This is a genomic window from Priestia sp. YIM B13486 (assembly GCF_042787865.1).
Classification (GTDB): domain Bacteria; phylum Bacillota; class Bacilli; order Bacillales; family Bacillaceae_H; genus Priestia; species Priestia megaterium.
On sequence record NZ_JBHZOZ010000001.1, the window covers coordinates 633,092 to 748,434 of the forward strand.

Annotated in this window: 113 protein-coding genes, 1 tRNA gene, 1 riboswitch and 5 other annotated features (2 of these 120 running past the window's edge); of the genes, 17 read left to right on the forward strand and 97 right to left on the reverse strand. The window is 38.5% G+C overall.

All coding sequences use genetic code 11. The features are described from left to right. The 12 genes from ilvB to ACFX4G_RS03270 all read right to left on the reverse strand — a co-directional run. Window positions 1-27: the beginning of an acetolactate synthase large subunit gene (ilvB, locus tag ACFX4G_RS03215; protein WP_155660677.1), read on the reverse strand. Its footprint begins 1,701 nt before the window's first position; only the first 27 of its 1,728 coding nucleotides appear in the window; its start codon is at window positions 25-27; its stop codon lies beyond the left edge, outside the window. 68 nt (window positions 28-95) lie between these two features. After that, window positions 96-349 (reverse strand) — a binding site (T-box leader). A gap of 324 nt (window positions 350-673) precedes the next feature. After that, window positions 674-747, reverse strand: a tRNA-Arg gene (locus ACFX4G_RS03220). A gap of 125 nt (window positions 748-872) precedes the next feature. Beyond that, window positions 873-1,385: a metallophosphoesterase gene (locus ACFX4G_RS03225; protein ID WP_013059377.1), complete on the reverse strand. Its 513-nt coding sequence runs from the start codon at window positions 1,383-1,385 to the stop codon at window positions 873-875. 15 nt (window positions 1,386-1,400) lie between these two features. Beyond that, window positions 1,401-1,994 (reverse strand): XTP/dITP diphosphatase, encoded by a 594-nt coding sequence (locus ACFX4G_RS03230; RefSeq protein WP_013085142.1) that lies wholly within the window; start codon window positions 1,992-1,994, stop codon window positions 1,401-1,403. Window positions 1,995-2,003: 9 nt separating this feature from the next. Beyond that, on the reverse strand, window positions 2,004-2,750 hold the full coding sequence (gene rph, locus ACFX4G_RS03235) for a ribonuclease PH (protein ID WP_043976065.1): 747 nt from the start codon (window positions 2,748-2,750) through the stop codon (window positions 2,004-2,006). A 134-nt stretch (window positions 2,751-2,884) separates the two neighbouring features. Beyond that, window positions 2,885-3,970 carry a GerMN domain-containing protein gene (locus ACFX4G_RS03240; protein WP_025601439.1) on the reverse strand — a complete coding sequence of 362 codons (1,086 nt, stop codon included), beginning with the start codon at window positions 3,968-3,970 and terminating at the stop codon, window positions 2,885-2,887. A 113-nt stretch (window positions 3,971-4,083) separates the two neighbouring features. Beyond that, entirely contained in the window at window positions 4,084-4,878 is a 795-nt protein-coding gene (racE, locus tag ACFX4G_RS03245) for a glutamate racemase (RefSeq protein ID WP_025601441.1), read from the reverse strand. A gap of 10 nt (window positions 4,879-4,888) precedes the next feature. Continuing rightward, entirely contained in the window at window positions 4,889-5,332 is a 444-nt protein-coding gene (locus tag ACFX4G_RS03250; protein ID WP_097824648.1) for a MarR family winged helix-turn-helix transcriptional regulator, read from the reverse strand. Between the two features lie 211 nt (window positions 5,333-5,543). Beyond that, a complete protein-coding gene (locus ACFX4G_RS03255) occupies window positions 5,544-6,158 on the reverse strand; it encodes a PH domain-containing protein (protein ID WP_097824649.1) in 615 nt (204 codons plus the stop codon). A gap of 113 nt (window positions 6,159-6,271) precedes the next feature. Beyond that, on the reverse strand, window positions 6,272-7,270 hold the full coding sequence (locus tag ACFX4G_RS03260) for an inorganic phosphate transporter (protein WP_025750624.1): 999 nt from the start codon (window positions 7,268-7,270) through the stop codon (window positions 6,272-6,274). Between the two features lie 15 nt (window positions 7,271-7,285). Next, window positions 7,286-7,918 (reverse strand): DUF47 domain-containing protein, encoded by a 633-nt coding sequence (locus ACFX4G_RS03265; protein WP_218039679.1) that lies wholly within the window; start codon window positions 7,916-7,918, stop codon window positions 7,286-7,288. 442 nt (window positions 7,919-8,360) lie between these two features. Continuing rightward, window positions 8,361-10,379 (reverse strand): penicillin-binding transpeptidase domain-containing protein, encoded by a 2,019-nt coding sequence (locus tag ACFX4G_RS03270; protein WP_097824650.1) that lies wholly within the window; start codon window positions 10,377-10,379, stop codon window positions 8,361-8,363. 241 nt (window positions 10,380-10,620) lie between these two features. Between ACFX4G_RS03270 and ACFX4G_RS03275 the strand changes: the two genes are divergently transcribed. Beyond that, window positions 10,621-10,827, forward strand: a complete 207-nt coding sequence (locus ACFX4G_RS03275) for a hypothetical protein (protein ID WP_013059387.1) — start codon at window positions 10,621-10,623, stop codon at window positions 10,825-10,827. 66 nt (window positions 10,828-10,893) lie between these two features. Here the strand turns inward: ACFX4G_RS03275 and ssuD are convergent, their stop codons facing one another. The 13 genes from ssuD to ACFX4G_RS03340 all read right to left on the reverse strand — a co-directional run bounded on the left by ssuD (window position 10,894) and on the right by ACFX4G_RS03340 (window position 21,963). Beyond that, window positions 10,894-12,018 (reverse strand): FMNH2-dependent alkanesulfonate monooxygenase, encoded by a 1,125-nt coding sequence (gene ssuD, locus ACFX4G_RS03280; protein WP_016765674.1) that lies wholly within the window; start codon window positions 12,016-12,018, stop codon window positions 10,894-10,896. Continuing rightward, complete coding sequence (gene ssuE / locus ACFX4G_RS03285; RefSeq protein ID WP_097824651.1) at window positions 12,015-12,569, reverse strand: NADPH-dependent FMN reductase; 555 nt, start codon at window positions 12,567-12,569, stop codon at window positions 12,015-12,017. The genes ssuD and ssuE overlap by 4 nt, the downstream gene beginning before the upstream one ends. 69 nt (window positions 12,570-12,638) lie before the next feature. Next, complete coding sequence (locus ACFX4G_RS03290) at window positions 12,639-13,493, reverse strand: ABC transporter permease (RefSeq protein ID WP_377572835.1); 855 nt, start codon at window positions 13,491-13,493, stop codon at window positions 12,639-12,641. A 10-nt stretch (window positions 13,494-13,503) separates the two neighbouring features. Next, window positions 13,504-14,490 (reverse strand): aliphatic sulfonate ABC transporter substrate-binding protein, encoded by a 987-nt coding sequence (locus tag ACFX4G_RS03295; protein WP_377572837.1) that lies wholly within the window; start codon window positions 14,488-14,490, stop codon window positions 13,504-13,506. Window positions 14,491-14,523: 33 nt separating this feature from the next. After that, on the reverse strand, window positions 14,524-15,267 hold the full coding sequence (locus ACFX4G_RS03300) for an ABC transporter ATP-binding protein (RefSeq protein WP_026106708.1): 744 nt from the start codon (window positions 15,265-15,267) through the stop codon (window positions 14,524-14,526). A 190-nt stretch (window positions 15,268-15,457) separates the two neighbouring features. After that, a complete protein-coding gene (locus ACFX4G_RS03305) occupies window positions 15,458-16,669 on the reverse strand; it encodes a cation:proton antiporter (protein WP_318330914.1) in 1,212 nt (403 codons plus the stop codon). Next, window positions 16,670-17,170, reverse strand: a complete 501-nt coding sequence (locus ACFX4G_RS03310; RefSeq protein WP_013085158.1) for a cation:proton antiporter regulatory subunit — start codon at window positions 17,168-17,170, stop codon at window positions 16,670-16,672. Between the two features lie 148 nt (window positions 17,171-17,318). Continuing rightward, window positions 17,319-17,645: a hypothetical protein gene (locus tag ACFX4G_RS03315; RefSeq protein WP_026106709.1), complete on the reverse strand. Its 327-nt coding sequence runs from the start codon at window positions 17,643-17,645 to the stop codon at window positions 17,319-17,321. Between the two features lie 203 nt (window positions 17,646-17,848). Next, window positions 17,849-18,073: a spore germination transcription factor GerE gene (gene gerE / locus ACFX4G_RS03320; RefSeq protein WP_013059396.1), complete on the reverse strand. Its 225-nt coding sequence runs from the start codon at window positions 18,071-18,073 to the stop codon at window positions 17,849-17,851. Between the two features lie 174 nt (window positions 18,074-18,247). Further along, window positions 18,248-18,697: an acyl-CoA thioesterase gene (locus tag ACFX4G_RS03325; protein ID WP_097824655.1), complete on the reverse strand. Its 450-nt coding sequence runs from the start codon at window positions 18,695-18,697 to the stop codon at window positions 18,248-18,250. A 63-nt stretch (window positions 18,698-18,760) separates the two neighbouring features. Further along, window positions 18,761-19,534, reverse strand: a complete 774-nt coding sequence (sdhB, locus tag ACFX4G_RS03330; protein WP_013059398.1) for a succinate dehydrogenase iron-sulfur subunit — start codon at window positions 19,532-19,534, stop codon at window positions 18,761-18,763. Window positions 19,535-19,537: 3 nt separating this feature from the next. Next, window positions 19,538-21,325 carry a succinate dehydrogenase flavoprotein subunit gene (gene sdhA, locus ACFX4G_RS03335; RefSeq protein WP_013059399.1) on the reverse strand — a complete coding sequence of 596 codons (1,788 nt, stop codon included), beginning with the start codon at window positions 21,323-21,325 and terminating at the stop codon, window positions 19,538-19,540. Between the two features lie 29 nt (window positions 21,326-21,354). Beyond that, the gene (locus tag ACFX4G_RS03340; protein WP_013059400.1) at window positions 21,355-21,963 is read right to left on the reverse strand and encodes a succinate dehydrogenase cytochrome b558 subunit; all 609 of its coding nucleotides are present in this window, start codon (window positions 21,961-21,963) and stop codon (window positions 21,355-21,357) included. 489 nt (window positions 21,964-22,452) lie between these two features. Between ACFX4G_RS03340 and ACFX4G_RS03345 the strand changes: the two genes are divergently transcribed. Continuing rightward, window positions 22,453-22,980: a YslB family protein gene (locus ACFX4G_RS03345; protein WP_377572840.1), complete on the forward strand. Its 528-nt coding sequence runs from the start codon at window positions 22,453-22,455 to the stop codon at window positions 22,978-22,980. Window positions 22,981-23,031: 51 nt separating this feature from the next. Here ACFX4G_RS03345 and ACFX4G_RS03350 read toward each other — a convergent pair whose 3' ends face one another. From ACFX4G_RS03350 to ACFX4G_RS03385, 8 genes are all read right to left on the reverse strand, one after another. Then, entirely contained in the window at window positions 23,032-24,264 is a 1,233-nt protein-coding gene (locus ACFX4G_RS03350; RefSeq protein ID WP_328258727.1) for an aspartate kinase, read from the reverse strand. Window positions 24,265-24,405: 141 nt separating this feature from the next. Then, a riboswitch (Lysine riboswitch) is annotated at window positions 24,406-24,583 on the reverse strand. 65 nt (window positions 24,584-24,648) lie between these two features. Then, window positions 24,649-26,415 carry an excinuclease ABC subunit UvrC gene (uvrC, locus tag ACFX4G_RS03355; protein WP_013085164.1) on the reverse strand — a complete coding sequence of 589 codons (1,767 nt, stop codon included), beginning with the start codon at window positions 26,413-26,415 and terminating at the stop codon, window positions 24,649-24,651. Between the two features lie 224 nt (window positions 26,416-26,639). Next, window positions 26,640-26,954, reverse strand: coding sequence for a thioredoxin (trxA, locus tag ACFX4G_RS03360; protein WP_013059404.1), 315 nt, complete (start codon window positions 26,952-26,954; stop codon window positions 26,640-26,642). Window positions 26,955-27,375: 421 nt separating this feature from the next. Next, entirely contained in the window at window positions 27,376-28,356 is a 981-nt protein-coding gene (locus tag ACFX4G_RS03365; protein ID WP_013085165.1) for an electron transfer flavoprotein subunit alpha/FixB family protein, read from the reverse strand. Window positions 28,357-28,389: 33 nt separating this feature from the next. Further along, window positions 28,390-29,163: an electron transfer flavoprotein subunit beta/FixA family protein gene (locus ACFX4G_RS03370; RefSeq protein WP_097824658.1), complete on the reverse strand. Its 774-nt coding sequence runs from the start codon at window positions 29,161-29,163 to the stop codon at window positions 28,390-28,392. Window positions 29,164-29,181: 18 nt separating this feature from the next. Next, window positions 29,182-29,955, reverse strand: a complete 774-nt coding sequence (locus ACFX4G_RS03375) for an enoyl-CoA hydratase (RefSeq protein ID WP_013059407.1) — start codon at window positions 29,953-29,955, stop codon at window positions 29,182-29,184. Window positions 29,956-30,034: 79 nt separating this feature from the next. Next, window positions 30,035-30,619, reverse strand: a complete 585-nt coding sequence (locus tag ACFX4G_RS03380; RefSeq protein ID WP_013059408.1) for a fatty acid metabolism transcriptional regulator FadR — start codon at window positions 30,617-30,619, stop codon at window positions 30,035-30,037. Between the two features lie 112 nt (window positions 30,620-30,731). Further along, entirely contained in the window at window positions 30,732-32,429 is a 1,698-nt protein-coding gene (locus ACFX4G_RS03385) for an AMP-binding protein (protein WP_176521316.1), read from the reverse strand. 213 nt (window positions 32,430-32,642) lie between these two features. Here ACFX4G_RS03385 and ACFX4G_RS03390 point away from each other — a divergent pair, with 213 nt between their 5' ends. After that, on the forward strand, window positions 32,643-33,749 hold the full coding sequence (locus ACFX4G_RS03390; protein WP_097824660.1) for a 5-methyltetrahydropteroyltriglutamate--homocysteine S-methyltransferase: 1,107 nt from the start codon (window positions 32,643-32,645) through the stop codon (window positions 33,747-33,749). A 151-nt stretch (window positions 33,750-33,900) separates the two neighbouring features. On the opposite strand, the gene ACFX4G_RS03395 is transcribed toward ACFX4G_RS03390, so the two are convergent. From ACFX4G_RS03395 to zapA, 5 genes are all read right to left on the reverse strand, one after another. Beyond that, window positions 33,901-34,308: a DUF350 domain-containing protein gene (locus ACFX4G_RS03395; protein WP_013059411.1), complete on the reverse strand. Its 408-nt coding sequence runs from the start codon at window positions 34,306-34,308 to the stop codon at window positions 33,901-33,903. Window positions 34,309-34,489: 181 nt separating this feature from the next. Further along, a complete protein-coding gene (locus ACFX4G_RS03400; RefSeq protein ID WP_013085170.1) occupies window positions 34,490-36,853 on the reverse strand; it encodes an endonuclease MutS2 in 2,364 nt (787 codons plus the stop codon). A gap of 19 nt (window positions 36,854-36,872) precedes the next feature. Then, window positions 36,873-38,585 (reverse strand): DNA polymerase/3'-5' exonuclease PolX, encoded by a 1,713-nt coding sequence (polX, locus tag ACFX4G_RS03405; RefSeq protein WP_377572844.1) that lies wholly within the window; start codon window positions 38,583-38,585, stop codon window positions 36,873-36,875. A 198-nt stretch (window positions 38,586-38,783) separates the two neighbouring features. Continuing rightward, window positions 38,784-39,341: a CvpA family protein gene (locus tag ACFX4G_RS03410; RefSeq protein ID WP_014458067.1), complete on the reverse strand. Its 558-nt coding sequence runs from the start codon at window positions 39,339-39,341 to the stop codon at window positions 38,784-38,786. Next, complete coding sequence (gene zapA / locus ACFX4G_RS03415; RefSeq protein ID WP_013059415.1) at window positions 39,338-39,598, reverse strand: cell division protein ZapA; 261 nt, start codon at window positions 39,596-39,598, stop codon at window positions 39,338-39,340. Before zapA ends, ACFX4G_RS03410 begins: the two co-directional genes overlap by 4 nt. 143 nt (window positions 39,599-39,741) lie before the next feature. On the opposite strand from zapA, the gene rnhC reads away from it, so the two are divergent. Next, window positions 39,742-40,656 (forward strand): ribonuclease HIII, encoded by a 915-nt coding sequence (gene rnhC, locus ACFX4G_RS03420; protein ID WP_318330912.1) that lies wholly within the window; start codon window positions 39,742-39,744, stop codon window positions 40,654-40,656. A 33-nt stretch (window positions 40,657-40,689) separates the two neighbouring features. On the opposite strand, the gene pheT is transcribed toward rnhC, so the two are convergent. The 3 genes from pheT to ACFX4G_RS03435 form a co-directional block, all read right to left on the reverse strand. Continuing rightward, window positions 40,690-43,104 (reverse strand): phenylalanine--tRNA ligase subunit beta, encoded by a 2,415-nt coding sequence (pheT, locus tag ACFX4G_RS03425; RefSeq protein ID WP_377572846.1) that lies wholly within the window; start codon window positions 43,102-43,104, stop codon window positions 40,690-40,692. A 13-nt stretch (window positions 43,105-43,117) separates the two neighbouring features. Then, window positions 43,118-44,152, reverse strand: a complete 1,035-nt coding sequence (gene pheS / locus ACFX4G_RS03430; protein WP_377572848.1) for a phenylalanine--tRNA ligase subunit alpha — start codon at window positions 44,150-44,152, stop codon at window positions 43,118-43,120. A 54-nt stretch (window positions 44,153-44,206) separates the two neighbouring features. After that, window positions 44,207-44,442, reverse strand: a binding site (T-box leader). Between the two features lie 48 nt (window positions 44,443-44,490). Further along, a complete protein-coding gene (locus tag ACFX4G_RS03435; protein WP_198530619.1) occupies window positions 44,491-45,255 on the reverse strand; it encodes a TrmH family RNA methyltransferase in 765 nt (254 codons plus the stop codon). A 140-nt stretch (window positions 45,256-45,395) separates the two neighbouring features. On the opposite strand from ACFX4G_RS03435, the gene sspI reads away from it, so the two are divergent. Next, window positions 45,396-45,602, forward strand: coding sequence for a small acid-soluble spore protein SspI (gene sspI / locus ACFX4G_RS03440; RefSeq protein ID WP_013059420.1), 207 nt, complete (start codon window positions 45,396-45,398; stop codon window positions 45,600-45,602). Between the two features lie 56 nt (window positions 45,603-45,658). Here sspI and ACFX4G_RS03445 read toward each other — a convergent pair whose 3' ends face one another. Both ACFX4G_RS03445 and ACFX4G_RS03450 read right to left on the reverse strand, forming a co-directional pair. Next, window positions 45,659-46,744 (reverse strand): M42 family metallopeptidase, encoded by a 1,086-nt coding sequence (locus tag ACFX4G_RS03445; RefSeq protein WP_377572850.1) that lies wholly within the window; start codon window positions 46,742-46,744, stop codon window positions 45,659-45,661. A 77-nt stretch (window positions 46,745-46,821) separates the two neighbouring features. Continuing rightward, entirely contained in the window at window positions 46,822-47,310 is a 489-nt protein-coding gene (locus ACFX4G_RS03450) for a dUTP diphosphatase (protein ID WP_016765695.1), read from the reverse strand. A gap of 132 nt (window positions 47,311-47,442) precedes the next feature. Between ACFX4G_RS03450 and ACFX4G_RS03455 the strand changes: the two genes are divergently transcribed. Beyond that, window positions 47,443-47,820 carry a hypothetical protein gene (locus tag ACFX4G_RS03455; protein WP_016765696.1) on the forward strand — a complete coding sequence of 126 codons (378 nt, stop codon included), beginning with the start codon at window positions 47,443-47,445 and terminating at the stop codon, window positions 47,818-47,820. Window positions 47,821-47,838: 18 nt separating this feature from the next. Here ACFX4G_RS03455 and ACFX4G_RS03460 read toward each other — a convergent pair whose 3' ends face one another. The 23 genes from ACFX4G_RS03460 to ACFX4G_RS03570 form a co-directional block, all read right to left on the reverse strand. Beyond that, a complete protein-coding gene (locus tag ACFX4G_RS03460) occupies window positions 47,839-48,099 on the reverse strand; it encodes a DUF1294 domain-containing protein (RefSeq protein WP_013059424.1) in 261 nt (86 codons plus the stop codon). Window positions 48,100-48,159: 60 nt separating this feature from the next. Continuing rightward, entirely contained in the window at window positions 48,160-48,519 is a 360-nt protein-coding gene (gene rplT / locus ACFX4G_RS03465) for a 50S ribosomal protein L20 (protein ID WP_013059425.1), read from the reverse strand. 39 nt (window positions 48,520-48,558) lie between these two features. After that, window positions 48,559-48,759 carry a 50S ribosomal protein L35 gene (gene rpmI, locus ACFX4G_RS03470; protein ID WP_013059426.1) on the reverse strand — a complete coding sequence of 67 codons (201 nt, stop codon included), beginning with the start codon at window positions 48,757-48,759 and terminating at the stop codon, window positions 48,559-48,561. Between the two features lie 21 nt (window positions 48,760-48,780). After that, window positions 48,781-49,284 (reverse strand): translation initiation factor IF-3, encoded by a 504-nt coding sequence (infC, locus tag ACFX4G_RS03475; protein WP_013059427.1) that lies wholly within the window; start codon window positions 49,282-49,284, stop codon window positions 48,781-48,783. Between the two features lie 69 nt (window positions 49,285-49,353). After that, window positions 49,354-49,476: a sequence feature (ribosomal protein L20 leader region), on the reverse strand. Window positions 49,477-49,647: 171 nt separating this feature from the next. After that, entirely contained in the window at window positions 49,648-51,606 is a 1,959-nt protein-coding gene (thrS, locus tag ACFX4G_RS03480) for a threonine--tRNA ligase (protein WP_211186090.1), read from the reverse strand. 44 nt (window positions 51,607-51,650) lie between these two features. Continuing rightward, window positions 51,651-51,899 (reverse strand) — a binding site (T-box leader). 60 nt (window positions 51,900-51,959) lie between these two features. After that, a complete protein-coding gene (gene ytxC / locus ACFX4G_RS03485) occupies window positions 51,960-52,820 on the reverse strand; it encodes a sporulation protein YtxC (RefSeq protein WP_016765699.1) in 861 nt (286 codons plus the stop codon). A 96-nt stretch (window positions 52,821-52,916) separates the two neighbouring features. Further along, window positions 52,917-53,849, reverse strand: a complete 933-nt coding sequence (gene dnaI, locus ACFX4G_RS03490; protein WP_013059430.1) for a primosomal protein DnaI — start codon at window positions 53,847-53,849, stop codon at window positions 52,917-52,919. A gap of 32 nt (window positions 53,850-53,881) precedes the next feature. Beyond that, on the reverse strand, window positions 53,882-55,309 hold the full coding sequence (locus ACFX4G_RS03495; protein WP_097824666.1) for a replication initiation and membrane attachment family protein: 1,428 nt from the start codon (window positions 55,307-55,309) through the stop codon (window positions 53,882-53,884). A gap of 71 nt (window positions 55,310-55,380) precedes the next feature. Further along, on the reverse strand, window positions 55,381-55,842 hold the full coding sequence (gene nrdR, locus ACFX4G_RS03500; protein WP_013059432.1) for a transcriptional regulator NrdR: 462 nt from the start codon (window positions 55,840-55,842) through the stop codon (window positions 55,381-55,383). 243 nt (window positions 55,843-56,085) lie between these two features. Next, window positions 56,086-56,472 carry a cytosolic protein gene (locus tag ACFX4G_RS03505; RefSeq protein WP_078082192.1) on the reverse strand — a complete coding sequence of 129 codons (387 nt, stop codon included), beginning with the start codon at window positions 56,470-56,472 and terminating at the stop codon, window positions 56,086-56,088. A 93-nt stretch (window positions 56,473-56,565) separates the two neighbouring features. After that, window positions 56,566-56,946, reverse strand: a complete 381-nt coding sequence (gene speD, locus ACFX4G_RS03510; RefSeq protein ID WP_013059434.1) for an adenosylmethionine decarboxylase — start codon at window positions 56,944-56,946, stop codon at window positions 56,566-56,568. Between the two features lie 421 nt (window positions 56,947-57,367). Further along, a complete protein-coding gene (locus tag ACFX4G_RS03515; RefSeq protein WP_016765702.1) occupies window positions 57,368-58,399 on the reverse strand; it encodes a glyceraldehyde-3-phosphate dehydrogenase in 1,032 nt (343 codons plus the stop codon). A 218-nt stretch (window positions 58,400-58,617) separates the two neighbouring features. Then, on the reverse strand, window positions 58,618-59,214 hold the full coding sequence (coaE, locus tag ACFX4G_RS03520) for a dephospho-CoA kinase (protein WP_016765703.1): 597 nt from the start codon (window positions 59,212-59,214) through the stop codon (window positions 58,618-58,620). Between the two features lie 23 nt (window positions 59,215-59,237). Then, window positions 59,238-59,867, reverse strand: coding sequence for a sporulation membrane protein YtaF (ytaF, locus tag ACFX4G_RS03525; RefSeq protein ID WP_016765704.1), 630 nt, complete (start codon window positions 59,865-59,867; stop codon window positions 59,238-59,240). A 60-nt stretch (window positions 59,868-59,927) separates the two neighbouring features. Next, window positions 59,928-60,761, reverse strand: coding sequence for a DNA-formamidopyrimidine glycosylase (mutM, locus tag ACFX4G_RS03530; protein ID WP_013059438.1), 834 nt, complete (start codon window positions 60,759-60,761; stop codon window positions 59,928-59,930). A 21-nt stretch (window positions 60,762-60,782) separates the two neighbouring features. Next, complete coding sequence (gene polA, locus ACFX4G_RS03535) at window positions 60,783-63,410, reverse strand: DNA polymerase I (RefSeq protein WP_097824667.1); 2,628 nt, start codon at window positions 63,408-63,410, stop codon at window positions 60,783-60,785. Window positions 63,411-63,738: 328 nt separating this feature from the next. Further along, on the reverse strand, window positions 63,739-65,511 hold the full coding sequence (gene pnpS, locus ACFX4G_RS03540) for a two-component system histidine kinase PnpS (protein ID WP_097824668.1): 1,773 nt from the start codon (window positions 65,509-65,511) through the stop codon (window positions 63,739-63,741). Beyond that, window positions 65,504-66,220, reverse strand: a complete 717-nt coding sequence (locus ACFX4G_RS03545; RefSeq protein WP_013085192.1) for a response regulator transcription factor — start codon at window positions 66,218-66,220, stop codon at window positions 65,504-65,506. The genes pnpS and ACFX4G_RS03545 overlap by 8 nt, the downstream gene beginning before the upstream one ends. A 178-nt stretch (window positions 66,221-66,398) precedes the next feature. Further along, window positions 66,399-66,875: a MaoC family dehydratase gene (locus ACFX4G_RS03550; RefSeq protein ID WP_016765707.1), complete on the reverse strand. Its 477-nt coding sequence runs from the start codon at window positions 66,873-66,875 to the stop codon at window positions 66,399-66,401. A 133-nt stretch (window positions 66,876-67,008) separates the two neighbouring features. Further along, window positions 67,009-67,947, reverse strand: coding sequence for a malate dehydrogenase (gene mdh / locus ACFX4G_RS03555; protein WP_377572854.1), 939 nt, complete (start codon window positions 67,945-67,947; stop codon window positions 67,009-67,011). Window positions 67,948-67,975: 28 nt separating this feature from the next. Beyond that, window positions 67,976-69,268 carry an NADP-dependent isocitrate dehydrogenase gene (icd, locus tag ACFX4G_RS03560; protein ID WP_255255780.1) on the reverse strand — a complete coding sequence of 431 codons (1,293 nt, stop codon included), beginning with the start codon at window positions 69,266-69,268 and terminating at the stop codon, window positions 67,976-67,978. Window positions 69,269-69,343: 75 nt separating this feature from the next. After that, entirely contained in the window at window positions 69,344-70,462 is a 1,119-nt protein-coding gene (citZ, locus tag ACFX4G_RS03565; RefSeq protein ID WP_013059445.1) for a citrate synthase, read from the reverse strand. 360 nt (window positions 70,463-70,822) lie between these two features. Beyond that, window positions 70,823-71,284 (reverse strand): DUF441 domain-containing protein, encoded by a 462-nt coding sequence (locus ACFX4G_RS03570; RefSeq protein ID WP_013059446.1) that lies wholly within the window; start codon window positions 71,282-71,284, stop codon window positions 70,823-70,825. A gap of 113 nt (window positions 71,285-71,397) precedes the next feature. Between ACFX4G_RS03570 and ytvI the strand changes: the two genes are divergently transcribed. Beyond that, the gene (gene ytvI / locus ACFX4G_RS03575) at window positions 71,398-72,507 is read left to right on the forward strand and encodes a sporulation integral membrane protein YtvI (protein ID WP_097824669.1); all 1,110 of its coding nucleotides are present in this window, start codon (window positions 71,398-71,400) and stop codon (window positions 72,505-72,507) included. A 39-nt stretch (window positions 72,508-72,546) separates the two neighbouring features. Here the strand turns inward: ytvI and ACFX4G_RS03580 are convergent, their stop codons facing one another. The 7 genes from ACFX4G_RS03580 to dnaE form a co-directional block, all read right to left on the reverse strand. Continuing rightward, a complete protein-coding gene (locus ACFX4G_RS03580; protein ID WP_025750656.1) occupies window positions 72,547-72,939 on the reverse strand; it encodes an FxsA family protein in 393 nt (130 codons plus the stop codon). A gap of 79 nt (window positions 72,940-73,018) precedes the next feature. Further along, window positions 73,019-74,779 (reverse strand): pyruvate kinase, encoded by a 1,761-nt coding sequence (gene pyk / locus ACFX4G_RS03585; protein WP_013059449.1) that lies wholly within the window; start codon window positions 74,777-74,779, stop codon window positions 73,019-73,021. A gap of 485 nt (window positions 74,780-75,264) precedes the next feature. Then, the gene (accA, locus tag ACFX4G_RS03590; protein ID WP_013059450.1) at window positions 75,265-76,242 is read right to left on the reverse strand and encodes an acetyl-CoA carboxylase carboxyl transferase subunit alpha; all 978 of its coding nucleotides are present in this window, start codon (window positions 76,240-76,242) and stop codon (window positions 75,265-75,267) included. Beyond that, window positions 76,236-77,117 carry an acetyl-CoA carboxylase, carboxyltransferase subunit beta gene (gene accD, locus ACFX4G_RS03595; protein WP_043976000.1) on the reverse strand — a complete coding sequence of 294 codons (882 nt, stop codon included), beginning with the start codon at window positions 77,115-77,117 and terminating at the stop codon, window positions 76,236-76,238. Before accD ends, accA begins: the two co-directional genes overlap by 7 nt. A 226-nt stretch (window positions 77,118-77,343) precedes the next feature. After that, the gene (locus ACFX4G_RS03600) at window positions 77,344-77,946 is read right to left on the reverse strand and encodes a FadR/GntR family transcriptional regulator (protein ID WP_377572857.1); all 603 of its coding nucleotides are present in this window, start codon (window positions 77,944-77,946) and stop codon (window positions 77,344-77,346) included. A gap of 79 nt (window positions 77,947-78,025) precedes the next feature. Then, the gene (gene ystJ / locus ACFX4G_RS03605; RefSeq protein WP_013059453.1) at window positions 78,026-79,255 is read right to left on the reverse strand and encodes an NADP-dependent malic enzyme; all 1,230 of its coding nucleotides are present in this window, start codon (window positions 79,253-79,255) and stop codon (window positions 78,026-78,028) included. Window positions 79,256-79,455: 200 nt separating this feature from the next. Beyond that, a complete protein-coding gene (gene dnaE / locus ACFX4G_RS03610) occupies window positions 79,456-82,806 on the reverse strand; it encodes a DNA polymerase III subunit alpha (protein WP_377572859.1) in 3,351 nt (1,116 codons plus the stop codon). A gap of 141 nt (window positions 82,807-82,947) precedes the next feature. Between dnaE and ytrH the strand changes: the two genes are divergently transcribed. After that, window positions 82,948-83,283, forward strand: a complete 336-nt coding sequence (gene ytrH, locus ACFX4G_RS03615) for a sporulation membrane protein YtrH (protein WP_013059455.1) — start codon at window positions 82,948-82,950, stop codon at window positions 83,281-83,283. Further along, entirely contained in the window at window positions 83,280-83,798 is a 519-nt protein-coding gene (ytrI, locus tag ACFX4G_RS03620) for a sporulation membrane protein YtrI (RefSeq protein ID WP_016765717.1), read from the forward strand. Before ytrH ends, ytrI begins: the two co-directional genes overlap by 4 nt. A 38-nt stretch (window positions 83,799-83,836) precedes the next feature. On the opposite strand, the gene ACFX4G_RS03625 is transcribed toward ytrI, so the two are convergent. Next, window positions 83,837-84,775: a DHH family phosphoesterase gene (locus ACFX4G_RS03625; protein ID WP_097824671.1), complete on the reverse strand. Its 939-nt coding sequence runs from the start codon at window positions 84,773-84,775 to the stop codon at window positions 83,837-83,839. A gap of 251 nt (window positions 84,776-85,026) precedes the next feature. Between ACFX4G_RS03625 and ACFX4G_RS03630 the strand changes: the two genes are divergently transcribed. After that, entirely contained in the window at window positions 85,027-85,323 is a 297-nt protein-coding gene (locus ACFX4G_RS03630; RefSeq protein ID WP_013085203.1) for a YtpI family protein, read from the forward strand. A 26-nt stretch (window positions 85,324-85,349) separates the two neighbouring features. Here the strand turns inward: ACFX4G_RS03630 and ACFX4G_RS03635 are convergent, their stop codons facing one another. From ACFX4G_RS03635 to ACFX4G_RS03665, 7 genes are all read right to left on the reverse strand, one after another. After that, complete coding sequence (locus ACFX4G_RS03635) at window positions 85,350-86,666, reverse strand: DRTGG domain-containing protein (RefSeq protein WP_377572861.1); 1,317 nt, start codon at window positions 86,664-86,666, stop codon at window positions 85,350-85,352. An 81-nt stretch (window positions 86,667-86,747) separates the two neighbouring features. Beyond that, window positions 86,748-86,984: a hypothetical protein gene (locus tag ACFX4G_RS03640; RefSeq protein ID WP_013085204.1), complete on the reverse strand. Its 237-nt coding sequence runs from the start codon at window positions 86,982-86,984 to the stop codon at window positions 86,748-86,750. Between the two features lie 232 nt (window positions 86,985-87,216). Further along, the gene (locus ACFX4G_RS03645) at window positions 87,217-87,894 is read right to left on the reverse strand and encodes a metal-dependent hydrolase (protein ID WP_043976679.1); all 678 of its coding nucleotides are present in this window, start codon (window positions 87,892-87,894) and stop codon (window positions 87,217-87,219) included. A gap of 113 nt (window positions 87,895-88,007) precedes the next feature. Further along, window positions 88,008-89,129 carry an alanine dehydrogenase gene (gene ald / locus ACFX4G_RS03650; protein ID WP_014458028.1) on the reverse strand — a complete coding sequence of 374 codons (1,122 nt, stop codon included), beginning with the start codon at window positions 89,127-89,129 and terminating at the stop codon, window positions 88,008-88,010. A gap of 150 nt (window positions 89,130-89,279) precedes the next feature. Beyond that, window positions 89,280-89,447 (reverse strand): hypothetical protein, encoded by a 168-nt coding sequence (locus tag ACFX4G_RS03655; protein ID WP_013059463.1) that lies wholly within the window; start codon window positions 89,445-89,447, stop codon window positions 89,280-89,282. A 164-nt stretch (window positions 89,448-89,611) separates the two neighbouring features. Continuing rightward, window positions 89,612-91,000 (reverse strand): argininosuccinate lyase, encoded by a 1,389-nt coding sequence (gene argH / locus ACFX4G_RS03660; protein WP_013059464.1) that lies wholly within the window; start codon window positions 90,998-91,000, stop codon window positions 89,612-89,614. Beyond that, window positions 90,997-92,205: an argininosuccinate synthase gene (locus tag ACFX4G_RS03665; RefSeq protein WP_013059465.1), complete on the reverse strand. Its 1,209-nt coding sequence runs from the start codon at window positions 92,203-92,205 to the stop codon at window positions 90,997-90,999. The genes argH and ACFX4G_RS03665 overlap by 4 nt, the downstream gene beginning before the upstream one ends. Before the next feature lie 314 nt (window positions 92,206-92,519). Between ACFX4G_RS03665 and ACFX4G_RS03670 the strand changes: the two genes are divergently transcribed. After that, entirely contained in the window at window positions 92,520-92,834 is a 315-nt protein-coding gene (locus ACFX4G_RS03670; RefSeq protein ID WP_029319996.1) for a hypothetical protein, read from the forward strand. A gap of 25 nt (window positions 92,835-92,859) precedes the next feature. Here the strand turns inward: ACFX4G_RS03670 and ACFX4G_RS03675 are convergent, their stop codons facing one another. From ACFX4G_RS03675 to sppA, 8 genes are all read right to left on the reverse strand, one after another. Further along, window positions 92,860-93,702: an EcsC family protein gene (locus tag ACFX4G_RS03675; protein WP_013085209.1), complete on the reverse strand. Its 843-nt coding sequence runs from the start codon at window positions 93,700-93,702 to the stop codon at window positions 92,860-92,862. Window positions 93,703-93,933: 231 nt separating this feature from the next. Continuing rightward, window positions 93,934-95,124 carry an acetate kinase gene (locus ACFX4G_RS03680; RefSeq protein ID WP_013059468.1) on the reverse strand — a complete coding sequence of 397 codons (1,191 nt, stop codon included), beginning with the start codon at window positions 95,122-95,124 and terminating at the stop codon, window positions 93,934-93,936. A 196-nt stretch (window positions 95,125-95,320) separates the two neighbouring features. Further along, on the reverse strand, window positions 95,321-96,313 hold the full coding sequence (locus tag ACFX4G_RS03685) for a class I SAM-dependent methyltransferase (RefSeq protein WP_043975986.1): 993 nt from the start codon (window positions 96,311-96,313) through the stop codon (window positions 95,321-95,323). Between the two features lie 147 nt (window positions 96,314-96,460). Further along, a complete protein-coding gene (gene tpx / locus ACFX4G_RS03690) occupies window positions 96,461-96,955 on the reverse strand; it encodes a thiol peroxidase (protein ID WP_013059470.1) in 495 nt (164 codons plus the stop codon). 176 nt (window positions 96,956-97,131) lie between these two features. Next, window positions 97,132-97,599: a GerW family sporulation protein gene (gene ytfJ / locus ACFX4G_RS03695; RefSeq protein WP_162215025.1), complete on the reverse strand. Its 468-nt coding sequence runs from the start codon at window positions 97,597-97,599 to the stop codon at window positions 97,132-97,134. Window positions 97,600-97,612: 13 nt separating this feature from the next. Continuing rightward, window positions 97,613-98,311: a DUF2953 domain-containing protein gene (locus ACFX4G_RS03700; protein WP_377572863.1), complete on the reverse strand. Its 699-nt coding sequence runs from the start codon at window positions 98,309-98,311 to the stop codon at window positions 97,613-97,615. A 341-nt stretch (window positions 98,312-98,652) separates the two neighbouring features. Further along, on the reverse strand, window positions 98,653-99,156 hold the full coding sequence (locus ACFX4G_RS03705; protein WP_097824677.1) for an RDD family protein: 504 nt from the start codon (window positions 99,154-99,156) through the stop codon (window positions 98,653-98,655). A 10-nt stretch (window positions 99,157-99,166) separates the two neighbouring features. Beyond that, the gene (gene sppA / locus ACFX4G_RS03710) at window positions 99,167-100,177 is read right to left on the reverse strand and encodes a signal peptide peptidase SppA (RefSeq protein WP_043975976.1); all 1,011 of its coding nucleotides are present in this window, start codon (window positions 100,175-100,177) and stop codon (window positions 99,167-99,169) included. 149 nt (window positions 100,178-100,326) lie between these two features. Between sppA and ACFX4G_RS03715 the strand changes: the two genes are divergently transcribed. Further along, complete coding sequence (locus tag ACFX4G_RS03715; RefSeq protein WP_013059475.1) at window positions 100,327-101,127, forward strand: NAD kinase; 801 nt, start codon at window positions 100,327-100,329, stop codon at window positions 101,125-101,127. Window positions 101,128-101,149: 22 nt separating this feature from the next. On the opposite strand, the gene ACFX4G_RS03720 is transcribed toward ACFX4G_RS03715, so the two are convergent. From ACFX4G_RS03720 to ezrA, 5 genes are all read right to left on the reverse strand, one after another. Then, complete coding sequence (locus ACFX4G_RS03720) at window positions 101,150-102,742, reverse strand: amidohydrolase (RefSeq protein ID WP_377572866.1); 1,593 nt, start codon at window positions 102,740-102,742, stop codon at window positions 101,150-101,152. A 123-nt stretch (window positions 102,743-102,865) separates the two neighbouring features. Then, the gene (locus ACFX4G_RS03725) at window positions 102,866-103,054 is read right to left on the reverse strand and encodes an alpha/beta-type small acid-soluble spore protein (RefSeq protein ID WP_013059477.1); all 189 of its coding nucleotides are present in this window, start codon (window positions 103,052-103,054) and stop codon (window positions 102,866-102,868) included. An 88-nt stretch (window positions 103,055-103,142) separates the two neighbouring features. Beyond that, the gene (gene thiI, locus ACFX4G_RS03730) at window positions 103,143-104,354 is read right to left on the reverse strand and encodes a tRNA uracil 4-sulfurtransferase ThiI (protein ID WP_097824729.1); all 1,212 of its coding nucleotides are present in this window, start codon (window positions 104,352-104,354) and stop codon (window positions 103,143-103,145) included. A gap of 6 nt (window positions 104,355-104,360) precedes the next feature. Then, on the reverse strand, window positions 104,361-105,503 hold the full coding sequence (locus ACFX4G_RS03735) for a cysteine desulfurase family protein (RefSeq protein ID WP_377572869.1): 1,143 nt from the start codon (window positions 105,501-105,503) through the stop codon (window positions 104,361-104,363). Between the two features lie 271 nt (window positions 105,504-105,774). Then, window positions 105,775-107,466, reverse strand: coding sequence for a septation ring formation regulator EzrA (ezrA, locus tag ACFX4G_RS03740; RefSeq protein WP_013059480.1), 1,692 nt, complete (start codon window positions 107,464-107,466; stop codon window positions 105,775-105,777). 213 nt (window positions 107,467-107,679) lie between these two features. Here ezrA and hisJ point away from each other — a divergent pair, with 213 nt between their 5' ends. Further along, complete coding sequence (gene hisJ / locus ACFX4G_RS03745) at window positions 107,680-108,474, forward strand: histidinol-phosphatase HisJ (protein WP_230183030.1); 795 nt, start codon at window positions 107,680-107,682, stop codon at window positions 108,472-108,474. Here hisJ and refZ read toward each other — a convergent pair. Then, the gene (gene refZ, locus ACFX4G_RS03750) at window positions 108,466-109,113 is read right to left on the reverse strand and encodes a forespore capture DNA-binding protein RefZ (protein ID WP_377572872.1); all 648 of its coding nucleotides are present in this window, start codon (window positions 109,111-109,113) and stop codon (window positions 108,466-108,468) included. The genes hisJ and refZ overlap by 9 nt on opposite strands. Window positions 109,114-109,330: 217 nt before the next feature. Here refZ and ACFX4G_RS03755 point away from each other — a divergent pair, with 217 nt between their 5' ends. Both ACFX4G_RS03755 and rpsD read left to right on the forward strand, forming a co-directional pair. Further along, on the forward strand, window positions 109,331-109,810 hold the full coding sequence (locus ACFX4G_RS03755) for a GAF domain-containing protein (protein WP_043975966.1): 480 nt from the start codon (window positions 109,331-109,333) through the stop codon (window positions 109,808-109,810). Window positions 109,811-110,226: 416 nt separating this feature from the next. Next, window positions 110,227-110,829, forward strand: coding sequence for a 30S ribosomal protein S4 (rpsD, locus tag ACFX4G_RS03760; protein ID WP_013059485.1), 603 nt, complete (start codon window positions 110,227-110,229; stop codon window positions 110,827-110,829). A 72-nt stretch (window positions 110,830-110,901) separates the two neighbouring features. Here rpsD and tyrS read toward each other — a convergent pair whose 3' ends face one another. Both tyrS and acsA read right to left on the reverse strand, forming a co-directional pair. Then, the gene (gene tyrS, locus ACFX4G_RS03765) at window positions 110,902-112,161 is read right to left on the reverse strand and encodes a tyrosine--tRNA ligase (protein WP_013085222.1); all 1,260 of its coding nucleotides are present in this window, start codon (window positions 112,159-112,161) and stop codon (window positions 110,902-110,904) included. Window positions 112,162-112,236: 75 nt separating this feature from the next. Next, window positions 112,237-112,447: a binding site (T-box leader), on the reverse strand. A 139-nt stretch (window positions 112,448-112,586) separates the two neighbouring features. Continuing rightward, a complete protein-coding gene (acsA, locus tag ACFX4G_RS03770; protein WP_043975961.1) occupies window positions 112,587-114,302 on the reverse strand; it encodes an acetate--CoA ligase in 1,716 nt (571 codons plus the stop codon). Between the two features lie 284 nt (window positions 114,303-114,586). On the opposite strand from acsA, the gene ACFX4G_RS03775 reads away from it, so the two are divergent. Together ACFX4G_RS03775 and ACFX4G_RS03780 are read left to right on the forward strand one after the other, a co-directional pair. Further along, a complete protein-coding gene (locus ACFX4G_RS03775) occupies window positions 114,587-115,219 on the forward strand; it encodes an N-acetyltransferase (protein ID WP_377572874.1) in 633 nt (210 codons plus the stop codon). A 30-nt stretch (window positions 115,220-115,249) separates the two neighbouring features. Beyond that, window positions 115,250-115,343, forward strand: the 5' end (the start) of a protein-coding gene (locus ACFX4G_RS03780) for an acetoin utilization AcuB family protein (RefSeq protein ID WP_043975958.1). 548 nt of this gene lie beyond the right edge of the window; the window shows 94 of its 642 coding nt (coding positions 1-94); the start codon lies at window positions 115,250-115,252; its stop codon lies beyond the right edge, outside the window.

A 115,343-nucleotide genomic window follows, 5' to 3' on the forward strand; every position in this document is an offset into this window, starting at 1 on the left:
TTGCATATTGGCTCCCACTTTTCTCATCCTTTCGTTTTCTAGATAAAAGAAAAAAGACTTCTCACCCCTAAATAGACCCTATCAAATGATATAGGTCAAGGGGCGAAAAGTCTTTTGTACTTTACGCGGTACCACCCTCGTTTGTAATCGTAATGATTACCTTATGAATGTATACTGTACATTCTTTTTGATAACGAGTGCTTTGGAAGTACACTCGGTCGCCCTTACTAAATTTCAGGGTGACACTCTGAGGTGAGTTCATTTTGAGTTGGTAACATCGGCTTCCAGCAACCCGACTCTCTGTTGATACCTAAACATCAAAACTACTTATCCTCTTCAACGTTTTAAAACGCTATATGTTTTTTGAACAATGCTTTACACATCATATTTTAAATTAATTACAATTAATTAAAATTTTTAGAAAACTTATATTTGAGGACTATCTTACGCCCATTTCTATGCATAGTCAACCACTTTTCAAGATTTTTTTAGACAATTTAGACTAAACAGAATATTTGAATGCGTTTTCATTATTGATGCAATAAGGGTTTACAGCAGTTCAAAAAGTTTTTCTGAAACGCTCATTTGTACACACTGAATGAACAAACATTCATTTTTAGGATAAATAAAAAACCTGGCTTTTACTTTTTAGTAAAAGCCAGGTTTTTCTGGACGTCCCAGGAGAGATTCGAACTCCCGACCGACGGCTTAGAAGGCCGTTGCTCTATCCTGCTGAGCTACTGGGACATAATGTTAAAGTGTATCAAAGACAATACTTATTATATTCAAATATAATTTAAAAGTCAACGTTTTTTTGAAATTTTATGAGAAGAGAGGTAAAAAACCTTCTCTTCTCCCTATATTTGGCTATATTATGCTGAAAGTGTACAGGTTAACTGCATGCTAGGAATATGTTTACCGCTTATATCGTAAAACTGCACGGTAGCTTCTGTACCATCCATTACTAGTATAGCATACGTACGTTCTTTTCTCATACGAGGAAGTAACATACTTCCTGGATTGATAAATAAAACTCCGTCCATGAGCTCAGCTCCTGCTATGTGAGAATGCCCAAAACAAACAACGTTTGCCCCGACTTCTCTCGCTTTGTAATGCAGATTCATCATAGACATTTTAACATTATATAAGTGACCGTGTGTAACCAGACACGTAGCTTCTCCAAGCGACTCTACTCGATCATTAACGTAAGATGCATCGTAGTCACAATTTCCTCGAACGCCTAAAAATGCAGACATTTCTTTGCTGTCTTGCGGCAACTCAGAGTCCCCACAATGGATCATCTTATCTACATCAGCATGTCTCTCTCTGATAGTGAGCAGCTCTTCTTGTAACCCGTGGCTATCGCTTACAATTAATAGTTTCACACGTCATCACTCCTTCTAAAATTGCGCATCAATTAGCGGTGCTAGTCTTTTTAACGCATTTGCTCGGTGACTAATCTGATTTTTTTGCTCTTTGGTCAATTCTGCCATGGAGCATCTCCATTTTTCTACAAAGAAAATGGGATCGTACCCAAAACCGTTTTCCCCTCTTTTTTCCTCCAAGATGTGCCCTTCACACGTGCCTTCTACAATTTCGGTTCTCTTTCCGGGCACTGCAATAGCAAGAGCGCAATGAAAGCGTGCGGTGCGCTTTTCAAACGGCACGTCATTTAATTTTTGAAGTACCTTCTCTATATTAGCATTATCATCTTTATTTTCACCAGCATAACGCGCGGAATAAACGCCTGGCTCCCCGTTTAAGGCATCAATAGCAAGCCCCGAATCATCGGCAATGACTGGCTTATTTAATGCGGATGAAATGGCCTCTGCTTTTAGCGTGGCATTCTCTGCAAATGTAACGCCCGTTTCTTCCACGTCTTCAATCTCAGGAAAATCAAGAAGCGATTTTACTTTAAATCCCTTCGGTGAGAAAAGTGTTTCAAAATCTTTTACTTTGCCTGCGTTTTTAGTTGCAATAATGATTTCACGCACGTTAATCCCTTACCTTTCTTTAACCGGAATGTAGGCAGCCAGGTGATCAAGAACTCCCTTTTGCTGTTCAATCAATTGATAAACACCCTTTTCCCCTAAATCTAGAAGATGGTTTAACTGTTCTCTCGAAAACGTCGATTCCTCTCCCGTTCCCTGTAATTCTACAAACTGTCCGCTTCCTGTCATCACAATATTCATGTCAACTTCCGCTGTCGAATCTTCTTCATAATTTAAATCTAAAATCGAATTTTCTCCATGAATACCTACTGAAGTCGCAGCTAAGTAGTCACGAATAGGAATTTCTGTGAGCTTGTTCTCTTCAACCAGCTTTCCAAACGCTAAAACCATAGCCACAAAAGCACCTGTAATCGATGCTGTTCTTGTGCCGCCATCTGCTTGAATAACATCACAATCAATCCAAATTGTCTTTTCTCCGACCTTTTCCAGATCGACTACAGAACGAAGAGCTCGTCCGATTAGACGCTGAATTTCCATTGTTCGTCCTGTGACTTTACCTTTTGATGATTCACGTATATTTCTTTGTGCCGTAGCTCGAGGCAGCATAGAATATTCGGCTGTAATCCATCCTTTTCCTTGCCCACGCATAAAAGGAGGCACTCTGTCGTCTATGCTTGCGGTACAAATAACCTTTGTGTCTCCCACCGAGATTAATACAGATCCTTCTGGATGCTTTAAGTATGAAGTATGAAGAGATACAGATCTCAATTCATTAAATTCCCTACCGTCCAAACGCATTAAGCATGTCCTCCTATTCATTCATTTATATGTAATAGTCTCTTCCATTTTAACTATAAAACAGCGGAAAGAGGTCGCTATTTCAGCAGACCTCTTTCTACTTAGTCCTTTACTAGTATAACAAAAATTTGTTTTTAAAAACTACCTGTGTTCACATTTTTCGGTCTTGAAACTGGTTCCGTTAATTTTTTCCCTTTTTCATCTTTTAGCGTTTTTTTGCCATTCACTTTAATGGCAACGCTGTCTACGGCTTTTTGTTCCGTCAGAGATAACACTAAGGAGTCGAGAACATGCTGAGAAATTTCCGTTCCTTTCAAATTCCCAAAGATGTTTTTATTAAAGTTCAGCGTTAACTCACCGTCCGCATACTTTGGAGCTGCTACGAGCTTTGCATCGGGATTAAAGTCTGTCACTAAACCTGATGCAGGCGCAGGTCCTTCTACAAGCTCGTTCACAATTGCAGTGTACATATCTTTGTCATCAGAAGCAATTCGTTTTGTGACAGGAACATAGTAAGTTTGTTTGCCCTCTTGAGCTAAGTAATAAATCGTAACTGGCTTCGTTTGAGTTACGTCAACTACTCCAGTATTATCAAAGTTAATGCCATCTGCTCTGCTCAACCCTTTACTGATTGGCGTATGATTTACAGGCATCTCATCTTTATCATAGCCGTTAATGCGAATTTTAACTTTATTTACGCCTTCAAACTGCGTCAGCGTCCAAGTGACGGCCTGCAGAATACGGAGTTCATCTTCTTTTTTATACTCAGCAAATTCAGGTGAAAAATCTGCTACCATCGTGCCGTCACTTTCCAGCTTTGTCCCTAAAACTCTTGTATCAGCAGGAAGAACCGCTCGGAAATTATTTGGCAATAAGTTTGTGACCGGTCCACCCTCTACTAAATATTCAAGAGACTGTTTAGCGACACCTTTTGATTTAGGAATTTCAAGCGTCTGGGGAACAACGTACCCGTTTTTATCAATTAAGTAGAGTTCTCTTTTGGTAGGCGCAGATGTTTCTGCGGCTTTACTTTGTTTTTTATTAGCTTCCGTTACTTTCGCTTCAGTCGCTAATGATTTTTCATCTTTCACATAGGTGACATCCTTTGGCGGATCAATTTCCTTTGCTGCGTTATCCCCTCCGAAAAGTCCACAGCCGGATAACAATACAGATGTGGTCACCACGGCGGATATGAGAACAAGTTGGGTCTTTTTGGACATTCCTTTCCCTCCTCAGACTGTTTGTACTACTATGTATACGAGCTTTTTTGCATTTTAGACCAGCTCAAAAAAGTTTTTGTCCACAAAAAAAACCGAGCATGATATGCACGGTTTTAAAGCTTGATATGTTCAACATTATATACAGGGTGCTCAAACCATTTAGATGCAATAGATTGAAACAGTTCTGTTGATCCTGTTGTAAAGAAGTAGTGTTCAGGCTCCATGTTTCTAGGAGCTAGTAAATTGCTATAAGAAAGAATGGCACTTACCTCTATTGCCGTTTCTTCGCCAGAACTGATTAACTGAACTCTAGGCCCAATTGCTTCTTGAATAACTGGCTTTAATAACGGATAATGCGTACATCCTAAAATAAGGGTATCCATATCTGTATGATAAAAAGGTTTTAATGTTTCTTTTACAATTCGCTGTGCTTCCGGTCCTTCATAATTACCGCTCTCTACAAGAGGTACAAACAAAGGGCATGCTAAATTTTCCACTTCCACTCTCGTATGAAGAGCGCGGAGTGCATGTGTATAGGCTTGACTTTTCACGGTTCCGTTTGTGCCGATTACGCCTATTTTATGATTTTTAGTTACTTTAAGCGCAGCGCGTGATCCTGGTTCAATGACGCCTATAACCGGAATATCGAGCTGTTCTTGAATTTCATCCAGCACAACTGCCGTAGCCGTATTACACGCAATAACAAGCATTTTAATATCTTTATCTACTAAATAATTAGTCATCTCCCACGTGAAAGCTCGTACTTCTTCACTAGGGCGAGGACCGTATGGGCAGCGGGCTGTATCTCCAATGTACATAATTTGTTCTTTCGGAAGCTGTCTCATAATTTCCTTTGCTACCGTTAATCCGCCCACACCTGAATCTATAACACCAATTGGTCTACTCAAAACAATCGCCTCATTTTTCTTTCATTTCATCATGCAATTTTCGTAACGTTACTCGTAAAACTTCCGTTTCACTCGGAGAGAAGTTTGCCAGTACGCCATTTAAATACGTTTGTCGCTTTTTAATTACTTCTTCGATAACACGTGCTCCTTCAGGAAGCAAATGAATACGCACTACGCGGCGGTCTTTTGGATCTTTCACCCGAACCACCAACTTATTTTTTTCCATACGATCTACTAAATCTGTCGTTGTACTACAAGCAAGAAAAATACGATTTGATAAATCACCAATCGTCATATCTCCACGTTCAAACAGCCACTGCAAAGCAATAAACTGAGGTGGCGTAATCGTATAGTCTTCTAAAATTTCTCTTCCTTTTTGTTTCACAATCGCTGCAATATGTCGAAGTGACTTCTCTAATTCTGCCACTGTATCCTCATTATTTTTTGCTGTCATACCGTAATCCTTTCCACCTATAAGTCTTATTTTCTATTATTTCTTTCAGTTAAACCCGTCTCTATTGTTTCTCTTTTCTATTTTATATTGTGCTCTTTTTTCAGTGATTTTTCAAGGTTAACATGAGGATTCTACAACGTTCATCATAAGTCTACATACTCTCATTCAGCATTAAAAAACAGCTGCTCCATAAAAGGAGCAGCTGTTTCTATTAATTATTGATATACAGCTCGAAAACTGAGCTGAAATCTTTTGTTGTGTAGGCTGTTTTTTTATCTAATAACCAAGAAAACGCAGCTTCGTTAATTTCTTTAAATTCACCAGCAACACTTCCACTTGTATTTCTTGTACTGCTTAGCGTAGAAGAAGCTAGCTGAATGCTTTGTTTAGCAAAATCGAGCGCAATTTCATTTTCACGCGTTATTTCAGATATTTTAAACAGCGCTTTATATAAATCTTTTACCTCTTCTATATGCTTTTTGTGTACATCGATAGAAAACGTCTCCGAGCCAATTTTAAATTTAATTTCCACATCTAAATCGACAGTTCCAGCCGTTTCTAGCATCACGTTTGAAATGTGATTTATGCTGTAGTTATAGCGGCGAAGCATTCGCTTTTTGCTTGTAGCACTTGTTCCATCAAGATGAATGAGCGCTTTATTGGTAAAGCAATATTCATCTGACTTTGATTTGATTAGAAAATAAATTTTTTCTTGTTCTTCATGCATAACGTAATCGTCTGCATCTACCTTGTCATAATCAACTGGCTTAATAACAGAACCAATATCACTGAGCCCTAATACATCAGCAGCCACTTTTCCAAACATTTCCCCATCTCCCTTTTAAAAACAATTGTGTTATTTTCATGTTTTAAGTGTACTGTGCAAATGAGGGGATGTAAATAAAAAAAGGAGCTTCTTAAAAAGAAGCTCCACATTTATTAAAATAACAAATTTAAAATCATATAGATAAGTGCAGCTAATGAAGCTGAAATTGGCAATGTGATAACCCATGTAATCACCATGCGCTGTGCAGTTCCCCATTTTACACCTTTCACTCGGTGAGCAGAACCTACACCTAAGATAGAAGATGAAATAACATGAGTAGTACTGACAGGTAGATGAACAAACGTTGCTCCAAAGATAATGGCAGCACCTGTTAAGTCCGCAGCTACTCCATTAACAGGACGAATTTTCATAATTTTACCGCCAACGGTTTTAATGATTTTCCATCCACCAATTGACGTTCCAAGTCCCATTGCCACCGCACAAGCCAGCTGTACCCACCACTGAATCTCAGTACCGCTTTGCATATTGTTAGCAATAAGCGCTAGCGTAATGATACCCATTGCTTTTTGCGCATCATTCGTACCGTGTGTGTAAGATTGTAGGGCTGCAGTCAGGATTTGAACGCGTCGAAAACGCTTATTCGTTTTCGTCAAGTTATGGTTTTTAAACGTTAGTTTGATAATCGTATAGACGATATAACCTACTACAAAGGCTAGAACTGGTGAAATTAGAAGGGCTTCAATGATTTTGATGAAACCTTTGTAATTTAAAGCACCAAATCCAGCAGCTGCAATAGCTGCTCCTGCAATCGATCCAATAATTGCATGAGAAGAACTACTCGGGATACCGAAATACCATGTGATTAGGTTCCACGCGATAGCAGAAATTAATGCTGCTAAAATAACGACAGAACCATTTTGAAGCGTATAAGGATCAACGATATCCTTTGTAATCGTTTTGGCTACGCCCGTAAACGTCATAGCACCGACAAAGTTCATGGTTGCGGCTAAAAGAATTGCATGTCGCGGTTTTAAAGCTTTGGTTGAAACAGAAGTCGCAATGGCATTAGCTGTATCGTGAAATCCGTTGATAAAGTCAAAACCAAGTGCACCAACTACAATTAGAATGGTTAATATTAGCATCGAATCCATTATAATATAGCCCCGTTACGCATTCTTCATAATAACTGATTCTAAGTTGTTCGCAACCGTTTGACAATAATCCGCGATTTCTTCTAGCGTTTCATAAATTTCTTTATATTGAATAACTTTAATTGGATCTTTACATGTTGCAAATAATTGTTTTAGTGCACGACGATATAATGTATCACAATGTGACTCATACTCTTTAATTTTAATTGCATGTTCACTAATTTGAAGAAGCTTTTTCTCAGACAACAAATTAATAGTAATTAAAATCTCTTCAGCACAGCCTTGAATATTTTTAACAAATTCAGCTACATATTCATCAAATGTCGTAATTGAATGAATTTCCATTAAAGCAGCAAAGCTATCGATGCCATCAAGTACATCATCCATGCTCATTGCTAGCTGTAAAATATCTTCACGCTCAATTGGAGTAATAAATGCTTTGTTCAACTCAGTAATCACTGTATGCACGTATTTATCACCTTTTGATTCATACGCTTTTAAAACATTGGCAAATTCCTTTAGGTCAGATACATTTTGAAGTTCAAAGCTGCCTAAAAAATCTGCTGAGTCCTTAATATTTTGGGCAATGTCCATTAACATTTCAGAAAACTTGTCTTTTTTTCTTTTGATCACGTTGCAATCCTCCATCCAATTTATCGAAACTTTACCACTCGTTTTTTCTCTCTATCTTTTTATATGTGTTCTAGTTTCTTTTTTCATTTAAAGTAATGGATAAAACTTAGCTGTTCATTACTATAACGAGAGAAACCACCTCTCTTGTGTATCAAAAAATTCTAAAAAAACAAACGTTTACCAGAGCAAAAGTCCCAAAAGGTGGTTCTTTTACTTATAGGTTATGCGATTCATTTTTTTACGCCAAGTCAAAAATTACTCCTATTATTGTTAATTGTCAATAACTTTTCAAACACATTTTTTTAGGTCTCTTTACAATACATTAACAATAATACGTTCATTCCTTTTAAAATAAGGGTTTTCAGAGTTTGTATAAAACTGGGATTTACAAAAACTTAACATTACTCCCCTTGTGTAAATAATAAAAGCCAGCTCCTTTAGAACTGGCTTTTATTATTTACTTATTATATTGCTGAAATACATTTTTTACTTTCGGCACGACGTAATGACTTCCGCCTTTATCTTCTACTCCTTCAACCATCATTGAAACGAGTAGGTTTTTCTGTTTTGTATCCACAGCTACAAACCAGCCGTTTTCCTGCCCTTTTTCACCTTGAGTTTTCTTTAATTCTGCCGTTCCAGTTTTTCCAGCTAGGGTTAACCCATCTATCTTTGCAGCATGACCCGTACCGTTTTTATCTTCAATGACATCAACTAAATCATTTTGAATTAATTGCGCCGTTTCTTTAGATATTACTTGTTTTTTCCATATTCCACTCTCATTACCGTTCATAAGAATAGGCTTTACTATGTTTCCATCGTTTACAATCGATGTATACATCAATGCCAAGTGGAGAGGATTCACTTGCAGTTTCCCCTGGCCATAGCCAGAGTTTGCTAATACTCCCTCATCTTTAATATCTTGATCACCTGCAATTTTAGACGTTTCAAAAGGATAATTAACAGGCATTTTTTGATTGAACCCAAACTGTTTTAAACCACTGTTAAATTTGTCTAAACCTAGCTTCAAAGCAGTCTGCGCAAAATAAATATTATCAGATGTAACATAAGCATCACGTAAATTAACATTCGGCTTGCTTCCCACTCGTGTTACGTAGAAATTCCCCCAGCTTTTATCTTTTTGCCATTTCTTCCCGCTGATTGATATACTTTCGTTTGGATTTACCGCACCTTCATCAACCGCTAAAGCTCCCGTGACTAATTTAAATGTAGATCCCGGGGAATACGTTTTGGTAAAGCGATTCATTAACGGCTTATCGGGATTCGTTGAAAGGGATTGGTACGTATTAGCATCGATTCCAAAAGAAAAAGAATTCGGATCAAAAGCCGGCGTGCTTACAAGACCTAATATTTCTCCCGTTTTAGGTTGAAGAGCAGTAGCTACTCCTTTTTCAGCTTTTAACTGTTCATAAAGGGATTTTTGAACATTCGTGTCTACCGTAACTTGAATGCTTTCCCCGTCTTTTGGATTCATTTTTGCAATTTCATTCTTTTTATTACCATCTTTATCTACAGTATAAATTGTGACGCCGTCTCGAGCACGAAGCTTATCTTCATATAAAGACTCTAAGCCAATCATTCCAGTTTTAGACTGAGCATTATAGCCTTCATCTTTATGCTCTTTTAAATATTCCGCTGTGACAGGCGCAACGTATCCAACTAAATGGGCACACGCTTCTTCACAAGGATATACGCGCGCATTTACCTTTTTTTGTTGAATGCCTTCTACTTTTTTCAAAGAATTCTCTAAATTAGAGGCGTCTTTTTGACTAACTGTTTTAATAGGAACAAATTGATTCTCTTTCACCCAAGAAGCACTCAGTGCTTGATTAATACTTTTTTCTGAAAGAGCAAGAGTCTTGCTTAATTGTTGTATCGCTTGCTCGCCGCCTTTAGAAAACTGCTGGGGAACAACTCCAACTTGAATCGCTTCTCCGTTTTGAGCTAAATATTTCCCTGAACGATCCATAATTTCTCCACGCACAGCTGACTGAGTAGCTACTCTTACTTGCTCTCCTTGCTTAAGTCCTTTAAAAATCATATTAGGCTTCCAATTAATATACCAATTCTCTGTATCCCCTTGTTTTTCTTGAACCACAGCAGCATTTTCTTTAAATGAGATTTCACCGGCTACAGAGTTCATGTTTACTTCAAAAGGTAAAACAGCTTTATGGTCTTTTATTTCTAAGTCTTCTATTTTACTTGCCTTCACTTTAAGCTTGTCCGCTTCAATTGCATCATAGATATTTTTATATCGATTTACAAAATCTTTTTCTGAAATCGTCTTTTTAGCATCTTTAGACAAGTATCCATACATGCCTTTAAAATCTTCTTTATTCCACATAGCTACATATTTATCAAATCGATCCTGTGCTTTCTGTTGATCATTTGAGCAACCGGCAGTTATTAATAAGAGAATTGCCATAGTAAAAAATAGCCACCCAATTCGTCTCATGATGATTTTCCCCCTTTTTTCAATACCATTTCTCTATCATATAAAATTTTACATAAACTTTCCATCGGAAAGTTAAGATCAGGAATTAATTGGTATTACAACCCACTAAATTTACATATCGACAAAAAAAATCAATAGGTAAATAAGAAAAAAATTGAACATTTTGTGAATATTTTGTGTCTTTTTTGGAAAGTATTTGATATAATAATTGTAAGAAGAAAAAGAATAGGAGGCGACTAAAATGAGAAGATTCTTACAGTTTTACTTTATGTTTAGTTCTCTGTTCTGTTTTGGAAGCGTTTTCGTCCTACTTATGTCTCAAGAATATTATTTTGCACCGTTATTCCTCACACTGGGCTGTTTAAATATTTTTCTCTTTAAAGTATATATTCAAGAAAGTCGAAAAGATAAACAAGCTGCACCTGAAAAACCTAAACCAACAATTTAACGAACTCGTCTCTCGGCTGAGATGAATGTAAAAGAAGAACCGGTGAATTTTTCACCGGTTCTTCTTTTACGACGTTGAAGCTTTTGGAAACCTATCGTTTGCAATAATCTCACCGATGCTTTCACTCTTTCCTTCACCGTCATCAATATTTAAAAGCGGGAACAATAACTCTCCTACGTGATAAGCCTCTTCTAAATGCGGATAGCCTGATAAAATAAAAGATTCAATTCCTAAAGCTTCATATTCTTTTATTCGTTTCGCTACATTTTCAGCACTGCCTACTAGTGCAGTTCCTGCACCTCCCCGGACGAGCCCTACACCTGCCCATAAGTTAGGGCTAATCGTAAGTTCCTCTCGGGTTCCTCTGTGAAGGCTCGCCATTCGCTGCTGCCCGACTGAGTCATACCTAGCAAAAGTACGCTGTGCAGCTTGAATCGTGTCATCGTCCAAATGCTGAATTAATCGATCGGCTGCTTGCCAAGCTTCTTCTTCCGTTTCGCGTACAATAATATGCAAACGAATCCCAAACTTAACGGTTCTGCCTTCTGCTTCTGCCTGCTTTCTCACAGCCGTTATTTTTTCTCTTACTTGTTCAGGAGGTTCGCCCCACGTTAAATACACGTCAGAATGTTTTGCTGCAACTTTTTGTCCTGCGGGTGAAGATCCGCCAAAATAAATAGGTGGAGAAGGTTTTTGAACAGGTGGATACAACAGCTCGCTGTTCTCTACATGAATATGTTTTCCTTCATAATTGACCGTATCTCCAGCCAATAACCCTTTCCACACATCTAAAAATTCATCCGCAGCTTCATAACGTTCATCATGTGATAAGAAAAGGCCGTCTCCGGCTAATTCTGCTGGATCTCCTCCTGCTACTACGTTAACTAGTAAACGACCGTTTGAAATTCGATCAAGAGTCGAGGTCATGCGTGCTGCCACAGAAGGAGCCATAATGCCGGGACGTACCGCTACTAAAAATTTCAAACGCTCTGTTTCAGGTATAAGTGAAGCAGCCAATAGCCACGGGTCTTCGCATGATTTCCCCGTTGGAATCAAAACTCCTTCAAACCCTAACCGGTCAGCTGCTTGAGCAACTTGCCGAAAATATGAATAGTCTGCTGAACGCCCTCCTCGATTTGTCCCTAAATATCTTCCATCTCCATGGGAAGGAATAAACCATAACATTTTCATGATTCAACACTCCTTTTCGTTTGTTCTAGACGATATCCCAGCTCTTTTAATGAACGTTTAATTCTCACTTCTGCTTCTTCCGCAATAAACTCAATTTCATTTTCTTTCGTATAGGCCACTTCAGAATCAACAATATAAACTCCATGAATAAGAGCAGTAGCTCCTAAAACGGATAAAGTCGGCTTAAATACATAATCAAGAGCCAGTAGGTGAGCAATGGTTCCACCTGTGGCTATCGGCAGTACGGTTTTGTTGTGTAAACCTTTTTCAGGTATTAAATCTAAAAATGTTTTTAAAATCCCTGTGTAGCTAGCTTTATAAATTGGGCTGACAATAATAACGGCATCAGCATCTGCCACTTTCTTTTGAGCTTCTTGAATCGCAGGGCTAGAAAAGTTAGCATATACTAAGTCTTCAGCGGGCAAGTCACGAACATGCACGGTTTTCACTTCATATTTTTCATCTTGTAGATATGCTGCAATATACTTGCTTAAAGCAGCTGACCTTGATTGCTTTGAAGGGCTTCCTGTAATAATTGTAACCTGGCTCATTATCATCTCTCCTTTTAACTTATAAAACTGATAGATTTACAAGGATTAATACGTATATAAATCCTTCTTTTATTTTTCACCTGCGTAGCTGTCTCTCCATTTAAGAAGACGCTTTTCTAATACTCGGACAAATGAATCGGTTAATTTGCCTACAACAGCAAAAATAATAATTCCGACAAAAACTACGTCCGTTTGAGAAAACTGTCTAGCATCCATAATCATGTATCCTACACCTTCACTTGCTCCCATTAATTCAGCAACTACCAGTCCGAGCCATGCAATACCTAAAGACAAACGGACACCAAGTAAAATATTAGGAAGAGCAGCTGGTAAAATGAGTTTTGTGATTTGTTTCCATTTACTAAATTGAAGAACACGAGCAACATCAAATAATTTCGAATCAACGCCGCGAATGCCTAGATACGTATTAACATAGATTGGGAAAAATGCACCGTTTGCAATTAGCAATATCTTTGAAATTTCACCAAAGCCAAACCATAAGATAAATAAAGGCGCCAACGCAAGGTGAGGAACAGTTCTAAGCATTTGAATAGATGGATCCATATAGTGCTCCGTTTTCTTTGAGAAACCGACAATTACACCAAATAGTAACCCTAGTCCAGCTCCAACGGCAAAACCTATGGCAGCACGCAAAATACTGATTTGAAGGTTAGCTCCGAGTTCTCCAGATACGATGAGCTGTTTGAAAGAAAGTATGATATCAACAGGTGTAGGAAGAACAGTTTTGGATACATAGCCCGCAGAACCAATGATTTGCCACACGACAATAAGCAGAAGTGGCACGACAAGAGAACGAAGAAAAATCCCCTGCTTATTTTTCCCTTCTTCCTTTCTTTTTTTCATTTTTTGCAAGTGAGCTGCTGAAGACTGGACGTGTCCTGAAACCACAGATGTTTTACTCATTTTCATCACCTCATTTTTCTTTTAATGCTTTTTCAATAAATGAATTATCAACGACATCTCCAGTATCAATTTTCTTTTTAATAACGCCTAAAGATTGTTGAAAATCAGCTGTCCGCTGTTGTTCTGCAATAATTTCTTTAGAGGTTGGGCGATTATAGGCAGGATTATTTTTTAACACTTGTCTTACTACGTCTTTATCTAGATTTTTTTGTTTTGCTAAAATATCCACAGATTCTTCAAAATGTTCGTTTTGCCATTCAAGCGCTTTTTGATAAACTTGTAAAAACTTAACGACTAACTCTGGCTGAGCTTTTGCAAAGCCTTCTCTTACAATAGTAAAACCTGGTGAAGCAACCTTTAATGAATCGCCGTCTGCTAAAATGCGAGCTTCATTTTTTAAGTTTTGCAGTGAAATAAACGGTTCCCAGATTGACCATGCATCCACTGATCCATTTTCAAATGCTGGCTGAGCTTCGTCTGGCTGAAGCTGAATAATCTTTACATCACTTGGCTTCAACCCATTTTGGTCAAGAGCTCTGTACAATAAATTAAAACCGCTGCTTCCTTTCGCAACCGCGATTTTTTTACCTTTTAAATCTTTTACGCTTTTAATCTTGCTGTTTTTCCCTACTAAAATGGCATTTCCTTTCAACCCGTCGCTGGAATTAGCAATTTCTAAAAACGGAATGTCTGCGCCTTGACCAGAAATAACCGGTGAATTTCCAACTTGGCCGAAATCCAAATGTCCAGATGCTAAACCTTCAAATTGCGGAGGTCCGCTTTGAAACTCTGTCCATTTAACATTTACACCTATTTTTTTAAATTCTTTTTCAAACCATTTTTGGTTTTGTGCCAGCATTAAAGGACCTAAGCTTTGTTGGATACCAATATTAATCGTAACGTTTTTTGAATCTTCTCCGCTCGCTTTTTCTTTCGTCCCGCACCCAGCCAATGCGAGAACAAGTACAATAGCTGCAGTTAAAAGTAGCTTTTTCATCTGTTCTGTCCCCTTCTCTGTCTTATTGAATCTTTAATGTTCTCCTGCTTCTTCAAATTCTTTCAGTACTTGCTGCCTTAGCTGCTGAAACGGTAACTCTGTCTTTTTTCGCGGATGACTAATTTCTACTGGAACGACCCGGCTAATTTCTCCTGGTCTGGCACTCATAATCACAATTTTAGTCCCCAAGTAAATGGATTCATCTAAATCATGGGTAACAAAAATCATGGTTGTTTTTTCTTTTTTCCATATGTCTAGCAGCACATCTTGCAAATGAGTGCGCGTAAAAGCATCTAACGCACCAAACGGTTCATCTAACAATAAAACCTCTGGATTTCTTAAAAGAGCACGCGCAATAGCAACTCGTTGAGACATCCCCCCAGATAGTTCTCGAGGATAAGCTTTTTCAAATCCTTTCAGCCTGACAATATCAATTAACTCATCTACGCGGCGCCGAACGTTCGAATCTTTCAGCGATAAGTCAGCCGCTATATTTTGCTCTACATTAAGCCAAGGGAACAAGCGGTGTTCTTGAAAGATCATTCCTTGTTTAATGCTAGGTCCGGCTATGTACTTCCCGTTGATTTCAATACGTCCTTCATAATCCATATCAAGTCCTGCAATCATTTTAAGCAGTGTACTTTTTCCGCACCCGCTCGGACCAATAACGGTGATAAATTCACCTTTATTAATCGTAAGATTTACATTTCGCAATGCTTGAGTTACTTGTTCTCCTTTTTGAAATGAGCGGTTAACAGATTGAATGACAACACTCACAGCAGTTCCTCCTCCTTGAATTTTTAAATTAAAAGCTCGTTCATCTAAAAACACAAAAGCTCCTACCTGAAAAAGGTAGGAGCTTTCGGTTGACCGATCAGCCCGTTGCTATATTTAACTGATTTGTTATTGGATTATTTTGAATTTTATCATATTAATCCGATTTGTCAACTGTGTTTTATATATTTTATCACTTTGATTCTTGAGGATTTGGCTTTTTCCATTTAAATACTGAGTTTAAAAATCCGTATATATGCTTAGACTCCTTCGTTAACACAGGGCCAATAATAGCTAAGATCAATACATAAAGCGCGGCGAATGGCTGAAGAATTGCGGATAATCCTCCTTCAATTCCAATGTTAGCCATAATGATCGAAAACTCGCCTCGTGACATAATCGTTAACCCAATGTTGGTAGAGGCCTTGTGTGACAGCCCGCTTTTTCTTCCTGAAATCATACCGGCTGTAAAGTTACCAATGATCGTAAGCGCAACTGCGCCAAGCGCAAGCCATCCTGCATCCCACAGCGTAAGAGGATCAATACTTAACCCGAAGCTGAAGAAAAAGATAGCTCCAAAGAAATCACGAAACGGTACGACAAGATGTTCAATCCGATCGCGATGTTCCGTTTCAGAAAATACAAGTCCAAGCAATAACGCACCAATTGCTTCTGCCACGTGAATTGTTTCTGAGAAGCCTGCCACAAAAAACAATACCGCAAAAACGACGATTATAAAGATTTCGTTTGATGAAATATTTAAAAGTTTATTTAGCAGCGGCGTGGCTTTTCGAGCAATGATAAAGAACAGCATCATATAGCCAAACGCAATTAAAATAGATGTTAAAGATCCAGCAAGCGATCCGTGGTCTCCAAGCACCAACCCTGAAACGACAGAAAGATAAACGGCTAAGAAAATATCTTCAAACATGATGATCCCTAATATCAGTTCCGTTTCTGGATTCGCTGTTCGTTTTAAATCAACCAATACTTTTGCGACAATTGCGCTGGACGAAATCGTAATAATTCCAGCGATAATCAGCACTTCAAGAAGAGGATTTCCTGTCAGGTATCCATACAATAATCCTAAAGTGAAGTTAATTAAAATATAAATAGATCCTCCCACCGCGATGGACCTGCCTGATTTAATTAGCTTTCCAACTGAAAATTCTAATCCTAAATAAAAGAGTAAAAAGAGAACTCCAATTCTCCCCATGAATTCAATAATCTCTTGGCTTTCAATAAACTTTAAACTGAATGAGCCAAACTCAGGAGCATGGGGACCGACCGCCATGCCCAGCAGAATGAGGAATGGAATAATCGTAAATTTAAATTTATGTGCTAGTATAGCCGCTAAAGCTACTAGTAACAAAGCTGTCCCAACTTCAAATACTAAATGATCCAATTATGAACTACCTCCTTGTGAAAGCAATTCTTTAATGAGCGTTTTTAAATTTCCTCGTTCTCCAGAGATAACAAGCGTATCTCCTTCTTCAATTAACGTATCTGGTCCTGGAGTTGATAATTTTTTTTGCGTGTTTTTAATGACGGCGATGATAGTGACATCATAATTGCTGCGAACGTCAATTTCACCAATTGTTTTACTGTGAGCTTTCGCTTGTTTTTCAACTTTGTACCATTCAATAACTAAGTCATTGAATGCCACTTCAATGGTTTCCATTGCTTTTGGCTTGTAAATCATGCCGCCTAAAATTGCAGCTAGCTGTCTTGATTCCGTATCTGTTAACGTAATGTCAAAAATGCTTTCTTCTAAATCTTTTTGATCGAAGTGATAGATTTCACGTCTTCCATCATCATGAATGATAACGACTACGCGGTTTCCTCCGCTTGTCTCAATTTCAAATTTACGGCCGATTCCTGGTAACTCCGTTTCTTTAATCATCATTGAATGATCACTCCTATAAAGTTTTTAAAAAGAATTTTTTAATTTTGCCGCGTTATTTGCCTAGAAAATCCGCATAGCAAATAAGCCTAAGAATAGTTGGTAATTTTAGGTTTGAAGAAAAGGCTGTTGAAATTTCAACCTTTTTTATTTAATTGAGGTAACTTGATTGAAAGATTTTTGGATAAAAAAGTGTTTTCTTGAGGATAAAATACGCAATTTGATGCGTCGGAATGATGAGTTTGGCACTCACCCATACTAAAGCAAAAGTTACTATCACACTTTGTATGAGAGATCCTATTTGTTTAACGCTGTGCTTAGCTCCTGGAGACATGTGCACGATATCCGTGTAATGCTGAACCGAACTTTTTGTGACCTTCACTTTTTCAAAGTCGTTATCAATAAATTTATCTGGCAAACTCGCAAAAGGCAAACAGAATATCATGCATAACAATAAGCTCATCCATATATTTTTCATCATCTCACCTCTCTTTCTTCTGAACTAGTATCTCCTTACTTAAAAGTATACGTACTCTGAAATTCAATTTCAAGCAATAAGTTTTTTTTATAAAGATTTGCCTTTTTTATAATTTTTTCTTAACGTTATTCTTTTTAGATATGTATGCGACACTGAAAAAAATATACAAAAAGCTGGCTTTCTAAGAAGAAAGCCAGCTCATGTTATAATTCAAGTTCTCCCATTCGAAGGAGTTCTACGACTGCTTGAGAACGCCCCTTGACTCCAAGCTTTTGCATCGCATTAGAAATATGATTTCGAACTGTTTTTTCGCTAATGAATAGTTCACTCGCGATTTCTTTTGTTGTTTTGTCCTGTACTAAAAGCTCGAATACTTCTCGTTCACGCTTTGTAAGTAGCGGTTTAGGTTGAAACTCTTTTTCTTTCAATGTAACCCTCCTTGCCTGATCCTGAGTTGAACTATCGGATGGGTGTAAATTTAGTCAACATATCTTATGTGCGGTATGCCTACGCGGTTACTAGTTTTAGAAAAAATATGCAAAAAACTCTTTTTCACCTTTAAAAAAGAAAAAAAGCCTGAAGAAAGAGCCTTCAAGCCATTTTCATATATTTGATAAACACGTTTTCATCTCTTCATTCCAAGGGACGCTTTTTCCTGTTTCTTTAGAAATTTGCACCATTGTTCCTCTCCCGGTGAGTACAACCTCTTTTTGCTCATTTTGAATCATATAGTGTAAATCAACCGACGAACGTCCAATTCTATGAGCTTTTACAAAAACAGATAGCATGTTGCCAAAATACACTTGTTTGACATAATCGCACTGCAAATCAGCCACCACCGGTATCGTTCCCTCATGCTCACTCGTCCACTTTTGCATAAAGCCAATATGGTGAAAGAATTCCGTACGTATTTGTTCGAAATAAACAAAAGGAACCGTATTATTTAAATGCCCAAACATATCTGTTTCCGAAAATCTTACCTTGATCTCCTGCTTAAACGAAAATGACTCTTTCCAATGATCCATGTCTTCAATATACGAAATATTATTCATCTGTATTTCCTCCGTTCGTCATAGACAAAATAAAACCTCTCCGCGTGGAGAGGTTTTGAGTGATTATACTTGATCGCTACCAAAGAAACTTCTGAATGCTTGAATTGTTGTATCGCGGTTCAAAGCTGCGATTGAAGTAGTCAATGGAATTCCTTTTGGACATGATTGAACGCAGTTTTGAGAATTCCCGCAGTTCGCTAGTCCTCCATCACCCATAATCGTCTCTAAACGTTCTCCTTTATTTAACGCACCGGTTGGATGGGCATTAAACAGGCGAACTTGAGAAAGCGGTGCTGGACCGATGAAGTTTGACTTGTCGTTTACATTTGGACAAGCTTCTAAGCAAACTCCACATGTCATACATTTAGATAACTCATACGCCCACTGACGTTTCTTTTCAGGCATACGCGGTCCTGGACCTAAATCGTATGTGCCATCGATTGGAACCCATGCTTTTACTTTTTTTAGTGAATCAAACATACGGCTGCGGTCTACTTGCAAATCACGAACCACAGGAAATGTTTTCATTGGCTGTAAGCGAATTGGTTGTTCTAGTTTATCAACAAGAGCTGTACATGACTGACGAGGTTTACCGTTGATGACCATTGAACAGGCTCCGCATACTTCCTCTAAACAGTTCATTTCCCAGTTTATCGGAGCAACCTCTTTACCTGAAGCATCAACAGGGTTACGTCTGATTTCCATCAGTGCTGAAATAACGTTCATATTCGGACGATACGGAATTTCAAACTCCTGATTGTAAGGAGCAGATTCAGCTGAATCTTGACGTGTAATAATGAAGCGCACTGTCTTTTGGACTGTTTGTTGTTCACTCATTGATTAACGAACCCCCTCTTGTTGTTTTTTTGGTTTTTCATCTTTTTTCTTTGTGTAGTCGCGTTTACGCGGTTTAATTAACGATACGTCTACCTCTTCATAATGGAAAGAAGGAGCCGTTTTCTTATCCACAAAAGATGCCATTGTTGTTTTTAAGAATTCTTCATCGTTACGATCTGGGAAATCTGGCTTATAATGAGCACCGCGACTTTCGTTACGGTTGTAAGCTCCTAGCGTTACAACACGTGAAAGCTGAAGCATGTTTTGCAACTGACGAGTAAATGTTGCCGCTTGATTACTCCATTTAGCTGTATCATTAATGTTAATACGATCATAGCGTTCAATTAATTCTTGAATCTTTTCATCTGTTTTTAACAGTTTGTCATTGTATCGTACGACTGTCACGTTGTCAGTCATCCATTCCCCTAGCTCTTTATGAAGAACGTATGCATTTTCTGTACCTTGAAGATTCATGATATTGTTCCATTTCTCTTCTTCTTCTTTCACATGACGATCATATACGCTTGAAGAAATAGCATCTGCGCTCTTTTCTAAACCATTGATGTATTCAACCGCTTTAGGACCGGCAACCATACCACCATAAATAGCTGATAATAATGAGTTTGCTCCTAAACGGTTCGCTCCGTGCTGTGAATAATCACACTCACCAGCTGCGAATAAGCCAGGAATATTTGTCATTTGATCGTAATCCACCCATAAACCGCCCATTGAATAGTGTACGGCTGGGAAAATTTTCATTGGTACCTTGCGCGGATCATCGCCCATGAATTTTTCATAGATTTCGATGATACCTCCAAGTTTAATGTCTAGCTCTTTTGGATCTTTATGTGAAAGGTCCAGATAAACCATGTTCTCTCCGTTGATTCCTAACTTCTGCGCTACGCAGACGTCAAAAATTTCACGAGTTGCAATATCACGAGGTACTAAGTTACCGTATGCAGGATATTTTTCCTCTAAGAAATACCAAGGTTTACCGTCTTTATATGTCCAAACGCGTCCGCCTTCTCCACGAGCAGATTCACTCATAAGACGAAGCTTATCATCTCCTGGGATAGCAGTTGGATGAATTTGAATAAACTCTCCGTTTGAATAGTATGCACCTTGCTGATACACGATAGATGCCGCTGAACCTGTATTAATAACTGAGTTCGTCGATTTTCCAAAAACAATTCCAGGTCCACCTGTAGCCATAATAACCGCGTCAGCTGGGAACGTTTTAATTTCCATTGATTTTAAATTCTGTGCAGAAATTCCGCGACAGCTGCGCTCATCGTCAAGAACAGCACCTAAGAATTCCCATCCTTCGTACTTTGTCACAAGTCCGGCAACTTCATAACGACGAACCTGCTCATCTAATGCGTACAATAATTGTTGACCCGTTGTTGCTCCAGCAAAAGCCGTACGGTGATGCTGCGTCCCGCCAAATCGTCTGAAGTCTAACAAACCCTCAGGAGTACGGTTAAACATAACACCCATGCGGTCAAGTAAGTGAATAATACCAGGAGCTGCTTCACACATTGCTTTTACAGGTGGCTGGTTGGCTAAAAAGTCTCCGCCGTACACTGTGTCATCAAAGTGTTCCCATGGTGAATCTCCTTCACCTTTCGTGTTTACGGCTCCGTTGATTCCACCTTGCGCGCAAACTGAGTGAGATCTTTTTACCGGAACTAGTGAAAATAAATCTACTTGCTTGCCAGACTCAGCAATTTTTATTGTTGCCATCAAGCCAGCTAAACCGCCACCGACTACGATGATTTTTCCGTTACTCATCGGAACCCCACTCCTTCAAAACCTTAATTTTATGCAAATGCGAATAATGTACGAACACCTACAAATGTAAGTGCTAAGAAGATTGCTAATGTCACATAAGTTGAAATTCTTTGAGAACGTGGTGTTACAGTTAACCCCCAGCTAACTCCAAATGACCATAGACCGTTTGCAAAGTGGAAGATCGTAGATACAACACCAACTATGTAGAATGCAAGCATTGCCGGGTTGCTTAAAATTCGTTCCATCATTTGAAAATCTACTTCTTTTCCAAGCGCAGCTTGTATTCTGGTTTCCCATACGTGCCATGTGATGAAGATAAGTGTGATTACACCTGAAACACGCTGAAGGATAAACATCCAGTTACGGAAAAAACCGTAGTTGTTAACGTTTGTTTTAGCAGTGAATGCGATGTAAAGACCGTATATTGCGTGAAAAACGATTGGTAAGAAAATAATGAAAATTTCTAGAGCATAGCGGAAAGGTAAGCTCTCCATGAAGTGAGCTGCTTGATTAAATGATTCTTCTCCCTTTGTCGCGAAATGATTCACAACTAAATGCTGTGTTAAGAAAATCCCGATTGGTATTACCCCAAGTAATGAATGGATTCTCCGATATTGAAACTCTCTGTTTGCCGCCATCTGCGTAGACCCCCCTTAGTTAAATGAACATAGTTTGTGAAGAACTTTCTTACTCCCACTAGACAAATAGATTAATCGTGAATACAGGAAATGAAAACCTTTGCATTTCCTAATAAAGTATGTGACAGGTTAATTTTACTCCCATCGATTAAGAGCGTCAAGGCAAGATGTTTAAATCTTCTATAAAATATAAATTTATAAAATTTTATATTTGTTAACGCTTACTGTATTGATGTTACAGATTTTTTCTTTCTATTATAATATTGCTTGCCACAAATAAGTAAGCGTTTACTTTATGCTTTTATTGTAAACAAGTTCACAAAACATTTACACAGGTAAAAGTACCCTTTTAAAAGGTATATTATGGATTTTCCATCTTTGCATCTAACTCTTTTTACCATAATAAAGATCCTCTTACATTTTATTAAAAAAATGCGTGAGAGGTTTTTTAGATTTGTATATAATAGTAGTAAAGAAAGAGGGGAAAGCATGAGCAATTTACAAACAGAATCACAGCAAGAACTTGAAGAGACGATGGAAACATCAGAACCTAATGTCACAGCTGAAACAGAGAGAACTCTTGATCACGTTTCATATTTCGGATACAGCCTTTTGCGTGACGTGTTAATTCCAGAGCTTCTTGGAGACGAAACGAATACCATTTCATACTGGGCAGGAAAACACCTTGCGCGGAAATACCCATTAAATACAATGGATGAAATCATCGCTTTTTTTAAAGCAGCTTCCTGGGGCACACTGACGCTTGCAAAAAAAGATAAATATTCACTCGAGCTTGAGTTATCAGGTGATGTGGTCAGCAAAAGATTTCAGCAGGAAACTTGTTCGTTTCATCTTGAGTCAGGATTTGTGGCTGAACAGATTCAGCGTCAAAACAACTGCCTAACAGAAGCCTACTTAACACATAAAGAAAAGAACGGAAAAGTGCTGATTTCCGTGCAGTGGGACCGAAAAGATATCTTACCTACCGAAACACGCGCGGAGCGTTATAAAAAGTAGGAAATACGTATATATAAAAGACGTGGAGATACCACGTCTTTTTTCTCTTCTTTATACTTGCACTGCTTGCTGCTCTTCTAATTCAAATGCTACGTGAAGCGTCTCAACAGCTTTTACCATATCAGCATGCGGTACAACTGTAGATACTTTAATTTCAGACGTGCTGACCATCTTCACTTCAATTTTCTCTCCTGCCAGCACTTCAAACATTTCGGCTGCAACGCCTGGATTAGAAATCATGCCAGAGCCGACAATTGATACTTTAGCCAAACCGCTTTCATGTTCAATACGCGTATATCCCAAAGTAGATTTATACTCTTTTAAGACGGCAAGAGCGGCGTCTACGTCTACGGTTTTAATAGAAAATGAGATAGAGAGACGATTATTAGCCGTTACGTTTTGAATAATAATGTCCACATTTAACTGTTCTTTTGCTAATGCTGTAAAAATAGTAGAAAGAGTTTGCAACTCGTTGTTTAACCCTTCAATTGTCACTCGTGAAATATTATCTTCAAACGCAATTCCTCTTACGACTAAGTTTTGTTCCATTGAAACTTCCTCCTCAACAATCGTTCCATTCTCGTTTTCTAAGCTTGAACGCACTTCTAGCGGTACCTGATAATTTTTTGCAAACTCAACAGCGCGCGGATGCAGCACCCCTGCTCCCAAATTAGCTAATTCTAACATTTCGTCATATGAAATAGAGTGAAGCTTACGAGCATCTTCTACATAGCGCGGATCTGTCGTAAACACTCCTGTTACATCTGTATAAATATCACATTTTGCAGCTTTTAATGCTGCGGCAAGAGCTACTGCCGTCGTGTCAGAGCCGCCTCGACCTAATGTTGTAATGCTACCATCTTCTGAACAGCCTTGGAATCCAGCTACTACTACGATTCGGCCTCTATCTAATTGGCTTTGAATACGAGTCGTGTCAATGTGCTGGATTCGTGCATTGCTGTGAACTGCTTCCGTCTGGATACCAGCTTGCCAACCTGTTAGCGAAGTTGCTTCATACCCTTTATATTGAAGGGCCATTGTTAACAGGGAAATCGTTACTTGTTCTCCAGTTGTAAGAAGCATATCCATTTCGCGTTTGCTTGGACTGTCCGTAATATCACTTGCTAATTTCACCAGTGCATCTGTAGTTTTGCCCATTGCCGATACAACAACAACTACTTGGTTACCGCGCTCTGCTTCTTGAATAACACGGTTTGCTACATGTTGGATACGTTCAACAGAACCAACAGATGTTCCACCAAATTTTTGAACGATTAATGCCATAATTTTGTTCATTCCTTTTCAATAAATTTGCATATGCAGGATGATGAGAAGCTAAATTTTTTTACTCAGACAATAAAAAAAGCAATGAGATGAGCTCTCATTGCTTAACGAACGAAAATTATAAAACATAACCGTCCACTGCCGTGAGATAGCTCTCCAAGAATCTACATCTTGACAATCCTACGTTTATTCAACGCAGAACCAGCAATCATTACTATGAGGTAATGTTCACTTCGGCAAATTTCCCTTTCCACATCATTCATAAGAGCTCATACCCTTCCTGATACGTACTGATTAAATTTGCACCTCTATCTTCACTTCATTTGATGAAGTGTCGTATGAAATTAGTTAATAGCTTATCAAATATGTTCTATTATTTCAAGACTATTTTTGCAATGTTTCATAAATTTTTTCAGCGATGTTTTGAGGAACACCTGAATTTCGAATATCATCAACCGTTGCTTCTTTCAATTTTTTCACCGAACCAAAATACTTTAACAAAGCTTTTTTACGCTTTTCGCCCACTCCCGGAATATCGTCCAGAACAGACTGAAAAGCGGACTTAGAGCGCACTTGACGGTGGAAGGTAATCGCAAAGCGGTGAACTTCATCTTGAATTCGCTGAAGCAAATAAAATTCTTGACTATTGCGTTCAAGCGGTATGATTTGAGGAGGCTCACCAATCATCAGGTTGGAGGTTCTGTGCTTATCATCTTTGACAAGACCTGCTGTAGGCACTAAAAGTCCCAATTCATTTTCGAGAACGTCCTGTACTGCAGCTAAATGCCCTTTGCCTCCATCTACAACAATTAAATCTGGAAGCGGAAGACCCTCTTTTAACGCTCTGGAATACCGTCTGCGAACGACTTCTCTCATGGAACTGTAATCATCTGGTCCCTTTACGGTCTTAATTTTATATTTGCGATATTCTTTCTTTTCCGGTTTCCCATCAACAAAAACAATCATCGCAGAAACGGGATCTGTCCCTTGAATATTTGAATTATCAAATGCTTCAATCCGATAAGGAGCGGCAATTCCAAGCTCTTCTCCTAACCGTTCAACTGCGCCAACCGTGCGCTCTTCATCTCGTTCAATTAAATAGAATTTTTCACCGAGCGCAATTTTTGCATTTTTACACGCAAGTTCTACTAACTCTTTCTTTTTGCCTCGCTTTGGATGCTGAACCTCTACTTCTACTAATTTCTCAGCCAACTCTGCATCAATCGTTGCTGGAACCATTACTTCTTTTGGCTTAATATTTTTGGCATAAAACTGACCGATAAAAGTTAAGAAATCTTCTTCTGGCTCTTTATAAAAAGGAAACATAGAAACTTCTCGCTCAATTAATTTCCCTTGGCGAATAAAGAAAACTTGAACACACATCCAGCCTTTATCATAAGAATAGCCAAACACATCTCGATTAACAAAATCATTAAACGTTACTTTTTGCTTTTCCATTGTCGCTTCGATATGAGCAATTTGATCTCGATATTCTTTAGCCCGTTCAAAGTCAAGTTCTTCTGAAGCTTTTAACATTTTTTCAGTTAATTCTGTTTTGACATGCTCATATCCACCATTTAAAAACCGCGTGATATTTTCAATAATTTGTTTGTTTTGCTCTTCTTTTACTTCTTTTACGCAAGGAGCTAGGCATTGCCCGATATGGTAATACAAACAAGGTCTGTCTGGCATGGTAGAGCACTTTCTTAATGGATAAATGCGATCAAGAAGCCGCTTTGTTTCATTTGCAGCTTGAACGTTAGGATAAGGCCCGAAGTATTTCCCTTTATCTTTTTTTATTTTTCTTGTAATAACAAGTCGGGGCTGCTTTTCAGCTGTAATCTTAATAAAGGGATAACCCTTATCATCTTTAAGCATGATATTGTATTTTGGATCATGCTTTTTAATTAAATTCATTTCTAAAATAAGTGCTTCTAAATTAGAAGATGTGACGATATATTCAAAATCGACAATGTCGTTTACAAGTCGAAGCGTCTTTCCGTCATGAGATCCGGTAAAGTAGGAGCGCACTCGATTTTTTAATACTTTTGCTTTTCCTACGTAAATGACCGTTCCATATTTATCTTTCATCAAGTAACAGCCGGGCTGATCCGGTAAAATAGCCAGCTTTTCTTTTAAATAATCGTTCATATTTTTCTCCTTCCTCTTCTCTTACTCTGTCCATCTATACATTCGCTTATGAAGCGTAACCTACATTCTTTCCTGCCCTACAATACATGCACATAAGCCGGATTTATGGCGGTGTTCCTTACATCTAGTATAAAACAAACGAACGCATATTCGCTAAATAAAAGTATTCCCAAAAGAGAAAAAGTGGAGAAAAAGAAAAAACCTAGCCTGAGCTAGGTTTTGACTTACGCGTGTTTATTAATTAATTCTGTTAATGCTTCTTTTGGTTGGAAACCAACTACTTGATCAACTTTCTCTCCATCTTTAAATAATACTAAAGTTGGGATACTCATAACACCAAATTTTCCAGCCGTTTCTTGGTTTTCATCAACGTCTACTTTCACGATTTTAACTTTATCGTTAAGTTCGCCATCGATTTCTTCAAGAACTGGAGCAATCATTTTACAAGGGCCACACCATGGTGCCCAAAAGTCAACAAGCACTAGGCCTGATTTAATTTCATCTGTAAAGTTTTTATCTGTAGCATGTGCAATAGCCATTTTAATTCCTCCTAAATATATGCAATATCCAAATTCTACTCACAGTATATCACCTTCAAATAAGGTTTGCTAACTTTTTGCTTACATTTATACTGTTTATTCTCCGCTCTAGTTTGTACAATTCACATAAAAACATACGTAGAAAATTTCGTTTTCCATGAGGCTGAGACATAACGAAATGAATCCTATCTAAAGACGAACGAATAGTATACAAGGGCTGAACCGCTTGCGACACCGCAGATGATTTCTGTGTAAGACTTCGCTTTCTGCAGGAGTCTTCGCCTTGCCCTCCAATCAACTGCTAGAAAGACCCACACACATGAAACCTGCGTTTACCCTAACAAAAAAACGAACCACTAATCAAACATCTTGATCAATGGTTCATTTTTCACTTCGTCTAAAATCCTTTTGTCTCAGCCTCTTACGCAGACTGTACTTTCAGCTTTTTGAATTCTTCCGTTAGCAGAGGCACCACTTCAAATAAATCTCCAACGATTCCGTAATCAGCTACTTTAAAAATATTCGCCTCAGGATCTTTGTTAATGGCAACAATAATTTTTGAATTTGACATGCCGGCCAAATGCTGAATGGCTCCCGAGATTCCGCAGGCAATGTATAAATCTGGTGTGACTACTTTGCCCGTCTGACCGATCTGAAGAGAATAGTCGCAGTAATCTGCATCGCACGCTCCCCGAGACGCCCCAACAGCTCCATTTAACACGTCCGCTAGTTCTTGGAGAGGTCCAAAACCTTCCGTGCTTTTTACACCTCGACCACCTGCAATCACGACTTTTGCTTCGGATAAATCAACCCCTTGCGTTGCTTTCCGTACAACTTCTTTTACAACTGTACGCAGGTTTTTGATTTCAACATTTAAATCCTCTACATCGCCTGTACGTCCCTCATCTTTTGCAAGCGGTGAAATATTATTTGGACGAATCGTGACAAACGTAAAAGCATCGGTCATGATTTTCTTTTCAAATGCTTTACCAGAATAAATTGGGCGGGTGAAGACTACTTGATCCCCTCCAACTTCTACATCCGTCACATCTGAGATAAGTCCTTTGTCTAAGCGAGCTGCCAGTTTTGGCGCTAGGTCTTTGCCAAGAGCCGTATGGCCAAATACGATAGCTTCAGGTTGTTCACTTTCAATGATGGCTAATAACGCCTGAGCATAACCATCCGATGTGTAAGCAGCTAAATCTTCATGCTCCGTCACAACAACTTTATTCGCTCCGTATGCAATAAGCTCTTCACTTAAAGCTTTTACGTCCTTTCCTACTAACGCTGCAACAATTTCCCCACCGTCAGCTACAGTAGACGCTGCGGAAATCGCTTCAAACGATACGTTTCGTAATCCCCCATCACGTGCTTCTCCTAGAACTAACACTTTGCGTCCCATTGCAATACCCCCATTGTTTTAACTTTTGACTTATTAAATGACTTTTGCTTCTTTATGCAGTAAATTGACCAGTTCTATCACTTGATCTTTTATATCTCCTTGTAGTACGCGTCCTGCGTCTTTTTTCGGAGGCAAATAAATTTCAATTGTCTTTGTTTTTGCTTCTACATCATCTTCATCTAAATCTAAATCATCCAATTCCACTTCAACCAACGGTTTCTTCTTCGCTTTCATAATCCCTGGAAGAGATGGATAGCGAGGTTCGTTAAGTCCCTGCTGAGCTGTTACTAAAAGAGGAAGCGACGTTTCGATAACCTCGGAATCACCTTCCACATCGCGTACAACAGTCACTTTTTCACCTTCGATATCCAATTTTGTAATCGTCGTAATATAAGGGATTTCTAACTGTTCTGCTACGCGCGGTCCCACTTGGCCCGAACCTCCGTCAATCGCTACGTTTCCTGCCAAAATTAAGTCAGGAGATTGTTCTTTTAAGTACTGTGCCAGCAGCCTAGAAGTCGTGTACTGATCGCCATCTTCTATGTCATCTTCCGTATTGATTAAAACCGCTTTATCTGCTCCCATAGCCAAAGCTGTTCGGAGTTCTTTTTCTGATTCTTCCCCTCCTACACTCACGACCGTAATCTCCCCGCCATGCTTTTCCTTTAGCTGAATAGCTTCTTCAACTGCATACTCATCGTAAGGATTAATAATAAATTCAGCCCCATCTTCAACAATTTGACCATTTTTTAATGAAAGTTTCTCCTCTGTATCGAATGTTCTTTTTACTAACACGTAAATATTCATTCAATTCCCCTCCTAAGCTTATTTTCCTAAAAATTTAGGCTGGCGCTTTTCAATAAAAGCGGCTACGCCTTCTTGAGCATCCCTGCTTTTGAATACGCTTCCAAAAAACTGCGCTTCTTTTTTGATGCCGCTGTAATAAGCATCTGTTTTTACATGCTGAAGCAGCTGCAAGGTGGCTTTAACAGAGATTGGGCTTTTTTTGGCAATTTTTCTAGCAAGTAAAAATGTTTCATTGATAAGCTGACTTTCTTCAAAAGCTGCATTTGCCAATCCTAACTCCACTGCCTCGCTTCCGGATATTGGATCACTTGTCAGCATCATCTCACAAGCCTTATGAACTCCTACATAACGAGGTAATCGCTGAGTTCCTCCAAATCCTGGTATAATCCCTAACTGGAGCTCAGGCAAGCCCAGCTTAGCATTTTCTGTTACCAAACGGATATGGCAGCTCATAGCAAGCTCCAACCCTCCGCCTAAAGCAGCTCCATGAATAGCTGCAATCACTGGTTTTGGGTAATTTTCAATATACTCAAAGAGCTCTTGACCGTTAACAGCAAGCTTCTCGTATTCTTTTTCCTGCTGAAGTGATGTGAATTCTTTTATATCAGCCCCGGCACAAAAGAATTTCCCTTCACCTTTAATGACGATAACCCTTGTCTCTTTACTATCTTCTAAATGTTTTAAAACACTTGAAAGATCTTTTAATAAGTCTTGAGACAAAGCGTTAGCAGGTTGTCTATTCAACGTAATGAAGCTTATTGCATCAACAGTTTCAACCTGGATAATCTCCATTTGTTTACGCCACCCTTTCTTTCTATTTTCATTACCTTGCGCTTTTCCCCTCGCAGGGGAGCAGCAGGCTCACTTACGATTATGAGCCGCTGCAGCCGTTTAACAGCAGGGAATGGACTTTATCTACCGATTCTATTAGACCATATCGATGATCGTTCATTACCCATGTTGTGACAGTTTCATCAATCGTTCCAAAAATCATCTGTCGCGCAAGACGAATATCTATATTTTCAGAAAACTCACCCGTTTCGATTCCTGTCTGCAAAATAGAATCAATGAGAGTCAGATAATCTTTTAATACATCGTTAATTTTCAATCTTAAATCTTTGTTCGATTGACGCAGTTCGAGCTGGGTCACTGTAGCTAAATGATGATCCTCCGCTAGAAACGAAAAATGTTTGTCAATTAACACATGAAGTTTTTCTGCCGCGGTTTCAATTCCCGCCAGTTCTTCATAAATTTTTTCTACAAATTGTCCCATCTTCTCTTGAAACAAGGAAATCAAGACATCTTCTTTGTTTTTAAAATATAAATATATCGTACCGTCTGCAACTCCAGCCTGCTTAGCAATTTTAGAAACCTGAGCATTGTGGTATCCGTTTTCTGCTATTACTACTACAGCTGCATCGATAATCTGTTTATACTTTGGCTTATTTCTTCTCAATCTTATACGCTCCTTTAAAATATGAATGATTATTCATTCATATCTTTATAATAAAGAAACCGCAAGTATCTGTCAATTATGTTTCAGTAAAAAAATCAAAGGCGACGATCGATTACGTCGCCTTTTTATGCTTTTCATTTTCTTCATCAATCAGCGCTCGTCGCAGAATCTTACCGACCGCTGTTTTGGGAAGCTCATTTCGAAATTCATAAAGGCGCGGAACTTTATAAGCAGCTAAATACTTTCTAGAAAACTCATTTAACTCTTCTTCAGTACATCTTACACCATTTTTTAATACAATGTAAGCCTTCACCGTTTCTCCTCTATATGGGTCAGGAACACCCACCACTACAGCTTCTTGAATTTTTTCATGCTCATATAATACTTCTTCAACTTCTCGAGGATAGATATTATATCCCCCGGCAATAATAATATCTTTCTTCCGATCTACTACATAAAAATAACCTTTATCATCCATATAGCCAACATCACCTGTTAGCAACCATCCGTCTCGCATAACAGCCTCCGTTTCTTCAGGCTGCTTCCAATATCCTTTCATTACCTGAGGACCTTTAACCGCAATTTCTCCTACTTCGCTTACAGCAGCTTCTTTACCTGTTTCAAACGAGAGAATTTTGGCATCTGTGTCTGGCCAAGGCACTCCAATGCTTCCTGGTATTCTCTCTTTCCAAAGAAAATTAGCATGAGTAACAGGAGAGGTTTCCGTTAATCCATATCCTTCCACTAATTTACCTCCGGTGAGCTTTTCAAACTGCTCCTGCACTTCCACAGGAAGTGGAGCCGAACCGCTCATACATGAATCAATAGAAGATAAGTTGTATTTTGCTAAATCAGGATGGTTTAATAATGCAATGTAAATCGTCGGCGCACCTGGAAATAAAGTAGGCTGCTGCTTATGAATGGTTTTGAGCGTCGTTTTTGCATCAAATTTAGGCAGAAGAACCATCTCATAGTTTTGCAAAACCGATAAAACAAGAACCGTTGTTAAACCATAAACATGAAAAAATGGGATAATTCCAAGCACTTTTTCTTCTCCATGCCTGCAGCGGTATAACCAATGTGAACACATCGTTGCATTGGCTACCAAGTTTTTATGAGTAAGCATGACTCCTTTTGGAAAACCTGTTGTTCCCCCGGTGTATTGTAAAATCGCGATATCTTCGTCTGAAATTCCCTCAGCGTTACATACTGCGGGAGAGGATTCATCTATAATACGTTTAAATAAATGAGTAGTCTCCGTATGACTCACATCCACGCTTATCTTCTGCTGTTTGCGCTGAATAAATGGATACATTATGTTTTTGGGAAATGGGAGATAATCTTGAATAGAGGTGATGACTACGTGCTTTATTTTTGTTAACGCTTTCATTTTTACTACACGCGGATATAGCAAATCGAGTGCAATAATCATGGTCGCTTCTGAATCATTAAGCTGATACTCTAACTCTCTTTCCGTATACAAAGGGTTTGTTTGAACGACTACTCCTCCGGCAAGCAGAACCGCATAGAAGGAAATGACAGCTTGAGGGCAATTTGGAAGCATAATGGCTACTCTATCCCCTCTTTTTAATCCCAGTTCAATAAGGTAAGATGACAGCTTCAGAGAATCTTGATGCAGCTGGGAAAACGTCATTTTTTTCCCTAGAAAATAGATTGCGCTTTTTTTAGGATCCTTTTGAACTGCTTCTTCAAAAAGCTGTGCTAAATTTTTTTGTTCATAATGAAGCCTAGCAGGTATTTCATCCGGATATTGAGAAAGCCATATCTTTTCGGTGGATTCCACACGCATCCTCTCCCTCAAAAAAAAATAAAAAATTAGAATTTTCTAATTAAAATTATAGTTCATTCTTTTTTTAGATGCAATCGTTATTGAATGTTCTCTTTCCTACCTAATCACTCTTTCATCCTGCAGCGTAATAAATAAAAATTGGATTTACCCCTGTACATTATCCGAATTTTTTGTATATAATAAAAATTAGATTTTTTTAAGGAGCTGTATGAATTGACAACAACATTGACTAAAGGACCGTTCAAAGCAGATCACGTTGGAAGCTTTTTGCGTCCCGAGCGTATCAAACAAGCACGATTACAAGTGGAAAACGGGGAAATGACAAAGAAACAGCTTCGAGCAATTGAAGATGAAGAAATTCGTAAACTCGTAGAAAAGCAAAAAGAAATTGGATTAAAAGCCGTCACAGACGGTGAGTTTCGCCGCGCGTGGTGGCACTTTGATTTTCTGTCAGAGCTTGTTGGCGTAGAACTTTACGAAGCAGAGTCGGGAATTCAGTTTCACGGAGTCCAAACAAAAGCTCACGGTATAAAAGTGACTGGAAAACTAGATTTTAATCACCACCCTATGATTGAAGATTATAAATTTCTTCATCAAGCTGCTGGAAAAGAACACGTAGCTAAGTTCACCATTCCAAGTCCTAATATGCTATTTTTCAGAGGTCATATTGAAGAGTCTTCTTACTCGGATACGGATGTATTTTTTGCTGATTTAGTTAAAACATATCAAAAAGCCATTCAAGCATTTTATGATGCCGGATGCCGCTATTTACAGTTAGATGATACTGCGTGGGCAGTCTTTTTCTCAGAAAAAGGACAAGAACAAATCGCGTCAAAAGGTTTTACGCCCCAAGAATTACTGAAACGTTTTACAGATGCGATCAATGAATCCATTGTGCATAAGCCAGATGATATGGTCATTACAATGCATATTTGCAGAGGGAATTTCCAGTCCACTTATACAGCAAGCGGCGGATATGAAAATGCGTCCAAAGCTATTTTCAGTCAGTTAAACGTAGATGGACTATTTTTAGAATTTGATGATGAACGCTCAGGAGGATTCGAACCTCTTCGACATGTAAAGCGAGATGATCTTCAGATTGTCCTTGGTCTTATCACATCAAAATTTGGAGATTTAGAAGATCCTGAAGCAGTGAAAAAACGAATTGCTGAAGCGGCAGAATTTGTTTCTCTTGATCAAATTTGTTTAAGTCCCCAGTGCGGATTTGCTTCTACAGAAGAAGGAAATTTACTAACTGAAGAACAGCAGTGGGATAAAGTAAAGCACGTGATTTCAATTGCTGAAGACGTATGGAAGTAGTCATTAAAAAAGCTGACCTGCTTTAAGGTCAGCTTTTTTGGTGTCATCATGATGTTAGGAAAAGCTATATAGATAAATAGATAAGACCAATAAGCATAAACACTCCGCATAAAACGAGTAAAATTTTCGCTAACTTCTCCATGACTCTCTCCTATCCTATCCCTGCTCCTATTACATAGGACATACCGATTGAAATAACAAGTGAAATAAATCCAACGGCTCTGTTATCTTGTTCAATTTCGTCATCGATTCGAAATTTTGGCGTCAAAAATTCGAAAATAAAATAGCTGACTAGTAAAAGAACGAATCCATATATTCCCCACCCTAGCATTCTTAACAAGTTGTCGTTATGCTCAATCGAATAGCGAAAAATATTAGCTAATCCAAATATTTTTCCACCTGTTGCCATCGCAACAGCCATATTTCCTTTTTGAATCTCTTCCCAATTCTTATACTTAGTAACGAGCTCAAACACAACAAGAAAGACGACAATGCTCAAGACAACCACGCTGTAATAAGCGGCGGATTCAATATACGGGTCTTTCCAAAAATCCCTCATTTTTGCATCACTCCTAATTTATATTACGCTCCACGTAATGAACTGACAGGTCTCTTTCCTTTACTTGTATCGTTCTTAAAAGAGATAGAAAACCCAGCATAGTCCATGAGCCATGTCGGATTTTCTATCTTCATATATGCTTGTTCAGCGCATCGACTGACACCTTTATTTCAGCACTCTTTTATTTAAATTCCACAACCGTAACGCCAGAACCTCCTTCAGAAGCTTCTCCGAAACGAATATTTTTGACAGAACGATGATTTTTCAAATATTCCTGTACACCTTTACGAAGAGCTCCAGTTCCTTTACCGTGGATAATCGAAACGCGCGGATAGTTGGCTAATAAAGCATCATCAATATATTTTTCAACTCGAATCAGCGCATTTTCATAGCGCTCTCCTCTTAAATCCAGTTCTAGATTTACATGATAATCTTTTCCTTTTACCGTAGCAAGCGGCTTCGTTTCTACAGGTTTTGGAGAACTGATATATTCGAGGTCTTTTTCTTTCACCTTCATTTTCATAATTCCCATTTGTACTTGCCATTCATTATTGCTTACTCGTTCCACAAGCGTTCCTTTTTGTCCCCAGCTTAAGACTTTCACTTCATCTCCAGCTTGAAGAGTGCGCTCTTGTTTTTTCGGCACAGCCGGTTTCTTTTTACTTTTTTCAAGAGTTGGAACTGCATCTTCTAGACGCTTACGCGCCTCAATCAATTCATGCTCTTTTACAAGCGCATGATTTTTTTGACTCATTTTACGCAAATCGCTAATGATTTTCTCTGCTTCTTCAGATGCTGCTTTAACTGTGGCTTGAGCTTTTTCTTCAGCTTTTTCGTACAGCTTATCTCGTTTTTCATTAAACTCAATAATCTGACTCTGTAATTCTTTATGAAGCTTCTGAGCCTCTTTTCTTAGCTCTTCAGCTTCTTCTAGCTCGTGTTCAGATTGACGACGGCTATCTTCAAGAGAGGCAATCATATTTTCTACTTTATTTGTTTCTGAGCCAATATAGCCTTTGGCACGTTCAATTACTTCAGCACTTAAACCTAAACGTTTTGAAATCTCAAAAGCATTGCTTCGGCCCGGTACACCAATCAGCAGCTTGTAAGTAGGGCTCAATGTTTCAATATCGAACTCTACGCTAGCATTGACCACTCCTTCACGGTTATAGCCGTACGCTTTTAATTCAGGATAGTGAGTAGTCGCAACTACGCGAGCGCCTCTTTCATATACTTGATCTAAAATGGAAATCGCAAGCGCTGCACCTTCTTGAGGATCCGTTCCTGCTCCCAATTCATCGAACAAGACCAGACTTTCGTGATCTACTTTTTGTAAAATATCTACAATGTTGACCATATGAGATGAAAAGGTACTCAAACTTTGTTCAATCGACTGCTCATCTCCAATATCAGCAAATACGTGTTTAAACACAGCCATTTCCGATCCATCCAGCGCAGGAATCTGCAAACCTGCTTGAGCCATTAACGTAAATAATCCAAGTGTTTTTAACGTTACGGTTTTACCGCCGGTATTTGGCCCTGTAATAACGATAGACGTATATTGATCACCTAGCTCAATATCATTGGCAACGACATCTTCCTGTGCAATAAGAGGATGTTTTGCCTTCACTAACTTAATATAGCCTCGATCGTTCATTTTAGGTTTTGAAGCTTTTAGCTCATGGCTATAGCGCCCTTTAGCAAACATGAAGTCCAGCTCACCTAACAGATAAACGTTTTGACGGAGTTCATTTGCCACTTCCGCTACCTGAACGGTTAAAGCAATGAGAATACGCTCAATTTCTTGTTTTTCTTTTACTTTTGCTTCTTGAAGCTCATTGTTTAACGTCACAATCGCCTGAGGCTCAATAAATAAAGTTGCTCCGGATGAAGACTGATCGTGCACAATGCCTCCATACGCACTGCGATATTCTTGCTTAACAGGAATAACAAAACGTTCGTTTCGAATGGTAACAATTGCATCTGACAACATTTTTTGAGCAGACGAGGAGCGAATAAGGCTCTCTAGCTTTTCTCGAATACGAGACTCCGTTGAGCGAAGTTTTTGACGAATGCCTCTTAGCTGGTCGCTTGCACCGTCTAGCACTGTACCATTCTCATCAATACTCATTTTAATTGTTTGTTCTACCTCAGGAAGAGGCATTAGTTTTTCGATATGTTCAGTTATAATTGGAAGCTGTAAATCTTCGTCTTCCACTACTTGCTCGATAAATTGCTTGACTTGTCTTGCAGCATAAATAGTGCTTGCTACATCAAGAAGTTCATTAGAGCTTAGCGTTCCCCCAATTTCAGCGCGCTTCACGCTAGGTCGAACGTCAAAAATGCCCCCTAGCGGTACGTTGCCACGCAATCGCAGCACAGTTGTAGCTTCATCTGTTGCTTCCTGCCATTTGACTACTTCTTCATACTGAGTCGAGGGAATCAAATTCGCTACTTTTTCTCGGCCTAAAGAAGAAGCTACTTTTTTCTGAAGCTGTTCCTTAACTTTATTAAACTCTAGTACATGAAAAATACGTGATTGCAAAACTGATTCCTCCTGTTGCTTATTTATGTCGATTTAAAAAGGCGGTTAATTCTTTGAGACTATACGTATTTAATACCGTTTCTGGTTTAAGCCAGCCTTTAATTCCAGTAGATATTCCAATTTCCATATGCTCTAGCATGTCTAGATTGTGAGCATCTGTATTAATAGCAATTTTAACTCCTGCCTCTTGGGCCTTTTTTATGTGTTCAGCGGCTAAATCTAAACGGTTTGGATTCGCGTTTAGTTCAAGAGCCGTTTTTGTTTCTTTAGCTAATTCAATCAACATATCAATATCTACATCATATCCGTTGCGGCGACCAATCAAACGACCGGTCGGATGAGCGATTAAATCTACATGAACATTGTTTAACGCTTGCTTTAAGCGATTCATAATTTCTTCGCGTGATTGCGAAAAACTAGAGTGAATGGACGCAATAACAAAATCTAGCTCAGCTAGCAGTTCATCATCATAATCAAGTGTTGTATCAGGCAAAATATCCATTTCAATTCCTGCTAGTATTGTAAAATCATCGAACTGTGCGTTTAAACGATTAATTTCTTCACGCTGTTTACGAATGCGTTCAGGCGTTAGACCGTTAGCTACTTTTAAATACTGAGAATGGTCTGTAATCGCCATGTACTCATAGCCTCGTGCGCGACATGCTTCCGCCATTTCTTCAATCGAATACGCCCCGTCGCTCCACGTGGAGTGCATATGCAAATCACCTTTTACGGCACCGTAGGTCACAAGGGTTTGAGGCTTTACAAATGCATCTACTTCCGTTCCATCTTCACGAAGTTCCGGCGGAATAAAAGACAGCCCAAAATGTTCATAGAATGCTTGTTCAGACTCAAAAGTCATCACTTCGCCTGTCTCCGCATTTTCAACGCCATACTCGCTAATTTTTTCACCGCGTTCTTTTGCTAATTGACGCATACGCACATTATGATCTTTTGATCCTGTAAAATGGTGAAGCGTTGTGGCAAACGCTTTATCTTCTACAAGACGAAAATCCACAGACACATCGCACTCATAGGCTAACGTTACCGATACTTTTGTATCTCCATTTGCAATGATATCCTTCACATTTGGCAGCGATACTAGCTGTTCACGGACAGCATGAGGCTCAGCTGTTGAAATAATAAAATCAAGATCTTTTACGGTTTCCCTCATGCGGCGAATGCTCCCTGCTTGAGAAAAACGCTCAATGCTATGCATCTGTTTAAGGGCTTCTAAAATTTCTTCCGCTATTGGAAGCATAAAAGCAAGAGGCAAACGATCAGGACGCTTCCCAAACTCTTCAATGGCAGCGATAATTTTTTCTTCTGTCTTTTTACCAAAACCGCTTAGTCCCTGCACTCGATTTTCCATACAGGCCTGATGCAGTGATTCCATATCTCGAATATCTAGCTCTTTATATAATTTAGCGATTTTTTTACCTCCAAGCCCCGGCAGCTTAAGCAAAGGAATAAGTCCTTCAGGAACTTCTTGCTTTAGTTCTTCTAATACGCTTGACTCATTTGTTTCCATATACTCTGTAATGACTGCAGCCGTTCCTTTTCCAATCCCTTGGAGCTTGGTAAAATCCTCAATCTCTGTCAGCGTTCTTTCGTCCGTTTCTAGCGCTGCAGCTGCTTTTCGAAAAGCGGAAATTTTAAAAGGGTTATCTCCCTTTAATTCCATATATGTAGCAATTGTTTCTAACAATTTAATAATATCCTTTTTATTCATCTCTTTTCACCAGCCTATTATCATAATAACGAAACTTTCAAAAACATGATGAGTGACATATTTACTCTCTCAAGTTTTCATCTAGACATACTTTTATCCTCATGAAAACCGCAGATCAGACTGCGATAAAAAAAGAGGGTATCTCAAAAGTATTATGACACTTTCGACACACCCTCTCAACAAGCTATTGTAATTTCATTACATTACACCATACTGAGTCCACAAATCTTGAATCGCAGACGATAAGTATGGAGTATTTTGTACGATATTGATTGCAATTGAAGACTGTTGAATTGGCGTTTGAATTTCACTTACAGGAATCACGGCTCCAATGTATAACAAAATAAAAACGATGATATACACTTCAACGAATCCAAGTGCACCTCCGCCCCATTTATTTAACTGGCGCAGAATTGGCAATTCGGTTAAAGCCGTTAAAACAGAGCCTGCAAGGCGAAGTACAATGTGAGTAGCAAAAAATAAAATCGCAAATGCAATCATTCGATAAAAAGCGTCTTCTATCGTTCCAGAATCAAATACAAACGATGCGACACTTTGCTGCTGAATATTGTCCGGAAACGGAATCAGCAAGCGAAGTCGGCTTGCCAAATCTCCACTAAACATATAAGCGACGATAAACGAAACCGCAAAACTGACAATATGAATGAGCTGCAAAATAAATCCTCTTTTAAGACCTGTTACAAAGCCTAGAAGAAGCAATATAATTAAAATGATATTAAGCATTGACTCAGTCATTCCTCTTTTCCATAAAGTTTTTGTTCAAGTCTCTCATAGTCTTCTTTCAGTTTTATATATTCGTGTACAGCATTCACAGCTGTTAATACTGCTAATTTATTGATATCTAAAGAAGGGTTTTTAGTACTGATTTCACGCATTTTTTCATCCACTATAGAGGCGACAAGTCGAATATGGCTTGTACTTTCGCTACCGACGATGCTGTACTGCTGACCAAAGATGTCAACTGTCGCACGTGTTTTATCTTGTCTTGACACGAGAAAATCCTCCGTTCCACGAAAAATCCTAATCCCTATCATACCACGAAGAAGACTTCAATGGAAACATATCTATATTTAAGCTATCATAAGGGATAGTGCTTATAAAGTAAACTAAAATACCCCGAAAGGAGTGAAGCATTATGTCACATGCTGTTATTAAGGTATCAGCTGATAGAATAGCTAAAATGAAGCTTCATTACACATCCTATCTGCAGCCCAAACTGCCGCAGGGAAGTATTTTTTCGGCTAAAACTCCCGGCTGTTCTATCACTGCGTACCGCTCTGGAAAAGTACTTTTTCAAGGAAAAGAAGCTGAAACAGAAGCGGCTAAGTGGGGAGGCTCTTTAGATGCTGCGAAAAAGGCTCCTGTCTCACACCTCCCATCAAACTTCAGCTCACTATCAGTCATCGGTTCTGACGAAGTAGGGACAGGAGATTATTTTGGTCCTATGACCGTAGTTGCTGCCTATGTTCAAAAAGAGCAGCTTCCTTTGTTAAAAGAATTAGGAGTACGAGATTCAAAAGAGTTAACAGATGCTAAAATTATTGAAATTGCCAAGCAGCTTGTTTCTTTTATTCCCTATAGTTTGCTTGTTTTACATAACGAAAAGTATAATGCATTTCAAGAAAAAGGCATGTCACAAGGTAAAATGAAAGCTCTGTTGCACAACAAAGCTTTATCCAACGTGTTAAAAAAATTGGATCCTGAAAAACCCGATGCCATTTTAATTGACCAGTTTGTCGAAAAAAACACCTATTATAAACACCTGGTAAAGGAAAAAGAAATTATCAAAGAAAATGTCTTTTTCAGCACAAAAGGAGAAAGCGTTCATTTATCTGTAGCTGCTGCTTCCATTATTGCCAGATACGCATTTTTAAAACAAATGGATTTGCTGACGGAAAAGACCGGGATGGTTATTCCTCGTGGAGCTGGCGCACAAGTTGATATTGCCGCTGCTAAAATCATTAAGAAACATGGCGTGAATGCGCTGAACTCTTTAGCTAAAATTCATTTTGCTAATACGGAAAAAGCTTTAAAATTAGCTAAAAAATAAGAGATGTGGAAATCCACATCTCTTTTCTTATTCTTATGAACGAAGCGTTGCACCAAATTCTTTTTCTACAGCCTCTAACACTGCACCATGTGCTTTTGCTACTTCTTCGTCAGTTAATGTACGTTCAGGATCTAAGTATCGTAAAGAGAAAGCTACAGATTTCTTGCCTTCTTCCATACGCTCGCCTTCATATAGATCAAATACCGTCACGTCTTTTAAAAGTTCTCCGCCCGTCGTATAGATGACGCGCTGAACTTCTCCTGCAAGAACGTTTTTATCTACCACAAGTGCAATATCACGTGTAATAGATGGGAATCTTGGAATAGCTGAATAACGAACTTCTTCGACATCTGCAGCTAATAGCTCTTGAAGGTGTAATTCAAATACGTATGTTTCACGAAGACCATACTGTTTCTGAGCAACAGGATGAACTTGACCTACGTATCCAATTTCTTTTTCATCTAACCATACAGCCGCTGTACGTCCAGGGTGCATACCGTCTTTTTTAACAGGAGCATATGAGATTCGTTTCTCCAAACCAAGCTGTGCAAATAACCCTTCTAGTACACCTTTAATCACATAGAAATCAACGACTTTCTTTTCACCTTGCCAGCCGTGAGCATGCCATAGACCCGTGATTGCACCTGCTACGCGCTCCTGCTCATCCGGTAATTCTCCTTCACCTTTAGATAAGAACACTGAGCCTGTTTCGTATAGCGCAATAGAATCCGACTGGCGAGCATTATTATGCTTCACTGCTTCTAGCAAATGAGGCACTAAGCTTTGACGAAGGATACTGCGATCTTCACTCATCGGCATTGCTAGACCAATCGTACTTGTTGCATTTAGTGCAAACTGAGTAGCTTTTTCAGCGCTCGTTAGCGAATATGTTGTTGCTTGTGCTAGTCCCGCACCTTCTAAGAAACGGCGAACTTTACGGCGTCCAAGCTGATACTCTGTTAGTTTTCCTGGAGTTGCCACTGTTACAGGAAGCGTTGTAGGAAGGTTGTCATAGCCATACATACGTGCTACTTCCTCGACGATATCTTCTTCAATTGTAATATCGCCTCTACGAGTTGGCACTGTTACAACAATGGTTTCGTCTTCCACTTTGTTTTCAAATTGAAGACGGTTCATAATGTCTTGTACTTCTTCCATTGATAACTCTGTACCAAGCACATCGTTAATACGGCCAAGTGACACAGCTACAACAGCAGGTTCCACAGTTAGTGTATCTACTTCTACAGTACCGCTTACCACTTCACCTGAAGCGTATTCAGCCATTAATTCTGCTGCGCGGTCAGCAGCTACACGCGTACGGTTAGGATCAATTCCTTTTTCAAAACGAGCGCTTGCCTCACTGCGAAGACCGTGGTCTTTTGAAGCTTGGCGAACCGTTAAGCCTTTGAAGTAAGCTGATTCAATGAGAACATTTACCGTATCGTCTTTTACTTCGGAGTTCGCTCCGCCCATTACACCTGCAAGAGCTACCGGCTCACTGCCGTTTGTAATGACAAGCTGATTGCCTTTTAATACGCGCTCTTGATCATCAAGTGTTACAAACTTTTCGCCTTTTGACGCGTGACGTACAACAATTTCTTTTGAACCAAGACGATCATAGTCAAAAGCATGCAGCGGCTGGCCGTATTCAAGCAAAATATAGTTGGTAATATCAACAACGTTGTTATGAGGTCGAATACCAGCTGCCATTAAACGCGTTTGCATCCATAATGGTGACGGAGCAATTTTTACGTTTTTCACAACGCGCGCTACGTAAAGCGGATTGTCTTCTTTTGCCTCTACTTTAACGGAAATATAATCAGCTGCTTGCTCATCAGACGTTTGCACGTTTACTGACGGATACTTCACTTCACGACGTAAAATAGCAGCCACTTCATGTGCTACGCCTAACATACTTAAGCAGTCTGAACGGTTTGGTGTTAGCCCTAGTTCTAATACTTCATCGTTTAAGTTTAATGCATCTAGTGCATCCGCTCCTACTTCAGCATCGCTTGGGAACACGAAGATGCCTTCTTGATAATCTTTTGCCACAAGCTTGCTTTCAATGCCAAGCTCTTGAAGAGAACAAATCATACCGTTCGATTCTTCACCGCGAAGCTTAGCACGCTTGATTTTAAAGTTACCTGGAAGTACAGCTCCCACTTTTGCAACCGCTACTTTTTGACCTTGTGCCACGTTTGGTGCTCCGCACACGATTTGAACGATTTCTCCTCCGCCAAGATCTACTTGACAGCGGCTTAATTTATCAGCATTCGGATGCTGTTCACGTTCTACAACGTGACCAATTACCACTCCGCTGATGCCTTTATTTAAGTTTTCTACACCTTCAACTTCAATTCCACTTTTTGTGATTTTATCTGCTAACTCTTCTGCCGTTACGCCTGATAAGTCAACATACTCTTGTAACCAACGATAAGATACAAACATCGTAGCCCCTCCTTTATACTTGTTTAAATTGATCTAAGAAACGAACATCATTTGTATAGAAATGACGAATATCATCCACGCCGTGTTTTAACATAGCAATACGCTCTACACCGATTCCAAAAGCAAAACCACGATATTTAGTTGAATCGTATCCAGCCATTTCAAGGACATTTGGATGAACCATGCCAGCTCCTAAAATTTCAATCCAGCCTGTTTGTTTACATACATTACAGCCTTTACCTCCACATTTTGCACACGATACGTCTACTTCTACAGACGGCTCAGTGAACGGGAAGAAACTTGGACGAAGACGAATTTCACGGTCTGCACCGAACATCTTTTTCACAAATACTTCAAGCGTGCCTTTTAAATCGCTCATACGAATGTTTTCGTCTACTACAAGACCTTCAATTTGCATGAATTGATGAGAATGCGTAGCATCATCGTCATCGCGGCGGTACACTTTACCCGGGCAAATAATTTTAACAGGTCCTTTGCCTTCATTCTTGTTCATAACACGAGCTTGAACAGTTGATGTATGCGTGCGAAGAAGCGTTTCTTCCGTAATATAAAACGTATCTTGCATATCACGTGCTGGGTGACCTTTTGGCAAGTTCAGCGCTTCGAAATTATAGTAGTCCTGCTCTACTTCCGGTCCTTCTGCTACTTCATAGCCCATTCCTAAGAATAAATCTTCTACTTCTTCAACCACGCTTGTTAGCGGGTGATGCGTACCTGCTTTAACAGGGCGTCCTGGCAGCGTTACGTCGATTGTTTCTGAAGCAAGTTTACGCTCTACCTCAGCTGCTTCTAACGCCGTTTGTTTTTCTTCAATTTTAGATGCAATAGCTTCACGCACTTCATTTGCAAGTGCTCCCATTGCAGGACGCTCTTCAGCTGAAAGTTTTCCCATACCGCGAAGCACTTCTGTGATAGGGCCTTTCTTTCCTAAATAAGCTACGCGTACGTCGTTTAATTCTTTTAAAGCACTTGCTGCTTCGACTTTTGCAATTGCTTCTTGTTGAAGTTCTTGTAAACGTTCTTTCATCACTTATTCCTCCTTTTAACGTAAAAAATGACAAATAAAAAAACCTCCTCCCAAAAAAGGGACGAGGATTAGTCGCGTTACCACCCTTGTTAACTATATACACAGACGTATACAGTTCACTTCATTCAAGTTAACGGAATCTCCGGAACACCTTTACATCTATGTAAGATGGTCTAAGTGTCAACTCAAGAGGTGAATTCACTTATTACATTTATAAAAATGCTTTCAGTCGCGGCATTTTCTCCCTGCATAAACGGACATAAGCTACTGCTCTCTTTCATCGTTTTTTACATATGTAACTATTGTATTATTATAGTGAAAACACGTTCTCGATGCAACTACATTCCGCGTAAATAATAAAGTAAGATTCCAGAAGCGATGGCAACATTTAGCGACTCGCTCTTTCCATAGATGGGAAGGTACAGATTCTGATCCGTTTGTTCCAGCACTTTCTCGCTTACGCCGTTTCCTTCATTTCCCACAATCAGCGCAAATTCGTTTGAAGGTTTTACGCATGAGTAGACCTTTCCATTTTGTAGGGACGTGCCGTAAACTGCTATTCCTCTTTCTTTTAACAGTGAAATCATTTCGAGTAAATCGCTTTTTACAATTGGAAGATGAAAAATAGCTCCTTGCGTTGAACGAACGACTTTGGGGTTGTACACATCCACGCTGCCCTCTCCAACGATAATAGCGTCCACTCCGGCAGCATCAGCGGTTCGAATAATCGTACCTAGGTTACCTGGATCTTGCACCGCATCTAAAAGCAATACTTTCTGTGCTGTATGAATGATTTCTGCATGCTTCGTTTGAAAACACACAGCGATAATTCCTTGAGGTGTTTCGGTGTCAGATAATAATTTGATTATTGCTTCGTTGACAACGGTTATTTCAATACCGTCTATGTTCCACTGTGCTGGCACTTCGATTGATTCGCGTATAATTAGTTCCTTTACGCAATCCTTATTTTTGATAGCTTCTTCGACTAAATGAAAGCCTTCTACCATAAAAAGGCCCTGCTTATCACGGTCTTTTTTATTATGCAGCTTTTTCCACGCTTTTACCTGCGGATTTTTAACTGAATCAATTTGTTTCACAAACATAACTCCTTTATCTATATAAAAATAAATAGTTCGATTACATTTTGCTCAATAATCATTAGATAAGTTTCACTTTATTGTACATAGAAATCGCAAAGAAAACAAAAACTATTGGTAACTTTACGATAGCTGAGGTGAAAATGATGGATCTTAATTTACGAAATGCTGTTATTGCAAACGTTTCAGGAAACTCAAAAGAAGAGCTTGAAGCTACAATTTCTGACGCTATTCAAAGCGGCGAGGAAAAAATGCTCCCTGGACTTGGTGTTTTATTTGAGGTGCTTTGGGAAAAGTCTCCAGAATCAGAAAAAGAAGAAATTCTGACAACGCTTGAAAACGGTTTAAAATAAATAGCCTTGTCCTATGTACAGCAAAAAGCTCATTCTCCTAGGAGAATGAGCTTTTTTTAATTATACGTAATTGCGTTTACCGTATTTCGGTCTAAGCGTTTAATTACTTCCGCAATTAATTTAACTGCATTTTCATAATCCTCACGATGAAGCATTGCTGCATGAGAATGGATATAACGAGTTGCGATCGTAATTGAAAGTGCTGGCACCCCGTTAGCTGAAATATGGATAGAACCTGAGTCCGTACCGCCTCCAGCGATTGCATCAAATTGATATGGAATATTTAATTCATCTGCCACATCTACCACTGTATCTCGAAGTCCTTTATGAGAAACCATGGAAGCATCATATAAAATGATTTGCGGACCCTCTCCCATTTTAGAAGATGCTTCTTTATCAGAAACACCAGGTGTATCTCCAGCGATGCCGACATCAACAGCAAATGCAATATCCGGTTCAATAAAGTTAGCGGATGTTTTTGCACCTCGAAGTCCAACTTCTTCTTGCACCGTTCCTACACCATACACAACATTTTCATGTGTTTCATTTTTTAAAGCTTTTAATACATCGATAGCGATTGCACAGCCGATACGGTTATCCCAGGCTTTCGCTAGCAGCATCTTTTCGTTGTTCATAACCGTAAATTCGAAATAAGGCACAACCTGATCACCAGGTTTCACTCCCCACTCCGCTACTTCTTCTCTGCTAGAGGCACCAATATCGATGAACATATCTTTAATGTCAACTGGCTTTTTACGAACTTCTGGAGGCAGGATATGAGGAGGCTTTGAGCCAATAATCCCCGTTACCTCTCCTTTAGATGTAACGATGGTTACGCGTTGAGCAAGCATCACTTGAGACCACCATCCGCCTACCGTTTGAAAACGAATAAAGCCGCGTTCATCAATTTGAGTCACCATGAAGCCTACTTCATCTAAGTGACCGGCTACCATAATTTTAGGCCCTTGTTCGTTGCCCACTTTTTTTGCAATCAAACTGCCTAGCCCATCCGTCGTTACTTCATCTGCATAAGGTGCAATATATTTCTTCATAACCTCACGCGGTTCACGCTCATTGCCAGGAATTCCTTTTGCATCTGTTAGTGCTTTAAGCATCGTCAATGTTTCATCTAACTTTGTCATATGGATTACCCCTTTCATATGTATACCTCTATTATAGCTAAAAAGAGGTTGAAGTAAAATTTCCCATCCCTTTATTTCTAGTATCCTTGTTCTTGGCGTTTAAAATTCACTTCATTTTTTGAGATGTACGCCTTTTCAATATGTTCAGCGGAAAAACCAAACATATCGCCAAGCGTCATGTAAGATACAAACATGTCCACATAGTTTTCTTTCGACTGATCCTGCTCGAAAGCAGCAACTTGTGCAAATACCTGTAAAAATTGTGCTGTTTTTGAATCACTTGCTTTTGCATCTGGTAACTCAGTTAAATCATCGTATCCTTTTTCAATCCCTAAAGAAAGGATAAAATGTACACCGTCCACAAATTCTTCTAAAATAACAGCGTCTTCAGCCGGAGGTTTGACGCTCCAAAATTTGAAGCAGCGCGTTTCGTTTGCCAGCTCTCCCATTTCGACAAGCAGTGCTAAAAGCTTTCTCGGAATCAAATCTTCCTTATGAAGCTCATGCTTATCCTCTATATGCTGATCCAGCTGGCGCTGCATGGTAAATAGCTGTTGTAAATTCAATGTAATCACTCCTGTAATTATGTATATCTTCTTCTTTTTAAACCAATAAAGAAATTATATCAAAAATCATGAAACTTTTTAGAAACTCGAACGTAAAGTAAGAAAACTGTGCCTTGTAAAGGAGGGAGCGTTATGTTTGTTATTGTTATCGTTCGCGTGTTCATTTTCGCGCTTGTTGCTTACACACTATTAAAGCTGGTTCAGCATTTTCGCAGTCCAAAGCGGAAGCTTGTAGCAGCTCAGGAACATCAGCAATTTTTTGTCGTTGACGAAAAAACGAATATCCGCAAAAATTTTCTACTAACGTATAAAGGTATTTTATTTGAAGGAGAAAAATACAGCAATCCCAATGAACCAGAATCTTTGTCAATTACAATGGTGTTAACAGATCCATCTCGATTACATGAACTGCAAAAGCAAGATTTCAAGCTGCTGGAAAGCCACGTACACGACATGTATCCAAATGCTCCTATTCGCTGGAAAAGCCCCGTTCGAGAATTTTTACACTGAGCACAACATCATTTGTGCTCAGCTGATAACAAAAAAGAAAAGTAAATCAAGAGCAGCAAGAATAGGAAAACCTACTGTAAACGATGTGTGCTTCGTTTTATGACGATAGCAATACATACCAATTAGTCCTCCAAGAGCTCCTCCGATAGCAGCTACCGTCCACAGTGTGCTTTCGGCAATTCTCCACTCATGTCTTTTCGCTTTTTGTTTATCTCTATACATCATTCCTACCCCTACTATATTAATAACAATAAAATAGGTAAGCAGCAGTTCATTCATGATATGTCCTCCGATAGCAAAAAAGCCTCATCATCTAAAGATGACGAGACTTTATATTCATTACTTATCTAAGCCTTTTTTAGCAGCAGTTGCTAATTCAGCAAATGCTTTTTCATCAGCTACAGCTAAGTCAGCAAGCATTTTGCGGTTAACTTCAATACCTGCTAATTTTAAACCGTGCATTAAACGGCTGTAAGAAAGACCGTTCATACGAGCAGCTGCATTAATACGTGTGATCCATAATTTACGGAAGTCACGTTTTTTCTGACGACGGTCACGATAAGCATACATGTGAGATTTCATAACTTGCTGATTAGCAACTTTATATAATCTATGCTTCGAACCGAAGAAACCTTTAGCTAATTTTAAAACTTTTTTACGACGTTTGCGTGTTACTGTACCGCCTTTTACGCGTGGCATAATTGTTTACCTCCTGTATTGTTTCTATCTCAACCCAAATTACTTAATGTTATCTAATAAGTGACGGATACGTTTGAAGTCACCTTTGCTTACTAAAGAACCTTTACGTAATTTACGCTTTTGTTTTGTAGATTTGTTAGCGAATAAATGGCTTGTGTAAGCACGAGCACGTTTTAATTTACCGCTTCCAGTCTTTTTGAAACGCTTTGCAGCGCCACGATGTGTTTTCATTTTTGGCATGGGGTGTTCCTCCTCGTTCTATTACTTTTCGTTTTTAGGTGCCAAGACTAAGAACATGCTGCGGCCTTCCATTTTAGGAGCCGATTCAACTGAACTTACATCTTCGCAAGCTTGTGAAAAACGTTCAAGTACTTTTTGGCCAATCCCTTTATGAGTAATGGCACGACCTTTAAAGCGAATAGACGCTTTCACTTTGTCACCTTTTTCAAGGAACTTGCGTGCGTTACGAAGTTTAGTGTTAAAATCATGTTCATCAATTGTTGGACTTAAACGAACTTCTTTTAAGTTTACAACTTTTTGGTTTTTACGAGCTTCTCTTTCTTTACGTTGTTGCTCATAGCGGAATTTACCGTAGTCCATAATACGACATACCGGCGGTTTCGCATTTGCAGCAACCATTACTAAGTCAAGATTTACTCGTGAAGCAATTTCTAATGCTTCATTTTTTGATTTAATTCCTAATTGTTCACCATTTTGATCAATTAGACGAACTTCGCGAGCTCGAATGCCCTCGTTTACCATCATGTCCTTGCTAATAAGTAGCCACCTCCAAGGTTTAATGAGCGAATACGCTTGCTTAGACCGATTATTAACTCACACAAAAAAGTGTGAGTACATACTGCACCCACACTTCTATCGTTTTAATTAAGATACGATGTACCTGCTAACTGCTCTATGCGTCACTCAGGTGAGAAGCGGGTGCTTCTTCTTCTGTATAAACAAGTATTCAATTACTTAAGCTATTATAGTATCAACAAAGACAAAAGTCAATGATTTCGTTCTTTTTTCACAACAAAAATTATTGTATCAAAGGAAAAACATTTATGCAACAGTTTTTTATAAATGTTAGATAAAAAAGCAGAGAATTTCAATTCTCTGCTTTTTTCATTAGCGAGATGCTTCTGCTTTTACATTTTGTAAAAAGGCTTGGAAGTCCACTGTTTCTGAATTCTGCTCACCGTATTTACGTACGTTTACTGCTTTATCTTCTACTTCTTTATCCCCTACAACAAGCATATAAGGAATTTTTTGCATTTGAGCCTCACGGATTTTATAGCCGATTTTCTCATCGCGAGAATCAAGTTCCACACGAATACCCGCCAGCTGAAGCTGTTCTTGCACTTCTTTTGCATACTCAAGGTGAACGGTAGGTGATACCGGAATCACTTGAACTTGTACAGGTGCTAACCACGTTGGGAAAGCTCCTTTGTATTCTTCGATTAAGAAAGCTACAAAACGTTCCATTGTTGACACCACGCCGCGGTGAATAACAACCGGTCGATGTTGTTTTCCGTCTTCTCCTACATACGTTAAATCAAATCGTTCAGGAAGTAAGAAATCCAATTGAACCGTAGATAGCGTCTCTTCTTTCCCAAGGGCTGTTTTAACTTGAACGTCTAGTTTTGGACCGTAGAATGCCGCTTCGCCTTCAGCTTCATAATAATCAAGGTCAAGTTCATCCATTGCGTCTTTTAACATGCTTTGTGCTTTTTCCCACATTGCATCATCATCAAAGTATTTTTCTGTATCTGCAGGGTCACGGTAAGATAGACGGAATGAATAATTTTCAAATCCAAAATCTTTATAAACCGCTTCAACTAAGCGAACTACACGAATAAATTCTTCTTTGATTTGGTCGGGACGTACAAAGATATGCGCATCATTTAGCGTCATGCCTCGAACACGCTGAAGTCCTGATAATGCTCCTGACATTTCGTAGCGGTGCATCGTTCCAAGCTCAGCAATACGGATTGGAAGCTCACGATAGCTGTGAATACCTTGTTTGTAAACCATCATGTGATGAGGACAGTTCATCGGACGAAGAACCAGGTCTTCGTTATCCATTTCCATTGCAGGGAACATGTCATCTTGGTAGTGCTCCCAGTGACCAGACGTTTTGTAAAGTTCTACACTTCCGAGCACTGGAGTGTAAACGTGCTGATAACCAAGGCTTACTTCTTTATCTACGATATAACGCTCGATAATACGGCGGATCGTCGCACCTTTTGGAAGCCATAAAGGCAGACCTTGTCCTACTTTTTGAGAATTTGTAAATAAGTTTAGCTCTTTACCAAGTTTACGGTGATCACGTTCTTTTGCTTCTTCAAGAAGACGAAGATGCTCGTCTAAATCTGCTTTTGTAAAGAATGCTGTACCGTAAATACGCTGCAGCATTTGATTATCGCTGTCTCCGCGCCAATAAGCACCCGCCACGCTTAATAGTTTAAATTCTTTAATTTTGCCTGTTGACGGCACGTGCACGCCTCGGCAAAGGTCAAAGAATTCGCCTTGTTGGTAAATCGTAACCTTTTCACCTGCTGGAATCGCATCGATCAATTCAAGCTTCAGTTCATCGCCAACTTCTTTAAAAAGTTGAATGGCTTCTTCACGAGAAACTTCTTTTCGTTCAATTTCAATATTTGAATTAACGATTTTTTTCATTTCTTTTTCAATTTTACCTAAATCTTCAGGAGTAATTGATTCTTCCATATCGATGTCATAGTAAAAACCGTTTTCGATAACCGGCCCTACACCTAGCTGTACTTTTGTATCTTTGTATAAACGTTTGATTGCTTGAGCCATTAAATGCGCTGTACTGTGACGCATAATTTCAAGCGCTTCAGGAGCATCTTGTGTAATGATTTCAAGACTGCCATCTTCTTCGATTGGCGTACGTAAATCCAGCAGCTCGCCGTTTACTTTGCCTGCTAATGCTTTTTTCTTTAATCCCGGGCTAATAGAAGCCGCAATATCTTCTGTTGATGATCCTTTTGGATACTCTTTAACAGCTCCATCAGGGAATGTCATTTTGATTACTTCTGACACAACTTTCCACTCCTTTAACATAACTGAATAAACTTTTTGTAAAAACAAAAAACTCGTCCCTTATCAAAAGGGACGAGTTGTGTATACACGCGGTACCACCCTTGTTTCCTCTTCGTATTCTGGATAACCCAAAGAACCCGAAGCGGCTCGAGGTTTTATAACGGAAATTCCGTCAGTAATTACTAGAGGCTCTGCTCGTTTACTACTGAAGTTTAGAGGTGGTAAGAATATATTCCGTGTTAGGAGATTTTCAGCCTGGATCTCCCTCTCTACAAACCGTAAATATACACTCATGTCCTCATCATAACTTGTAACATATAGCTGTTTTTCAATATGCATTTATTATATTCATTTTCAAAATAGAAATCAACCTTTCACGTTATATTTTGCTTTTGATCAAACGGAAATTCATTTTTTTCGTATAACATAACTTTTTCTTGGAAGATATTTTGAATGGTATAAACAAAATCATGATCATGCTGGTCGCTATACAGATGAATAGCAGCTGGAGATAAACTTAGCAAAGGCGCGATAATAGTTGAGTCTATGTATAATGATTCTTGTTCAGATAAAAAGGCCTCTGCTAGAGCTGCACATTCACGTTCAGGAACATATCTACTGTTGTGGTCGTACAGTACAAACTTGTTTTTGTTCAAGTGCATTACATACACGTTACCTGTAGATGACTGTCTTTCATTAGCTGCTTGACGCAGCTGATGAATAAGAATTTGATAGTCTTGTTCAAGCTTATATTCATCAATCGCCAGCTCGGCATAATAGCGCAGCCGCTCTTGATATTCTTTTAAACGGAATTGGAGAAAAGACTCAAAGGTGAATGTTACATTATGAATGAAGAAGTCTTGAAGAGCCTGGCGGATAAGTAATTCTCTTGGAAGAGAAAATGTTTTTTGCGGAATTTCGCCTCTCTCTCCTTCCATAATCCCCCCCATAATTTGAAGCAGCAAATCTTGCTCTTCCTCTTCTGAATAGAAAAATTGTTCTTTTAATATGTTTACCATCATCTTTTTTTCTTTCTTTTTTAAAATTACGTGGGTTAATACCGGTATCACCATGTCTTGTAAAATGGCCTCTCTATTGTATGTCTCATCAATGACTAAAAGCTGATTATTCACCAGCTTCAAGCACTGTGAACCATATGATAAAGCGCTTCGCTTCGCGCATAAAGACTCATATACAACGACTGCGTCTTCTACATATTTAAAGAATATTTTCATTCCTCATAGCCCCCCTTTGGACACGCTTTATTAATGTATATGGGGCAACATGCAAAAAAATGAGCAAGTCGTTACAAGAAATGTAAAACGACCTGCTCATCTATTTCGTTTATTCTCTCCATTCATTTCAACAGGAATGGCTAGAGACTTAATTCGTTCCATGACACGAGCGGCTTTGAGCTCTTCCTGCTCGCCTCTTTGGGTATAAGTCAAATGATGTTGTAGCTCTTTAAAATTTAAATTCGAGCTGAAAAATGTCGGCAAATTTTCGAGCATACGGAATTGTAAAATGGTTCCGAGCACATCGTCTCGCATCCAGCTCGTTACGGATTCTGCTCCGAGATCATCAAGCATAAGAACCGGTACTTTTTTGACATACTCTATTTTCTCATTGAAACTTTGATCTTGAAACGAACCTTTTAACTCACGCAAAAACTCAGGGACATACAGAATGGTAGATTTCACTTTCTTTTCGGCTAACGCATTGGCAATTGCTCCAAGAAAATACGTTTTCCCCACACCAAACGAACCATGTAAATATAAAGCTTTCATTTTCTTATTCGGCTCATATTCTCGCACAAAATCTCTTACTAGTTTAATGGCTTCAAATCTTCCCTGCTCAATTTCAATATCAGACATTGTTGCCTGTAAAATTTCTTTAGGCACGTACATACACTGAATAAAAGATTCTTGTTCTTTTCGCTCATCTTCTTGTACTTTTCTAGGACAGCGTTCATACTGTAAATCAATATTACGGCCTTTTACAACCAGCTGAGGGTGGTATCCTTTCACCATGTTGACACAGCTTTGCAGAGAAGGACACTTGTCACAGCATTTGCTTTGATCGATAAATTCATGCATCTTCATCAGACCTCGGTCAACCATTTGCTCATCTAACTCATGGCGATGCTCTTGCAAAAATGTTTTAACTTCGGGATTAGACAGGATACTGTTTCTTAATGCTTCTAAGCGTGCTTTAAAATCCTTTTTGTTCACTAACTGATTTAGTGAATCATTGATAGGCTTCATCTTTTTCACCTCATCTCTATCATACCTGCTTTTTATTCTTTATGCTTTTGTTTTAGCTCTTGATCTAACTGCTTGAGCTCTTCTTGTAGCTTTCGTTTTTCTTCTTCAAATCCGTCCACTTCTTTTGAAGGCTGCTTTTTCTCTTCTTTTTCTTCATCGCTCAGCCACTCTGGCACCATTTCTTTACGCACAATTTTTCGTCCAGCTGTTTTTTTATTTTGCTTTGCTTCGGTCCAATTCTGATATTCTTTCTGTTCATTTTTAGCTAAATTCATGGCATCTTGAACAGTTTGTACCTTTTTGCGCGCCCAGTGTCCAGCAATTTTCTCTACATAGCTCTTAGATAATTTCATATCGGATCTTAGCATCACGTAGTAAATTAGAACATTTACTACCCCTGGTGAAAGCTTTTGGTTAAACATCACTTCTTCGATCATTTGCAAGTCTGCTTTTGAAGGCTCTGCTCCCCCGGAAAACTCGATCAAAAGCTGTCGAGGAGAAGTCACTTCAAGCTGTTGAATGAGCTGCTCTTCCTTTGTCTGCGGCTGCTTTTCCTGCATGGTACGAAGCATAGGCGGCTGAATTTGTTCGCTTAGATTTGGAAGTGCTTCTCCATTTTCAAATTGGTAAAAGGACTGTGCTGCTTTTCTAAGCAATTCAATATCAACTTGATCGTTCTCATTTAGCGAATCGAGCACCACATTTTTCATTTGAAGAGGATCGATACCGTATAAAAAGGCTAGCTTTTCAATCGCTTGTTTTACTTTAGATGTAATAGACCTTTTCGAAATCATTGAATCTGTTAGACCTGCTAAAAATAAATCAAAATCAAAGGAATCCGGGCTCATCTCAATAGAAGCGCGTTTGGAGGAATCCACAAAGTCCGTTTGAGCATCAGGAGAAAATACATCCTTGCTTTCAGACTGAAAACTTGGAGCCAGCTCTGTTGCTTTAACTGATTTAAATACATCGTTAAATGAATGCGTCACATCTTTGAACGATTGCTCATCGACGAGTGAATCAGAAAAATAATTTTTTACTTTTTGAAAGATAGATTTTCCGAGTCGGTTATATAAATATACATTTAACACGCCATCGTTAAAAAACTGATGGGGCGTCAGAGGAGGAATGAGCTCATAAATGAACACACGAACATCATCTTCTTCCTTAATATATGTTTTTAACAAACCAATGCCTTCTAATTTTAACCGCTCATGGTAAATAGCTTTCAAATTAATTTGCATCATTGACATTAGATGATGATGCGTAGACTCTTTCCCCCATAAACGATCTTGTTCCAGCTCGCTCCATAACGTCATATACAGACCAAAGCACGTTGTACCCACCAACGGCTGATAGAGCATGGTTAAAATCTTTCGGTCGTATTCCTGCAGTATGCCGTTCGAACGAACAACATAACGATCGACCGGTATCATTTCTTTCCAATGTTGTTCTTTCATGTCGTTCCCTACCTACTTTTAAAGTAATAGAAATGACAAAAAAGAGCCTAAAGAATACTTCAATAGCTCTTTTACAGTCGTTCCTTCTTAATTAAATCTTTTAATTCATCAATAAATACATTGATGTCTTTAAATTGTCGGTATACAGAAGCAAATCGAACATAAGAGACTTCATCGATAGCAGCTAATCGCTCCATCACCATTTCTCCTACAACATCTGACTGCACCTCTGATGTACCCTGACTGCGCAGCTCTGTTTCAATATCGTGTACCGTATCTTCTAATTGTTTTAAGCTTACTTGGCGTTTTTCACACGCCTTAATTAACCCTCGAAGGATTTTGTCTTTGCTGAACTCTTCTCTCGCTCCATCTTTTTTTACAACAATTAACGGAAGTTCTTCTACTTTCTCAAAAGTTGTAAAACGATAGTGACACTCTTCGCATTCACGTCTTCTACGAATAGAGCGGCCTTCTTCTACAGGGCGCGAGTCCAGCACTCTCGTTCCATTGTAATGACAGGATGGGCACTTCATATTCTCAGCTCCAATAATAAACCTTGTTTTTCTTTTTATTTTCTCTTATATAAGTTAATTTCCATCTATGTTAGCCGGCTATTCGCCATTTATTATGATTTTTATCATCATTTCCTTTAACAAACACGATGCTGTATTAAAGGATTTGCTTTATTCCATCTTATAGAAAACAAGGCTTGAATACAAGTAAAGGAAAAGGAATTTCCCCATTTTATTTCCTGAAATTCAAAAATGATAAGGAACTTACGAAGAAAGAGGAATGAGTTTTTGATCAAAGCTCTTATAAAGCGTACGTACAAGTTCTTTACTAAAACCAAAATCAACCGGCACCACTTTTGATTCTGTTGTAGCAGAAAAATCGATAGCGGTTTCAAGAGGACGTACGTTAATAATGGTAATCACAACAAAAGCTTTTCTTCCTTTTACAACGTTTAAGCTAATCTCTCCTCGCTCTTCATATGCAGCAAGTATCTCTATCCCTTGCATGTGCTTCAACATTTCATGAACTTGCTTAAATGCATTCCCGGCTGTTGTTTTGTAATAATGCGTTTTTAGAGTTGGATCTGAATGGTGATCGTTTGTTTCTACATGATTAGAAAATAAAGATTTAACTGCTTGTACTACCCCCATGTTGTTATCCCCTTTGTTTTTGCGTATTAAAAATTTATATACTAAAAAGAGGTGTGTAATACACCTCTTAACTTACGTAATCAATCGACACTATTAAAGTGCATTCGCTTTAGTTTGTTTTACCTGAACAGGACCCATTCCACGTGGTAATTCAATTGTTTCACGTGTCTGTGCACTTAGAGCATCTGCAATATAATCTGCTGCGATTGTAGGATCTAAATGACCACAAGTATAAACATCGATACTTGCATAACCATGCTCTGGGAAGCTGTGAATCGTTAAATGTGATTCTGAAATAATAACAACGCCACTTACACCTTGAGGTGCAAATTTATGGAACGCTACTTCGCGAACTTCCGCACCAGATTTTAAAGCTGCATCAACAAACGTTTTTTCAATATAATCAATATCATTTAACTTATCGAAATCGCATCCCCATAATTCTGAGATGACATGACGACCCATTGTTTCCATAATGATATTTCCCCCTTTAACAATTTTTAATCGTTAAACATGAAGTTCTTTCGCCATATAGCATGTTAACTACCACGGGGGAAAGTTAGTCCAAAGAGGTCCTAACCCTTTAAGTAGCCACATCACCGAAAGGTACACAAGAAGTTCACGAAACATAGTATACTTTGTTTACATTTATTTTGCAATACGTGTTTTGATTTTATTAAAGATTGTTCTTGCAGATAGACCTATACAAATTACCCCTGTATTCTCGTGAGACAGTGTGTAAAAGCTGCTAAACGATTATTAATTTTTTATTAAAATTGAGGAAAATAAACACCCCTTTGCATGCTTATCTTATTGCTTTTCCCTATTCTTTTGGATAAAAACAAAAAAACAGGGCGACAGCTCCCTGTTTTTTTAAAAGCAATCAATAGCTTTCTTAGCTTACTCTTATTTTTGATCCATTACGCATTTCTGCAGCAATATATCTTACCAAATCGACTACGCGCTGAGAGTAGCCCCACTCGTTATCGTACCAAGCTAACACTTTAATTTTATGATCTTCCATTACGATTGTGGATAGTCCATCTACAATAGCTGAATGAGGATTTGTATTAAAGTCAATTGATACGAGTGGTTCCATTGTTAAATTTAAAATATTCTTTAATGGTCCTTCAGCAGCTTTAATAAACGCTAAATTAACATCTTCCATCGTCACAGGTTTCCTTACATCCACAACTAAATCGACAAGCGATACGTTCGGCGTTGGCACACGAAGCGCCATCCCATGAAGTTTTCCTTTTAAATGAGGAAGAACTAATGAAAGTGCCTTGGCTGCTCCAGTGGTTGTAGGAATAATTGATTGAGCACACGCACGGGCTCTTCGCAAATCTTTATGCGGATTATCGATATTCTTTTGATCATTTGTATATGCATGAACGGTCGTCATTAAACCGTTTTCAATTGTGAACGCTTCGTCTAGTACCTTGACAACTGGAGCTAGACAATTTGTCGTACAAGAGGCATTGGAAATAATGTTATGCTGATTCACATCAAACTCTCGTTCGTTTACGCCCATCACAATGGTGATATCTTCTTGTTTACCCGGTGCCGTTAAGACAACTTTTTTCGCACCTGCTTCAATATGTAACTGCGCTTTTTCTCTTGAATTAAATTTTCCCGTTGCTTCAACAACTAGATCAATCCCAAGCTCTTTCCAAGGCAAATTCAGCGGATCACGTGAATTTAATAGCTGAATTCTTTTACCGTTAACAATTAGCGCATCATCATCACATTTGACATCTCCATTAAATGCTCCGTGTATAGAGTCATATTTGATTAAATGTGCTAACGTTTCTGCTGGATAAGATGCATTTATTGCAATAATATCCAAATTTTCCTCTATAATCGCTGTGCGAAACACCATTCTTCCTATTCTCCCAAAACCATTAATGGCAATACGTGCTTTCATGGCTATACCCCTCTCTATATGTGTTATACTATTTAACTTTTTATATTTAATAGTATAACATAAATATTTAAAAAGTGAATAATATTAATTTTTTTTAATAAATTATTTTAATTAAGTTTTACTATATGTATATAGCAAGAACAGATATTTAACACATTCTTTTTTAGAAGCCCTTAAATATTCCCAATAAAAAAAGAGTGAATGCAATCATTCACTCTTTAATCTAGCCATAGGGCTAATATACTTAAAAGCTGTTGTTTTGTTTCTTCCACAGGACCGTTGTTATTGATCACCGCATCGGCTAAGGCTACTTTTTGAATTAAAGGCAGCTGTGCATGGATACGCGCATAGGCATCCTCCGCCGAGAGGTTATTACGCGACTTTAACCTTTCTAGCTGCACAGACTCATCGACATATACAACTACTACTTTATCGACTAAATGTGTCAAATCGCTTTCAAACAGCAGCGGAATATCTAATACAACGGCTTCGTAACCTTCCTCTATATAGCTTTCCTTTTGAGAAAGCATTTCTTTTCTTACGGCAGGATGTACAATTGCATTCAACTTTTTACGTTCTTCCTCTTGATAAAACACAATTTCCCCTAAAGCCGCTCGATTGATCTCCGCGTTCTCGTGAAGAATAGAACGGCCGAACGTCTCGACAATTTGTTTGTATGCTTCTTTTCCTGGTTCTACGACTTCTTTTGCAATGTGATCAGCGTCGATTACTGGAATATTGATATCTCGTAGCATTCCGGTTACCGTGCTTTTCCCGCTTGCAATTCCGCCTGTTAATCCAATTACAATTGACATTGGCCTCTCCTTTATCTCTTTATTTAAAATCTAAAAATACCTAAAATAATGAGCAGAACTCCTGGTACAAATGAGAACATTTTCATCCATGATAAACGTGAAAAAACCTTGCCAAATTGTATGCCCGCACTTAAAAAAAGAGAACTCATAAGAGCTACAGCAATTGCTAGAGCATACGGCGAATAACCTAATAAAGCCGCTCCAAACCCCGCTCCAAATGCATCAAGAGATAATGCAATTCCAAGTATAAATGCTTCAATACCATTGATGGAACCTGAATTATCTAAATCTGCTGCAATTGGCTTTTTTAATACGTTAATGACTAGGCCAATTGACTTAATTTCAATTTTTACTAATGTTTTTTCTTCTTTTACTCGAGGTGAATCTGCCGGACAAAAAAACTGGTATAAAATCCACATCCCAAGCAGAACAAGAATACCTCCGCCTACTTTATTTAGTACATCCACTGAAAATAGATGCGTAAGTACTTTTCCTAAAAACATAGAAAACATTAAAGAAAATGCTGAGCAACATGAAATAATAAAAATGGATTTCAGCGGGATTTTTACCTTTCGAAGTCCGTATGTCAGGCCAACACTAAAGCTGTCAAGACTTACGGCAAAAGCAAGAATAAGTAAAGAAAATGTTATCATGATGAGAGGACTCCTTTCCTTTCTGTCTATACGTAGTATATGAAAGGAGCCCATCCATTGTTATTTTTTAGCCGGCTGACAATTTGGGCAGATATGTGTTCCTCTACCGCCTACAACAAATTTTTCAATTGGGGTACCGCACATTTTACAGGATTCGCCTTTTCTTCCGTACACATAAAGCTGCTGCTGAAACATGCCTATTTGTCCCTGTGTGTTTACATACGTGCGAATGGTGCTGCCTCCTTGTTTCACAGCTTCTTGAAGAGTCGCTACAATTTCTTCGTACAATTTTTCATACTCTTCGTCTGTTAATTGGCTGGCCACTCGTTCAGGATGAATCCCTGCGCGAAACAGTGCTTCATCTACATAAATATTTCCAAGCCCAACCACGACATTTTGATCGAGTAAAACCGGCTTGATTTTTCGAGAGGTTTTGCCGATTCTCATTTTTAATTGACTAGGATTAAATGTTTCGTCAAACGGTTCAGGTCCAAGGCCAATAAGAGGAGGAAACAGATCTTCCTCTCCCTTTTTAAATAAGTGCATAGTACCAAACTTCCTTACATCCCGGTATCGCAATTCCGTTCCATCCGTGAAGTGAAAAAAGACGTGTACATGCTTATCTGGTTCTTCTGCATTCTCATGGAGAGCATATTTCCCTTCCATACGCAAATGAGAAACCATCGTATAATCATCGAGCACAATTTTCAAAAATTTACCTCTGCGTTCAACATCTCGAATGGTTTGTCCAACAAGCGCATCACAAAACTGTTCAACTTGTTCAGGACGTTTGATAATATTAGGCCATTTAACTGTTACACGCTCAATGGTCTTTCCACTGGCTAATTCAATTAACGTACGTCTGACGGTTTCAACTTCTGGTAATTCTGGCACGTTTGTCACATCCTTTTTCCACTACTTTGCTTCGTACCAAGTCTTTCCGTAAGAATAATCTACTTTCAACGGAACTTCTAACTCTAAAGCGTTCTCCATTACTTCTGGTACGATTTTCTCTAAAATTTTAATTTCTTCTTCTGGGGCTTCAAAAATCAGCTCATCGTGTACTTGAAGCAGCAGCTTAGCCTGAAGATTTTCATCTTTTAAGCGCTTATCCATTTCAATCATTGCTTTTTTAATAATATCAGCTGCCGTCCCTTGGATAGGCGTATTCATAGCCGTACGCTCAGCGAAGCTGCGGAGGTTAAAATTTCGGCTCGTGATTTCAGGCAAGTAACGTCGGCGGTGCAAGAGCGTTGTTACATATCCCTTTTCTTTTGCATCGCGTACAATCGTATCCATATACTCCTGTACACCAGGGAAGCTTTTTAAATAGCGTTCAATAAAAGTAGCCGCTGCTTTTCTTGTAATTCCTAAACTTTGCGATAAACCGTAATCACTGATGCCATAGACGATTCCAAAGTTAACTGCTTTAGCCTGGCGGCGCATATTGGACGTTACTTCTTCTCTTTCGACGTGGAACACATCCATCGCTGTTTTCGTATGAATATCTAAGTCATGCTTAAACGCATCAATTAGCTTTTCATCATCTGCAATATGAGCCAGTACGCGCAGCTCAATTTGTGAATAATCCGCTGCAAATATCAACCAATCAGGCTGTGAAGGCACAAACGCACCTCTTATTTTTTTACCTTCTTCAAGACGAATCGGGATGTTTTGCAAGTTAGGATCTACTGAGCTTAATCTTCCCGTTTGAGTTAATGTTTGATTAAAGCGGGTATGAACTTTTCCATCGCTTTCATGAATAACCTTTTTTAATCCTTCAATATACGTAGACTGTAATTTTCCTAGCTGACGGTATTGTAAAATCTCTGGGATAATATCATGGGTACTAGCTAATTGCTCTAATACATCAGCTGATGTGGAATAGCCTGTTTTTGTTTTCTTTATGACTGGAAGCTGCATTTTTTCAAAAAGAACAACTCCTAGCTGCTTTGGCGAATTAATATTGAATTCTTGTCCAGCGTATTCGTAGATTTTCGCTTCAATTTTTTCAAGCTGCTCTCGAAGATCTTCGCCCATTTCATCCAAACGCGCGCGGTCAATTTTCACCCCTTGATATTCCATATCAGCAAGGACAATGGCAAGAGGCATTTCAAGCTTCTCAAACAGCTCAAACTGTTCATTTTCCACCAATTCTTTTTCTAACACTTCTTTTAAATAAGCTACGGCGGCTGCTTTTCTTACAACATGATCAGCTAGCTGATCAGCTTCTGCAATGCTTCGCTTAGCTCCTTTTCCATACACAGCTTCATCTGATTGCACTTGATGGTATCCTTTTAATTTTGCAATTGTCGCTAGGTCATCATTTGCCTCAGCAGGATTCAAGATGTAAGAAGCAATCATTACATCATGTTCAATTCCTTTAATTTCATGCCCCGCCCATTTTAACGATACAATCGTACGTTTCCCATTAAACACCGTCTTTTTTACACGTCCATCTTCTAACCATGCTTTAAATTTAGAAGATGAAAGAGCTGTATCTTTATCAATAAAATAGTGACCATTTTTGTTGCTGATTCCAAAACCGAGCAGCTGATTGTGATGGTAGTTTTCTTCATACCCTTCTACGATCAGAGCTGCTTCGCTTGTTAACATATCATCGTGAACTTCCTGCGCTATTTCAAACGTTAGTTCTTCAAAATCTGCTTCCTCTTCTGCTGATTCACCAAATTTAGCAAGCAAAGAATTAAACCCAAGCTCTTTAAATAATGAGATGACCTTTGAAGATTCAAACCCGTCATACTTTGCATCTTCTACAGATACTTCAAGAGGCGCTTCGCAATAAATAGTTGCAAGCTTTTTACTCATGATAGCTGATTCACGATTATCTTCTAGCTTTTCTTTTAATTTTTTACCGCTGACTTGATCGATAGATTTCAATACATTTTCAACCGTTTCGAACTCTTTTAATAACTTTAAGGCTGTTTTTTCGCCGACTCCGGGCACGCCTGGGATATTATCCGAGCTGTCCCCCATAAGGCCTTTCATATCAATAATTTGTGCAGCCGTAATACCATACTTTTCATCAATGGCTGCAGGCGTATAGGAATCGACATCCGTAATTCCTTTTCTCGTAATATCTACGGTTACATGTTCTGACACAAGCTGAAGTAAATCTTTATCACCAGAAATGACTTTTACGGCCATTCCTTTTTGTTCAGCTTGTTTTGAAAGCGTACCGATAATATCATCTGCTTCATAATCAGGCAGTTCATAGCGCTTAATCCCATATGCATCTAATAACTCACGAATAAAGGGAAACTGCTCTGAAAGTTCAGGAGGCGTCTTTTGTCTTCCTCCTTTGTATTCTGTAAATGTTTTGTGGCGAAACGTTGTTTTCCCTGCATCAAATGCCACAAGTAAATGTGTCGGCTTCTCTTCCTCTAAGATACGTGTCAGCATTGTAGTAAAGCCATATATGGCATTTGTATGTATTCCTTTATCATTGTTTAAAAGCGGCAAAGCAAAAAATGCACGGTAGGCAATACTATTCCCGTCAATTAATACTAGTTTTTGTGTCATTCATGTTCCTCCATTTCGCTCTCTTCTTATCTTACCTTTATTTTAGCAAACAATAAGCTTTAAGGACAAAAAGTAATCTTGAGTTCAACGTTTTATTTTCATGCGGTGATAAGATCTGTACATCATAAAATAAAAACACCGCCTAGTTATTTTAGGCGGTGTAACATGTGAATGGATAGAAATTGTCAAAAAGAATCGGCGAAAATAGCACGGTTAAAGCTATTTTCGCCTTACACATTGGCTCCTTGGATGAAGGGGTTTCCATGAAAAATTGTATCAATTAATTATTAAGCTACATTAAATAAATTGTAAAAGGAACGTAAACATTTTACATCTGCGGCAAATACTTGTGCAGCTTGACCGAAAAAGTTGTCCCTTTATTGACTTCACTTTTCACTTCAATTTCCCCTTTATGAGCTTCAACGAGATGTTTAACAATTGCTAATCCAAGACCTGTTCCTCCGGAATTACGGCTTCTTGCTTTATCTACTCGGTAAAAGCGCTCAAAAATACGTGAAATTTCATCAGAATCAATACCGATACCTGTATCTTGAACATGAACCGTAATCGTTTCTTCTTCCTCTTCAAGCGAAACGTGAACAGTTCCTCCAGGCATTGTATACATGAGCGCATTGCCGATTAAGTTAACAAACACTTGCATAAGGCGCTGACTGTCACCATCAATCCACGCTTCTTCAGGAAGCGTATCTAACGTTAGCGTGATTTCTTTTTCAGTCGCTCGGTTTGATAGCACTGTTATGACCTCATAGAGAAGGGTATTCAAATCTACTGGATGGATGCTTAGCTTAAACCCTTGCTGTTCAACTTTAGACAAATCTAAAAGATCTTGAATCAAACTCTCCATGCGCTGACTTTCCGTTAAAATGATCGATAGAAACTGCTGGCGCAGCTGTGGATCTTCCATGGCACCGTCTAACAATGTCTCACTAAACCCTTTTATAGACGTAATAGGAGTTTTTAGTTCATGAGACACATTTGCTACAAAGTCACGGCGAACTTGTTCTAGCTTTTTCAGCTCGGTAATATCATGGAAAACAAGCACAATCCCTTTCCATTCATCGTTTAAGCCAATAATCGGCGCTCCGTAAACATCAAAATATCTTCGTTCAATATTTAAAGGGAGAACCACTTGTTTTCGAACCTTTACTTCCGTCATAAATATTTTTTCCACAAGCTTAATGATTTCTTTATGCTCAAATACCTCGTAATACAAATGATAAAGGAAGTCATCCGGATGTATATGAAACTGCTCTTTATAAGCTCGATTCACTAAGTTTATATAGCCTCTACTATCGATAAGAAGCATGCCGCTTCCCATATTTTCAATTAGCGTGCGCAGCCTGTCCTGCTGCATTTCTTGATTAGTGATAGACTCTTGCAGATTACGAGCAAGTGCGTTAATAGACTGACTCAGCATCCCTGTTTCATCTACATAATCTTCATATGTACGAGCTTTATAATTCCCTTTTGCAAGTTCCATAGCCACTTTGGTTGCCGATTCAATAGGACGGGTATAGCGTCCCATAATCTTTACACCTAAGAGTAAAATCACAATCAAAGCTAGACCTAAGCTTCCAATAAGAAGGCCCCAAATTTGCTGATTTACTTGTTTTAATGAATCAAACGATGTACTCAGCACAACAAATCCCTCTTGCTTACCTTCTATAATAAGCGGGATGCCATAGTAATATAAGTCGTAATCTTCTTTAATTTGATCAAAGCTTTTTTTACTGTTTAACTGCTTTTTTAATACTTGTTGGATTACGATACTTTTTTCGATTCTTTGCTGCTTGCTGCCTGGATTTGAGTCAACTAATATTTTTCCGTCTTTTTGAACGATAGTCGTTCGTACACTTAACGAATGGCTGATTTGATCAACTTTAGATTTTAAAGCAGGACTTGTGATACCTTCTTCGCTAATGTACATTTCTACAAGCTTTGCCTCTTTTTCCATTCGCTCTTGAAACGTCTGAAAATAAAAGTTTTTAAACAACTGTCCCAGCAGCAGGCCAAGACCTACTAATACAATAATAATAAGTACTAATAGAGCCAAAAGTAGCCTTGAACGAAATTTATTCATCTACCTTTGGTTCCTCCAGCTTATATCCTAATCCTCTAATCGTTTTTATATAAACAGGTTTTCGCGTATTGTGTTCAATTTTCTCACGCAAATGGCTGATGTGCACATCTACAATTCGCGTATCTCCGGCAAAATCATAATTCCACACTGCACTTAGCAGCTGATCACGAGTTAATACCCGTCCTTTGTATTTTGCCAAATATAATAATAACTCAAATTCTTTCGGAGTAAGCTCAAGCTGCTCTTGATTAAAGTAGGCCTCATAATGATCTGGAAGAATTTTTAAATCACCGATCATGATGCGCTCGCCATCTTCCTCTTGTTCATTTTCCTGAGCAATAATTTGTGTTCTGCGTAAAATGGCTTTTACACGCGCTACTACTTCTCGAGGGCTAAATGGTTTCGTCATGTAGTCATCTGCGCCAAGCTCTAGCCCTAATACTTTGTCGAACTCATCGTCTTTTGCAGTTAACATTAAAATAGGCGTCATCACTTTTTGCTGACGAAGCTTTTTACAAACTTCAATTCCATCCATCTTAGGAAGCATCAAGTCTAACACAATTAAATCCGGTTTTCCTTCTAGTGCCTTGTTGTATCCTTCTTCCCCGTCTTCAGCTGTTTCTACTGTAAAGCCAGCTTGCTGTAAATTATATTGTAATAATGTTGAAATTGATTGTTCATCATCTACGACTAATAATTTCTTACTCATATTAACGATATAAGCCTCCATCTAGTTAAATTAAACCGCAGCTTCATCCAAATGATATTATTTTCTATTTATCTTCTCTTATCATACAATGTTTTAGCCTCGTTCTCCAATACATTTCAACATTTTCAGAAAATATGACCAAACAGTTTCTTCTATATTTATAAATATTTAAGGCGTTTTAAAAATTTTCAAAGTCGTGTGTCTCTACCGATGGAAGTCTAAACGGCGGATACACAAGAAACCGCGCCGTTACTACTTTCTCTTTTTGCTCATTGACCGCTTCCACCTCAATCGTAACAGTTCTAGAAGAAACATCTACCTCTGTCACTTCAAATAAAAATTCAATCGTGCTATAATGATGAATCTTTTTAGGGAAGGCTACCGTATGTTCTGCAACGTGGCTTCCAGGTCCGGGCAAATACTTTGAAATGGCTGCTGTCATAATACCGGTAATCATAATACTTGGCACAATAGGTTTTTTAAAAGGGGTCTGAGATGCGTAATCATGCTGAATGTATAAAGGGTTAGAATCGTTTGTCAGCCCTAAGTACAATAAGATATCTTTATCTTCAATTCGTTCCGTTAGCGTTAATTTTTCTCCAACTTTTATATCTTCAATACTTCGGCCTATTTTTTGTTTTTTACCTAATACCATCATCATTCCACCTTTTGTATAAAGTAATAGCTTTTCTTTATATACAAGAAAAATTCGAGGTTTCCCTCGAATTTTCCTTGTGACTATTGTTTGAATATTGATAAAAACCTATACTCAAACCCATTTTATTGTATTAAGCTAATACACCCATGACAGTTTTAACTGATTTTGCTGATTGGTCTAAAGAAGCTTTTTCAGAATCAGTCAGTTCTAATTCAATTACCTGCTCAATTCCTGCAGCTCCTAATACGGTTGGAACACCTAAGTAGATGCCATTATAACCATATTCACCCTCCAGGTAAGCAATCGCTGGTAAAATACGACGCTGATCTTTTAAGATCGCTTCTGTCATTTCCACTAAAGAAGCAGCAGGCGCGTAGTATGCACTTCCGTTACCTAATAAGTTAACGATCTCGCCGCCGCCTTTGCGTGTTCTTTCAACAATTGCTTCAAGACGCGCTTTTGGAATAAGCGTTTCAAGAGGAATACCGCCAGCATATGAGTAGCGTACAAGAGGTACCATATCGTCGCCATGTCCACCAAGTACAAAACCTGTAATATCTTTTACTGAAATGTTTAACTCCTGCGCTACGAACGTACGGAAACGTGCAGAATCTAATACGCCTGATTGACCGATTACGCGGTTTTTAGGAAAACCAGATTCTTTAAATACTGTATACGTCATAGCATCTACCGGGTTTGTCAACACGATGATGTGACAGTTTGGCGAGTATTTAACAACTTCTTGAGTAACAGACTTCATGATTTTTTGGTTCGTTGTTACTAAATCATCGCGACTCATACCTGGCTTGCGCGCGAGACCAGCTGTAATAATGACAATGTCAGAATCAGCTGTGTCTTCGTAGTTGGCTGTTCCTGTAATGTTAGCGTCAAAGCCTTGTACAGGACTTGCTTCTAACATATCCAGCGCTTTACCTTTAGCTGGATTTTCTAATTGCGGAATATCAACTAATACAACATCAGCTAATTCTTTTTGACCAATTAAAAAAGCAGTTGTAGCTCCTGTAAAGCCCGCTCCGATAACAGATACTTTTTTACGCATATTTGCCATTATAATTCCTCCCCTAAATGAATAGCTATTAAACTGTTACTTGTTTTCCTAGATTGCTAATTAATTCATCAGCAAACTCTGAACACTTCACTTCTGTTGCGCCGTCCATTAAACGTGCGAAATCATATGTTACTACTTTTGAAGCAATTGTTTTTTCCATTGATTTCATGATTAAATCCGCTGCTTCATTCCAGCCAAGGTGTTCAAGCATTAACACACCTGATAATAATACAGAAGATGGGTTTACTTTATCTAAACCAGCATATTTAGGTGCTGTACCGTGAGTTGCTTCAAAGATAGCATGTCCAGTTTCGTAGTTGATATTTGCCCCTGGAGCAATTCCGATACCGCCAACTTGTGCTGCTAATGCATCTGAAATGTAATCTCCATTTAAATTCATTGTTGCTACTACATCGAATTCACGTGGACGAGTTAAAATTTGTTGTAAGAAGATATCTGCAATTGAATCTTTTACAATAATTTTTCCTGCTGCTTCCGCTTCTGCTTGAGCTTTGTTTGCAGCCTGTGCACCTTCTTTTTCAACGATGCGGTCATATTGAGCCCAAGTAAATACTTTATCGCCGAATTCTTTTTCAGCTAGCTCATAGCCCCAATTTTTAAATGCGCCTTCTGTATATTTCATAATGTTACCTTTGTGTACAAGCGTAACAGACTTGCGGCCTTGTTCAATTGCATAGTTGATTGCTGCACGCACAAGACGCTCTGTTCCTTCAGAAGAAATAGGCTTAATACCTAATCCAGAAGTTTCAGGGAAACGGATTTTATTTACGCCTAATTCCGTTTGTAGGAATGAAACAAGCTTTTGTACTTCTTCAGAACCCTTCGCATATTCAATACCAGCATAAATATCTTCAGTATTTTCACGGAAGATAACCATATCTGTATCTTCAGGGCGCTTAATTGGAGAAGGTACGCCGTCAAAGTAGCGAACAGGACGTAAGCATGTGAATAAGTCTAATTCTTGACGCAATGCCACGTTTAGAGAACGAATTCCACCGCCTACTGGTGTTGTTAATGGTCCTTTGATTGCAATTATGTATTCGCGAATTGCATCTAACGTTTCTTCCGGTAACCATTCGCCAGTTTGATTAAATGCTTTTTCACCTGCTAATACTTCTTTCCAAACGATTTCTTTTTCACCATTGTATGCTTTTGCAACCGCTGCTTCTAATACGCGAGAAGCTGCTGCCCAGATATCCGGACCAATTCCGTCACCTTCGATAAATGGAATAATTGGGTTATTTGGTACGTTTAACACGCCGTTTGCTACAGAAATTTGTTCACCTTTTGTCATGAGAATGACCTCCTTAAAAAATTTGTCTACTTTCACTTATGGAAAAGTGCTCAACGAACGTGAGCACCTTCGTCACATTGTTTAGCTGCGCTCTTCAAGCGGAATGTACGTTTGTTTTCCAGGACCGATATAATCAGCTCTTGGACGAATCAAACGATTGTTTGAATACTGCTCTAAAATGTGAGCAATCCATCCTGATACGCGGCTTACGGCAAAGATCGGAGTAAATAGATCGTGATCAATCCCTAAGCTGTGGTATACAGAAGCTGAATAGAAATCAACGTTTGGCGGAAGCTTTTTCTCGCCTGTTACGATCTCTTCAATTTTCACTGACATATCGTATAGCGTTGTATCTCCTGCTTGTTTGGTAAGTTTTTCAGACATTTCTTTCAAGTGCTTGGCACGAGGATCACCCTGCTGATACACACGATGTCCAAACCCCATAATCTTTTCTTTTTTCGCGAGCTTTTCGCGAATATAAGGTTCCGCGTTTTCAACTGTTTGAATGTCAGACAACATTTTCATAACAGCTTCATTCGCTCCTCCGTGAAGAGGACCCTTTAACGCTCCAATAGCGGCTGTAATTCCTGAATAAATATCGGATAACGTTGCCACACAGACACGAGCTGTAAAAGTTGAAGCATTTAGCTCATGATCAGCATGTAAGACAAGTGCTTTATCAAATGCCTCTACTTGGATATCAGTTGGCTCTTCGCCAGTTAACATATATAAAAAGTTAGCGGCAATGCTATAGTTTTCGTTTGGTTCAATTGGCTCTAATCCGTTACGGACTCTTGAAAAAGCCGTTACCACCGTTGGTAATTGTGCTTGCAAACGAACAGCTTTGCGATAATTTGCTTCTTCATCCATTAAATCAGCTTCAGGATCGTACAACCCCAATAGTGATACGACTGTTCTTAAAGCTGCCATTGGATGAACATCTTTAATTGGATAAGTTTTGAAATGCTCTAAGACTTCTTGGGGTAATTTAGCGTTTTCTGCTAGTAATCTAGAAAACACAGATAATTCTTCTTTGTTAGGTAATTTTCCGTGCCATAGTAAATACACCACTTCTTCAAATGTTGCATAATTCGCTAAATCATCAATATTGTAGCCTTGATATGTTAAAGTGTCATCAATAATTGAACTTACTGCTGACGTTGTAGCGACTACCCCTTCTAGACCTCGAGTTGCTGTCATAAATCTCCACTCCTTTACAGAAAAAATTCCCCATACCTTTCTGTGTAAAACGTGAAAAACAAAATTGAGCCCCTGCTCAACTAGACATTAAATGATATACGAAGCGCCTCTTTTGAATATATATCTTGGAAGAACATTCCTTCACCCCACGTAAAGAAAATGCTTACATTTCCATTTGTTTCAATAACACACAAAATCAAAACATCTGCATGTGTCATTGCTTTGTTACAGCCCTATAGGTAAAACATACAATTGTATGTAAAAAGATGCGGCCTCAAAATATATTATAAACAATTATCTGACTTTTGTGAATCAAAAGAGAGAAGAAATTTTAAAAAAATTATTATTATACAAAAATTTCTACGAAAAAAGTTCAGTTAATTTCATAAATAAATAAGCGATTCCAGCACCGATTAACGGACCTACTGCTACCCCTTGAAACAGCGCCACAGCAAGAATTGTGCCAAAAACTAAAGCGGTCGTAATATGCGGATCATCTTCCAAGAGTGTAAGTCCATATTTGGCAATAATTGCTACAGCAATTCCGGCACCTAGAGCAATCCAGGCATAAGAAGATTTCACGGCCTCTCCTAATTGTTTGAATCCTATGTCTCCTGTTGCAATTGGCACAAGAACGGCAATTGTAATAACCGTTACTCCAATATTAATTCCTTTTGATTGTAGAAACGGAAAAACCTTACCGTCTAACCCAATTAATTTTAAAATAAGTAAAAATGCAACTGCAATAATTAATGATTGATTTTTAGCCACTAATCCAATTACGAGTAAAACAGCTAAAAAAAGCATGGGTTGTGAGAACATTTTACTCATCCTTTCTTTTTTTATTGTGATAAATCTAAAGCGTATTACGTAAATATTTTATGAGTAGCTTTTTCTTTTGTTGACTATCGTTTACAAGGAGGCCTCTATTTATTGTGTACAAGCTTCATTTACATCGACTATTTCGCTTAGCTTGTGTGTTGGCAATTATTGCAGCATCTATATTTCTTAGTTATTATGTCTCTTCTCTCATATATCCATTTATTATCGCCTGCTGCATCGCTTTTTTTATAAATCCTATGGTTAATCTATTTGAATTGAAGCTGCGCTTACCCCGCTACTTAGCTGTTTTACTGTCAATGGTTCTGATCTTCTCTCTTTTGGCTGGACTTATTACGTTACTTATCACAGAAATCATTGCAGGAAGTACGTATTTAGCGAAAGTTGTTCCCACAAATTTCAAAGAAGTGGTCATATTTATTGAAAATATTGCTACAGAACAAATACTTCCTTTTTATGAACGCATTACTTCTATGTTTAATAACTTAAATACCGGTCAGCAAGCAACTATTTTATCGAACATTAAAGGGGTAGGCAACCATATCGCTCAAACGGTGGGCGATTTTCTCCAAAATGTATTGCAAAGCATCCCAGTACTTTTATCCGTACTGCCTAATGCAGCTACTGTGATTATTTTTTCATTATTGGCTACTTTTTTTATTAGTAAAGATTGGTACAAGCTGATGGCTAAAAGCAGCGTGTTTATTCCTAAAAAAGTAAGGGAAAATGGACAGACAGTGGGTGTGGAGCTTAAAAATGCACTGTTTGGTTTTATTAAAGCTCAGCTTACGCTTATTTCGATTACCACAATTATCGTTCTTTTTGGTTTACTTGTTCTTAGGGTTGATTATGCTATTACAGTCGCTTTATTGATTGGCTTAGTAGATATTCTTCCTTACCTCGGAACAGGACTGGTTTTTGTTCCTTGGATGATTTATGCCTTTGCCACACATAACGTGTCATTTGCTGTAGGGCTTTCGGTACTATATGCTGTAGTACTTGTGCAGCGACAAATTATGGAACCAAAAATTTTGTCATCAAGCATTGGTCTTGATCCTCTCGCTACATTAATTTCTTTATTTGTAGGATATCAATTGATTGGGTTTTTCGGATTAATAGTTGGCCCTGTGATTCTTGTTATTCTAAAAACACTTCATACAACGGGAGTTTTTAAAGAAACGTGGCAATTTATTATAGGAAAATGAAAAAGTGTGTGAAAGAAGCTTCTTTCACACACTTTCTAGTTAACGAATAATCGTCATTCGATTACGTCCTTGAAAAAATCTTCTTAGCCACGTTAAAAGAAAAGGCTTAACGATTCTGCGTGTAAACGGCAGTAAAAAGATAAAGCCCACAACATCTGTCAAGAAGCCTGGAAACAGCAGAAACAGTCCGCCAAATAGTACACACATGCCATCAAGGATTTCACCGCTTGGAACATGTCCCTGGCTCATCTGACGCTGTGCCTTTTGAAAAAGAGATGTTCCTTGTTTTTTCGCTAGAAACGCACCAATAAAACTGGTAGCAATAATCAGTAAAAATGTTGACATTACACCAATGAGATGACTTGAATAAATCAAAATCATTACCTCAACAGCAGGTACAATAAGAAGGAGCGGAAGGAGCTTCCTCACCATCATCACCTCTTCGCTTATTGAATTGCCTAAACAAAAAGAGAAGGATTCCCCTTCTCTTTTTTCTATCATCTACGTATTCTTACAGTACGCTTGCGTGTCCGTTGTATACGACACCACGTGAAGCATCAACTGTAATATCTTGATCTTCTGAGAATACGCTTGTTGCATTTTCTACGCCTACAATGACAGGAATGCTTAAGTTTAACCCTACTACAGCTGCATGGCTTGTTAGACCGCCTTCTTCTGTAATAAGGGCTCCTGCTTTTTCGATTGCACTGATCATATCGCGATCTGTGCTGTTTGTAACAAGGATAGCACCTTCAGTCATTTTTGCATTTGCTTCTTCAGCAGTTTTAGCAATAACTACTTTACCAACTGCTGCTTTACGACCAATTCCTTGTCCTTTAGCAAGAACGTCACCTACAACTTGAACTTTCATTAAGTTCGTTGCACCTGATTCTCCAACTGGAACACCAGCTGTAATAACCACTAAGTCGCCGTGTGCTACAACGCCTGTTTTTACTGCGTCATTTACAGCGTGATCTAACATATCGTCAATCGTATTTACGCGCTCACCAACAACTGGTGTAACACCCCATACTAGGGACAGACGACGTGCAACAGAATCGTTTGCTGCAACAGCTACGATTGGAGATTGCGGACGATATTTAGAAACGATTTTCGCTGTATAACCACTTTCTGTTGGCGCTACGATTGCACTAGCGTTTAAGTTAAGCGCTGTGTGTACAACAGATTGTCCAATTGCATCTGTAATAGATGGGCCAACTTGCTTGCTGCGCTGTTGTAAAATCTCAGAGTAGTTTAGAGCTTGCTCAGCACGAGAAGCGATTGAATGCATTGTTTGTACAGCTTCAACTGGGTAAGAACCTGCAGCTGTTTCACCAGATAACATAATTGCATCTGTACCATCAAAGATAGCATTGGCAACGTCACTTGCTTCCGCACGAGTCGGGCGCGGGTTGCGTTGCATTGAATCAAGCATTTGTGTAGCTGTAATAACTGGTTTGCCAAGCGCATTACATTGTTTGATTAGATCTTTTTGTACTAATGGTACTTCTTCAGCAGGAATTTCTACCCCTAAGTCACCACGAGCAACCATTAAACCGTCTGAAACTTCAAGAATTTCCTTGATGTTATCTACGCCTTCTTGGTTTTCGATTTTTGAGATGATTTGAATGTGAGCTGCATTGTGTTTTTCTAGTAGTTCACGAATTTCTAATACATCAGATGCGCGACGCACAAAAGAAGCAGCAATAAAATCAATGCCTTGTTCGATACCAAATACAATATCGCTTGCATCTTTTTCAGTGATACCAGGAAGGTTTACACTTACGTTTGGCACGTTTACACCTTTTTTATTTTTTAATGTACCAGGGTTAAGTACTTTTGTTTTAATTTCACCATCAGTTTTATTGATGTCTAGTACTTCAAGACCGATTAAACCGTCATCTAAAAGGATTTTTGATCCTACGTGTACGTCATCGATTAGACCTGGATATGTAATTGAGAATTTTTCAGTTGTTCCCACTACTTCTGTCATAGAAACAATGATTTCAGAGCCTTCTTCTAACTCAATTGCACCATTTTCCATTGTGTTTGTACGAATTTCAGGTCCTTTTGTATCAAGTAAGATACCTACTGTTTTACCTGTTTGTTTCGCAGCTTCACGAATGTTAACAATACGTGCACCGTGCTCTTCAAAGTCACCGTGAGAGAAGTTTAGACGACAAACGTTTAAGCCTGAGTTAATTAGTTCAACTAATTTTTCTACACTTTCACTCGCTGGTCCAATAGTACATACAATTTTAGTTTTACGCATTCAAATTTCCTCCTATATATTTACTATTTACTCCTTAGATAGGGCAAATAGCTATTTCTTTTACTAACCTTGTACTAGCAGGCTGTGAACAAATATTTTGTTGCCCTGACTTGTTCACCTTGCTTTACGTGTAACTTATGAAATACCTATGTAGCGCTGAATCAAATAGCAAACACAAACACATACACAGCACTTTAACGATGAATTTCTTCATCGTTTGCTTCTTGTTTTACTATTCCCTGCAATTCATACAGCAATACTTGCTGCCTGATTTGTCTTATATATCTCACGTTTTAGAGAAAAGACAAACGCTAGCACAGCTGCTAATAACCATAGGAAATTTTTTAAAAACACTCTTTTTCTACTTTTACTTAAAGGTTTTTGCTGTCTATAAAATACCACGAAGAACTTGTAAACACAATAGAGAAGGGCTATACAAACCGCACAAAAACGCGCACCCTTATTTTTCAAGAGTGCACGTTTCTTTATTTTATAGTAATGGCATCGTTTTCAGCTGCAAATTGTCCGATTTTTTTGTATTTTAAATAACGCTCTTCCACTAGCTCTTCTTTTGATAAATTCATCAGCTCTTTTAATGATTTCTTGATAATGCCCTCCATGTATCCAGCTTGTGCATCGATATCTCGGTGAGCTCCGCCTTTTACCTCTGAAACCATTTCATCTACAATGCCCAGTTCTTTCAAATCTGGTGCTGTAATCTTCATCGTTTCAGCAGCTTTTTTCGCAAGAGAAGAATCTTTCCAAAGAATGGCTGCCGCTCCTTCTGGAGAAATAACTGAATACGTCGAGTTCTCAAGCATATGAAGGTGATTTCCTAAACCTAATGCCAAGGCTCCCCCGCTTCCTCCTTCTCCAATTACAATGCAAATAACAGGTACAGTTAAGCCAGCCATTTCGAAAAGGTTTTTCGCAATAGCTTCGCTTTGTCCGCGCTCTTCTGCCGCTTTTCCTGGATAAGCTCCTTTTGTATCAATAAAGCAAATAATTGGGCGGTTAAATTTCTCCGCTTGCTTCATTAGACGCAGTGCTTTACGGTAGCCTTCAGGATGAGGCATACCAAAATTACGGCGAATATTTTCTTTCGTATCTTTACCTCTCTGATGTCCAATCACGGTAACAGGCACGCCATTAAACTTGGCAATTCCTCCTACGATTGCTTCATCATCTCCATAAAAGCGATCTCCATGACACTCTAAAAAGTTTGTAAACAAGCGAGAAATATAATCGAGTGTTGTAGGACGCTCAGGATGACGAGCAATTTGAACACGGTTCCATGGGCTTAGATGATTGTAAATATCGTTTTCTACTTTTTCTAAGCGATTTTCTAACTTATCAATTTCGCTAGATAAATCCACTTCTGTATTTTTAGCAAACTCTTTAAGCTCTGCAATCTTGTTTCGCAACTCAACAATTGGACGTTCAAATTCTAATTCGCTTACCACTCGATGTCACCTCCTGCTACGTGTATATCTAAAATAGTTGTTAACGTTTCTTTTAAATCATGACGGTTAATAACTCCGTCTAGCTGACCATGCTTCAACAGAAATTCCGACGTCTGAAAATCTTCTGGAAGCTCTTCTCTAATTGTTTGTTCAATAATACGTCTTCCAGCAAAGCCAATTAACGCGCCCGGCTCGGCTAAATTATAATCACCTAACGAAGCAAAGCTTGCTGACACGCCTCCTGTAGTAGGATGTGTCATAATCGAAATGATTAAGCCGCCTTCATCACTGAACATTTTAAGAGCTGCGCTAGTTTTAGCCATTTGCATCAAGCTCAGAACACCTTCTTGCATACGTGCACCGCCTGAAGCTGTGAAAATAAGGAATGGAACATGCATTTCCTTCGCTTTTTCAATGGCGCGAGTAATTTTCTCGCCGACTACAGAACCCATGCTTCCCATACGGAAGTGTGAATCCATAACAGCAACTACTACTTTAATGCCCTCAATATCTCCTTCACCCGTAACAATCGCTTCACTTAAATTAGTTTTCTCACGATCTTTTTCGAGCTTTTCAAGATAATCAGGGAACCCAAGAGGATTTTCTGACGTCATATCTTTGTCGTATTCAACAAACGTTCCGCTGTCGATTAAGCTTTCGATACGCTCTGGTGCTGTCATTTGGTGATGATATCCACAGTTTAAGCATACTTTTAAGTTTTTATTTAACTCTTTCGTATACATTATTTTTTTACACTTTTTACACTTGGTCATAATTCCTTCAGGTACATCTTGTCTCATATGCTCAGAAGGAATCGTAGCATATTTTCGTTTTTTTGGAGTTTTTGTGTTTTTTGTAAATAAATCTCGTAACAAGGTGTAACCTCCTTTTGGTTCTTCTCTTTATCATAAGAACCCTTATTCTTCCTCTTCTTCTACTATTTACAAGTTGTGAAATCCGCCTCAAATACAAATCAAGTGACGGATAGACAAAAATTGGACGAATTGTTCGCTTCACTTTATTAGTTGCTATTTACTTTACTAGATGACTGTTTGATTTTGTGTAGAAAGATGGCATGTCTCTTTCGACAAATTCCTTCTTTCACACTTGTTTGTAGCACTGATGGTGAAGATTTAATACAGCTGCTTCATCTTTTTTAGCTAACGCCTCTACTAATTCACTTATCAGAATGTCGCTTGGCGCTGAGTTTTGTTGAAAAGTTTGAGAAAAACGGCAAATAATCAGCCAGATTCGGTGTAATAGCCGATTAGGCTGCAAAGAAAACAAATAGTCAAACAAGTTCTTCAAACAATCGTCATTCTGCTTTTGAATTGCTTTCGAAACATTGATTTCGTCCTGTTCCGCTAAAACAAAATACAAACAGCTCTTTTCAAGAATATATCTAGTCTGAATTAAGTCTGATTTTGTTTTACCGTCTTGTACTAAAAAAGTAGCTAATAAATCAATAAATCGATGATCCCCTACTTCTTTAATAAACGTACCTTCACCTCTTCTAGTTTCAATCAACCCAATTAGCTCTAACGCTCTGAGCGCTTCTCGAACGGAAGAACGTCCTGCGCCTAACCGTTCAGAAAGCTCTCGTTCTGACGGGATTTTATCCCCCGTAGTTAAACGATCGTTTTCCATTAGCTGGCGAATTTGTTTTAGAATTTCTACATATACTTTTGAACGTTCATTCTTCAAGTTTACTACCACTCACTTTACATTACTTTAACAGGCATGCTTGAAGCATCATGCCTGTCAAAGAACAGTTGATGTAACCTTATTCAATAATCGCTAAGCGACGTGTGTTTTCAGCTACGGCTTCTGGCTTTACCTTTATTCGGGCAACGCCTGTTTCCATAGCTGCTTTTGCAACAGCGGCGGCTACTGCCGGAGCCACTCGTGCATCAAATGGACCTGGAATCACATAGTCTGTATTCAAGTCCTCTTCCGTAATCAAATTAGCAATGGCCTCAACTGCAGCCATTTTCATTTTTTCATTAATATGAGTAGCACGTACATCTAGTGCACCTCTGAATATCCCCGGAAACGCTAAGACATTGTTCACTTGATTAGGAAAATCAGAACGTCCGGTGCCGATTACTTTCGCGCCAGCTTTTTTAGCTTCTTCTGGCATAATTTCAGGCACCGGATTTGCCATTGCAAAAATGATTGGGTCTGGATTCATCTTTCCAATCATCTCCGGTGTGAGTGCTCCTTCAACCGAAACTCCAATAAATACGTCAGCTTCTTCTAAGGCATCAGCTAACGTACCTTCTACTTTGCTTCGATTTGTATAGGCTGCAACTTCATCTTTTATACGGTTCATGCCGTGAGGACGCTTGTCATAAATCGTTCCTTTGGAATCACACATAATGATATCGCGCACTCCATAGCTGTATAATAATTTAATAATAGCAATGCCAGCAGCTCCTGCTCCATTCGCTACCACTTTGATTTGTGACATTTTTCTTCCCGTCAGCTTCAGGGCATTAAGAAGGCCCGCTACCGTAACAATAGCCGTCCCATGCTGATCATCATGAAAAACCGGGATATTTGTTTCCTTTTTCAACCGCTCTTCAATTTCAAAACAGTTAGGAGCCGCAATATCTTCTAAATTAACGCCTCCAAAAGTAGGTTCTAGCAATTTAACAGTTTCTATAATTTTGTCCACATCTGTCGTGTTTAAACAAATTGGGAATGCATCTACGCCGGCAAAACTTTTAAAAAGGACAGCTTTCCCTTCCATTACTGGCAGAGCAGCTTCAGGACCTATATTGCCTAAGCCCAATACGGCAGTGCCATCAGATACAACAGCTACCATATTTCCTTTCATCGTATATTCATATACATTGTTTACATCATCATATATTTCTTTGCAAGGTTCTGCTACACCAGGGGAATAAGCAAGGCTTAAATCCTCTGCGTTTCGAACAGGAATTTTGGACTTTGATTCTAGTTTACCTTTGTTAATGCGGTGCATATGCAATGCTTCTTCACGTAAAGACAATGAATTTCACTCCCAATAAACAAAATGATAACAAATACTGCGCCTGAACCATGTTCTTTCCCACACTCATATGATGTTATAAATCCAATTGCATTTCATTTCAAGAAAAACGCATCTAATTCGTATATTTCATAAAAAACGGTGGTCAGACCACTTTTTTAACTATTTTACCATATAACATCACATGAAATCTGTAAAGACTATATCTTCTTGAACACAACGTGGTTCTCTCCTAGCATTGCTTTTAAAGTTTTTATTAACTCGTCGCTTCGTTCAATAGAATAGTGAACGGGAAGCTTGACCAATTGACGTTCTGCCTCATAATAAATTTTCACGGGAATTTTCCCTCTATGAGACTGAAAGTGCTGGTAAATAGTATGAAGCAGCTTTTCTGTACCTTGCTTTGTTTCTATACGTAAGTATAATTCTTCTGACGGTAGTTTTTGAACCGCCTCGCTAGCAGCTTCAGCACGTTGACAAACAATTTGCTGCTGCCCATTTCTTTCATCTATCTTTCCTTGTATCAGTAAAACCGTACCTTGTTCAAACAGCAAACGATTCTGCTCAAATACGCGGGGAAACGCAACAACTTCTCCTTCTCCACTTTCATCCGTGATGCGTAAAAAGGCCATTTGCTCTCCTTTTTTCGTTCGAATGACACGAATTTCCAACACAAATACTAAAAGAGAGACCGCTTTTCCTGAAGCGTATTCTTTCATATCGTGAAGAGAAACAACAGAATAAAAGGAATTCAGTGCTTCATACTGAGAAGCAGGATGGCTTGATAAATAAAAACCTAGCATATCTTTTTCATACTGAAGCCGATCTTCTATTTTCAGTTCCTCTTTTTCCATATATTTAGGTTTTAACGAAAATTCATCTCCAAATCCAAAATCATCATCTGGGAGTACCAAGCTTGCATGTTCAAACGCTACATCAATCGTTGCTAATAAAGTAGCTCGATTTTCTCCGAACTCATCAAAGCCTCCAGATAGAATCAAAGCTTCAAGCCCCTTTTTATTCACGGCTTTTTGTGAAACACGGGCACAAAAATCAAATAAGTCTTCAAATCTTTTTTTCTTTCGCTCTTCTGTTATTTCCTGCATAGCTGCTGCACCAATATGTTTAATCGCTGCAAGGCTATACCTTATACTTTCACCTTCTACGTTAAACGAATACATGCTCTTGTTAATAGAAGGTGGGAGAACTTGTATTTTTTTTCTTTTTAGTTCATTAATATATTGAGCAATTTTCCCTTCATTTCCAATAACGCTCGTTAGTAAAGCTGAAAAGAACTGCAGCGGGTAATGTGCTTTCAAATAAGCTAACTGATAGGCTACCATACTGTAAGCAACAGCATGACTTCGGTTGAAGCCATAATCAGCAAAACGCACAATAAGGTCATACACTCGATTAGCAACGGATAGGTCATACCCTTTCTTCTTGCTTCCTTGGATAAAATGAGCTCGTTCACGATCCAGCACTGCCCGTTCTTTTTTACTAACTGCTCTTCTCAACAAATCTGCTTCTCCAAGAGAAAAACCGGCCATTTTTGAAGCAATCTGCATAATTTGCTCTTGATACACGATAACGCCGTGCGTGGATTGTAAAATGTCTTTAAGCGTAGGATGATCATATATTACCTTCTCCACTCCATGCTTGCGCTTAATATAGGTTGGAATATTTTCCATCGGACCAGGTCTATACAGCGCGTTAACTGCTACAATATCTTCTAGCTCTGTAGGTTTTAATTGCTGAAGCACTCTTCTCATTCCATCTGACTCTAGCTGAAAAATACCGGTCGTATCCCCTTTACTCAGCAGTTCAAAAGTTTTTTGATCGTTAAACGGTATATGAGACAGTGACAGCTTTCGATTCATGTCCCGCTCAATTTTCTTTAAAATATGATCTAAAATGGTTAAGTTGCGCAAACCTAAAAAGTCCATTTTCAAAAGCCCAATGTCTTGCAGAGCTTCCATTGGATATTGAGTCAGATATACATCATCATGTCCTTCTTGTACAGCTACAGATTGCGTCAGCGGCTTCTCACTAATCACAACGCCTGCTGCATGCGTAGAAGTATGCCTTGGAAGTCCTTCTATCTTCATGGCAATGTTGTACCATTGTTTTCTGGCTTCATTTTCAGATAAATAGTCTTGAAGAACTCTTGAATCACGAAGAGCGCTTTTCAACGTTGTACCTGGTTTAGTTGGAATCGCTTTGGACATTTTGTTTAGCGCTTCTTGATCAAATCCCATCACTCTCCCTACATCACGTACGGCTGCTTTAGCTGCTAGTGTTCCAAATGTAATGATTTGAGCTACGTGCAGCGCTCCATATTTTTGCGCCACATACTGAATGACTTGATCTCGTTTGTTATCAGGAAAATCAATATCAATATCAGGCATCGAAATACGTTCAGGGTTTAAAAAGCGCTCAAATAAAAGCTGATGCTGAATTGGATCAACATTTGTAATTCGCAAGGCGTATGAGACCAGTGAGCCTGCCGCTGAACCCCGGCCTGGGCCCGTTAAAACACCGTGTTCATGAGCATAATTCATAAAATCCCATACGATAAGAAAGTAATCACTAAAGCGCATATTTTCAATAACGTTTAGCTCATAATCCAAGCGTTCCTCATATTGTTCCGTGATCACTTGAACTCTTTCTTGCAATCCTTTTTCGCAGAGAGTGCGCAAGTAGGTTGATGATGTAACAGACGAGGGAACAGGATATTTTGGAATGGACATTACGCCTAGAGAAATTTCGAGCTCACATCGTCTTGCGATTTTTATACTTTCTTCTATTAAAAAATGCTGGTCATGAAAGAGATCTTCCATTTCATCAGGTGATTTGAAATAGTACTCGCTGCTCTTACTTTTTACCTCTTCATCGCTATGTAATTTCTCTCCGTCTCGAATAGCTGCTAAACACTCATACGCATCCCGATCTTCTTTTTTTAAATATTTGACTTGATTCGTCGCAACAAGCGGGATATTTTCTTCAGCAGCAAGTTCCGTTAACTGCTGATTTATAAAAGCTTCATCCTGTCCGTGGCGCTGTATCGATATATACAAAGACTGCGAATATACTTTTTTAAAGAATTGAAGCACTCGCTTAGCATCTTGAAGTTTGTTTTCTGCTAACAGGTTTTCAACTTCTCCAGTTAAACCGGGTGTAATAGCAATCAACCCGCTGCTGTAATGATAGAGCCATTTTTTATTTACACCGTGTTTTTCCTTGGTTTGAACTAAACTGCTTAGTTTTAATAGATTTTCATATCCCTTATCATTTTCCGCTAACAAAACTAAAGGGTACGCTCGCTCGCTTTCTTCATGTTCTAGAATTGATAATGTGAGCCCAATAATTGGCTTGATCCCCGCTTTCACGCAGGCTTTATAAAAAGGAATGACTCCGTACATCACGTTTTCATCAGTCAAAGCAATCGCTTCATAGTTCATTTTCTTAGCTGTTTCTACAAGTTCATGAATACGAACGGAACTGCTTAATAAGCTATAAGAACTTTGAAGCTGCAAGTGAACAAAAGGCACAGGACTTCCCACCTTTCTTTAATTCTTTATTCTTATTATAAATTTTGTTGCCGGCGTAGACAAATTACATAACTCTGAGCGTTTGTCCATATATATGTAGGAAGCGTGATTCATTGATAAAATAGTAAAGGAGGACACGTCATGACAAAAGAGCCTTTTATGTCTCTTTTCATTTGGAGTTACTTCACTTCATTAGGTATTATTTTAGGCGGTTCATTAATTGGAGCATTTGCAGGGTTTTTAATTGGCAAATCTCCTTTATACGTCATGCATACCCTCAGCAATAGTTTGAAAATCTGGGCAATTGTCGGAGCAATTGGAGGAACATTTGATACGTTTTACAGCTTTGAGCGAGGACTCTTTGAAGGAGCCACAAAAGATGTATTCAAACAAATCCTTTTAATTCTATCCGCTATGGGAGGAGCTCAGACCGGGGCTCTTATCATCAAGTGGTTAACTCAGGAGCATTTTGTATGAGGGTACCCAGCGAGCGAATGTTCAAGCGCTCCGACTGGCAGCGTTTTTTTGCCGGTATAGTCATTGGAGCAATTGTTAGCTGGGGGGTGTTTTTAACGATTTATGGTGTTTCAAGAGATAGAGAGCTAGAAGAAATTCGAATTGCTAATGATAAGCTAGAAAAAGCAAATTTGCAAATTAGCGCATGGCAAGAAGATGTAAAAGCATTAAACAAGGAAATGAAGCAGCATTTAATTATTCAGAATGTGAAAGTAAAATTAGTAAACGGCAATCGTTATAAAGTAAACTCTGTGGTTGAATACAATATTCAAAAAAGCGTGGACAAAGAAGCACAGCACTTAATTGCCCAAGATATTGAAAGTGCATATCGAAGCAGGGATATCTTAAAAAAAGCAATTGAAAATAAAAAATACGAATTCGATAAAACGATTTATGAAGTTGAAGTTCATCAAATTTATTTTTATACAACACTTTCGATTGAAGTTCGAATTAAAAAGATGGAAAAAGTACTATAAAAAGCCGCTGATTTAAAATCAACGGCTTATTTTACAGATTACTCCTGACTGCAGAGCTCTTCTAAATCAAGCAGTAAAGGCTCTACTTCTTCCCATGAATAAATGGAAGCGCCGGACGCAAGAGGATGGCCTCCTCCGTTGTATTTTCTAGCAATTGTATTAATGACAAGCTCTTTTGAACGAAGGCGAACACGAATTTGATTTTCTTCCTCCACAAAAAATACCCACGTTTTTACTCCATCAATTTGCCCTAACGAACCGACTAGCTGAGAGGCATCGGCTGGTGTCACATCATATTTTCGAAGAATTTCATTCGGGATTTTCATATGAGCAACTCCTGTGGGAGACATCGTAAAGTTTTGCAGCACATATCCGTGTAAGTGAGCGACGTTTTCTTTTGTTTTGTATAACTGATCATATACGTCTTTAAAATTGAAACCATATTGAATCAATTCACTTGCATAGCAAAACGTTTTCGGCTTTGTATTTGGAAATAAAAATCGACCCGTATCTCCGACGATACCGCTGAAGATCAGCTTTGCTCCTTCATCATTCAGAGATAATCCCTTTTCTTTTCCTTCCAAGTAAAATTCATAAATCATTTCGCTTGTTGAAGAAGCAGACGTCTCAACCCAAAGCAAATCACCGTAAGGAGTTTGGTTTGGATGGTGATCAATTTTAATGACCATTTTTCCATTTACGTAGCGCTGATCTGACACTCGGGCTTCATTAGCCGTATCACAAACGATGACAAGCGCATCCTCGTAGGTGTCATCAGCGATGTCATCCATCCGGTATAAAAATTTTAATGACTCCGCTTCTTCTCCCGTTACGTATACCTTCTTCTCCGGAAAAGATGTTTTTAACAATTCCGCTAATCCGCACTGAGATCCGTATGCATCTGGATCTGGACGAATGTGCCGGTGAATAATGATGGTGTCAAACTGCTTAATAGCTTCTAATATTTGTGCTTTCATTTTCTCTCTCCTGTCAATACTGTTCTTATTTTATGTACGTACCACATGCACTTACATTTCCGCAGCGCTGTATCCATATTATTTATTAAATCATATCTCTTCTCTTTTTTGAAAGAAGAATCAATCAATAGTAGAATTTTCTGTCATCTACCTGTAAAATAATAGATACTACTGTAAACACTTTCAACACTACGCATTACTAACATCTAGAAACATTATGGATAGAAATACACCGGACTGGAGGGGCGTCTGTGCCATTTTTTATGATTTTAATCGTTGTGTCCTTTGTTTTCTACATGTATTTAAAAGTAAAATACGTACGTTCGAAACGCCCAATGGAACGAAAGTGGATTTCCGCTAAGTCGAGTATTTGTCTTGGCTCTTTTGTATTATTTTTTGGAATCAATCAATGGTTTATTTACGAAACAAGCCTTTCGCTTATCATCGGCATACTATTTGTATTATTCGGTTCAGGCAGCATATTAGCAGGTATCAAAGCTTACAAGTACTATCAGCCTTATGCAATAAAAGAAGCTGGTCAAATGTAAAAGAAGCTGCAGAGCAGCTTCTTTTTTTATACTCTTTCCAATAACTGAGCCATCATCATCGCTTTCCCTACTACAACCCCGGCATTGTAGACTTCTACATCTAATTTAGCAAACTTCCGACCAAGTTCTAATAGCTTAGGGCGAATTTCAATTACGCTTTCAATTTGAACTGGCTTAATAAAATAAACGGTGATGTTTTCAATAACCAAATCACCTTTTTTATATAAGCGAAGAACACGATTGGCGGCTTCCGTTACAATAGTAGTGAAAACTCCGTATGAAATAGTCCCCATATAATTCGTCATTTGCGGCGTTACTTCACAGCGATACACCGGTGCTTCTTTTGTCTCTTGTACATCCATAAATTGATTGGTTACAATGTCGTCAATAGTTTCTCCTACCTGCGGTTGACGCTGAATCATTTGCAGCGCCTTTAAAACATCTTGACGGCTGATAATGCCCTCTAGCCGGTGGTAATCATCCACTACAGGCAGCACTTCAATCCCTTCCCATACCATCATATGCGCAGAAGAAGCAACCGATGTTTTCCCGTGAACCGTCATCGGATTTTTCGTCATTACTTTTTCAATTGGAGTAGAAAGGTCATATCCAATAACATCTTTTGAGGTGACCATACCGTGAACTTTCATATGCTGATCCACTACAGGAAAACGACTGTGGTGAGTCTTATCGTTACATTCATGCCATTTTTCAATCGTATCGGTTAACTGCAAGCTAACCGCTTCAGAGATAGGTGTTAAAATATCCTCTACAAGCACAATTTCTTTTTTTATCAGCTGATCATAAATAGCACGATTAATCATCGTTGCAACTGTAAACGTATCATAGCTCGTTGAAATAATAGGAAGTTTAAGATCATCCGCAAGCTTCTTAACCCATTCTTCCGTATCAAAGCCGCCCGTAATTAACACGGCTGCTCCTGCTTCAAGAGCTAATTCATGAGCGTTTACTCGATTCCCTACGATAAGAAGGTTTCCGGCCTCGGTATATCTCATCATAGCATCAAGCTTCATCGCTCCAATAACAAACTTGTTTAACGTTTTATGCAAACCTTCACGTCCGCCCAGCACTTGTCCATCCACGATGTTTACTACTTCAGCAAACGTGAGCTTTTCAATGTTTTCTTTCTTCTTTCGTTCAATTCGAATGGTCCCAACTCGTTCAATCGTTGAAACATATCCTTTATTTTCCGCGTCTTTTATTGCTCGGTACGCCGTGCCTTCACTGACATTCAGTTCTTTGGCAATTTGGCGCACTGAAATTTTTTCACCAATTGGAAGCGAATCGATATACTGTAAAATTTGCTCATGTTTTGTCGCCACGTGTACTTCACCCTTCTAAAACGTTTTTACGTTTCATATGTCTTTTCTTTTATTATACGGGGGAAGTGAAATGGATTCAATCTAACCTCTTTGACGCAAAGGCTTTCTCGCACTATTTTTTTGAATACCTGCCTTCTTGCGGCGCGGTGCATAAAGCAGTGATGACAAATTGCCTCCGGCTACAAAAAGAGCAAAGGTAAGCCAGCTTATGCTAAAAACCCCTTGCAAACTCGAAGTTGTTAACACTAAGTGCGGCATTGCATAGTAAAGCATCACTCCGCATAATAAAAGCGATAAAATAACTCGATTTTTTTCCATAGTTCTCCCTCCTTATTATTACTATCGTATGCAGGGAAGTAAAAAAAGCAGAACGTTTCTTTACAAATAAAAAGAGATTAAGACATAACTTCATCGATTCAAGCTAAAGATGAACAAATGTGAAACCTACGTTCACCTTAACAATAAAAAAAGAACGAGTGATCGATAATATCGATTACTCGTTCTTTTTTAACTTTAACTGAAATCGTTTTGTCCCAGCCTTTATTTATGATTAAAGATCCAATCCTTCTCCAACTTTTAATACTTTTCCTTCAATACCAGATAAAGACTCAACAAATTGATGAGGATCTTGCTTAATTACAGGAAATGTATTGTAGTGAATTGGCACAACAAGCTTTGCCTGCACCCATTCCGCTGCGATAGCCGCATCTTCAGGTCCCATTGTAAAGTTATCTCCAATTGGAAGAAATGCTACGTCAGGCTCATGGCGACCAATTAACTTTAAATCAGAAAATAAAGCCGTATCTCCAGCATGATAAATTGTCTTTCCTTCAATCGTTAAAAGCAAACCAGCCGGCATTCCTGTATAAATAATTTTCTCATTATTTTCTGTATAACTTGAACCGTGGAAAGCTTGTGTCAATTTTACCGTACCAAAATCAAATGTATAAGCTCCGCCTATGCTCATTGGATGTACGTTTAAGCCTTGCCAGCTAAGATATGTAGCTAATTCTGCTACTGCCACAACAAGTGCACCGCTGCGCTTAGCAATTTCCACCGTGTCGCCTACATGATCATTATGGCCATGAGTCAGTAAAATCACATCTGCTTTTACATCTTCAGCATTTAAATCTGTTAATTCATTTCCAGTGATAAACGGGTCAATTAAAATTGTTTTTCCTTTTGTTTCAATTTTAACAACAGAATGTCCATGATAAGAAACGCGCATCATATATTCTCTCCTTTTACACTAACCTTTTCTATATTCTACCCGTCTGTTTTGGTTACAAAACAAGTGAATACGCGGCTATCATATCACAAACTGCGCAAAAACATGCCTTATTATGCTTGCTCTAATAAAGTTGTTGCATCAGCGTAAGTTAGACCGTGTGCATCTGCAACAGCCGCGTAAGTGACAAACCCATTTAGGGTGTTGATGCCTTGAAGAAGGGAAGGGTTTTTTAAGCACGCTTTTTTATATCCCTGATTTGCTATTTGCAGAGCATAAGGAACCGTTACGTTGGTCAGCGCTAAGGTCGACGTGCGTGGAACAGCTCCAGGCATATTAGCAACAGCATAATGCAAGACCTCATGCTTCGAATAAGTCGGGTTATCGTGAGTGGTAATGCGATCAGTTGTTTCAAAAATCCCCCCTTGATCAATAGCAATATCAACTACAACGGACCCTTTTGACATCGTTTGAACCATTTCCTCTGTGACAAGCTTTGGCGCTTTAGCTCCCGGTATGAGAACCGCTCCTATCACTAAATCTGACTCTTTTACAGATTGTGCGATATTGTAGTGATTTGACATTAATGTCGTCACTTCTTTACCAAATAAATCATCAAGCTGGCGAAGGCGATCAGCGTTTAAATCAATTATTGTAACATCAGCCCCTAATCCGACCGCAATTTTAGCAGCGTTGGTTCCCGCTACTCCTCCTCCAATAATTGTTACTTTTCCTCTTTGCACGCCTGGAACTCCACTTAATAAAATCCCTTTGCCACCTTTGGTTTTCTCCAAAAATTGAGCTCCAATCTGAGAAGACATTCTTCCTGCAACTTCGCTCATCGGAGTTAACAGAGGCAAGCTTTTGTTTGGAAGCTGTACAGTTTCATAAGCGATGCCTACCACCTTTTTATCAATCAATGCTTTCGTTAATGCTTCTTCAGCTGCCAAATGTAAATAGGTAAACAAAATAAGTCCTTCACGAAAATATCCGTATTCTTCTGAAATCGGTTCTTTTACTTTCATAACCATTTCAGCATCCCATGCTTCTTTTGCAGTATTTACGATAGAAGCTCCTGCATTTGTGTAATCTTCATCATGGAATCCAGAGCCTTCTCCTGCCTGTGTTTCAATATATACATCATGCCCACCGTTAACTAAAGCTGTAACACCAGCTGGAGTAATAGCCACGCGATTTTCATTGTTTTTTACTTCTTTCGGCACTCCAATTTTCACCTTTATCCCTCTTTTCTTATATCAGTGATTAACTGAAAAAAGAACGCCACACCAAATCCTTTAGAAAACCGGATTTACTATGACGTTACCTTTCGATAGAGCTCAGCATAATCCTGCTTTTCTTAGTCTATATACAGTATATGCATCTAGTTATTCATATAGTTCGTTATCACTCTGTGCTTCTGGATTTTCCACTACAGAAGCCATAGCATCGCCAATGACGCCGCTTGAATAAGAATCCATTAGCTGTCTTGATGTCTCTTTTTCTCCTTCAAAATCATATTCATATACATGCTGCGGATGTTTTTTGTCTTTCATATGTCACTTCTCCTTTTTCACTTTATTTTCTTTACGAATGTAAACTTTACTTCATAATCCCTTACATGATCTTTTCTATTTTCTTCTTAAATGCTCTAGTTATACCATTTATCTCACATCAAAAAACGCCCGCAGATTTTTCTGCGGACGTTTTGATAACTTTTTTATATCGATGTTTTTTCATGCAATTCATCTTTAGCTAGCTGAATTGCTTTTTTTACTTGTTCAAATCCTGTTCCTCCCGCGCTATTGCGGCGATTAACAGCTGTTTTTGGACTTAATACATGATAGATGTCTTCCTCGAATAAATCTGACGCTTCCTTATATTGTTCAAGCGGCAAATCCATTAGGTAGATATTTTTCTGAATACAAACGAGAACCAGTTTCCCAACCACTTCATGTGCTTCACGAAACGGCATACCTTTTGAAGCAAGATAGTCAGCTAACTCCGTTGCATTTGAAAAATCTTGTTTCGTAGCTTTTTCCATAACATTTGTTTTTACTGTCATTGTTTCAATCATGCCAGCAAAAATGGTCAAACATCCTTCAATCGTTGTAACCGTATCGAACATGCCTTCTTTATCTTCTTGCAAGTCTTTGTTGTATGTTAAAGGGGTACCTTTTAACACAGTCAATAGGCTAAATAAATGACCATATACTCGTCCTGTTTTACCACGAATTAACTCCGCCATATCAGGATTTTTCTTTTGAGGCATAATACTGCTGCCCGTTGCGTACGTATCATCCATTTCAATAAATTGAAATTCTTGACTAGACCATAAAATTAACTCTTCACAAAAACGAGATAAATGCATCATTAAAATAGAACTGTTGCTTAAAAACTCTAAAATAAAGTCACGATCGCTGACAGCATCCATACTGTTTTGATAAATCCCATTAAAGCCTAGAAGCTCAGCACTATAGTGACGATCAATTGGGAATGTTGTACCAGCTAAAGCTCCTGCTCCTAAAGGAGATAAATCAATACGCTTCAGCGATTCCGCATAACGTTCAGCATCGCGCTTGAACATTGAAACATAAGCCATTAAATGATGAGCAAAAGAAACCGGCTGCGCGCGCTGCAAATGTGTGTAGCCTGGAAAAATGGTTTCAACATGCTGATCTGCTTTTGTAAGCAATACATCTTCTAGATTTTCAATCAGACCTACAATTTGCTGAACATGCTTTTTTAAATATAAGTGCATATCTGTAGCAACTTGATCATTACGGCTTCGACCCGTATGAAGCTTCCCTCCAACGGGACCAATTTCATCAATTAATAACTTTTCTAAATTCAAATGAATATCTTCATATTGAGCAGAAAATGTTAATTCTTTCTTCTTAGCTTTTTCAAGCAGTGTTTGAAGGCCTTTTTTAATTTGTGACGCTTCATCTCCAGAAAGAATACTGCATTTCTCAAGCATTGTTACATGTGCTAAACTGCCTTCAATATCTTCTTCTACAAGATGCTGATCAAATGAAATCGACGCACCGAACTCGTCAATCCATTGTTCAGGGCGTTTCGTAAAACGCCCTCCCCAAAGTTTGGTCATACCGTTGTCACCTTCTTTTGATTTACCATGCTGCTCACTTGTGTTGGAAGTCCCCATAATGAGATGAAACCAACTGCTGCATTGTGATCAAATTCATCTTCTTTTGTATATGTTGCAAGTTTTTCATTGTATAAAGAATTAGGAGATTTACGTCCCTCTACGATAGCATGCCCTTTAAATAGTTTTACTCTCACTGTTCCGTTCACATATTGCTGCGTATCTTTCAAGAATGCAAGCAGTGAATTTGTTAATGGAGAGAACCATAAACCTTCATAGATAACTTCTGTTAATTTTTTCTCAATCACTGGTTTGAAGTGCGCTACTTCTTTCACTAATGTTAAATCTTCAAGCTCTTTGTGTGCTTTAATTAATGTCATAGCAGCTGGACACTCATATACTTCACGTGATTTAATTCCCACAAGACGGTTTTCTACATGATCAATACGTCCGACTCCGTGCTTACCTGCAATTTCATTCAATTCTAGAATTAACTGAGCTAGCGTGTAAGATTGACCGTTTAATGATACTGGAACACCTTCAACGAATTCAATTTCTACTACATCCGCTGTGTCCGGAGTGTTTTCAAGAGAAGCCGTTAGGTCATATGCTTCTTCAGGTGGAGCTGCCCAAGGATCTTCAAGAACGCCACACTCGTTACTTCTTCCCCACAAGTTTTGGTCAATTGAAAATGGGCTGTCTAAGTTAATTGGAATTGGAATATTCTTTTCTTTTGCATACTCGATTTCTTCTTCACGAGACCATTTCCAGTCACGAACAGGAGCTAAAACTTCTAAGTGTGGATTTAATGCTTTAATTGATACTTCGAAACGCACTTGGTCATTTCCTTTTCCCGTACATCCATGTGCGACAGCTACTGCATTTTCTTGTTCTGCTACTTCTACAAGCTTTTTAGCGATTAGCGGTCTAGATAGTGCAGATACTAATGGATATTTTCCTTCATATAATGTGTGTGCTTGAAGTGCTGCTAACGCAAATGTATTGGCATATTCTTCTTTTGCATCAATCACATATGATGATACTGCTCCAACTGTTAAGGCTTTTTCTTTAACGAATTTCAAATCTTTTCCTTCGCCTACATCTAAACAGCAAGCTACCACATCGTACCCTTTTTCCTGTAACCATTTAATTGCAACTGATGTATCTAAACCTCCGGAATATGCTAAAACAACTTTTGGATTACTCATTATCTATTCCTCCTACAAATTATATATATATTAATACAACCGCTTTAATTTTTATTCATTTAATCTACTATTACTTTAACAACTTTTTAATCTATTTTCAATAGTTATTCAAAAAAAAGTATATAAATTCACATTTATTTTAATTTAATAGGGTGAAATCTCTTAAAATACTGTAAAAATAGATATGAATGAATATTCCTTCCTTATATACTTTGTATATTTATATGCATAAATCAAGTATACATGATTTATTTTTCACTTACAGTAGCTCTGGCTTTTGTCATTGTATAAAATGGAAGGGAAGAGGTGAAAAAATGGAGCGCTTTTTTACTTATGACAACAGACTCGGTATAAAAATTCCTGCTCTCGAAAGAGAATGGACATTCTATTCTGAAAAAGTTCAGCAAGATATCCTCCTAACATGGGAATCCATTCGGGGGCAGATTCCAGACAAAATTCAATCTTTAGAAAAGAGTATTAATCAAAAACAAGCGGCGTTAGAAGATGAGACTAATTTTATCCGCTCCTGTGAATTGAATAGCGAGATAGGAGAACTTGCTTCTATTATTAATGATTTGTGGATTTGGTATCGAACAAATGAGGAAATATCAAAAAAAGTTCACGGATAGACAAAAAAACGAGTCTCATGAAAAATTAATGAGACTCGTTTTTCTTATCCAGCAAATAGCGGTATTGGTAAAAGCGCTTCGCATAATCTGTCACTTGTTTGGCCATTCGATAATTCATCCCTCCGCCAACCATCATGCTTACAATCGGCAAACGATTATAAACTTTTCGCTTCGCAGCGAATATAGCTAGCGTTTTCCCAATTTGCACAACGATTTTTTGCAGCCACGTTTTATCTACAATTTGATCAACACCTTCATAAAAATACGGGTCAAATTCTTGGCTTAACTCACCCTTTAATTGATGCCACCCCTCAGCCTGAAGGTGTCTAGGTAAGGTTGCTGCATGGAACACTTTTAGCGTTAGCATAAGCTCTGAAGGAGTCTGGATATGATAACCGTAGCTCATTGCTGCCTGTTGCACCGCTTGAATATTCATGCATAAAACAGCAGGTATATCAATACCGACTAGCAGCGATTGTCCGGTTCCTGAAAGTGCTCCTTGACTCAGCGCATACAACCGAAGCTTGGCCATTTGCTGTTCGCATATATAAGAAAGCTGATCTACTTGAAGGGAATTCATTTCTGACAGATCTGTGATATCCTCTTTGAATACACGAGCGGTTTCAATAATTCGTTTTGTCGCTTGAGTTTGCATTTCCGTACCTTGAATTAATGCAGTTAACTGAAAGAGTCCCTCATCAATTTTATGTAAATAGGTCTCACGAACAGAAGCTGGAATTAAGTTAAGCCCTTTTTCTAACCACTCTTCGTACAATAACTCCATCTCAGTTGCTTCTACACTCTGTAAGCTCTCTTCCCATTTATAGATTTCTTCTAAAAGCTGTTCTTCGCGATTCGTTAGTATCATCATGTCACCCTTTCAAGAAATAAGTAGTTTTATTTTTATTATAACAAATAATGCATCCGTTACATTTTGCTTCCTATATTATTTCTTTCTTCTATACGTTGTAAACCTTCTTTCAAACGTCAGCTACTTACGCTATATAAAAAAGCTGATTTCCAAACAAGGAAATCAGCTTTTCGTTAGTTTGCCTGACAATTTATGAGAATTCATGCATTGAAGAGGCACTTTATGAACTTAAATATTCGCTAAACGAGTAACGTCACGTGCAATCATAACTTCTTCATCTGTAGGAATAACCATAACTTTAACTGGAGAATGAGGGTAGCTAATAAATGCTTCTTCTCCTTGTACACTATTTAAAGCTGGATCCCAATAAACGCCCATGAACTCTAAACCGCGCAGAACGCGAGCACGTACAACATCACTGTTTTCTCCAATACCTGCTGTGAAGATGATTGCATCTACACCAGACATACGAGCAGCATAAGAACCGATATATTTATGAATACGGCTAGCAAATACTTCAAGTGCTGTTTCAGCGCGTTCATTGCCTTCAGCGCTTGCTTTGATTAGATCGCGTAGGTCACTAGAAATACCAGATACACCTAAAAGACCACTTTCTTTATTTAATACATTTAATACTTCGTCAGCAGTTTTTCCTGTTTTCTCCATAATAAATGGAATTAATGCAGGGTCAATGTTACCTGAACGAGTTCCCATTGCTACACCAGCTAATGGTGTGAAGCCCATTGATGTATCAATTGACTTGCCGCCTTCAATTGCAGCGATACTTGCACCGTTACCTAAGTGACAAGAAATTAAGCGCAATTGTTCGATCGGACGGCCAAGAAGCTCAGCTGCACGCTCAGAAACATATTTATGAGATGTGCCGTGGAAACCGTATTTACGAACGCCATACTTTTCATAGTACTCGTACGGTAAGCTGTACAAGAATGATTTTTCTGGCATTGTTTGATGGAATGCTGTATCGAAAACTGCTACAGCTGGAACATTTGGAAGAATATCTTGGAACGCTTTAATTCCCACAATGTTTGCTGGGTTGTGAAGCGGTGCTAAATCAGATAAAGCTTCAATTTCCGCTAGTGTTTCATCTGTGATTAAAACAGAATCAGCAAATTTCTCTCCGCCGTGTACTACACGGTGACCTACACCAGTGATTTCATCGTATGATTGAATGATGTTTTGAGAAAGTAACTTTTCAACTAAAATTTTAACTGCAACAGCATGGTCAGGGATTTCTGTAATATCCGTTTGTTTTTCACCATTTACCGAGATCGTGAAAACAGCGTTATCTAAACCAATTCGTTCTACTAAACCTTTTGTTAATACCGTCTCACTTGGCATTTCAAATAATTGAAACTTAAGTGAAGAACTGCCGGCGTTGATTGCCATGATTTTTGACATAAAAAAACAGCTCCTTCTTTATTATACGTGCATCATAAACATAACGAACAGAACATAAAAGTGTAATCTCTACAATATTCTATGCATTTCGACACGATTTCTATCCTTATTCATTTAATCATTCACGACAATAGATTTCAAGAGCTATACATCATGAAAACGCTACCGAAAAATATTCATTATTTTCGAAAAAGACTTACTTTTTATTCACTCGGAACCATTGGTCCATTTGAGCCATAATATCACTCATTGCTTCCCGATTGCTGAACTTCGGCAAATTCACAAGCAGCGCGTTTTCAGGTGCTGTTACTCCTTCTCCCTGCTTTTGAAGAACCATAATACTTTTAGCAGCCTGCTCTTGTTTGAACATTGAAAGTGGCAGCTGAATAATCCCTTGCACGATTGCTTCCTCTTTTAAGAGCGGCTGTAATAAATGAGACTGTTCAGATTCAAACAAGTTATTTGGAATAAGAGCCACTACGTATCCTCCGTCTTTTACATGACGCAAGCTTTGTTCAATAAATAAGTGATGAGCATAAGTGTGACCTTCTTCAGCTCTTACCTTATACTCTTTTGCCCCTTCGTCGTTTGGATAATAACCAACCGGCAGGTCACAGACAACTAAATCCACAGGATCAATAAAAAGCGGCTGTAAGCTGTCTTGATTGAATAATTGAACGCCGTGCTTCTGTAAATTTGCATTTACATATGTTAATTGAAGTAATAAATCATCCACGTCTACACCGTATACGTGTTCAATTGACGCAGCGTGTGTGTTTAAAATGGTTGTTAATAAATTCCCTGCTCCTACTGCGGGATCTAAAAGCGTATATTTATCTTTTCCTGCCATGAACTTTCCAACTAGATAGCTGACAAATAGTCCTACAGCATCAGGCGTCATTTGGTGGTTAGGCTGAACTGCTTCTTTCATGCCTTTTAAAATAGCCAGCTGATACGCTTTTCGAATCGTTTCTTTTTCAAAATGATCAAGCGTGATTGAATCGTATTCTTTTTTTAAACGTTTTTTAGTTACCTCATCTAGCTCTTTTTGTAAAATAGTTCCTTGAAACAAATTTTCTCCCGTTTCAGCTACTGCTTCTAAATATACGCAGTTTAGTTCTTTTCTTAAAATAATAGCTGTTTGATCAATTACACCAAATAGCTTTTCCATACTAGCTAACTGACTCATATTCTGCCTCCTGTGTAATGAAATAATATCTATATAAATGAGTAAACGTCCTATTTGGAACATCATATTTTATCATAAAAACTTCTTAAAACACAAAGAAGGCGAAAAACATTGTTTTCCGCCTTCTGCCGAACGCCACTGACAATCTTACTTAGCTGTTTTAGCTGCTTCGATTGCTGCTTCGTAGTTCGGATGCTCAGTTACTTCTGGTAAGTACTCAACATACGTTACGTTGTCATTTGAGTCTACCACAAAGATTGAACGAGCTAATAAGCGTAATTCTTGAATAGCTACACCATATGCTTCTCCGAAAGATAAGTCGCGGTGGTCAGATAAAGTTTGAACATTATCAATACCATTAGCACCACACCAGCGCTTTTGAGCAAACGGTAAATCTACGCTTACTGTTAATACTTTTACGTTATCTAATTTAGCTGCTTCTTCGTTGAAGCGGCGAGTTTGCGCATCACAAACTCCAGTATCAATAGAAGGAACTACACTGATTAGGCGAACAGAACCCTTTGTACTGTCAAGCGTTACTTCTGATAAATCATTTGCTAAAACAGTAAAGTTTGGAGCCTTGTCTCCAACCTTCACTTGATTTCCTAATAATGTTACATCGTTACCTTTAAATTTAGTCACGAATAATTCCTCCTTTAAATAAGTATGTACACTGTTCATATTAGCTTGTCTGTCTCTATATTGCAATTAAATGACATACAAAACATGGCACTCCAAGCTAGAAAACAAACCAAACAAAATAAGCTTTGCTTGCTTCTTTTACTATTCAAAGAAGCAAGCAAAGCTTTATTTTATACTTACAAATTAAAATCGTTTGCACTATCATGATGCTGATTTTGTTGATTATGATGATCCTGCTGATGATTGTTTCGTTTAAACATTTGTTGCAAGCGTTCAATTGCTTGAGGTGCTGTATCTAAAATCTTTTCATATAAATGTGTACTTTCGTTAAGGTGAAGCATTTTAATTCCGCTTCCACTCACAATTAAAAAGGCAATTGGCGTAATTGATACACCGCCACCGCTACCTCCGCCAAATGGATGACCTGATTCTTGCTGATGCTGTCCCGGAGAAGATGGTGCATGCCCTTCTACTCCAAATTCACTTCCGCCCGCTGCAAAACCAAACCCTACTTTTGAGACAGTTAAAATAACACTGCCATCAGGTGTTTCTACAGGATCACCAATGATTGTATTAACATCAATCATTTCCTTTAAATTTTCCATAGCTGTCGACATTAAACTTTTAATTGGATGTTCTGCCATTAAGATAACCTCCTTATGTTTTCACAGAGTGTGTCTTGTTCTTATTTGACGACTTCCATCTTTTGCGACGCTTTTTGGACGTATGCCGCCAGTATCTCAAGGTCCGTAAACCTACTAGAATAGCTTGACCAACTCGAAAAGAAATTATGCACTCAAATACCGTTTCTGACCAATGATGTTGAAATACAGGAGTAACGCTCATAACAGGCATATCTTTTAATTTCATATAACGGCTGATTATACCAACTATGCTCCCCTTTGCAGACCATACAGCCCCGGTAAGTACGCCTGTTAACGCAGCGTCACCTAAGCCGAAACGGCTGTGCCATCTAATATCACTTACCGTTACTTTCTGTAAGAAACGACGGAAAATTTTATGGAAACCGACTACCTGTTCAAGAAATTGCTTCGCATTTTCTAACATGCTTAGCCCGTCTTCTACAGAATAATCACTCCATGAATTCTCATCTTCTTTTCCTTGATCACCCATTCCTTTCTTCTTTTCAACAAGCAAACGCGGTGAATCTTTTCTTACTTTCACTACCGGAATTTCATATGTATAGCGAATAAGACCAAACCAAGCCCTGAGTCTCACTCTGTAATAATCGTTATCTCGGACATGGTGAAGATCTACAAACAGCGTAATTTTTGTCCATACAATAAGTACAATAACAATTAAAAGTGCTAGCAATATCCATAAAAGCCATAGCACATCCTTCACTCCTTCTTAGCTTCACATTATCTCCAAAACACAGAATATTAAACCTTATGGAAACAATAAAAAGAGGTTGAGATATAACGAAATGAACCCAATCTCAAGATGAACAAATGGGATACATGAGCTGAACCGCTTGTGACACCGCAGTTGATTGGAGGACAAGGCGAAGACTCCCGCGGAAAGCGAAGTCTTGCACGGAAATCAACTGCTAGAAGAATCTAAACAAATGAAACCTGCGTTTACCATAACAAAAAAAACGAACCACTAATCAAAAGTCTTGATCAGTGGTTCGTTTTTCACTTCGTCTAAAATCCTTTTATTCCAGCCCGTTTTTATTATCTGCTGATTGTACCTTCGTGTATGACGGTTGTATCTGCGTAGTAATCGTGTGCTCCTTGCTTCTTAGGTAAAAACGCAACTAATAAATAGCCTAGTAAAAAAACCGTTTTAGAAATATAGCGTCCAACTCCTTCACGAAACAGCACAACAGGCCAAGTTAACGTGGAGTCTTTCAGCGATACTACTTTAAGCCCAAACACCATTTTTCCAAGCGTTTGTCCAAAATACTTGGTCATTAAAACAAAATAACCATAGAAGATAATAACCGTTACAATCGTATAAGGAGAAAAAAATCCATCTTCTCGAGAAATACCTGCTAAATGGAAAATGGGCTTGATCAGCAGAGAGTTCAAGCTAGCTACCACAGCTAGATCTAAAAGATATGCCCAAAAGCGCATCCAAAAGCCTGCATAATGGAATTCACTACCTATTGGCGTACTTACCGCTGGCTCATGTTTTATATTGTCGTTTGATTCGGTTGAATGAGACTGATTTTCCATGTTCCCACCTCTATTCTGCATATAAATACATCAGACGCGGAGAGCTTGGCTGCGCAAATGTTTTTAACATTGCAGTGACTTGTTCATCTCCACCTATTACTTTTTGCATGCTCATTGAAAGCCAAGAAGGCAGTCCGAATCCTTGATCGTATTGAATTACTTGTGCCCCTTTTAACTTATAATCTTTTTCCATTCCTGTTACCGCATCTTCAAAATAGCCTAGTTGATCGACCAGCTTCAGCTCTTTAGCCTGACGTCCATCGTACACTCGTCCATCTGCGATAGAACGCACTTTTTCTTTAGACAAGTGACGTCCCTCAGAGATAACATTGACGAAACCATCGTACGAGTTGTCTACAAGTGTTTGCATAATTTCTTTTTCTTCTCCGGTCATTTCTCTTGTTGGAGACATAATATCTTTATGAGCCCCGCTTTTAATCACGACAGATTCTACTCCTAGTCTATCAGCCAGCTTGCCGTAGTTAACGCTTTGCATAATTACACCTAGTGAACCTGTTAAAGTGTCCGGGATTGCATAGATTTTGTTAGCCGCTGTTGAAATGTAATAGCCTCCTGAAGCAGCCATTGATCCCATTGAAATATACACTGGCTTTTTCGTTTCTTTCTTCAGCTCTTCAATTTTTTTATGTATTTCAGCACTTTCAACGACGCCGCCGCCCGGTGAATTCACCTTAATAATGACTCCTTTAACTGCCTTATCATTTTTTGCAGCCTCTAGCTGCTTTAAAAATGCTTGGTGGTTATAACCATTTTGGGACATAAGCGGAGAGGAACCGCTTCCTGTATCTTGAATCGTTCCATTGACCTCTAGCACTGCAATTTTCTTAGCTGCATTCCCTTTTTCGATAACTGTTTCTGATAGTTCACTGTCGTCTCCTCCAAATATGCCTGCCAGACCGTCATCTTTTTCTTCTTTGACTGAAAAACCAATATTAACAATCGCAGAAAAAATGAATAAGCAGGCTGCAATTAAAAGAGCAATCCACCTTTTTTTGTTCATGAAAATCCTCCTTTTTAGGTGTCAGAATTAAAAGATTATTCTTTTAATTCTTAAAGCAATAATGCTATAATTATTGTAACAAACTTTTTTTAAAAAGTTTACTTTATCGCTAATATTTTACATATCAGACAAACAAGGGGGAACTATCTATGCCAAATCGTCGCAACGTTTATTTCTTTCATCCAAAAAACCAGGAAACAAAGGCGCTTGTAAGTCCACTTATTGAGCTTGCAAAACAATATGACTTTCAAGTAGTAGATCATTTCGACAGCGCTAACATCATTGTAAGTATTGGCGGTGACGGAGCTTTCTTACAGGCTGTCCGTCAATCTGGCTTTCGAGATGACTGCTTATATGCTGGTGTCACAACTTCAGATCAACTAAGCTTTTACTGCGATTTTCATATCGATGAAACGGATAAAATGATTGAAGCTATTACGACAGAAAATATAGAAGTACGTCGATTTCCCGTTTTACAAACTCAAATTGATCAAGGAACTTCTTTTTATTGCTTAAATGAATGTTCGATTCGATCAGGTGTTATAAAAACACTCAGTCTAGATGTTTTTATTAATGAAAATCACTTTGAAACATTCCGTGGAGATGGGATGATTATTTCAACACCAACAGGCAGTACGGCTTATAATAAATCGGTAAGTGGAGCCGTAGTTGATCCGTTAATTCCTTGTATGCAAGTCAGCGAATTGGCATCGCTAAATAATAATAACTATCGTACATTAGGATCTTCATTCATCCTAAGCGCTGAGCATACGCTCACTTTAAAACTATCCAATGACAACAACCACAGTCCAATTATTGGAATAGATAACGAAGCATTAAATGCACGCCAAGTTGATCAAGTTCAAATTCGTTTAAGCGACCGTCAAATTAAAACGGTTAAACTGAAAGATAACTCTTTCTGGCAACGAGTTAAGCGTACATTTCTATAATAAAAAGCGCCCTTGGGCGCTTTTATTTTTGATATACAATTTCTCCATTAATAGCAGTCATCTGCACCTGTACCCCTGGAATATCATCTGCAGGTATCTCAAACAGATCTCTTTCTAATACGGTAAAATCAGCTACATAGTCCTTTTGAATATATCCTTTTTTGTCCTCTTGATGAATGGCCTGCGCACTTCCTAAAGTAAACAGCTGAACAGCTTCAAATACTGTAAGTCGCTCAGACGGTATGTAAACGACCGAGCTATTTGGAGAAGTTTTTCTAGAAACTGCTGCATAAATTGTTAACATGGGATTGATAGGTTCAATAGGCGCATCCGATCCGCCTGCACACATAACGCCCTCGTCCAATAACGTTTTCCACGCATAGCAATAGTCCAAATGCTCTTCTCCAATTTTTTCAATGACCCATGGAAAATCACTGGCTAAAAACCGAGGCTGGATATCCAATACAACCGGGAGCTTTTTTACACGCTCAACTAAATCTTTTCGTAGAATTTGCGCATGAATAATACGATCTCTTTGCCCTGTTTGAGGAGGATATTGTTCGATGCTTTCTACTACATATTGAAACGCTAAATCACCAATCGCATGAATTGCAACCGTCATGCCCAATTCTCTTGCTTTTCTCACTAGCTGTTTTAATTCATCGAGTGATTGAATAGCTACACCTCTTGTAGATGGGTCGCTTTTGTATGGAAAGCTTAAAAGAGCAGATTGACTGCCGAGAGAACCATCAGCAAAAATCTTCATTGGCCCTATTTCAATAAAAGCGGATGTGTCTTTCTTTTCTTCAACGTATGTATACATATCATCTACAGCTTCATGATGAACAAGTAAATGAGCACGAAACAGCTGCTTTTCTTTATGAATAACGTTTTGAAATGCTTGATATGTACGCAAAAAGCCTCCATAATAATTTAAATCTTCCGTATGTCCACCCGTCAATCCGTGCTGAATACAATCTTTAATAGCTACTGAAAGAGCTTGTCGAATATATGCTTCCGATACTTGAGGAATATGAGCCGTTACTAATTCTTGCGCTTGATCAGTCAAAAAACCGGTAGGATTTCCCGCTTCATCCCTCTGGATAATACCTCCCTCCGGGTCACATGTTTCAGCTGTAATCCCGGCTATTTTAAGAGCAGTCCCGTTTACTACTAATCCGTGACGACAGACTCGCTTCAACATAATAGGATGTTCTGTTGAAAGTTGATCAAGATCTTGATACTGAATCAAAGAGGAATCTTCCCACTGATTTTCATCCCAACCTTCTCCAATTACCCATTCTCCTTTTGGTGTACTCTCTACTTTTTGCCGAACGCGCATCAGCACGTCTTCCCTAGAAGTAGCTTGAGACAAATCAAGCCTAATGAGCTTTTCACCATGACCAATTAAGTGAAGATGGCTATCTACAAAGCCCGGATACATTGAATATCCTTTGAGGTGTACTTCTTTGTCAATCTCAGCACCCCATTTGATTCTTAGATTTTCTTCTGTGCCTATATCTTCAATAAATCCTTTTTCAACATATACGCTTTCTACATGCTCATCTTCTTTTAGCATCGTATATATTTTGCCTCCGTAAAATAAAGTCCCCATCGCCAACATCTCCTTTACTTTATAAAGCTTGATCTTGTCTCTATTATACGTGACAAAACAAACAAGACAAAAGAGTGAGGTTTCCCCCACTCTTTTTAGCCATCATTATTTAGTTAATATGACTTATTTACCACCAAGTTGTTGCTCAGCCATTTGAACTAAGCGTTTAGTGATTTCTCCACCAACAGATCCGTTAGCGCGAGCTGTTGCTTCTGGTCCAAGATTTACACCGAATTCAGAAGCGATTTCGTACTTCATTTGGTCGATAGCAGCTGCTGAACCAGGAGCTACTAATTTGTTTGTGTTTGCCATGTGTTTTCACCTCCTTGTTGAATATAGATTGTGTCAAAACACATGGCATCATACATTATTTTTTTGGTAATTTTATGAAATTTACCTTTTAAAACAAATCTTCTACGCTGTCTGCGGTATTTGTAGCCGAAGAAGCTGTCATCTCAAGCGTTTCTACATTATTTACCGCTTCTTGAATTAATGTTTCAAAGTCATAAAATTGTTCGTATCGATTTATTTTTTCACGCTTTGGCTTCGTTTTTGGTGAGCTTGGCGTAAAAATTGTACAGCAGTCTTCATACGGTCGATTCGAAATTTCATGTGTATCAATTTTGCGGGCAATTTCAACAATCTCCGTTTTATCCATTGTTACAAGCGGACGCAAAATTGGCGTATTAGTCACTTCATTAATCGCATACATGCTCTCAACCGTTTGACTAGCTACCTGCCCTAAGCTGTCGCCAGTTACGATAGCTAACGATTCATTTTTTTCACGAATAAGGTCCGTAATTCGAAGCATCATACGGCGTGTAGAGGTCATGGTATAATTCTCTGGAATTTGCTTTTGAATCGCTTGCTGTACAGCTGTAAACGGTACAATGTGAAGCTTTACTTTTTCGTGATAAGCCGTTAATTTTTGCGTTAAATCGATGACTTTTTGCTTAGAACGTTCACTTGTAAAAGGCGGACTGTAAAAATGAACCGCCTCTATTTCTAAACCGCGCTTCATGGCTAAGTATCCTGCAACCGGGCTGTCGATTCCTCCAGAAAGCATCAGCATCGCTTTTCCACTCGTACCAACTGGAAGACCTCCTGCTCCGCGATAATCAAAACATGTAATATACGTTGCTTCACTTCTCACTTCTACTCGTACATTTACGCTTGGTTCTTTTACGTTTACCTGTAGATGCTCTGTATTTCGCAGAATATGACTTCCTACTGAATAATTTAATTCGTTTGTATCAAGAGGAAATTGTTTATACGCTCTCCGAGTAGATACTTTGAATGTTTTTCCTTCTATATCAAATTCTTTCATTGCTTCTAACGCTGCTTCTTGAATCGCTTCAAGCTCATTTTCAACTTTTAATGCTAAACTAAAGCTTTGAATACCAAAGATTTGCTGAAGACGTTCGATGATAGGCTCATGATTTTCACCGTTTAAGTGAATATACATGCGGTCTCTTGTGTATTTCACGTGAATATTTTGGAATGCACTAAGAGCCGTTACGATATTTTTTCTTAGCTGGGCAACAAATTTTTTTCTATTTTGTCCTTTGGTTGAGATTTCTCCGTACCGAATTAAAATATGGTTATATATCATAATCATTTACCTCATTACTTTCTTTAGATCTTCAATTACTGTGAAAATAGCATTTACAATGGGCGTTACTTCATTATAATCATTTAAGCCTGACAAGCTTAATCGAATGGACTGATCGGCTTCTTCGTAATTTTTACCGATAGCTAAAAGCGTTTTGCTTGGCTTTTTTCGCTTTGATGAGCAAGCAGATGTAGTGGAGACAAACACTCCTTTTTCTTCAAGAGCGTGAACAAAAACCTCACCTTTAATACCTTGTGCTGTAAAATTTATAATATGAGGTGCCGAATGCTCATTCGGCGTATTAATTGTGATTCTTTCGTGAGCAGAAAGGTTGTCCATCAGTTCTGCTTTTATTTTCCGCATTTTTTGCTGATTTTGAGCAGCATGTTCAAGTGTTAAACGAAGTGCTTTAGCAAATGCTACGATTCCTGGCACATTTTCCGTGCCTGATCGATGCTGCATTTCCTGAGAGCCTCCGCTAAGCAGCGGATGAAGCTGAACTCCATTTCGTTTATATAAAATTCCCGTCCCTTTTAAGCCGTGAATTTTGTGTCCTGATAATGTGCATAAATCAATTTTATGATTTGCTAAAGAAAGCGGAACTTTTCCAATCCCCTGCACATGATCGACGTGAAAAAGCACCTTTGAATAGTTCGTCAGCATCTGTCCAATTTCTTCAATTGGCTGAATGGTGCCAATCTCATTATTTACATGCATAACAGATACTAAAATGGTTTCATCCGTAATAGCTGATTCAATAGCCGCAGGTGATACAAATCCACTGGAATCTACCGGAACATACGTAACGTTAAATCCTAGGGCTTCTAACTGCTTGAATGGTTCATGAACAGAATCATGTTCAATATTTGTCGTAATGATATGCTGACCTCGGCTTTTATATTGCATCGCTACGCCTTTAATAGCCAAATTATTCCCTTCCGTTCCTCCAGATGTAAAGATAATTTCATTTGACGATACGTGCAGCAATTCTGCTACTTGCTCACGCGAACGGCTCAACAAATTCTCCGCCTGTACGCCAAACTGATGGAGGGAGGATGGATTGCCATAATAAGTTGTAGCTACTTTAGTAAAAGATTGTATGACTTCATTATAGGGTTTTGTTGTAGCGCTATTATCTAAATAAATCAAGGATGCGCGCCCCCTTCTTCATTTTTTCGGAACAACGTATTATCATAACATACCTTGATGCTTTTTTAAATTAGGTTTTGCCTTAGTAATCATAACAAGGATAGACGATCTTTTCAAAGCTATTTGCCACTTTATAAGCAAGGCCTCCCCTTGCTTATCCTAACAGTTGCTACCGTATGTATAGACTATACCATTAGCATTGAAAGAGATACGAGATAGTATGCAAAGAAAAGCGTCATAAAAAAGCTCGCGTCCTTTGGACACGAGCTTTTTAACTCTGTGAAGATACAATACGCTGTATACGATCCAGCGCACCAGGATCTACTTGCTCAATAGCTGCAGATGCCTGTTTTAATGCTTCTTTGTATTCATAATGACGAAATGCTTCTTCTGCTTCTTCTAAAGACTGTGCAATTGAGTGATGAGTACTTCTATAACGGTTACCGTATTGAATCACTCTTTCAACGAGTCGCGCTTCTTCTAACATTGCCTCTGTTTCATCAAATGTATCCTGAACAAAACCAACAGCATCTTCAAGTAAAGATTGAACAGCTTGAATATTAAGCGGTTTTTCTTTCAGCTTAGCGGTTACTTCATTTAAGATATGAACCGTTTTTTCAAGCTGCACTTTATATTCTTCAGGAACACCAGGAAGGTTGCTTTTTTGAATAAGGCGTCGTGCTTCAATCAACTGAGATTTCAGTTCTTCTATTTTGTCCTTAGCTGAGAGCTCATCTTTGCGAAGAGCTTGTAGCATATCGCTATAGGATTCCTGAGATTCTTTTAATTGGTTAAGCTGTTTGGAAACGTCTTCGAGTTCTTCTTGGATCACACTGTAGGCTAAATTGTGCTCCGCCACCTTGTCCGAAATATTATAGTACAAGTTAGTCAATCGTTTTAGTTCGCGGTCCATTTTATAATATACGTCTAAATCGCGCTCTTTAAAATGATAGCTTTGCTGTACAAATAGCGTTTCTTCACGAAGTTCACGGTTTCGTTCTTGAAGCATACGAAGGAAGTTAGATACCGTATGAGATTCACGGTTCATTTTATGATAGGAGAAAACCTCATGCTCAAGTGAGTCATATAACTGCTCTAAGCGTTCGTTCACATCATCTAGTTTTGTAATCGCTTCTTCCACATATAATTCTTCAATATCTGCAATAATTTCAGCAGTTTCTTGTTTTAAAAGCTCTACCGTTTCTTCTACTTGTAGATGATCTAACACATATCCCTGCTCACTCATTTCGCGGAACCCGTCAAGCAGTTCATTGAACTGAACAGGAAGAGTGGTCTGACACTCAACTAACACTTTTGGAATTTGTTCTAAATACGAATCAATAGCTGTTAAATCAGTTTTTAATTGAAGAACAATCTCACGTGCTTGAAGATAGTTTCCGTTAATCGTCTCTTCCTCGTATTTTTTAAACTGCTCTTTAGACGTATTAATTGCGTATTCTAACGTTTTTTCAGCATTTCCATAGGAATACCGATGTGCGAGCAATTTTTTCTTCACATGGCGGTGAAGCTGATTTAATTCCTCAATATCATATCGATTATCTTGTTCGCTACCAATTAAATTTTGAAGTTCAGTAAGTATGTTTTCAATATCTATCTTGGTTTGTTCTAAGGCTTGATCAATATGTATAGATAACTGCTTCGCTTTTTTAAATCGGTATTTATCCGCTGCTTCTTCCGTTTCAAACAGTTCTTTATCAATTTTCGGGAGATTAGTTGATATAATTTCATCCCACTGCTCACGCCAACGTTCAAATAGCTCTTCAGTTTGACCTGTCATGTTCAATTCTTTTACTTTTGAAATTTCCTCTGCAACTGGCGTATTTGCTAATTCGACTTTGATCGTTTCCAGGCGATCAATTTCTTGATAAATCTTTTTACGTGAAAACATTCCGTACACAACTAATCCGATAATAAGTATGATTAGTGCTATAATGAATTCCATACTAAGCCCCCTTACAGTGCGTTCTACATGACAAGTTTCTTATTTATAAAAAGGGTGAATTTAATCCTTTAAATTTTTTTGCGTCAATGTTTTTATGATACCATGTAAAGTCCAACTTTTGAGCAAAAAATTAAATTTTTTTATACAAAATATTGGCATGGAGTCACTTTGTGTCGTTACAATGGAAAAAGAAGAAAAAAGGAGGCATTTTTTATGAAAGTTGACAAACATATTCATACTCCATTTTGCCCACACGGTTCACCTGATTCATTGCAACAATATGTTGAACAGGCGATTTCCCTGAACTTTTGCGAGATTTCGTTTACAGAGCATGCTCCATTACCAAAAAGCTTCAGTGATCCGACGCCTGATCGCGACAGCGGAATGGATCCTGACAAACTTGATCGCTACATTCAAAACGTACAGCAAGTTAAAAAAGAATTTGAGCGCGATATTCGTATTAATATCGGATTGGAAGTTGACTTTATTGAAGGATTTGAACACGAAACAATAGATTTCTTAAACGAATATGGTCCTTATCTCGATGACAGCATACTTTCTGTCCACTTCTTAAAACATGAAGAAGGATATGACTGCCTAGATTTTAGCGCTGACGTATTTGCACATATTGTACAGAAGTTTGGCAGCGTAAGCAAAGTATATGATAAGTATTACAACACGGTATTACGCTCTGTACAGGCCAATTTAGGCGTTTATAAGCCTAAGCGCATTGGTCATATGACGCTCGTACATAAATTTCAAACTCGCTTTCCATATGAAGACACACTTTCCCCTATTATTTTAGCAATACTCGATGAAATAAAAATGAAAGATTTGGCTTTGGATTATAATGGTGCAGGGTTGTTTAAGCCTTTGTGCAAGGAAGCGTATCCAGCTCCCTTTGTCGTAAAAGCAGCCCAACAGAAAAAAATCCCTCTCGTATATGGGTCAGACGCCCACTGTGCGAAGGATTTAGGCCAAGGCTATGGAGAGCTCCATTTAGGATAATTGAACGCGCAGTTTGTTTGTCCGTTCATATGGTAAACATACCGTTGTGTGCACCCATTGCTCAAGCTCAATCGCATATTGCTGAACAAAATACGGTTCGTGAGGCAATATATGAAGAACTTCACTTAGATACTGAGGATGAAGATAAGGCATAGACAGCATGCCCTTAAGCTCAATGATTGTAAAGGAAACGTGCAGCTTTCGAAATTCCTTTTCTTTCATCCCTCTTTCAAGGATTGTTTTTAAGTAGTATTTTTCCTTAGTTAAATACGTAGTCATAACTTCTCGAATTAAAATCGTGTCAAGAGAGATTTCTCTATATACGAGCCGGGCAATATGCCTATTTTCGTGCTGGTAATGTAAGATAGCTCGAATCATCACGATTATACTTTCTGTTGAAGACAACTTTTTCATTTCTTGGAATGCTTGCTCCAGTACCGCAATATAACCTTCAAAATAAGAAATCACTAAACTTTCAAGCAATCCTTCTTTGCTATGAAAATAATATGAAATATTCGCTACGTTCACTTTCGCTTTTCCTGCAATCTCGCGCACCGACGTACCATCAAAACCTTTTACGTTAAAAAGAGAAACAGCCGCATCAATAATTTTCTCTTTCGTTTTTGACTGTACAGCCATCTATCTACACCTCATTTCGATTTATTTTTACAAAACACATATGATTGCAAAATTGTGTAGAAATCGTTACAGTATTTAAAAAGGATTTTAGTAGCCTCTCTACATAATTCGTGATAGGCTTTTTAGTTCCTGTAATCTTTTATCGACAAAGTAGCGTTAAAACTGACGTTTCCTGATAAAAACTCATTAAATCTTATGTTGAATGGAGGAGAATACATTGTTTAATGTCGAAAACTACAGTGGCTCAAAACAAAAGGATTATGAATTAGTAATTAAGCAATTACGCGCCTTATTAGAAGGAGAAAGCAATGCCATTGCTAATCTAGCAAATGCTTCAGCTTTACTAAATCAATTTTTAAATGAAGTAAACTGGGTAGGTTTTTATTTAATGGAAGACGGCGAGTTAGTACTCGGTCCTTTCCAGGGGCTGCCGGCTTGTGTTCGAATTCCACTTGGAAAAGGCGTATGCGGTACAGCAGCTCAAAATCAAAGAACAGAGCGAATTGAAGATGTTCATGCATTCCCTGGCCACATTGCATGTGATGCTGCTTCTCAATCTGAAATCGTTGTGCCAATGGTAAAAGACGGTAAACTTTTAGGTGTTCTTGATATTGACAGTCCAATCAAGAATCGCTTTGATGAAATCGATCAACAGTATCTTGAAGAATTCGTGAAAGAACTCACTTCTTTTCTTTGAATATGAATAAGCAAAAAAACCGCTGCGAATCAGCGGTTTTTGCTTATTAAACAAACGTTTGATTAGCCCATCACCACCGTTTTCTTACGTTCTTTCTTCTCCTTTCATACTTCAAATGAATATATCCTTTCTTTTACATTCTTTTAATCTTCAATCTTCCTTGACTTTATACGAGGAAACACCTATAATACTCGTTGTGTGAAATATTGCAGCTTATACAATCTTCTTTATGTTTTTTCATTTTGTTCCTCATTAAAAGATTGTTTTACAGAAGTAGCAATCCTTTTAACAAGATGGTGTATCGTGTAACTCTCTGCTGCTAGAGCGATGGTACATGAAAACAAAATGAGCATATCGCTAGAATGTGTCTGTTTTTGTTTTGCATAAAATAAAAACACAAACAAGGAGGAGTCATCATGGCTCGTTATACAGGTCCAAGTTGGAAAATCTCTCGTCGCTTAGGTCTTTCTCTAAGTGGTACAGGTAAAGAATTAGAAAAACGCCCTTACGCTCCAGGTCCACACGGCCCAGGTCAACGTAAGAAAATTTCTGAGTACGGTTTACAATTACAAGAAAAGCAAAAATTACGCCACATGTATGGTGTAACTGAGCGTCAATTCCGTAACTTATTCGTTGCTGCTGGTAAATTAACTGGTAAGCACGGTGAGAACTTCATGATTCTTTTAGAAGCTCGTCTTGATAACTTAGTATACCGTATGGGTCTTGCACGCACTCGTCGTCAAGCTCGTCAATTAGTTAACCACGGTCACGTTTTAGTTGACGGTAAACGCGTTGACATCCCATCTTACCGTGTACAACCTGGTCAAGTGATCGGTGTTCGCGAAAAATCTCGCAACCTTTCAATCGTGAAAGAAGCGCTTGAAGTTAACAATTTCGTACCAGACTACTTAACAGTAGACGCTGAGAAATTAGAAGGTACATTCACTCGCTTACCAGAGCGTTCTGAATTATCTGCTGAAATCAACGAAGCACTAATCGTAGAGTTCTACTCTCGTTAATAGTAAAAAGCCGTTCCTTATGGAGCGGCTTTTTTGCTATCTATATAAAAAAAAGGCCTTTCGGCCTTTTTTTTATGCGTATTGAATAAGCGTATATTTTTTCTTGCCTCGACGAATCACTGTGAATTGACCTTCAATACGGTCTTCTGCACCTACTGTTTTTTGTAAATCTTGTTCACGCTCACCATTTAAGTAAATCGCACCGTTTGAAATATCTTCACGTGCTTGACGTTTAGAAGGAGAAATTTTACTTTCTACAAGTAAATCAATTAAACCAATATCTTCACCTGTATGCGTGTAAGAAGGAACATCCTTGAATCCTTGCTTAATTTCTTCTGCTGTTAGCTCTGAAATACTTCCGCTAAATAAAGCTTGCGAAATACGAATTGCTTGCTCAAGAGCTTCTTCACCGTGTACAAGCGTAGTCATCGCTGCCGCTAGTGCTTTTTGTGCTTCGCGTTTTTCAGGAGCTTCTTTTGCAGAAGCTGCTAATTCATTAATTTCCTCGTGTGATAAGAATGTAAAGTATTTTAAATATTTTATAACATCACGATCATCTGTATTAATCCAGAATTGGTAGAATTCATACGGACTTGTTTTTTCAGGGTCTAACCAAATTGCTCCGCCTTCTGTTTTACCGAACTTCGTCCCGTCCGCTTTTGTTACAAGCGGAACTGTTAATCCAAATGCTTTTGCATCTTCTTCTGATTTACGAATTAATTCTAAGCCAGCTGTAATATTTCCCCATTGGTCGCTGCCGCCAATTTGAAGCTTACAGTTATATGTTTGGTATAAATTCAAGAAATCGTATGATTGTAAAATCATGTAGCTAAATTCCGTAAATGAAATGCCTGATTCGATACGAGATTGAACAGAATCCTTTGCCATCATATAGTTAATACCAAAGTTTTTACCGATATCTCGTAGGAATGTAATAACATCTAATGAGCCAATCCAGTCATAGTTATTTGCAATAACTGCTGCATTTTCACCTTCTTCGAAATCTAAGAAGCGTGAAAGCTGACCTTTAATACGCTCACTAAACATGGCAACCGTTTCTTTTTCATTTAATGTACGCTCTGCTTTTTTACCGCTTGGATCTCCAATAAGACCCGTACCTCCACCAACTAATGCAATTGGTTGGTGTCCAGCTTGTTGAAAGCGACGTAAAATTAAAACAGGAAGCATGTGGCCGATGTGAAGGCTGTCGGCTGTCGGATCGAATCCACAGTACAAACGAACAGACTCTTTACTCAAAAGTTCACTTAAACCTTTTTCATCCGTTTGTTGGTTAATGAGCCCTCGAAACTCAAGATCTTGTAAAATATCCATGTTATATATTCTCTCCTTTATCTAATTGCTCGTTACAATTTGTTGAACAACATAAAAAACGCCCCTTCTTAAAAAAGAAGGGACGAAAATATCGCGGTACCACCCTATTTGGAAATAAATTATTTCCCACTTAAATGATGTAACGGTCTACCCGTCTTTTGCTACTGTAAGTTCACAAAAGATGCTCAAGGACGTATTTCATATTTGTCTATGTACTGATTTTCAGCAACCATCAGCTCTCTTAAACAGGGAGACAAGTATTACTTCTTCCTATCACTGCAGTTTATTTTATTTAAAAGTTTACACCCCACAATTATGAATGATTTCATTTTAAAATTCAAGTCCAAAAAAAAGTTCAAACAGCTGGCTGTTTGAACTTTATAAAAATCACTTATTTTCCCTACAAAGATTGAAACATTTACTCCTTAGTCTTCCATCGTTGACAAATCGCCCGTTGGCAAATCTAATTCCCACGCTTTTAAAACGCGACGCATAATTTTACCACTTCGTGTTTTAGGTAGCTTATCTTTAAACTCGATTTCACGCGGGGCTGCATGAGCAGCTAACCCTTTTTTCACAAATTGACGAATATCTTCAATCAGTTCATCTGAAGATTCATACCCATCTCTAAGTGCGATAAATGCTTTAATAATTTCCCCACGCACAGGGTCAGGCTTACCAATAACACCCGCTTCTGCTACAGCAGGGTGTTCAACAAGCTTACTTTCCACTTCAAATGGACCCACGCGTTCTCCTGCCGTCATAATAACATCATCGATTCGGCCTTGGAACCAAAAATAACCGTCTTCATCCATATACGCCGAATCACCTGATACGTACCAATCACCTGGCATAAAATATGACTCATACTTTTCTTTGTTGTTCCAAATCGTATGCATCATAGATGGCCAGCCTTTTTTAATTGCTAAGTTACCCATTCGATAAGGTGGAAGCTCTTGTCCTTGATCGTCAACGATTGCTGCTTGTACACCTGGAATTGGCTTCCCCATAGATCCTGGCTTAATTTTCATAGACGGATAATTACAAATCGTCTGACCGCCAGTTTCAGTCATCCACCACGTATCATGAATACGTTTTTGGAACACCTTCATTCCCCAGCGTACCACTTCAGGATTTAACGGTTCTCCCACACTTAATACATGTCTGAGATTGCTTAAATCATAGCGTTTAACTAAGTCATCACCAGCACCCATTAGCATACGAAAAGCTGTAGGTGCACTGTACCAAACCGTTACGCCAAAATCTTCAAGTGCTTGATACCATGCATCTGGACTAAATCGTCCTCCCACAATCACATTGGTTGCTCCAGCAAGCCAAGGACCAAAAATCCCATAGGAAGTCCCCGTTACCCAACCGGGATCTGCTGTACACCAATACACATCGTCATCTTTTAAGTCGAGTACCCACTTTGCAGTTTGATAGTGCTGAAGCATTGCGTTGTGAACATGAAGCACCCCTTTTGGTTTGCCAGTTGAACCTGATGTATAATGAAGCAGCATACCATCTGTTCTATCTACCCACTCAATTTCCACCTCTTTATTCGCCGCTTCTAATCGCTTCAGAAAATCTAGTTGAATGCCTTCTTCTTCTACATTTTCCCCTACCAGGAGAATGTGTTTTAAAGCTGGCAAATCTTTCACCGGAACGCGGCTCAGCAGTTCAGGCGTCGTAATTAACACTTTTGCATCACTGTCTTGCAAACGATCTTTTACTGCACCTTCCATGAACGCTTCAAATAAAGGCCCAACAATAGCACCAAGCTTCACCGCTCCTAACAATGCAAAATAAAGTTCCGGAGAGCGAGGCATAAAGATAAACACGCGATCTCCTTTTTCTACGTCTGCTTGTTTTAGCACGTTTGCGGCTTTGTTTGACCATTCTTTCATTTCTTTGAATGTGTATTTTTCATTGCGCTGCGCGTCTCGATAATAAAGCGCAACTTTATTTTTACGCGTAGAGTTTGCGTGCTTATCAATTGCTTCATAAGCTGCATTTAGTTTACCTGTTTCATGCCATGAAAATTCCTTCTCCACTTGTGACCAGTCAAAGGTTTGATACGTTTTATCATAGTCCTGTAAGTTGTATACCCCTTCAATTACAGGAAGCGCTTCCACCTTCATCACAAACTCCCCCTTATGTATAAAATTTACAAACCTATTATATAACAAAAATAGACTTTTCACAATTTTATAAAAATCATTTGTCGGAATTGGGATAATAGTCTCCCTTGTTATATGACAACCTCTGTTATAGAAGTGTGGAATGAACAAGAATCTCTTTTAATTTTTTATTCTATGTATTCTAAGAAACTCCTTTTCTTTTATTTAATTTTTTGAAAACGCTTTAATATAAAGTTTTTTTTGTATTATAATACAGATAAGACTGCTTGAAGGTGGTGATTCATGTGAAACATTCCCAAACATACAATATGAAAGAACTAAAAACCGCTGTTGGAGCAATTGTTATTGAAGGACCTGTTTCCTCCCAGACCTTGCAACAACTTGATTTTCATGAGCAACTAACAGCCTTTCGTCCACCTGAACAGCAAAAAGAAGCATTGATCGAGATTGCCAACTTGCCTGAAGGTAGAATCATTGTTGCTCGCCATCATCATACAATCATTGGTTATGTAACCTTTTTATATCCCGATCCTCTAGAACGATGGTCGGAAGGAAATATGGAGAATTTAATCGAATTAGGAGCTATAGAGGTAGCCGCTCCATTTCGCAGCTACGCTGTTGGTAAAAACTTGCTTATCGTATCTATGATGGATGATGCAATGGAAGATTATATTATCATTACGACAGAATACTACTGGCATTGGGATTTAAAAGGAACAGGGCTAAATGTGTGGGATTACCGCAAAATTATGGAGAAAATGATGAATAAAGGCGGACTGACGTGGTTTGCCACAGATGATCCGGAGATTAGCTCCCACCCTGCTAATTGTTTGATGGTAAGAATCGGGAGCAGAGTACCTCAAGAAAGCATACAAGAATTTGATAGCCTGCGCTTTCGAAATCGCTTTATGTATTAAGCTGACCTTTAAGAAAAGGAGCTGTGTCTGATGATTGTTGAAGAGATGATGAAAACTGATCTCGTTACCTTAACCCCCGACCATACGATTGCTGAAGCTATGAAACTTTTAGATACACATAAGA

Coding starts and splice junctions, on each gene's coding strand:
- rph (WP_043976065.1), bottom strand. CDS start 2,750: ATGCGTTTGGACGGTAGGGAATTTAATGAATTGAGATCTGTATCTCTT.
- ACFX4G_RS03240 (WP_025601439.1), bottom strand. CDS start 3,970: ATGTCCAAAAAGACCCAACTTGTTCTCATATCCGCCGTGGTGACCACA.
- ACFX4G_RS03250 (WP_097824648.1), bottom strand. CDS start 5,332: ATGACAGCAAAAAATAATGAGGATACAGTGGCAGAATTAGAGAAGTCA.
- ACFX4G_RS03255 (WP_097824649.1), bottom strand. CDS start 6,158: ATGTTTGGAAAAGTGGCTGCTGATGTATTAGGGCTCAGTGATATTGGT.
- ACFX4G_RS03260 (WP_025750624.1), bottom strand. CDS start 7,270: ATGGATTCGATGCTAATATTAACCATTCTAATTGTAGTTGGTGCACTT.
- ACFX4G_RS03265 (WP_218039679.1), bottom strand. CDS start 7,918: ATGGAGGATTGCAACGTGATCAAAAGAAAAAAAGACAAGTTTTCTGAA.
- ACFX4G_RS03270 (WP_097824650.1), bottom strand. CDS start 10,379: ATGAGACGAATTGGGTGGCTATTTTTTACTATGGCAATTCTCTTATTA.
- ACFX4G_RS03275 (WP_013059387.1), top strand. CDS start 10,621: ATGAGAAGATTCTTACAGTTTTACTTTATGTTTAGTTCTCTGTTCTGT.
- ssuD (WP_016765674.1), bottom strand. CDS start 12,018: ATGAAAATGTTATGGTTTATTCCTTCCCATGGAGATGGAAGATATTTA.
- ssuE (WP_097824651.1), bottom strand. CDS start 12,569: ATGAGCCAGGTTACAATTATTACAGGAAGCCCTTCAAAGCAATCAAGG.
- ACFX4G_RS03290 (WP_377572835.1), bottom strand. CDS start 13,493: ATGAGTAAAACATCTGTGGTTTCAGGACACGTCCAGTCTTCAGCAGCT.
- ACFX4G_RS03295 (WP_377572837.1), bottom strand. CDS start 14,490: ATGAAAAAGCTACTTTTAACTGCAGCTATTGTACTTGTTCTCGCATTG.
- ACFX4G_RS03310 (WP_013085158.1), bottom strand. CDS start 17,170: ATGATGATTAAAGAAACGGAGTTACCAGGAATCGGCCGTAAATTTGAA.
- ACFX4G_RS03315 (WP_026106709.1), bottom strand. CDS start 17,645: ATGAAAAATATATGGATGAGCTTATTGTTATGCATGATATTCTGTTTG.
- ACFX4G_RS03325 (WP_097824655.1), bottom strand. CDS start 18,697: ATGAATAATATTTCGTATATTGAAGACATGGATCATTGGAAAGAGTCA.
- sdhB (WP_013059398.1), bottom strand. CDS start 19,534: ATGAGTGAACAACAAACAGTCCAAAAGACAGTGCGCTTCATTATTACA.
- sdhA (WP_013059399.1), bottom strand. CDS start 21,325: ATGAGTAACGGAAAAATCATCGTAGTCGGTGGCGGTTTAGCTGGCTTG.
- ACFX4G_RS03340 (WP_013059400.1), bottom strand. CDS start 21,963: ATGGCGGCAAACAGAGAGTTTCAATATCGGAGAATCCATTCATTACTT.
- ACFX4G_RS03345 (WP_377572840.1), top strand. CDS start 22,453: ATGAGCAATTTACAAACAGAATCACAGCAAGAACTTGAAGAGACGATG.
- ACFX4G_RS03350 (WP_328258727.1), bottom strand. CDS start 24,264: ATGGCATTAATCGTTCAAAAATTTGGTGGAACATCTGTTGGTTCTGTT.
- uvrC (WP_013085164.1), bottom strand. CDS start 26,415: ATGAACGATTATTTAAAAGAAAAGCTGGCTATTTTACCGGATCAGCCC.
- trxA (WP_013059404.1), bottom strand. CDS start 26,954: ATGGCTATTGCACATGCTACAGATAAAAACTTTACAGATGAAATTAAA.
- ACFX4G_RS03365 (WP_013085165.1), bottom strand. CDS start 28,356: ATGGGACGCAAAGTGTTAGTTCTAGGAGAAGCACGTGATGGGGGATTA.
- ACFX4G_RS03370 (WP_097824658.1), bottom strand. CDS start 29,163: ATGAATATTTACGTGTTAGTAAAAAGAACATTCGATACAGAGGAGAAA.
- ACFX4G_RS03375 (WP_013059407.1), bottom strand. CDS start 29,955: ATGGAGATTATCCAGGTTGAAACTGTTGATGCAATAAGCTTCATTACG.
- ACFX4G_RS03385 (WP_176521316.1), bottom strand. CDS start 32,429: ATGCGTGTGGAATCCACCGAAAAGATATGGCTTTCTCAATATCCGGAT.
- ACFX4G_RS03395 (WP_013059411.1), bottom strand. CDS start 34,308: ATGAGGGATTTTTGGAAAGACCCGTATATTGAATCCGCCGCTTATTAC.
- polX (WP_377572844.1), bottom strand. CDS start 38,585: ATGAATAAAAAGGATATTATTAAATTGTTAGAAACAATTGCTACATAT.
- ACFX4G_RS03410 (WP_014458067.1), bottom strand. CDS start 39,341: ATGACTGAGTCAATGCTTAATATCATTTTAATTATATTGCTTCTTCTA.
- rnhC (WP_318330912.1), top strand. CDS start 39,742: ATGTCACATGCTGTTATTAAGGTATCAGCTGATAGAATAGCTAAAATG.
- pheT (WP_377572846.1), bottom strand. CDS start 43,104: ATGTTTGTATCTTATCGTTGGTTACAAGAGTATGTTGACTTATCAGGC.
- pheS (WP_377572848.1), bottom strand. CDS start 44,152: ATGAAAGAACGTTTACAAGAACTTCAACAAGAAGCAATTGCAAAAGTC.
- ACFX4G_RS03435 (WP_198530619.1), bottom strand. CDS start 45,255: ATGTTTGTGAAACAAATTGATTCAGTTAAAAATCCGCAGGTAAAAGCG.
- sspI (WP_013059420.1), top strand. CDS start 45,396: ATGGATCTTAATTTACGAAATGCTGTTATTGCAAACGTTTCAGGAAAC.
- ACFX4G_RS03445 (WP_377572850.1), bottom strand. CDS start 46,744: ATGACAAAGTTAGATGAAACATTGACGATGCTTAAAGCACTAACAGAT.
- ACFX4G_RS03455 (WP_016765696.1), top strand. CDS start 47,443: ATGTTTGTTATTGTTATCGTTCGCGTGTTCATTTTCGCGCTTGTTGCT.
- ACFX4G_RS03460 (WP_013059424.1), bottom strand. CDS start 48,099: ATGAATGAACTGCTGCTTACCTATTTTATTGTTATTAATATAGTAGGG.
- rplT (WP_013059425.1), bottom strand. CDS start 48,519: ATGCCACGCGTAAAAGGCGGTACAGTAACACGCAAACGTCGTAAAAAA.
- rpmI (WP_013059426.1), bottom strand. CDS start 48,759: ATGCCAAAAATGAAAACACATCGTGGCGCTGCAAAGCGTTTCAAAAAG.
- infC (WP_013059427.1), bottom strand. CDS start 49,284: ATGATGGTAAACGAGGGCATTCGAGCTCGCGAAGTTCGTCTAATTGAT.
- thrS (WP_211186090.1), bottom strand. CDS start 51,606: ATGTTAAAGGAGTGGAAAGTTGTGTCAGAAGTAATCAAAATGACATTC.
- ytxC (WP_016765699.1), bottom strand. CDS start 52,820: ATGAAAATATTCTTTAAATATGTAGAAGACGCAGTCGTTGTATATGAG.
- dnaI (WP_013059430.1), bottom strand. CDS start 53,849: ATGAAGCCTATCAATGATTCACTAAATCAGTTAGTGAACAAAAAGGAT.
- ACFX4G_RS03495 (WP_097824666.1), bottom strand. CDS start 55,309: ATGAAAGAACAACATTGGAAAGAAATGATACCGGTCGATCGTTATGTT.
- nrdR (WP_013059432.1), bottom strand. CDS start 55,842: ATGAAGTGCCCATCCTGTCATTACAATGGAACGAGAGTGCTGGACTCG.
- ACFX4G_RS03505 (WP_078082192.1), bottom strand. CDS start 56,472: ATGGGGGTAGTACAAGCAGTTAAATCTTTATTTTCTAATCATGTAGAA.
- speD (WP_013059434.1), bottom strand. CDS start 56,946: ATGGAAACAATGGGTCGTCATGTCATCTCAGAATTATGGGGATGCGAT.
- ACFX4G_RS03515 (WP_016765702.1), bottom strand. CDS start 58,399: ATGAAAGCACGTATTGCCATTAATGGTTTTGGGAGAATAGGAAGAATG.
- coaE (WP_016765703.1), bottom strand. CDS start 59,214: ATGTCAATTGTAATTGGATTAACAGGCGGAATTGCAAGCGGGAAAAGC.
- ytaF (WP_016765704.1), bottom strand. CDS start 59,867: ATGATAACATTTTCTTTACTTATTCTTGCTTTTGCCGTAAGTCTTGAC.
- polA (WP_097824667.1), bottom strand. CDS start 63,410: ATGACACAAAAACTAGTATTAATTGACGGGAATAGTATTGCCTACCGT.
- pnpS (WP_097824668.1), bottom strand. CDS start 65,511: ATGAATAAATTTCGTTCAAGGCTACTTTTGGCTCTATTAGTACTTATT.
- ACFX4G_RS03545 (WP_013085192.1), bottom strand. CDS start 66,220: ATGAGTAAGAAATTATTAGTCGTAGATGATGAACAATCAATTTCAACA.
- ACFX4G_RS03550 (WP_016765707.1), bottom strand. CDS start 66,875: ATGGTATTAGGTAAAAAACAAAAAATAGGCCGAAGTATTGAAGATATA.
- mdh (WP_377572854.1), bottom strand. CDS start 67,947: ATGGCAAATATGCGTAAAAAAGTATCTGTTATCGGAGCGGGCTTTACA.
- citZ (WP_013059445.1), bottom strand. CDS start 70,462: ATGACAGCAACTCGAGGTCTAGAAGGGGTAGTCGCTACAACGTCAGCA.
- ACFX4G_RS03570 (WP_013059446.1), bottom strand. CDS start 71,284: ATGTTCTCACAACCCATGCTTTTTTTAGCTGTTTTACTCGTAATTGGA.
- ACFX4G_RS03580 (WP_025750656.1), bottom strand. CDS start 72,939: ATGGTGAGGAAGCTCCTTCCGCTCCTTCTTATTGTACCTGCTGTTGAG.
- pyk (WP_013059449.1), bottom strand. CDS start 74,779: ATGCGTAAAACTAAAATTGTATGTACTATTGGACCAGCGAGTGAAAGT.
- ytrH (WP_013059455.1), top strand. CDS start 82,948: ATGACAAAAGAGCCTTTTATGTCTCTTTTCATTTGGAGTTACTTCACT.
- ytrI (WP_016765717.1), top strand. CDS start 83,280: ATGAGGGTACCCAGCGAGCGAATGTTCAAGCGCTCCGACTGGCAGCGT.
- ACFX4G_RS03625 (WP_097824671.1), bottom strand. CDS start 84,775: ATGAAAGCACAAATATTAGAAGCTATTAAGCAGTTTGACACCATCATT.
- ACFX4G_RS03640 (WP_013085204.1), bottom strand. CDS start 86,984: ATGGAAAAAAATCGAGTTATTTTATCGCTTTTATTATGCGGAGTGATG.
- ACFX4G_RS03645 (WP_043976679.1), bottom strand. CDS start 87,894: ATGCGCGTTTCTTATCATGGACATTCTGTTGTTAAAATTGAAACAAAA.
- ACFX4G_RS03655 (WP_013059463.1), bottom strand. CDS start 89,447: ATGAAAGACAAAAAACATCCGCAGCATGTATATGAATATGATTTTGAA.
- argH (WP_013059464.1), bottom strand. CDS start 91,000: ATGACCAAACTTTGGGGAGGGCGTTTTACGAAACGCCCTGAACAATGG.
- ACFX4G_RS03665 (WP_013059465.1), bottom strand. CDS start 92,205: ATGAGTAATCCAAAAGTTGTTTTAGCATATTCCGGAGGTTTAGATACA.
- ACFX4G_RS03670 (WP_029319996.1), top strand. CDS start 92,520: ATGGAGCGCTTTTTTACTTATGACAACAGACTCGGTATAAAAATTCCT.
- ACFX4G_RS03675 (WP_013085209.1), bottom strand. CDS start 93,702: ATGATACTAACGAATCGCGAAGAACAGCTTTTAGAAGAAATCTATAAA.
- ACFX4G_RS03680 (WP_013059468.1), bottom strand. CDS start 95,124: ATGTCAAAAATCATGGCAATCAACGCCGGCAGTTCTTCACTTAAGTTT.
- ACFX4G_RS03685 (WP_043975986.1), bottom strand. CDS start 96,313: ATGAGTCAGTTAGCTAGTATGGAAAAGCTATTTGGTGTAATTGATCAA.
- ytfJ (WP_162215025.1), bottom strand. CDS start 97,599: ATGGCAGAACATCCAATTAAAAGTTTAATGTCGACAGCTATGGAAAAT.
- ACFX4G_RS03705 (WP_097824677.1), bottom strand. CDS start 99,156: ATGGAAAATCAGTCTCATTCAACCGAATCAAACGACAATATAAAACAT.
- sppA (WP_043975976.1), bottom strand. CDS start 100,177: ATGAACAAAAAAAGGTGGATTGCTCTTTTAATTGCAGCCTGCTTATTC.
- ACFX4G_RS03715 (WP_013059475.1), top strand. CDS start 100,327: ATGCCAAATCGTCGCAACGTTTATTTCTTTCATCCAAAAAACCAGGAA.
- ACFX4G_RS03720 (WP_377572866.1), bottom strand. CDS start 102,742: ATGGGGACTTTATTTTACGGAGGCAAAATATATACGATGCTAAAAGAA.
- ACFX4G_RS03725 (WP_013059477.1), bottom strand. CDS start 103,054: ATGGCAAACACAAACAAATTAGTAGCTCCTGGTTCAGCAGCTGCTATC.
- thiI (WP_097824729.1), bottom strand. CDS start 104,354: ATGATATATAACCATATTTTAATTCGGTACGGAGAAATCTCAACCAAA.
- ezrA (WP_013059480.1), bottom strand. CDS start 107,466: ATGGAATTCATTATAGCACTAATCATACTTATTATCGGATTAGTTGTG.
- hisJ (WP_230183030.1), top strand. CDS start 107,680: ATGAAAGTTGACAAACATATTCATACTCCATTTTGCCCACACGGTTCA.
- refZ (WP_377572872.1), bottom strand. CDS start 109,113: ATGGCTGTACAGTCAAAAACGAAAGAGAAAATTATTGATGCGGCTGTT.
- rpsD (WP_013059485.1), top strand. CDS start 110,227: ATGGCTCGTTATACAGGTCCAAGTTGGAAAATCTCTCGTCGCTTAGGT.
- tyrS (WP_013085222.1), bottom strand. CDS start 112,161: ATGGATATTTTACAAGATCTTGAGTTTCGAGGGCTCATTAACCAACAA.
- acsA (WP_043975961.1), bottom strand. CDS start 114,302: ATGAAGGTGGAAGCGCTTCCTGTAATTGAAGGGGTATACAACTTACAG.